This window comes from Psychromicrobium lacuslunae (assembly GCF_000950575.1).
In the GTDB taxonomy this organism is placed as follows: Bacteria; Actinomycetota; Actinomycetes; order Actinomycetales; family Micrococcaceae; genus Renibacterium; species Renibacterium lacuslunae.
Genome location: NZ_CP011005.1, coordinates 1,780,152 through 1,894,150, shown reverse-complemented (window position 1 = coordinate 1,894,150; position 113,999 = coordinate 1,780,152). Strand labels below are relative to the sequence as shown.

Genomic DNA, 113,999 nt, shown 5'->3' with positions numbered 1-113,999 from the left:
TAGCGATTCACGCGGTATTTTCTCGGCTCGCACCGCCGTCGTGCAGTATTACCAAACCCGGGGCATCGACAATATCCACGTCGACGACGTTTACCTGGGTAATGGGGTCAGCGAACTGATCCAGATGTCGTTGCAGGCTCTGTTGAACGACGGCGATGAAGTGCTGATCCCCACCCCGGATTATCCGCTGTGGACCGCCTGCGTCAGTCTTTCCGGCGGTAAGCCGGTGCATTATCTCTGCGATGAGGAGCAGGACTGGCAGCCCGATCTGGAGGATCTTGAGGCGAAAATTACGCCACGCACCAAGGGTCTGGTGATTATTAATCCGAATAACCCGACCGGCGCCGTCTACCCGCAGGCCACCGTCGAGGCAATGGTGGAGCTGGCTCGCAAACACAACCTGGTGGTGTTCTCGGATGAGATTTACGAGAAGATTTTGTACGAGGATGCTGTGCATTACAACACCGCACTGGCCAGCCAAGACGACGTGCTTTGCCTGACCTTCAGCGGCCTGTCAAAGGCTTACCGGGTGTGCGGTTATCGTTCCGGCTGGATGGCAATTTCCGGGCCGAAGAGCAAGGCGAGCGATTACTTGGAAGGCATTAACTTACTGTCCAATATGAGACTGTGCGCTAATGTGCCCGGCCAGCACGCCATCCAGACCGCGCTCGGCGGCTATCAGAGCATTAACGATCTCATCCTGCCGGGTGGACGGCTGCGGGAACAGCGAGATATTGCTTATCGGCTACTCAACGAGATTCCTGGGGTATCGACCCGGCAAGCCAACGGTGCGTTGTACTTGTTTCCGCGGCTCGATCCGGAGGTCTACCCGATCAAGAATGATGAGAAATTCGTGCTCGACCTTTTACAAGAGCAGAAGATTCTGGTTTCTCATGGCAGTGGTTTCAACTGGATCAATACCGATCACTTCCGTCTGGTCACGCTGCCCAATGTCAGAGACCTGGAAGAGGCAATTGGTCGGATCGCCGAATTCCTCAGTCATTACAAGCCGTAGCCGGGCACTTTGGGGGTCTTTCTAGTACGGTTGATCATGATTGTTCCCGCCTGAGACAAAGGAGCTGGCTGTGGCTTCAAAACACGGCTTTAAAAAGAGCCCTCGCACTTTGCTAGCAGTTGGCCAGGATTTCGTCTTGGACCGTGTCGACACTTCCGCAGCACCCGGGTTTAGCGGGAAGAAGCGCGACGCCGAGCAGGTCTTGAGCGAGCGTGCCCGGCAGCTAGGTGTGCTGCAGGAACAGCTTTTCGCGGAGAGTAAGTTCGGCAGCACGAAGTCCGTACTACTCGTCCTGCAAGCAATGGACACCGCTGGTAAGGGCGGCATTGTCTCCCATGTGGTGGGGGCAGTTGACCCGCAAGGCGTGCAGCTGCACGCTTTCAAGGCACCCACCGACGAGGAAAAACAGCACGACTTCCTCTGGCGGATCACCAAAGAGTTGCCGAGGGAAGGCATGCTGGGCGTTTTTGACCGCTCGCACTATGAGGATGTGTTGATTCATCGCGTTCATGATTGGGCCGATGAAACCGAGCTGGAACGACGCTATCAGGCGATTAATGACTTCGAAGCCGGCCTGGTGGCGAACGGCACCGCCGTGATCAAGGTGATGCTGCACATTAGCCCGGAAACGCAGAAAGAACGACTGAGCGCACGGCTGGCCGATCCGGTGAAACGATGGAAGTACAGCACCGGGGATCTCACCGAACGTGGTTTTTGGCCGCAGTACATGGAGGCTTACCAGAAGGCTTTCGATAAAACCTCAACCGAGGTAGCTCCCTGGTATGTGGTGCCTGCCGATAAGAAGTGGTACGCCCGGTTAGCGGTTCAAGAACTGCTCATTGATGCGCTTGAGAATATGAAGCTGCGCTGGCCAGAGGGTGATTTTGACCTGGCCACTGAGAAGAAACGATTAGCCGCTTCCTAGCTGAGGCGGTAACTCGAAGCCACTCTTAGCTGCTGGGCTGCCCGTTTTAGTCTCGCTCAGCGGCTTGCGCCTCATCGCTTGCCGCAGTGCTAGCTTTTACCGCATCGAGGCGCTCTTGGACGCCATTGAGCCACTCTTCGCAGCGTGCGGCTAGAGCCTCGCCTCGTTCCCACAGGGCGAGGGAGTCCTCCAGACTGGCACCGCCAGCTTCGAGCTTGGCCACCACAGTGACCAGCTCCTCACGGGCCTCCTCATAGCTCAGCTTGGCTAGTTCGCTGTTTGTCGTCATGTCTGTGTGATCCTTTGCGGTCTAAAGATTTTTGCGGGATGAGGTCAAGATTTTTCGGCCAAGTTGCCGGTGGACTGAGCGCCAATGATGCCGTTCGCCAGCCGGATCTTCAACTGAGTCGCCGGCGGTGCTTGGTCAGCGGATCTCAGTACTTTGTTGTTCTCGAGTTGCACCACTGCGTAACCGCGATCGAGCGTCTTCTGGGGTGACAGCGAGCGGACTTGAGCGAGTAGATGTCCTAAGGCATCGCGATGTCTTGCCGTCATCGTGACAATTGAGGCGTAACCGCGTTCGCGTAATCGATCCACGTCCTCGCGCCGCACCGCGATCATACCGTCCGGATTGGCCAGCACTGGCCGGGAACGCAGCTGGGCTAACCGGTCACTTTCCCGATGCAGTAGCTGTTCGAGTGAACGGGCTAGCTGGCTGCGCATCCGACGGACCCCGGTCATCTCCTCAGCGAGATCCGGTACGATCCGCTTCGCGGCGTCAGTCGGGGTCGAGGCGCGCAAATCAGCCACCTCATCGAGCAGCGGGCGGTCTGCTTCATGCCCAATCGCACTGACCACCGGGGTATTTGCTGCCGCCACCGCGCGTACTAGGGACTCATTGCTGAAGCCCAGCAGATCCTCAAGAGAGCCACCACCCCGGGCGATCACAATGACGTCGATCTGCGGGTCGGCGTCGAGCTCGGCGAGTGCTGCGCTCACCTGGGCCACCGAGTTGACGCCCTGTACCGCGACCTCCCTGACCTCGAACTGAACTGCGGGCCAGCGCAAGGCAGCGTTTCGTAGCACGTCCTTCATCGCGTCGGAATCACGCCCGGTGATCAGACCGATTCGCTGTGGCAGCAATGGCAACTTTTTCTTGCGATCAAGGTCAAAAAGGCCTTCAGCGGCTAGAGCTTGCCTCAGTGCCTCGATTCTGGCCAATAGCTCGCCGAGGCCAACCGCCCGGATTTGCTTGCCTTGCATGGACAGTCGGCCGGTCTTCATCCAGAAGTCAGGTTTGAGTTGCGCCACCACGCGCGCGCCGCGTTCTAGCGGCGGCACCACGGAATCCAAGGCTGAGCCGAACAGAGTGACGCTCAACGAGATTTCGGCGTCGATGTCCCGAAGTGTCAGGTAGCTGACATTCGCTCGACGATTCAGCTCGATGACCTGCCCCTCAACCCAGGCCGCCGGAGCCCGGTCAATATGAGCTTTGAGCTTCTCGGAGAGCAGACGTAGCGGCCAGGGCCGTTCGGCGCTGGTGTCAGCGGCGGTCGCGGGGATACCGCTAGGCTGAGCCTGAGCTGCGACGGAATCTTCGCTCATCAACCTACCTTTCGTTACTCTTTTTGAGATGGGAAACCTCAGGGCATCCTCAGCCTATCGAAAACCGCTGACAAACTCGGCGCTTCTTCCAGACTTCTCTTGGCGATCGCACAGGACTTCTCGCTAAAGTTGGCTCGAGCAATCAACAGGAGACATATGCGCAGCTTCTTTTCCGCCGCGGCCGCACTTGTGGCCTTAGTTCTGGCGGGTGTTTCGGTTCCGGTGGTCTGGGCTGATCGAACGGTGATCGACCAGGACGGTTTTTTGGCGATGGCCACTCCCTTGGGCAATGACGCCAAGTTCCAACAGGCCCTGGCCACCGCCACTGCGAAGACAATGAGCTCCAAGCTCGATGCCGTCCCGGCCTTTAGCGCAATGGCTCAGCCGCTGATTGAGAACGTCACCAAGTCGATCACCACCGACCCCGGCTACCCAGCAGCCTGGTCGGAGACGCTGCGTCGCAGTCACGAACTAACCCTGGTTGACCCGGCCGCCAATGCAAATGATCAGGGTGCTTTGAACCTTGATGTGGCACCTCTGATGCAGTTGATCTTCAATAAACTCGGTGCCGGTTTCGGCCAGCAGCTGAAGGCGCCAAGCCAGGTGCTGATCAGCCTAGGAACCCCCAGTCAGCGTGAAGCTTTAGTCAAGTTGCGAGAGTTCGTCTCGATGGGGATATGGCTTGCCTTAGGTGCCCTGGTAGCAGCAATCCTGGCGCTGCTGATTGCCCGCCGACGGTCAACGACCCTGGCCTTGATCGGCTTGGGCGGCCTGGTGGTGGTGGCGGGCTGGAAGCTATCACTCAGCCTGCTTTCGCAGAATGTGCTCAATGCCACAGCGGCTGATCCGGTGGCTGAACTTTTCAAACAGGAGTATGTGGCTGCGGCCGGTGGTAGCTTTGATTTCTGGATTCTCTGCGGGCTGATTGTTGCCGCCTCGCTGCTGCTGATCGGCCTTATTGGGCGGTTGGCGGCCCGCCGACGCTGAGTGTCATCGCCCCAGAGCCGTAGAATGGTGAGATGACCAGCACTGCAGTATCAGTACCGATGCCAGCTATTCCGCGCAAGCGGCGTAGTCCTGAGGAAATCGCTGCCGCCGCACCTGTTGCGGGCGAAAAACGGGTTTTGCTGGCCGCGCCGCGGGGTTATTGCGCGGGGGTTGATCGGGCTGTGATTGCGGTCGAAAAGGCGCTGGAACACTACGGACCTCCGGTTTATGTGCGGAAGCAGATTGTGCATAACGTGCACGTGGTTTCTTCCCTCGAGGCCAAGGGAGCCATCTTCGTCGAGGAGAACGACGAAGTCCCCGAGGGAGCGCTAGTTATTTTCTCAGCGCACGGGGTCTCTCCAGCCGTCGTGCAGTCAGCTGCGGATCGCGGCCTACGCACCATCGACGCCACCTGCCCGCTGGTCACCAAGGTGCACCGAGAAGCGGTGAGGTTCGCCCGGGACGATTTCGATATTTTGCTGATCGGGCACGAAGGGCACGAGGAGGTGGAAGGCACCTCGGGTGAAGCCCCTGAGCACATCCAAATCATTAATGGCCCGCACGAGGTTGATCAGGTAACCGTGCGGGACCCCGAGAAGGTGATTTGGCTTTCGCAGACCACCTTGAGTGTCGATGAAACGATGGAAACGGTTCGGCTGCTCAAGGAGCGTTTCCCGACTCTGCAAGACCCGCCAAGCGATGACATTTGTTACGCCACTACCAATCGTCAGGTGGCGATTAAGAAAATTGCCCCACAAGCCGATCTGGTGATCGTGGTTGGCTCGGCGAACTCCTCGAACTCGGTTCGACTTGTCGAGGTGGCCCTGGAGTATGGAGCCAAAGCCTCGTACCGGGTTGACTTTGCCAACCAGGTCGACGAGTCCTGGTTCGAGGGCGTCGCCACCGTGGGCGTCACCTCAGGAGCCTCGGTGCCCGAAGTCCTCGTCAAAGACGTGCTCGCGCTGCTGGCCGATTATGGCTATGGCGCGGTCGAAGAAGTGGTCACTGCCGAAGAAGATTTGCTCTTCTCGCTGCCCAAGGAGTTGCGCAGCACGCTCAAGCAGGCCGGAGATTCTTCTCGGGTATTGGGCGGCCGGGGCGCACGACCAACAAACTAAGACCCGCCGTGACGCGTTTCTTCGCGTTCTAGTAGCTCTGGTGCGCTCAATGAGCGGGGTTGCGTATTGAGCAGCGACGGACTGGACAGCGTTTCGGGGTCGAGCGCGTTGAGTTTCCGTGCTGTCGGTAGCACCCGGCCTTCCAATGATCCGACCAGCGCATTGTATTTATCCACTGAGGACTTGATCGAACCGCCCAGTTTTTCGACATGCTCACCCAGCTTCGCGAGTCGTTCGTAAAGCTGGTTAGAGGTCTCGAAAAGCTCCCGGGCACTTTCAGTCAAAACGTCCTGTCGCCAGGAAAAAGCTACCGCCTTCAATACCGCGAGCAGACTTACCGGGGAAGCTAAAACGACTCCCTTGCTCAACGAGTAGTCCAGGAGCTGGGCATCCGAATTCAGGGCCACCGAGAGGATCGACTCCGCAGGCAGGAAACAGATCACCACCTCGGGACTAGCCGTCGAACCATGCCAGTATTTTTTAGCGGCGAGCGCATCGACGTGACTGCGTACCGCCTTGGCGTGTCTTTGCAGCGCGTTAGCGGCCAGCGCTTCATCGGTGGTTTCTTGGGCTTCCAGGAAGGCGCTCAAAGGCACTTTGGCATCGAGGATCAATTCCTTTCCTGCGGGCAGCTGGACCACCATATCGGGGCGCTGGGTGCCTTCCTCGCCGCTGTGTTGTACCTGCTCGCTGAAGTCAACGTGGGAAAGCAAGCCAGCCGCCTCCACCACACGACGTAATTGCACCTCGCCCCAACGGCCCCGCGCGCTGGTGGAACGCAGCGTTGAGGCGAGCGAGTGCGTTGTCTGCAGCAGCAAGGCATCGGCCGCTTTGGCGTCCTGGAGTTGTTGCGCCAGCTGGCCATACTGCTCCACCCGGTCCCGCTCCAGCAGAGCAACTTGGCGTTGCACATCGCTGAGCCGTTCGGCCACCGGATGAAGCGCCTTGAGAACCGAGGAGTCCTGCTGACTTTGCGCGCTGAGCAGCCTGGACTCGGCCTCTGCGGCGGCTAAAGCGGCGTTCGCCTCGCTGAGCCGTTCAGCGGCATCGCCAAGCTCGTCCTGCAACTGCTGCTGACGGCGTCGTGCCAGCAGGTAACAGCCGAGCGCACCGACGATGAGGCCAATCAAGAGGCCAAGCAGAATTCCATCCATGCTTTCAGCTTGGCATGGCGGACTGACAAGATCGCTAATGGACGCACCGGTGGGGCCGCTCAGTAGGAAGTGCCGTTACCGCTCAAGTCTCAAGGCTCCTTTCCGGTTCGTTCCTCACCGGCGGGGCTCTGCCGTAAACTTGTATCCCGTGGCTCTTACTATTGGCATTGTCGGACTGCCCAACGTCGGCAAATCAACTCTTTTCAACGCACTCACCCGCAATAACGTGCTCGCCGCGAACTACCCGTTCGCGACCATTGAGCCGAATGTTGGCGTGGTGAACCTGCCCGACGAGCGTCTCGGTAAATTGGCTGAGGTCTTTGGCTCGGCCAGGATTCTGCCGGCCACGGTGTCCTTTGTCGACATTGCGGGCATTGTGAAGGGTGCCAGCGAGGGGGAGGGTCTGGGTAATCAGTTCCTGGCAAATATTCGTGAAGCCGAGGCGATTGCCCAGGTGATCCGGGTGTTCGACGACCCCGATGTGGTGCACGTTGACGGCAAGGTTGACCCGCGCTCCGATATGGAGACGATCAATACTGAGCTGATCCTGGCCGACCTGCAAACCATTGAGAAAGCCCTGCCCAGGCTGGAGAAAGCGGTCAAGCTCAAGCAGAAGGAAGCCGCCGAGCTCGCTGCGGTGCAGGCCGCGCAGCAAGTGCTGGAGCGCGGCGACACTATTTTCTCCTCGATTACCAGCGACAAACTGGAACTTGGCTACCTCAAAGAACTGAGCCTGCTTACCGCAAAGCCGTTCATTTACGTTTTCAATGTCGACGACGCGGTGCTCGGCAGCCCGGAACGGCAAGCCGAGCTGCGTGAATTGGTGGCCCCCGCTGACGCCATTTTCCTGGACGCCAAGCTAGAAGCTGATTTGGTCGAACTCTCCGAGGAGGAAGCTCGGGAGATGCTGGAGATGAACGGCCAGGAGGAGTCCGGGTTGGATCAGCTCGCCCGGGTCGGCTTTCACACGCTGGGACTGCAAACGTATCTGACCGCGGGCCCGAAAGAAGCGCGCGCCTGGACCATCCGGCAGGGCGATACTGCGCCGCAAGCCGCCGGAGTTATTCACACCGACTTCCAACGCGGCTTCATCAAGGCCGAGGTGGTGCACTTCGCAGATTTGATCGAAGCCGGATCGATGGCCGAGGCGAAGGCCAAGGGCAAGGTCCGGATCGAAGGCAAAGAGTACGTGATGGCCGACGGCGACGTGGTGGAGTTCCGGTTTAACGTTTAGTCGAAGGCTGGTAGTCGCTTTAAACTGGCCTTGACTTTAGCTTGTTCGCGAAGCCAGGGTCAGTTTAAAACGACTAGGACGTGGAATTTTTGTAAAGTGAGTCGATCCCAGTAATGAGTGCGCCGATCGCAGACCATACGCGCGCGGGTCATTCTTCAACGCGTTATATGTATCGACGTACGGCGCCCCGAATTTCATCGGCAAAGAGATAGATTTCTTCGAGTGAAGCGATAGGATGCCGAGTTTCGTTCTTATCTTCATCGAACAGACCAAGATACTTCTGGCGTGCTGAATTAAAATGAAGACGAGCGATGGGCTTCCGGTTGTTGTCATCGAGAAGGATTGCGAAGTAGCTCTTTGCGTCACGATGAGTGACTCGTTGTGGTTTTACCTCAGCACAAGCGATGGCTTTCACGATTTGGTAACCCTCAAGTTCTTCAAGGGTTGTTTCGATCTCAGTGTCCCTATCTAAATCGCGTTCCGCCACAGCCCCGCTGTCGACGGAAGTTTCCGAGGAAGGCTGACTGATCGGCACTTGGGTTCCAGCGCCGAGTGCGACTTTCAACCGGTCATTGACCTGATCCGTGAGAAATTGTTTCGCTGCCTTTCCGACAAGTAAGGAAAACTGTTCACGAACCCGTTGAGTGAAAACGCCATCGTAAACGCGGGTTGCGACGAAGCGTACGAACTCATCGCTGGGATCTCGAAACTGGGCCGCGATCTCTCTTTTTAGTGCACCAACATACTTGAGCTCCTCGGCGGTACTGATGATCGATTCTAGATCGAAGTTGTCTTTGCTGAGCTTTTGTACTTCAGGGATGAGTCCTTCATCGATATCGCTGAGGTCGAAAACCAAGAAAGGCTTCGAGTCCATTCGATTGGGTGCGTCGAGATCGGTGTAAAACTGCCAGACTATGCCATTCGTTAAGGCCGCGATCCTAGCGTTAGTGACACCAAAGTATCGGTAGAGCTGTGAGGCATTCTCAAGCGAGAGAGCGGATCTCGAAGCCTTGCACTCGATGAGAATCTGAACTTCGCTTTCGCGCATGATCGCGTAATCGATCTTTTCACCACGTTTGGTTCCGACGTCAGCGGTAAACTCTGGTACAACTTCTAGCGGATCAAAGACATCGTAGCCAAGTATCGACGAAATAAAGGGCATGACGAAGGCATTTTTCGTTGCCTCCTCGGTTCCGATGGCCTCAGCCTGGTTACTGATTTTCGTTCCAAGCGCCCGAAGGCTGTCGCTAAATTCCATGTGCACTCCTAAGATGCGAATATGCCTTGACGCTAACACGGTTATGCGTCAAAGTTGATCTAAGTTTCAATGAATTTCTGGGATCTGAGTCCATAGATGGGGCTTTCTAGCAAAACTGCCAAGACAAAAACATTGCTGATTATCGTTATGAAATCATTAGTTTCTTAAAGGCATCGGCGGATCGGGAACCTGCGTGGCCGATGCTCTTCGTGGTCGCGCACGAGCATGTCTCCGCGGTGAACTGGTGCGGTGAATAATAGAAGCGCCTAGAGAGTCAGCATCATTGTTAGAGAAGGGCAATCCGTCAGGTTCAGAAACCCGCCCCCCACCCGAACCCCATGCGATGATGCTGTTATGCCTCTAACCACCCCGACGCTGGAAACCGAGAGACTACGCCTGCGGCCCTTCAACGACGCTGACGGTGAGGATCTTTTCGCCTTACAAAGTGATGGCTTTGTGCTGCGTTATTGGGATTCCCCGCCGTGGACGGACCGGGCGTCGATTGCCCGTTTCATGGCAGGCTGCCTGCGGATGGCGGAGGATGGCGGAGGTGTACGGGTAGCGATAGAGCACAACACCAACCAGGAATTCCTCGGTTGGTGCACCTTCAACAGCTGGAATCCTGATTTTCGCAGTGCCTCGCTGGGCTTCTGCCTTAATCAAGCCGCTTGGGGCCACGGCTACGCCACCGAGGCGGCCCGCGCCCTGCTCGGATGGGCCTTCGAAACCCTAGACCTCAACAGGGTTCAAGCCGAGGCCGATACCCGCAACATCGCCTCGGCTCGGGTACTCGAGAAACTGGGCTTCGTCCGTGAGGGCACCTTACGGGAGGATTGCATCGTCAACAGTGATGTCTCGGACTCCTGGATCTACGGTTTGCTGAGGCGGGAATGGGCGAACTGAATTGGCAAGTTTCGTGTGGACTGTAGCCGCATCACAAAATACCGAATGGGGGAGCAATGTCAGTGGAAAATCTCACCACCCTCTGGCGACCTACCGGCCCGGAGGAGATGGCGCTACTAGAAGCTAATGGCTTCACTGCGTGGCCTCCCCGCCTGCCTGAGCAGCCAATCTTCTACCCCGTTCTCAACGAGGACTACGCAGTGAGAATCGCTCGCGATTGGAATGTCAAAGCCTCTGGCGTCGGATTCGTTACTCGCTTTAAGGTCCGCAGCTCATATCTCGAAACCTTCGATATCCACCAAGTGGGTGGGGCGAGTATCTTGGAGTATTGGATTCCTGCCGAGGAACTGGATGCGTTCAACGCTAATATGGTCGGCAAGATCGAAGTGGTTGCGGAATTCAGGTCGTGAGTGAGCCGCCCGGCAGAGCTGGGCGGACAAATGAAGGAGAACGAATGCATTTCAGACGTATCGTCGAAGCGTTTGGAATGACAGCTATCGCCGTCCTGGCCTTGACAGCTTGCGATGGTGCGCCCAGCAATCTGCCCAGCCCGGAAACCACGGTGGCCCAGGGCGGATCCTTGAGCGTAGCTGAAGGCAATAGTTTCACCAGCTTCAATCCTTCGACGGCGCATACCAATGTCGACATTAACGCCAAAATTTCTTATGCCACCCACTCCGGCTTCGGATACCTGGATGAAAATCTCAAAGTGGTGCGGAATGAGAAGTTCGGCAAGATCGAAAAGCTCTCTGATTCCCCGTTGACCGTGAAATACACGGTCAATAACGGCGTAAAGTGGTCCGACGACGCGCCGGTGGACGCCAATGACCTGGTGCTGGCCTGGGTAGTAGCCTCCGGATACTTTGATGATCGGAGTGAGAGCCTCGGCAAAGGCACTAATTACTTTTCCTTCGCTAGCGGCACCAGTGGTTTAGCGCTTTCGGACTTCCCTGAGGTGGGTAGCGACGGCCGAAGCATCACGATCAAATACTCGCAGCCCTTTGCCGACTGGGAAACCGCTCTCGGCTTTCCTAATATTTCTGAGCCCTCGCATGTGGTGGCACAAAAGGCTGGCCTAAAAGACGCCGCCGCCCTGATCGCTTTGTTTACCTCAATTCCACGGGGGAACCCCACGGCACCGGTGGCGCCTAATGCCGTTTTGAAGAAGGTTGCAGACTTCTGGAATAACGGCTTCGACGCCACCAAGCTGCCGACCGACACCTCGCTTTTCCTCTCCAACGGCCCATATATTGTCAAGAGCGTCGGCTCGGACCAGTCGATCACCCTGGTCAAAAACCGTGATTATGACTGGGGGCCAGAACCGCATTTGGACCAAATCGACGTCAAATACATGCCTGGCTCCTCGGAGCAGACCGAAGCATTGAAGGCTGGCAACGTCAGTATCATCGCGCCCGCCGCCTCGACCGATGCCATCAATCAAATTGACTCGATGGTCAATAGCGGAGTGTCGCTGATCAAGGGTGAACAGCTTTCCTACGAGCATCTGGACCTGAATTTCAGTGGTGTTTTTGCGGACAAGGACACCAGGCTGGCATTTTTGAAGACAGTGCCACGTGCCGAGATCATCGACCGGCTGATCGGCCCCTTGCAGAGTGGCGCCAAGCCGCTGGACTCGCAGCTTTTCGTACCAGCACAAGAAAAATATGCCGATGCGGTCAAAGCGAATGGCTCGGCCGACTTTCAGCAGGTCGATATTGAAGGCGCGATCAAACTTCTCAAGGGCAATAAGCCCACCATCCGGGTGCTCTTCGACCGGAACAATCCGAGTCGACTGGATATTTTCAAGCAGATAGCCGATTCCGCGGCCTTGGCGGGTATCCGCTTGGTGGACGTGAGCCCGGCGGGCGCCGATTGGTCGAAGTCATTGGGCGGAAGTTCTTATGACGCGGCCATTTTCAGCTGGAGTAAAGAGGGTGTGGGGGTGAGCGATGTCCCGCAAATCTTCAAAACCGGGGGACCGAGTAACTTCAATCGATTCAGCGATTCCAAGGTCGACGAATTGATGAAAACCTTGATCACCAACTCCGACGCGGCAAAACAGGACGAGCTCAAAATCCAGATCGACAAACTGATTTGGGACGACGCCTATGGTCTGCCGCTGTTCCAAGGCATCGGTCTGAATGCCTTCAGCAGCAAGGTGCAAGGCATAAAGTACAACCCGACGCCGGTCGGAGCGTGGTGGAACGTATGGGATTGGGCGAAGAAAGCCTAGGCTTCCACGGAGCTAGAACGGAGATGTGGGTGCTTACCTGACCAGCAGGAAGCAGAACGCCGTGGCCGCGATCAGCCCGAGTGCAACGCCCAGTTGCAGCCAATTAACTCTGGATTGAACGACCGCTCCAACTGGTGTTTCAGTGCCAGCGGGGGGAGCAGAATTATTTTCCTTACGCGCCGCAGCCCAGCTGGCCCGCACCGCTTGCACAACTTCGGTTTCAGCGCTTTTCCGGCTCATCGGCCCGGGGGATGGCGCTGCCCAGGCACTGTATTTTCCCGATTCGGTAAGCAGCGTCATCGAGTACTTGGTCTCCAGTGACCTCAGAGCCTGCCATGGCACGCTAATGGTGCGAACCGGATTGACGATGGTGGTTCCGTCTTTAGTCACCATTACGGTGGGCAGCCAGAACAGCCAGTAGCCGCAGTAGCCAAGCAGCAGTAGCAACGGAATGCTAAGTAAAATGTCACGTATTACAAGACCGCTGAAGCAGATTAGCAGCAGCCCGAGAGCAGCAGTCGAGTAGAGCACAATGGCCATGGTTTTGCTGCTTCGCGGACGAAATTGCTCAGTGGACATGGATCCATGGTGGCAGATTCACAGCTGGAAGCTAACTTTTAGCTAACGAAAACCTCACATAATTACCGTTGTGGAGCCGCTGGTATTAGTCTGTATCCAGTGTTTGTTGCGTGCGTCACCTTCGCGCGCAAGAATATTGCCGGGGCAAACCCGGGAACCTCGCACAACAATCAAGGAGGCGGAATGCGTTTCTCGCGCACTTCCAAAGCAATTGGCATCGCGGCCATCGCCGCGCTCGCCCTGACAGCCTGTGGCGGCGGTGGTGGGGGTACTTCCTCTAACGGCACAGACAACAAGGGCAACCCAGAAGCCATTATCACCGCCTATGGCGGCGAACCCCAGAAGCCCCTGATGCCCGCCGACACCAACGAAGTTTTCGGTGGCCGCGTCGTGGAACAGCTTTTCCAGGGCTTGCGTAGCTATAAGGCTGATGGCACGGCGGAAAACGAACTCGCCGAGTCGATCGATAGCACTGATAACCAGAACTGGACTATCAAGATCAAGACCGGCACCAAGTTCACCAACGATGAGGCGGTTACCGCTAAGAGCTTCGTTGATGCTTGGAATTTCGCCGCTTTGAGCACCAGCATCCAGTCCAACAGCTCATTCTTCTCGAACATCGAGGGCTACGACGCTGTTAGCGCGACTGAAGGCGAAGGGGACGCCGCCAAGCCAGCTCCCAAGGCACAGACCATGACCGGGCTGAAGGTTGTCGACGACTCGACCTTCACCGTAAAGCTTTCGGCTCCCGATCCGGATTACCCGGAGAGCTTGGGCTACAGCGCCTTCATGCCGCTACCTTCGGCTGCTATTAAGGACCCCAAGACCTACGGCCAGAAGCCGGTCGGCAACGGTCCGTACAAGATGGGCCCCGATGGCTGGCAGCATGACAAGTCCATCTCGCTGGTGAAGAACGCTGACTACAAGGGCCCGCGTGAACCGAAGAACGGCGGTGTGACTTTCACCTTCTACACGGACGTGAACTCGGCTTACACCGATATCCAAGGCGACACTTTGGACGTGATGGACGGTGTGCCAGGTAACTACCTGACCACCTATAAGACCGACCTGCCGGATCACAATACTGAGAAGGCATCAGCAGCGAACTCAACTCTGAATATCCCAAGCTACGTTCCTGGCTTCGGCAATGACGAAGAAGGCAAGTTGCGTCGTCAGGCGCTTTCCTTGGCGATCAACCGCGAAGAGATCTGCAAGGTGATCTTCAACGGCACCCGTACGCCGGCAGTGGCGTTCGTTTCGCCCAGCCTGCAGAACTTTGACGCCAATATCCCGGGCGCCGCTGACCTGCTGAAGTTCGATGCAGCTAAGGCTCAGGACCTCTGGGCTCAGGCGAACAAGATCAAGCCGTGGGATGCTTCCAAGCCATTGACTCTTTCCTACAACACCAGCGGTGCTGGCAATAAGGAATGGATCGATGCGGTTGCTAACCAGTTCAAGACCAATCTGAAGATTGCTGCAGAAGGCAAGCCTTACGCCCAGTTCTCGGCGATGCTCGATGACCGTCAGAACAAGAAGTTGACCGGTCTGGTTCGTGCTGGCTGGCAGTGGGACTACCCGTCGATTTACAACGGCCTTGCGCCGCTGTACGAGTCCGGCGCTTCCTCCAACTACGAGCAGTACTCGAACCCCGAGTTCGACAAGACGCTCAAGGAGGCGGTTGCGGCTAAGAGCCCGGATGAGGCGAAGAAGAAGTACGTCGACGCACAGGCCATCCTGTTCAAGGACTTGCCGAATCTTCCGCTCTGGGATCAGATCCAGCAAGCTGTTTGGAGCACCAAGGCCAGCGGTGTTGAGCTCGATTGGCGCGGTGCCATCGTCTACAGCAACATCGTTAAGAGCTAGTAATAGCGAACCCTCGTTATAGCGGTGAGGCCCGGTCATTCGCCGGGCCTCACCTGCGCTATTTCCAATCAGAATCGATTTAGAATGCAAAACATCAAAGCTAGAAGCAAGGGGGTGTGCCTCTAGTGCTTCGCTATTTTTTGCGGCGTTTGCTGCAAATCATTCCGGTCTTCATTGGTGCCACCTTCCTGGTCTACTTCCTGGTTTTCGCCTTACCAGGAGACCCCATCGCCAACCTATTCGGTGATCGGCAACCAAGCCCCGCAGTGATTAACTCCCTGCGTGAGCAGTACAACTTAGATAAACCCTTCATCATTCAGTACCTGTTGTTCCTGCGGAACATCTTGACCTTCAATCTAGGCCCAGATTTCACTGGTCGGCCGATTGCCGAGATCCTGGCACAGGTTTACCCGGTCACCGCGCAACTTGCCATCATGGCCCTGGTGATCGAAACGATCTTTGGCATCTTCTTTGGCCTGATCGCAGGCCTGCGCAAAGGCAAGTTCTTTGACGCGACAGCTCTGGTCGCTTCCCTGTTCGTGATCGCTGTCCCGACCTTCGTCATTGGCTTCGTACTGCAGCTGGTGATCGGCTTGCAATTAGGCTGGGTCAGGCCCACTGTCGGTCCCAACCCAACCTTCAGCAGTCTTTTGCTGCCGGCAATTGTGTTAGCCGCTGGCTCCTTCGCCTATATATTACGGCTCACCAGAGCCTCGGTCTCGGAAGGGATGAACGAGGACTATGTGCGCACGGCAACCGCTAAGGGCCTCAGCCGTCCGCGGGTGGTCACGGTGCACGTGCTGCGGAACTCCCTGATCCCGGTAGTGACCTTTATTGGTGCCGATATAGGCAACCTAATGGGTGGCGCTATCGTGACCGAAGGAATTTTTAATATCAGTGGTGTAGGCCAAAAGCTATATGCGTCCATTCTGAATGGCCAGGGAGCCACTGTGGTTTCCATTGTCGCCGTCCTGGTACTGGTGTTTGTGATCGCAAACCTGGTGGTCGACTTGCTCTACGCTGTGCTTGATCCGAGGATTCGCTATGTCAAATAAAAGAAGAGAGATTGAGCACTACGTTGCTCCACTCGATGAGACTCCGCTGCAGGCGGTGGACAGCGCCGTTACTGATACCGCTCCCAGCAGCCTGTGGATGGACGCCTGGCGGAATCTTCGAAAGAAACCGCTGTTCATCGCCTCGGCCTTGTTGATTCTGTTGATCATTTTGGTCTCCCTTTTTCCAGGGCTTTTCTCACCGACCGATCCGACGGCGTTGGATGCTTGCAATCTGGCGAACTCACTTCAGCCCTCCAGCCCGGGCCACATTTTTGGCTTTAACCGGCAAGGCTGTGATATTTACGCCCGGGTGATTTACGGCACGCGTGCCTCGGTTTCGGTGGGCATACTCGCCACCCTCGCGGTCGTCCTGGTTGGCGGTATTATTGGTGCGCTCGCCGGTTACTACGGTGGGTGGCTTGATTCGATCCTGGCCCGTCTAGGTGATATTTTCTTTGCGTTGCCGCTGGTCCTGGGTGCCTTGGTGCTTTACCAAGTACCGTTCTTTCAAGACAATCGGGGCGTTTTTAGCGTGGCGACAATTTTGGCGGTATTCGGCTGGCCCAATATTGCTCGAATTACCCGAGGCGCGATCATTGAAGTCAAGAACAATGACTTCATTACCGCCGCGACATCACTGGGTGTATCGAGGTTTAGTGCGCTGCTCAAGCACGCTCTGCCCAACGCGTTGGCGCCGATCATTGTGGTTGCCACCGTCAGCCTGGGTGTCTTCATCGTCGCCGAGGCTACCTTGTCCTTCCTCGGCATTGGGCTTCCCGGCAGTGTGATGGCGTGGGGGCAAGACATTGCTAACGCCCAGAGCACACTTCGAACCAGGCCAGAAATCCTGATCTATCCAGCTGCGGCCTTGTTCGTCACCGTGCTGAGCTTCATTATGCTCGGTGATGCCGTCCGTGATGCGCTGGATCCGAAAGCGAGGAAACGATGAGCCACTCAGCTGAGGAGCTACCTCAGGTTCAGGTCACCGAGGATACCCGCGGGGAAGACCTACCCTTGCTAGATATTCGCAATCTGGATATCAGCTTCAACACGGCGACCGGTGTTTCAAAAGCCGTCCGCGGCGCGAACCTCACGGTGATGCCCGGGCAAACCGTGGCCATCGTGGGGGAGTCGGGTTCAGGGAAGTCGACCACCGCACTAGCGGCTATTGGCCTGCTTGCCGGCAACGGATCGGTCACTGGTGGACAGATTTTGTTCGACGGCGAGGATCTCACCACGGTTGGCAGCAAGCGTATTGTCGCCTTGCGTGGTAACTCGATTGGCATGGTTCCCCAGGATCCGATGTCTAACTTGAACCCGGTGTGGAAAATTGGTTTCCAGGTCCGAGAGACCCTGAAAGCCAATGGCCTGCCCTCGTCCAAGGCCGACGTTGCTCGAGTACTTTCGGAGGCAGGTTTGCCCGACGCCGAGCGGCGAGCTAAGCAGTATCCCCATGAGTTCTCGGGTGGTATGCGGCAGCGAGCTTTGATTGCCATTGGTCTGTCTTGCCAGCCTCGCCTGCTGATCGCTGATGAGCCGACCTCGGCCCTTGACGTGACGGTACAGCGGCAGATTCTTGATCATCTCGAGAAGATGACCAATGAATTGGGTACCGCGGTCTTGCTGATCACCCACGATTTGGGCCTCGCTGCGGAACGCGCAGAAAAAGTCGTGGTGATGTACAAGGGGCAGGTCGTGGAATCTGGTCCGGCACTTGAACTGCTGCAGAACCCGAAGCACCCGTACACCAAGCGTTTGGTTGCTTCTGCACCCTCGCTGGCATCGCGCCGCATTGAGGTGGCGAAGGAAGCTGGCGAAGAGGCCGAGAACCTGCTCGCCAGTAGCGAAGCAGTGGTTAAAGCAGCCGACGACATCATCCAGGTCAAAGGCCTGAGCAAGGTCTACCAGCTACGGCAGGGAGCTCTCGGCCGGAGTGTTGACTTCAGTGCGGTGGACGATGTTTCCTTTACCGTCAAGCGCGGCACCACCACGGCAGTGGTGGGGGAGTCTGGCTCCGGTAAGTCAACCGTGGCCAAGATGCTGTTGAACCTGGAGAAGCCGACCAAGGGTGACATCATCTTCGACGGCGTCAATATGACTGCTCTGGACCGCAAGGAACTGTTTCGTTTCCGGCGTCGCGTGCAGCCGATCTTCCAGGACCCCTATGGTTCCTTGGATCCGATGTACAACATCTTCCGCACCATCGAAGAACCGCTTCGGGTGCACAAGATCGGTGACCGGAAGTCTCGTGAGGCGAAGGTCAGGGAGTTGCTGGAACAGGTGGCATTGCCCGCATCCATGATGCGGCGATTCCCGAATGAGCTCTCCGGCGGCCAGCGTCAGCGTGTGGCGATTGCGCGTGCTCTGGCGCTTGAACCTGAGGTGATCATTTGCGACGAAGCCGTCTCGGCTTTGGATGTTTTGGTCCAGGCGCAGGTGCTAAACCTACTCGCTGACCTGCAGTCCAGGTTGGGTCTGACTTACGTGTTCATCACTCACGACCTGGCGGTGGTTCGTCAGATCGGCGATAACGTCTGTGTGATGGAAAAGGGCCAGATCGTCGAAGCTGGAACGGCCGACGAGGTCTTCGAGAATCCGCAAACTGAATACACCAAGAAACTCTTGGCCGCTATTCCGGGACGGGATTTGGAACTTCACTCGGAAGCTTCCTAGTTCCTCTATAAATGTAGGAGCCCTCGCATGGATCAGCATGCGAGGGCTCCTACATTTTTGAACGTGCAACAAGGATTTACCGGTAGTAGAAGTACCACATCATGCCGCCTTGGGCTTCGATGCAGCTGCTGACGTAGCTATAGGCACCGCTGTGCCAGTAATCCATTCGGGTGCTATTGCAGGCACTGGCGTTATTGAAGACAACCGTGCCGGCTGCTTCGGCGGGTGCTGCCGCCAATAACGTGCCGCCGAGCACCGCCAAACCTGCCGCGGCCATGGTCACTTTTCGAAACTTCATTGTTTCTCCTTTGATTGGTTTTACTAGAATGTCGCGGTCGACGCCGATAGTCAAGGGTTTTGGGGATACCTCAGTGCTCTCATTGGCGCGCCGGCTCGTTTAGGCTCTGCCGAATGAAGCGTCTAGAATGGACTTGTACTCTGTCGACGCATGGTTGCGTCGTGCTGGACTCAAGCTAAAAACAGATCGATGGTGCAGAGCGACTGTACGGTCATCCTCCAGCGTCCCAACCGGGGTACGGCCCGCTCCGGGCGCATCCACTGGTAACAGGAAACGAGATCTTCACGCATGTCCAATAACACCGCCTCGCGCAGCGATCTGCGCAATGTAGCCATCGTCGCGCACGTTGACCACGGCAAGACCACCTTGGTGGACGCGATGTTGAAGCAGACTCACTCCTTCGCCGAACACGGAGTGGTGGCCGATCGAGTGATGGATTCCGGTGACCTGGAGCGCGAAAAGGGCATCACCATCCTGGCCAAGAACACCACGGTGGCCTACAACGGTCCGTCCTCAAACGGCGAGACCGTCACCATTAACGTCATTGACACCCCCGGGCACGCCGACTTCGGCGGCGAGGTGGAGCGTGGCCTATCAATGGTTGACGGTGTTGTGCTCCTGGTTGACGCCTCCGAGGGACCGTTGCCGCAGACCCGCTTCGTGCTGCGTAAAGCCCTGGCTGCGAAGCTGCCGGTGATTCTTCTGGTGAACAAGACCGATCGTCCCGATGCGCGGATCGACGAGGTCGTGCACGAGTCAATGGATCTGTTGCTCGGCTTGGCCAGCGACCTGGCGGACGAAGTTCCGGACCTCGACCTGGACGCCGTGCTGAACGTTCCCGTTGTCTACGCGGCCGCCAAGGTTGGTGCTGCCTCGCTTGATCAGCCGGCCAACGGCGCTGCCCCCGACAACGACAACCTGGAGCCGCTTTTCAAGGCGATCCTTGAGCATATCCCGGCCCCGACCTACGATCCCGAGGGTGTGCTGCAGGCTCATGTCACCAACCTGGACGCTTCGCCGTTCCTGGGCCGTCTGGCGCTGCTGCGTATTTTCAACGGCACCCTGCGTAAGGGACAGACGGTTGCCTGGGCACGTCACGATGGCACCCTGAAGAATGTCAAGATCACCGAACTATTGGCCACCAAAGCCCTGGAGCGAGTGCCAGCAGAGTCCGCTGGCCCGGGTGAGATCGTTGCCGTCGCCGGTATTGAAGACATCACCATCGGCGAAACCCTGACCGACCTGGAAAACCCCCAGCCGCTGCCGCTGATCACCGTTGATGATCCGGCCATCTCAATGACTATTGGTATTAACACCTCCCCGCTGGCCGGTAAGGTCAAGGGCGCGAAGGTGACCGCACGCCAGGTCAAGGATCGCCTCGATAAAGAGCTGATCGGTAACGTTTCCTTGCGCGTGCTGCCGACCACTCGTCCGGATGCTTGGGAAGTCCAGGGCCGTGGCGAATTGGCCTTGGCTATCCTGGTGGAGCAGATGCGCCGCGAAGGCTTTGAGCTGACCGTTGGCAAGCCGCAAGTGGTGACCAAGACCATCGACGGCAAGGTCAACGAGCCGATGGAACATATGACCATTGACGTACCGGAAGAATACCTTGGTGCTGTCACCCAGCTGATGGCCGCTCGCAAGGGCCGGATGACCAATATGGCCAACCACGGCACCGGCTGGTGCCGGATGGAATTCATTGTGCCGGCGCGTGGCCTGATCGGCTTCCGGACCAAGTTCCTGACCGACACCCGCGGTGCCGGTATTGCCTCTTCTATCGCCGAAGGCTATGAGCCGTGGGCAGGACCGATCGAATACCGTACCAACGGTTCGATGATCGCTGACCGTGCCGGCGTTGTTACGCCGTTCGCGATGATCAACCTGCAGGAGCGTGGCTCCTTCTTCGTGCAGCCGACTTCAGAGGTGTACGAGGGCATGATCGTCGGCGAGAACTCGCGCGCCGACGATATGGACGTCAATATCACCCGAGAAAAGAAGCTCACCAATATGCGTGCGGCTTCCTCCGATAGCTTCGAAAATCTGACTCCGCCGCGCGTGCTGACGCTGGAAGAGTCGCTGGAGTTTGCTCGCGAGGATGAGTGTGTCGAGGTCACCCCGGAAGCCATTCGGATCCGCAAACTCATCTTGAACGCCTCAGACCGTGTTAAGGCTGCTCGCGCGCGTAACCAAGCCGCAGCTTCCGCTAACGCCTGATCAGGTGTTTCCCCCCGGATTCCTGCCCGCAGTTCCGGCAGCGGCGGATGGCAAGTACCGGCTGCTGTTGGTGCACGCGCATCCCGATGATGAGTCGATTGCCACTGGGGGGACGATGGCTTACTTCGCCCACTCCGGGGCGGAGGTCAGCCTGTTAACCTCTACTCGCGGTGAGCTGGGCGAGGTCATCCCGGCTGAGCTAAAACACCTCGAGCAGGGACTGCCCGGAGCCGTGGACGACGGCGGCCGCGGGCTCGCTCGGGTACGCGAAGCCGAACTGGGGCAAGCGGTAGCCGCGCTCGGGGTCCAGCAGCATTTCTTCTTAGGCCAAGGCTTGGCGCTCGCTCCCGGAGAACCAGCCACCGTCTACCGGGATTCTGGGATGTCCTGGGGGAGCGACGGGCGAGCGCAGGCCGCAGCGAAGGTATTGCCCGGTTCGTTTTCGCGAGCCCCACTTGAGGAAGTTGCCGGGCATACCGCGGCGCTGATTCGCGCGCTGCGGCCAGATGTTGTGATCAGCTACGCCGCCGATGGAGGCTACGGTCATCCGGACCACGTCAGAACCCATCAGATGACGGTCGCGGCGCTAGAACTAGCGGCCACGAGTGCAGATTCGCAGCACGCCGCTTGGAATGTGCCACTGAGCTATTCAATCCTTTCGGACCGCGCGGAGCGTCCGCACGATCCAGCCGCCGAGGTGTTTTGGATCGACGGCGAACTGGCTGCCAAACGAGAGGCAATGCGGGCGCACCAAACCCAGATTCTCGTGGAGCACAATCGTTTTGCGTTGAGCGATCTTAGCTTTCGCCCACTCTCCGCCCGCGAAGGCTTCCAACTGTTGCGGATCTCTGCCACCGAGCATCAGGCGAGGCAAGGCCTGCTTAGCCCCGCCGGAGCGACTGCCAAACGCAGTCTCACCGACTGGCTTGGTTACACGCTAAGCTCGGTGCTTGCCGGGGTGCTGGTGGCGGCTTTGGGTACCATGCTGCATTCACGCACCTCAACCCTAGGGGACTGGCAATTGCCATGGGGTGCTCTCCTGGCATTGGTGTTATTGGGCTCGACAATCACCCTGCTGAGCGCCTGGGCGCGCTCAGTCACCATGGGCTTGCTGCTGGGAATCATTACGTATGCCACATGTGTAATATTTTCGATCCCCCGTGGACCAGCCCCGCTGATTCTAGGAAATCTGGCGGGTTCGCTTTGGCTCTACGGGATAGCCGTGGTGACCTTGCTAAGCATGCTGCCCGCCTTGATTGCAGCGCTACGCCGCAAGGCCAAAACGCAGAATCGCTAACGCGCGCCTTGCCAGACCGCATCGAAGGGTGCCTGGGAGGCGACCCGTGCTTGAATAGCCTTAGTGACGAAATGCTTAGCCGCTCGGGCGGCATCGATCGGACTGGCACCCTTCGCTAGCTCCGCCGCTACCGCCGCCGCCAATGAGCAGCCAGCGCCGGATACCGCCACCTCGCCGACCTTAGGGCTGCTCAGGACCTCGAGCGAAGTGCCGTCATAAAATACATCCACCGCCTCACTGCCGGCCAGACGCACGCCACCCTTGGCCAAAACAGTTGCACCGGAAGCGTCGTAAATGCGTTGCGCCGCCTCCTTGAGGTGTTCAACCGTGCTGATTTCCGCTAGGCCGGAGAGCGAGAGTGATTCAAAATGGTTTGGCGTGACAAAGCTGGCTTTGGGCAGGATCTGCGCTTTAAGAGCTTGGTCGGTGTCGAGCGCAGCCCCTGGCTCCTGACCCTTGCAGATCAGCACCGGATCGAGCACCACATTCTTCCAATCACGGTTAGCCAAGGACTGAGCCACGGTGTCGATGGTAGCGGGGGTGCCCAGCATACCGATTTTCACGGTATCGAGCTGCGTCGGCTGGTAAGCGGCAGTTATTGCTTCAAGCTGATCGGCGATGACTTGCGGATCGACCGGCACAAAACGGTGATTCCAGTCCTGCTTCGGGTCGAAGGAAACAATGCAGCTGAGCGCGACAATGCCAAAAACTCCGAGTTGCTGGAAGGTCTTCAGATCGGCTTGGGCGCCAGCGCCTCCGGTTGCCTCAGAACCAGCGATGGTCAGCGCGATAGCAGGATTATTTTGTGCGGAAGTCATCTTCCCACTTTACCGTGAGCCACGACGGACCGATCCTGCCCCAGTAGGTCTATTGTGGACGACGCCGTGGGGGAGCCGGGACTTCTTTGGCAGCCACGATATCCGCTCGCCCTATTGTCACCACGCCGCGTTTAGTCTCCACCGAAATCCGTTCACGATCTCGTGAGAGTAGATTACCGACGGCATCAGTCAGCGGTAGCGGTCCGGTGACGCGATAGCGGGCCACGATCCGGGTGCCGATCTCAATATCGTCTAGGAAACTCACTCCGTCATGCTAAATCCCGCCCAAGCCCCGCGTCGAGCTTCGGGACTTCATGAGAGTGAAGTGGTTTCGAGATAGGCCAATGAGGTGACAGCGGGCCATCCGGAAGCCATCGGACTCTCCTGGGCAGCGCGAGTGCGAGAAGAAGGCTCGGTTGGGGGATAATAGGAAAGTCTGCTTTGAGCGCAGGATAGGAAGGTTGGGACGTGACGTACGTAATCGCACAGCCGTGCGTGGATGTAAAAGACAAGGCCTGTATTGATGAGTGCCCGGTTGACTGTATCTACGAGGGCGAACGTTCGCTCTACATCCACCCCGATGAATGTGTTGACTGCGGCGCCTGCGAACCGGTCTGCCCGGTTGAGGCGATTTATTACGAAGATGACGTCCCCGATGAATGGGCTGAGTATTACAAGGCAAATGTCGAGTTCTTTAACGAACTAGGTTCGCCGGGCGGGGCAGCCAAGGTGGGCAACACCGGCTACGACCACGCCTTCATTGCAGCGTTGCCGCCGCAGAACCAAGACCATGGCTAAGCCATTTGGTCTGCAATTACCCGAATATCCCTGGGAAGCCGTGGCCCCCTATGCGGAAAAGGCGAGGCAGCACCCGGACGGTATTGTCGATCTCTCCATTGGCACCCCGGTCGATGCCACTCCACAACTTATTCAGGACGCCCTGAAAGCCGCCACCGATGCGCATGGCTACCCGACGACCCAGGGCAGCACGGAGCTCCGAAAGACCATTGTGGATTGGTTTGCCCGTCGTCGCGGAGTCAGCGGGCTCTCGGCCGAACAGGTGCTTCCGACGGTTGGCTCCAAAGAGATGGTGGCTTGGCTACCGCTGCTGCTGGGCCTGGGCCCGGGCGATGTCGTGGTGCGCCCCTCGGTTGCCTATCCCACCTACGATATGGGTGCCATTTTTGCCGGTGCGACAGCGATCGCTGCCGATTCGCTCAGCGAACTCGATGACGACACCAGGGCCAAGGTGCGGCTGGTCTGGATCAACTCTCCGGGTAACCCGACCGGGGAGATCCGCAGTCGGGAAGAACTCGCCGAGCTAGTAGCCCAGGCCAGAGAAATCGACGCGGTGGTCGCCTCGGACGAATGCTATGCGGAACTGGGCTGGGGAGACTGGGAGAGCGGCGTTCCCAGTGTGCTGGACCCCGCGGTGACTCAAGGCTCGTTCGATCGGCTGTTAGCTGTCTATTCGCTTTCCAAACAGTCAAATCTGGCTGGCTACCGGGCGGCTTTTATCGCCGGTGATCAGGAACTGATCAAGAATTTGCTGAACAGCCGCAAACACGCGGGCATGATGGTGCCGTGGCCCGTGCAGCAAGCGATGACCGCCGCACTGAGCGATGACGAACACGTGCAGCGACAGAAGGATCTTTACCGGGCGCGTCGGGACGCTCTGCAGCCCGCCTTGGAGTCTTTTGGGCTCGATATTCACGGTTCGGATGGAGGCCTTTATCTGTGGGCGCGTCCAGCACCAGAACAGCCGCAACTCGATTCCTGGAGCACGCTCGACCGCTTTGCGGAACGTGGCATCCTGGTGGGACCGGGAGTCTTTTATGGTGCAGCGGGCGAGGGCTTCGTCAGGGTTGCACTTACCGGAAGTGATGAGCGCGTTGCGGCCGCGGTCAAACGATTGCAATGAATGCTGGTCGAACAGGGATTAGCACTCAGAGCGTGCCGGGCGGTAGTTTCTTAATGCGACGACTTTGTAATCCAAAACCCGCGCAATATCGAAGGGGAACTTCATGACTGAAGGAACAGGTGCCACACTGAACTTTGACGGCGGTCAACTCGACCTGCCCAGAGTCAAGGCAGCTGAAGGCAACGACGGCTATGACGTCTCCAAGTTGCTGTCGAAGACCGGCGTAGTGACCTACGATCCCGGCTTCGTGAACACCGCTGCCACTAAATCAGCCATCACCTACATTGACGGTGACGCCGGCATCCTGCGCTACCGGGGCTACCCGATTGAGGAGCTGGCACAGCATTCCAGTTTCCTTGAAGTTTCTTACCTGCTGATCTACGGGAACCTGCCCTCGCCAAGCGAACTGACCGCCTTCGACGAGAAAATTCGTCGGCACACCCTGCTGCACGAAGACCTTAAAGGCTTCTTCGGAGGGTTCCCGCGCGATGCGCACCCAATGCCGGTGCTCTCCTCGGCGGTCTCGGCGCTTTCCACCTTCTATCAGGATTCGCTCGATCCCTTCGATAAGGACCAGGTTGAGCTTTCCACCATCCGGCTCCTCGCCAAGTTACCGGTGATTGCCGCCTATGCGCACAAGAAGTCAATTGGTCAGGCCATGCTTTACCCGGACAATTCGATGAACCTGGTGGAGAATTTCCTGCGGCTCTGCTTCGGTCTGCCCGCGGAGCAATACGAGCTGGACCCGGTGATGGTCAAAGCGCTAGATCTGTTGCTGATTCTGCATGCTGACCATGAGCAGAACTGCTCCACCTCGACGGTACGCCTGGTCGGTAGTTCAAACGCGAATATGTTCGCCTCCATTTCTGCCGGCGTCAACGCGCTCTTTGGCCCCTTGCACGGTGGCGCAAATGAGGCTGTTTTGAACATGCTCCGACAGATTCAAGCCAGCGGCGAGCCGGTGGAGAAGTTCGTCGAGCGGGTGAAGAACAAGGAAGCCGGCATTAAACTGATGGGCTTCGGTCACCGCGTCTACAAGAACTACGATCCGCGTGCCAAGATCGTCAAGGCCACCGCCAACGAGATCCTCTCCCGGCTGGGCGGCAACGATGAGTTGCTCGACATCGCGATGAAACTTGAAGAAACCGCGCTGACCGATCAGTACTTCGTCGATCGTCGGCTTTACCCGAACGTCGACTTCTACACCGGCGTGATCTACAAGGCGATGGGCTTCCCGGAAAAGATGTTCACCGTGCTCTTCGCGATGGGCCGGCTGCCCGGCTGGATCGCACAGTGGCGGGAAATGATTCAGGACCCGGAGACCAAAATTGGCCGACCGCGGCAGCTTTACACCGGTGCGCAGGAGCGTGCCTACCCTTCACGCTAAGCCAATTCAGCCGACGGGCGAGACCATCCTTGAAGGGGCCGGATTCATTCTGAATCCGGCCCCTTCAAGGCGTTTCTGAGGAGTATTCTAGAGACGGATCTTCTACAGGAGGCAGCACCATTCATCACACCGGCGGCCCTGGCTGGCGGATCACCGTGGACATTTCAGCGCCACTGCTGATCGCGCTCTACATTCGTGATGCCTCCGGTCTCACGGGAGCTGGCATGCCCTCGATTTCAGCCATTCATCCGGCTGTTAAATCTGCTGAACCACACCAACTCACTCAGCAGGTCGGGGGTCTGGCCTCGCTGCGCTTTGAATGGGAAGAATGGTGGGCGCAGCTGCTCGGTACTTTTCCAGGACGCCCGCCCCAGCTAACCCCGCCGAACTTTGAGGAGTTTGCTGGCAACCCGGCGCTGCAACGCGTGATGCAGGCTCATTTCGGTGCAGCGCTAAATTGGGCTCGCCAGCAAATGACTGAGTACGAGCTGATGGCATCTCGCCGGGAAACCATGGGGGAACTGAAGATCCTGGCCCAGCTAGTGCAAGATCGGGAGCTCGAACTGGGCAGAAACGCCCGAGAATTCAGCCTGAGCATCCTGGAAGTGCCGATCGCCGAGCCGCGGGCCTGGTTCCTGGAGCCCAACCGAATGGTGATGAGCCAGCACTTACTCGACGATCCGGAAGCTTTCCGCAGCTATGTGCAGCCGGTGGTGGAGATGCTGGTCTAAGCCTTCGCTCAGCCCTTCGGCTGCAGGGCGATCACTACTTCTTGGCCGCTAGCCGACTCGAGAGGCTGCCAGCCCTTGTTACTGCTGCCGTCGTTATTATTGCGCTGCCAGCTATGGCCCGCGAAACTCACCTGAGTAATGCCGAGCGTGCTCGCATTGGCGACCGCCCACTGCGCGTAACTCCAACCAGCCACACCGGTAGCACTCACCCGCACGGTAGAGGCTTGCGGCTTGGCGGTGGCGGTGGCGAAGGCGGCCTGGACTTTTTTGGCCACCGCAGTTGGATCGCCGGGAGCCTGCGGACTATCGAGTGTGCAACTGAGTGCGGCGCTGGAATTACCGGTCAGCGCCGAAGCAAAAGCGCGAGCCATTGATTCATGCTGACCATAGGCTTCGGGGAACGCTGAACGTTGTACTGCCTGGCCAGCAGCGGTGATGGTCATCTGCTGGTAGCCCGGAACGGTGAGCAGCACATCGTAAAAGGCGTTAGTTGAGTAGTTCGGATCCATGATCTGCTCGGCGGTGCCCCACTCCTGCGAGGGCCGTTGCTGGAACAAGCCGAGCGAATCGAGATCACCATAGTTGATATTGCGCAGCTTGGATTCCTGCATAGCCACCGCAAGGGCTATTGTGACGGCCCTTGGCGGCAGCCCTCGTCGGATACCAATAGCGGCGATCAGCGCGGCATTTTGGGCCTGATCAGGGGCCAAGGAGTACTGATTATCCTGAAGTGGCGCAGTGCAAGCCAGTATTGGCTTTACCGGTGGAGGCTTAAAAAGATTTACCGCCCAAAAACCAGCAGCCACAATGAGCACCACCACAAAAAGCATTGAGAACAGCCAGATCAGCCCGGCGTGGAGTTTCTTGCGGCGACTCATCTAGTTATTATGCAAATCCAGATTGAGTTCAACCGTCTGCCCCTGCCGGGGGAGTGCCTCAACTTCGCCGCTAGTGGAATTGCGGCGGAACAGCAGGTTGGGGCGGCCGGAGAGTTCAGTGGCCTTCACAATGAGCCAGCTGTCCTCGCCGTCGGCATTCTTGGGGCCGGGCACCCTCACCCGAGTGCCCGCGGTGACATAGAGGCCAGCTTCCACCACCGAGTCATCGCCGATACTGATACCGACGCCTGAATTGGCGCCGAGCAGCACCCGCTCGCCGAGCGTGATTCGCTGCTTTCCGCCACCCGAGAGAGTGCCCATAATCGAGGCACCGCCGCCGACATCGCTACCGTTGCCGACCACCACACCCGCCGAGATACGGCCCTCCACCATCGAGTTGCCCAGGGTCCCGGCGTTGTAATTGACGAAGCCTTCATGCATCACCGTGGTGCCTTCGGCCAGGTGCGCACCAAGCCGCACGCGGTCGGCGTCGGCGATCCGAACCCCGGTAGGCAAGACGTAGTCCACCATCCGCGGGAATTTGTCCACACCCTGCACCTGAACCGGGCCACGACGCCGCAGCCGCAGGCGGGTGGTTTCGAAATCCTGGGCAGCGCACGGACCGAAATTGGTCCACACCACGGTGGGCAGAGTGCCGAAAATGCCGTCCAGATTAATACTGTTCGGGGTGACTAAACGATGCGAGAGCAGGTGCAGTCGCAGGTAGCTGTCAGCGGTATCGGCGGGGGCGGCGTCCAGGTTGATCTGCGCGAAAACGACTTGCTGGCTGGTGCCCCGGTCCTGATCTGCAGAGCTTTTCGCGAGGGCAATGAGCTCCGGTTCGGCCTCTGGAGCTTGGCCGAGGGTTTCGGCGGCGATCCCTAGCGCGGGGGCCGGGTACCAGACATCCAGGATCGTGCCATCACTGCTGAGCGTGGCGAGACCGAAGCCGTAGGCGGCGCGGGCGGGGTCAAGGGATGTCTGCGTCATACTCCTATCTTCGCTTAGTCGGGCAGCTGCGAGCAAAACATCACAGGTCGATTTCAGTGACTGCATCGCCTCAAAGCTAGTGTTTTCTGTTGGCCCTCCCCACCGAATCGCAGCTTTCACTGGGCAGGGACGGCATACCCCGGTGAAACTTACTATTCGGTGGGGTTGGATAGGGTAGAAGGATGGGATTGGATCTGACCGCCGATGTTGCCTTGTTGACCGCTACTCTGCTCGATATGGAGAGTGTCTCGGGGAACGAGAAGTCGCTGGCCGATGCCATTGAATCGGCACTGCGTGAGTATCCGCATCTCACCGTGTTGCGTGACGGAGATTCACTCATCGCTCGCACCGAATTGGGACGTGCCGAAAGGGTCATTTTGGCCGGGCATCTGGATACCGTACCGCTGCCGAGCACACCGGGCTCGCGTGGCACAGTGCCCTCGCAATGGAACGGCGCCGCCGACGGCCCGGATGGTGTGCTGTATGGTCGGGGTGCCACCGATATGAAGGGCGGGGTGGCGGTGCAATTAGCGCTCGCCGCCGCGCTGACCGAACCGGTGCGGGATATTAGTTTCGTGTTCTACGACCATGAAGAGGTGGAAGCGGAGCTCAGCGGACTCGGACGGCTGGCTAGCAATCACCCCGAGCTGCTGAAAGCCGATTTCGGTATTCTGCTGGAGCCGACTGACGGTGTGGTGGAGGGCGGTTGTAATGGCACGATGCGCTTTGAGACGCGGACCAGCGGTCTCGCGGCACATTCCGCACGAGCTTGGATGGGGCACAATGCGATTCACGACCTGGCTCCGATCCTGCAGCGGCTTGCCGAGTACCAACCGCAAACCATTGACGTTGAGGGTCTGGAGTATCGGGAAAGCCTGAACGCGGTGAAAATCCGTGGCGGGGTGGCTGGGAATGTGATTCCCGATGCCGCCGTGGTGGAGATCAATTACCGCTTTGCCCCGGATAAATCGATCGAGCAGGCCGAGGCAGTGGTCTTCGAGCTCTTGGAAGGCTTCGACGTGGTGCGCACCGACGCCGCCTCGGCAGCTCGTCCCGGCCTGGATCGACCCGCAGCAGCAGCTTTTGTGGCCGCGGTCGGCGGCACGCCGAAGCCGAAATTCGGCTGGACCGACGTCGCCCGTCTGGGACAGCTCGGCATCCCCGCGGTGAACTTTGGCCCCGGCGACGCGCTGCTCGCACATAGCGATAATGAACACGTCAGCGGCCAGGCAATCCGTGACTGCCTGGCCGCTTTGACACGCTGGTTGAGCTAGCTTCTAGGTGTTTCCACCGGTGCCGAGATTACCCATATCAAGGTTTCCAGCCCCTGGTACCACCGGGGTGTTCTTATTCGAAACCTTCTTACTGCGACGCATCCGGCTCTCCAAGTACTTAGCTATGCCAGCGAGGATCAGACAGCAACCAACATAGATTGCACCACCAACAATAGCCGCTGGAATAATCGACGTCTGGTAACTGATTTGTGAACCAAGGTAGTTGATCTGGTAGAGCAATTCTTGGTAGGTGATGATGAAGCCGAGCGCGGTATCCTTCAGGGCCACTACCAACTGAGCAATGATCACTGGAAGCATGGTGCGCACCGCCTGAGGCAGCAGAATCATTGTCATTACCCGGGTCTTGCGCAGACCAAGTGCATACGCTGCCTCGCTTTGACCTTTCGGCACCGCCAGAATGCCGGCCCGGAAGACCTCGGCGAGCACCGAACCGTTGTAGAGAATCAAACCAACTACCACGGCAGTGAAAGGGCTAATGCCCTGGACGCCCATGGAGCCGAGGCCATAGAACATTAGAATTCTGTTACCTCTATGATGGAAATTAAGATTAAAATATTACCCTCAATCTATTGACTGCCACTTCTTTCAACGATAGGTTATATCTCACAGTGATGGCTATCTGATTGCTCCCTAGGGGAAATAATTCTGATTGAATCACTAATTCGTCATTATTGAGGTGCGATATGTTCGGGCCAATTTTCTAAATTCTAAGGATGACGTATGCAGAAAAACAAAAATAATTTATCAATATATTATAGATTTTTCAGCATCTTTCTCGCATTTGGCATTGTTTTAGCTTCGGCGGTGAGTGCAAATGCAGCTAGTTACTCGACGTATCTGAACGGTCCAATCTGGGATGAGGGTATTGCTAGTTCGACGGTGGGCAGTATCTCTGGGGGCAGGATCACGGCATTTTTCGGAGATGCTGGAATAGCGTCAATTCGCACTACAAATCGGATTGGCACCCAGGTATATTACTCAACAACAACTTTGGGACCTACTTCAAACTTGCAGCATTCCGTGAGAGCAGACGCGAGAAGCGCCTGTAGCTGGAGTAAGAAGTATCCAAATGTCAATGTCGGACAGCAAACTTTAATTTGCGAAGTTCTGAAGTAGTCTGGAGAATGTTATGAGAAAAAATGTCAAGACTTCCCTTTTGCTGTCCAGTACTCTCGTTGCGGGAGTGACTGCTTTTAGCCTGCTCACTTCTCAAGTGGGAAATGCTGAAGACATGCGTCCAGCAGAGAAATATAATCTCTCGGTCGTGTATTCAGGAGGTGAACTTAAGTCAAGCTTGCCGAAGAAAATAGACACTTCCCAGATTGGGGACGGGATAGTATCGAGCGGAAGTATTAAAAAGCTTGACTCTGACAGCTTTCAAGAATCATATATCTTTGTCGATGGCGGCGGTAGGCTGTGTATGGTTCTGTACATTCCTTCTAGTTCTAATAAGGATGACTGGGTTTCCGGATCAAGCTGCGTTGATTCAAAAGGTTTCAATACGGGTGGGATTGGAGTGAGAGTGTCAAATCTTAAAGCTTCATACGAAAGCTACGTAATTCCAGATGGAAAAACCGTTGTGGCTGAGAATTACCTAAGTTCCTCCGCCGTTAAGTATCAACTGGTCGGAAACGTACTGAAGATTGATCCTGCCACGTCGGCTCAGGACCGGTTGAAAATCTCGGATGGATTTCATGTAAATCTAATTCCGGAAGGTGAGAAGAAGTGAGAAGCTATAGAGGTGATTCCAAATCTTTTCGCATCCTAATTTGCATCTCTCTCGTGTCGGTCGGGGTTACTTTAGGATCAGCACAAGTGGCAAATTCTGCTGAAGTTACTTACTTCAACAGCTCGATGCCATATGGGATGAAGGCTAGCAGTGTTGAAGAGAAGTGGATCAGCGGTGGAAGTATGGGGCCGGGCACAAATCCACATTCTCTCGTAATTGAAACCACTCAAGGAAGCCAAACAATTGCCAGGGTAGATTCTTCTCCCGGGCAAAATGCAAATCTTCAGCATGGAGCCGTAAGCTATAGCAGATCGAGATGTTGGTATCACAATCCAACTGAAGTGAGCGCTGGCTCTTGGAAGTTTGTCTGCAAATACTACTGATTTAGCGCCAAAAATAGTTTGGGTGACCAAAAATCTGGTCACCCAAACTATTTTGCTTACTTTATTTTTTTAGGGCTCCGACTCAATCGACGTTCCAGCCACTTAGCAAAAGCTGCCACCAGCAGGTTGATCAGAATGAAGATCGCTGCGCCGACGATGAAGGCTGGCAAGAGGTTTTGGTAGTCGCGACCAATATTATTGATCGCGTAAAGCAGTTCTTGGTAAGTCACCAGATAGCCAAGCGCCGAGTCTTTCAGAAGCACCACAACTTGAGCGATGATCGTCGGAAGCATTGATCGGAAGGCTTGCGGGAGCAAGATGGTGCGAAGCGTTTGCCCGCGAGTAAGACCAACCGCCGTTGCTGCTTCACCTTGCCCTTTGGGGAGTGCCAGGACTCCAGCACGGATAATCTCCGCGATCACCATACCGTTATAAAGGGCGAGGCCCGTGACGACTGCTACTAGCGGTGAAACCTTGCCGCTGCCCAGATAGTACACTCCGAACATCAGCAAGAGTACGGGAAGGCCGCGGAAGAACTCCAGCACAATAGTGGTGGGGAGCGATATCCATCGCTTCGTTGAAAGTCTCCCAACAGCGAAAATAACGCCGATGAGCATTGCAAAAACGGTACCCAATGCGGCTGCTAGTAATGTTGACCCGAGGCCTTTGAGTAGTACGCCTTGGATGTCGGTATAGCTGAAAGGGGACCACTTCGAAGCTTCGAACTGGCCAGCCTCGGCAAACTTGAAGACGATCCAAGCAATAGCCCCGAGTAACAGCAGGACGGCGACGATCGAGATGATCACATTATTGCGCCGGGCCTTAGGGCCGGGGGCGTCGAAAAGAACCTGAGATGCGCTCATCGGGCTATTCTCACTTTCCGCTCAATGAGGCCGAATATTTGGCCTAATCCAATGCTCAAAATCAAGTAGGCGATAGCGGTGCCGGCCAAGATCAGAGGCACTTGATCACCTCGAAGTTCGATCACACCGTTCATTGCAGAGATCAGTTCCTTGTTATTGAAGCCGGAGGCAATGGAGGTGTTTTTGACCATAGCGATGATCACGCTGGCTAGCGGTGGCACTACGGTCCGGATTCCTTGCGGCAAGATAATAAAGCGCAGCGACTGCGTGAAAGTCAGGCCGATGGAACGGGCTGCTTCGGCTTGGCCCAGCGGCACCGTGGCAATACCCGAGCGAATGGCTTCACAGACGAAGCAGGAAGTGTAGGCAGTGAGCGCAAGCACCGCATAGTTGAAGGAAACCTGATCGGTGGTGTTGCCGAAGCTAATCTGCAGATAGGGTAGGCCGAAGGCGCAGAAAAATAGCACCAAGGTCAGTGGAGTATTTCGCACCACATTGACGTAAGTGGTCGCGGCAGCGCGCAGTACCGGGGTTGGGGATACCCGCATGGCAGCGAGTACGGTGCCAAAAATGAGCGAGCCAACCATGGTGAAGAAGCTGAGCACGATAGTGCCCCAAAAACCGCTGGCGAAGAGGCCTAGATTACTTGTGATTGCGTCCAACTGTCGGAGCCTTTCTCCATGGACTGAAAACTTTCGAATCAGCCAGTTCAGCTGCTGTTGGTGCTCACGGTTTCGCGCGAGCACCAACAGCAGCTGAACAAGTGGCTAATTAGTAGCGATCCGGCTTGGGAATGGTTATCCCTTCGGAACTCCCGAGCGTGTACTCGAAGGCCTTCTTCCAGGTTCCGTCAGATTCGAGCTTCTCTAGGCTGTCATTGATGGCGGTGCGCAGCGCAGTATCGCCCTTGGCTAGGCCGATTCCGTAGGGCTCCTGAGAGAACGGCTTGCCAACAACCTTGAGCGCGCCCGAAGACTGAGCTGCGTAGCCACGCAGAATCGCGTCATCGGTAGTGACAGCATCCACGCTGCCACTATTGAGGTTGTCTACGCACTTTGAGTAGGTGTCATAGGTGACCAGTTGAGCGTCCGGATACTTTTCGGTGATTCGCTGGGCAGGGGTTGAGCCATCAACCGAGCAGACCTTTTTGCCCTTCAAATCGTCGGGGCCGGTGATGGTGCTATCTTTCTTCACCAGCAGATCCTGGCCAGCGATGTAGTACGGGCCAGCAAAATCGACGACCTTCTTGCGGGCATCGTTAATGGTGTAAGTCGCCACCACCAGATCGACTGTGCCGTTCTGCAGGAACGGTTCGCGGTTCTTGGAGACGGTTTCCTTGAATTCGATCTGCTCGGGTTTGAAGCCGAGGCCAGCCGCAACAGACTTGGCGATCTCAATATCGAAGCCTTCAGGCTTATCGGCGCCAGCCTTCTTATTGCCAAGGCCAGGCTGATCAAATTTCACCCCGATGACCAGCTTGCCGGCCTTATTGGCCTTGGTCCAGGTCGGGCTACTGTCGAGTTTTACATCCGACGCGACCTTGTATTCAGGGGAGGGGCCAGCAGAGGCATTGCCACCGTTGGGCGAACCGCTCTGACCACACGCGGTCAGCGCTAGTGCTGCGGCCAGCGCGGTGGCGCCGAAGACGCCAGCTTTTTTAGTGAATCTCATGATTGCCTTTCAATAGTGCGAGTTTTGTCAGGACTAGTTGGCAGGGGCTTGTGCTAGGAGCTAGTGGGTCAGGATCTTCGACAGGAAGTCCTTGGCTCGGTCGCTCTTGGGCTGGGTGAAGAAAGTCTCTGGCTCAGCGTCCTCGACGATCTGTCCATCAGCCATGAAGACCACCCGGTCAGCCGCCTTGCGGGCGAACCCCATTTCGTGGGTGACCACAATCATCGTCATGCCCTCGTGTGCCAGCCCCACCATGACATCGAGAACTTCGTTGATCATTTCCGGGTCGAGAGCCGAGGTTGGCTCGTCGAACAGGATCACCTTGGGCTTCATCGCGAGCGCTCGTGCGATCGCGACTCGCTGCTGCTGCCCGCCGGAGAGCTGGGCAGGAAGTTTTGCTGCTTGGGCGCCCACCCCGACGCGTTCCAGCAGCGCCATCGCCTCTTTCTCGGCGGCATCCTTGGACACGCCCTTGACCTTGATCGGGCCCAAGGTGACGTTCTCCAGAATGGTTTTGTGCGCGAAAAGGTTGAACGATTGGAACACCATGCCAACCTCGGCCCGCAGCTTCGCTAATTGCTTGCCCTCTTGCGGCAACAGATTCCCGTCAATGCGAATCTCGCCATCATCGATGGTTTCCAGCCGGTTAATGGCGCGGCAGAGCGTTGACTTACCTGAGCCAGAGGGGCCGATCACCACCACTACCTCGCCTTTGGCGACGCTCAGATTGATCTCTTGAAGCACGTGCAGTGCACCATAGTGCTTATTGACTGCCTTCAACTCCACCAGAGGGGCAGCATTTTGACTACTCATCACAAAACCTACTCAATACCATGTATAGAACCTACCTAATGTTTTCCTGTTATTCAGCAAGTATTTGAAAATGGATCCGATCGTGACCAAGGTGTGACCGCAGTCATACTCTCAGATTTGTTCGCCAATCCCCAACCTTGCTAGCCGGTTGCCGTAGCCTAAATCCATGAGCTCGCCAACCGATAAAAACCTGACAGTGCCCTCCCGACATCGTGGTCCGGTGGAACTCCGACGAGGTTTAGCCGAAGGGTCAACAGCGGACCAGCACCTGCTTGATACGCGCTCCCCGGGCGACTTCACCAGCACCGATCCCTGGCGGGTGCTCAGAATCCAGGCAGAGTTTGTTGAAGGCTTCGGAGCCCTGGCCAATATTGGCCCGGCGGTGAGCGTCTTTGGCTCGGCGCGCACCAAACCCGGCAGCGCCTTTTACGAGATGGGAGTCGAGGTCGGAAGGCGCCTGGTGGCGGCCGGGTTTGCGGTGATCACCGGCGGCGGGCCTGGCTCGATGGAAGCCGCAAATAAGGGAGCCGTGGAGGCCAAGGGACTATCTGTTGGCCTCGGTATTGAACTGCCCTTCGAGCAAGGCATGAACCAATGGGTAGACCTTGGGGTGAATTTCCGGTATTTCTTTGCCCGGAAGACGATGTTTGTGAAGTACGCCCAGGGCTTCATCGTGCTGCCGGGCGGGCTCGGTACTCTCGATGAGCTCTTTGAAGCAATGGTGCTGGTGCAAACGCATAAGGTGACGTCGTTCCCGATCGTGCTGATCGGGAGGGAGTTCTGGGGGCCGATGGTGGACTGGATCAAGAACACTCTGGTGGCCGACGGCTTAGTCTCCGAAGGAGATCTGAACATTATCTCAGTGGTGGACACGCCAGAGGAGGCAGTGCAAAGACTCGCTGAGGGTGTCTGATGTCAGAACCGCGAACACGTCAAAATCCGAGGCAGTCTGTCAGGATAGTGATGTGACGTACTTACTGGTCTTTGTGGCTGTGCTGGTAGTTGGCGCTACCGCTTTCTTCCTGATCGGCCAGCGACGTCGAGAAACCGGGCGTGCTGCCACCTCCGTTGACCCGGCCAATCCGTCGCTGGGATCCGCGTTTTTGGACGATGGTCTGGCGGCGCCGGTGCCGAACCTGCCACCGGTGTTGCTGCCCGAGCATCCAGCCCCAGAGGACGTCGACCGAGTTCGCTTCTCACTGGGTTTGCGTGGCTATCGGATGGATCAGGTCGATCAGGTCTTGGATCAGCTCGCGGCCGAGTTGAAAGTAAAAGAGCAGCACATCGCTGAGCTAAACCATCAACTGCAGACGCCGCTTGAGACTCAGGGCGAGCAGCCGGTCGTTGCGCAGACTGCCGAGGATGGGCCTCACACCGAGACCTTGGCAGCGCAGCATCGCGCCACGGAAACCCGGCAGGCTTCGGAAGCCGCACTGGTTTCGGAAACTGCGCTGGATAGTGAGGTGCTGCTGCACACGGCCCCGGAGGAAACTGCCCCAGAAGAAACTGCCGCGGAGGAAAGAGCATGAACGATCCGGTATCAGCCGAGAAGTCGGCCGCCCCCGACCAGAAAATACGGTGTGCTTGGCCTGGCTTGCAGGGCAGTGAGCTATACCAGAACTACCACGATTTTGAGTGGGGTAGGCCGGTGCACGGGGAACATGAATTATTTGAGCGGCTCAGTCTTGAGGCCTTTCAATCAGGCCTGAGCTGGCTCACCATTTTGCGCAAACGTGAAGCCTTCCGGGCGGCCTTTGCCGACTTTGACCCGGCCAAAGTCGCCGTTTTTGACGCCGCGGACGTCAACCGCTTAATGAACGATGCAGGAATCGTTCGCAATACTCTGAAGATCAACGCAACGATCAATAATGCGCAAGCGATTCTGAACCTTCCCAACGGGGTGACACTCGGGTCGTTGCTGCAAGATCACCGACCCGCACCCAGACCAGCGGGAACGCCGGTGCCTGCGAGCACCCTCGAATCGGCGGCCTTGGCCAAAAGACTGAAGAAACTCGGTTTTCGATTTGTCGGACCCACAACTAGCTATGCCATGATGCAAGCGATCGGCCTGGTCAATGACCATCAGGAAGACTGCTGGGTTCGTGCCGAGCTCTGAGCGACGGCAGCTAGTGCGCCCACCTTTCCGGCCTAATTTGCTGCTGTCAGATTGGCTGCGAAACGCGGCGAAGTCGCTGCTCGCCACGCCCTGGTGGCTCAGGATCGGGCTGCTTTATCTAGTCACTCGGCTGATCAGCTTTTTCATTTTCAGCGCAGCGGCGCTGCATCAAGGCCCCAACCCCTGGTTCCCTGCCGCTCCCGGCTATCTAGATTTCATCAATATCTGGGACAGCGAGTGGTACCACCGCATCTTCGATAATCTCTACCCGCAGCAGCTGCCGCAATCGGCGGATGGCAGCACGGCGGAGAATAACTGGGCCTTCTACCCGCTCTTCCCACTGCTGGTCAGAGGAATATCGATGCTGACCGGACTGGGCTGGGGGATAGTGGCGCCGTTGGTAGCCACCCTCGCTGGTCTAGCGGCCAGCCTGATGATTTACCGGTTATTCCGGTTGTTCGCCAGCACGGTTACCGCAAGCTGGGCGATGGTTTTCCTGCTGACCTTTCCCATTTCACCCATCCTGCAAGTGCCTTACGCTGAGTCGCTCAATCTTTTTTTTCTTGCCGCGGCGCTCTATTTGGTGATCAAACATCGTTATCTTTTGGCGATCCCTGTGGTCTTGCTCAGTGCGCTCTCCCGTCCGGTGGGAGTGGCCTTTGCGCTGTTCTTCTTCCTGCACTTGCTCGTGCGCTTCCTGCCGAGTCGGCGGTTCAGTTATCGCCTCGACGATTTCCCGGCCTCCCAGCGCCTGACGGGCTTATTGCTGCTACTGGTGAGTGGGGTGGCCGCCTTCGCTTGGCCTCTGATTGCCTGGTTGGTCACCGGCCAGATGAGTGCTTATACGGACACCGAAGCGGTCTGGCGTGGCGGTGGTTCACTTGTGCTCTTCCAGCCATGGTTACAGTCAGCGGATCAATTATTGGGTCCGGTGCTCGGCGCTCTCGCCCTGGTGCTGCTCATCATTGGCTTTGTGCTCTACTACAACTCCCAGGCGGTGCGCCGAATTGGTTTGGATATGCGGCTCTGGTGTCTGGCCTACCTGGTTTACCTTTTCGCGGTGCTGCACCCACAAACTAGCACCTTCCGGTTAATGCTGCCGCTGTTCCCCTTTGCCTTGGCGACCGCCTTTATTTCCCGATCGAGAGCTTTCCGGATCGCTGTCACTATCTGTTTCCTGCTGTTGCAGGTCGTTTGGGTGGTCTGGCTGTGGGCCTGGGCGCAGCTGCCAGGCGGTGGAGACTACCCGCCTTAAGCAGCGGAGATGCGCCTCAAATTGGTGTTCGAGGTCACCGTAGGCTGCTCGAAGCTGTCCGGTTAAGAGTTCGGCAATTGGCCCCGGAGTGTGATCTGCGAGATAATAAAATTCAGCGATCATTCGCTTGAGCAACTTGTAAAGGGGTTTACCTGATGGCGGCCATGAAGCCCAGAACCGGTGACGGTCCAATGGAGGTCACGAAGGAGGGACGCAGCCTGATTATGCGTGTTCCCTTAGAAGGTGGCGGCCGTCTGGTAGTTGAGCTGAATGCCGACGAGGCTGGTCGTCTCAAGGACTGCCTACTCGGCGTCACCGAATAAGCAGCCCTCAGCTCAGGTCGGTTCAGTCCGCCTGATTTTTGCTGACCAGACGAGTCAGCAGTTCAGTTCCTCGCGGAACACCCAGCCCTGTGCAGGCGTCCCAGCCGGGGCTGGCCTGAAAGGCTCCGTTACTGCCGGAGACAATGTCCCGGAAGCCCGGCGGTACCTTTCCGACACCGCTTTCCGGGTAAAGCTGTGGCTGTAGCAGGCCGAGCCCCTGCCCTTTAGCCTGCACCAGCCGGGCAACCAGCGCAGCCCACAGCGGAGAAACCGCACTGGTTCCGCCGATCACGGTATTTTTCCCGTCAACCCTGACCAGATAACCAGTTTCCGGATCGGCGACGGCAGCCACGTCTGGCACCCCACGTCCGGCTTTTTCCTCGGCGAGGGGCACCCCGGCGATTTGTTGCCAGCTCGGAAGGTCAAAAGCCCTGCTGACGCCACCGCCGGTCGCGCCAGCGCCCGGGCCGTTGTTCCATACGGTTTCGGCCGAGACCTCACCATTGGCGGGATTGGCTTCGAGCCGAGTTCCCCCACAGGCCAGAGCATGCGGGCTGGAAGCCGGGAAATCCACATGAGACTTACCATCCGGGGCGCGATCAGTTGAGCCATCATCTCCGGCTGCTGCGGTCACCGTGACGCCGAGCAGCGCGGCATCCGCGAGTGCCTGGTCAAAGGCAGTTCGGGCCTGCGCGGTCCAGCCGTCTTCGCTCTGCCCCCAGGAAATGCTGATCGCCGCTGGAGCCGGCTTGGCATGTGCCGCGGCGCTCACTGCGTCAACGAAACCAGCATCGGTGTTCGGTGCGAAATAAACGAGTATTTCGGCGCCGGGTGCCAACGCGCCAGCCACCTCGATATCGAGCATCACCTCACCATCGGGTCCATTCGGATTCCCATCAGGCTGATTCCCGCCACCGTCGACGCCGATAGCTCGCACGCTCGGGGTCGGCAGACCAAGATCATGAAAGTAGCTGTCAAGGTCGGCCTGGACGAAACCGCCGCCGAGTTCAATAATGGCGATCTGTTGACCCGAACCATCGAACTCCTCGGGGAAGCCGTAAATCGAGCCGAGCTGTACCGGGGTATAGCTAGTGGTGCGAGCGGCGGCGGGCACGAAACGGAAGAGTGTACGCGATTGTGGCCGGTCGTCCAGGCCAAGAACTGCGGTGACCACCCCGGAAAGCTGTTCGGGGACGGAGAGCTCGCCGCTTCGGTGTCGAAAGGTCACTTCGCTACCCGTCGCATCGGGTTCCCGATGGCTCTGCAGGTCGGTGCCGAAGATGCGTCCCATTAAGTCAGCGGAACCGCTGATTCGCACTCGCCGACTCGCTGCGTCGGAGGACATCACGCTCAGGCCTAAGCCGCTCAGGGTGGCCTTGACCAAGTCGAGATCGGTTTCGGCGGCCCCATACTTTTCGGTCAACTCTGCCTTACTGTGCGGCTGGGAAAAATCTTCAGCCCTCGGTTCTGCGCGACGACGCAAGATCAGCGTCGCCTCAACATTGACCTCCGAGGCCACGCTTTGCGCCGCGGCAGCTGAGAAGCCGCTCGCGGCGGGTTTCGAACTTCCAGGTAGCGGAACCAGGGTGAGCTTTGCGAGATTGTGCTGGATTTCATCTGAGTGCTTCATGAATCAGGTTTATCACCCGGCACTGACAGCTGCTAGGGCCAGCGTTAGTAACAGCTAGTGAGACCTTGGTAACGACTTAGCGTTTGACAGCGACCAGTACTCCTGCGCCGGTCGGCAGCAGAGTCGAGATCAATTGCTCGTTCTCCCTGATAGCCTTGCCCACCTGGCGTAACACCACTGTGCTGGCTTCGCGGATCGCTGGCTCGGCCACGCGATCTTGGTCGAGAGCATCGTTAATGATCAGCAAACCGCCGGACTTGAGTAGCCGGACGGCTTGTTCAAGGTAGAGCGGGTAGGCCGGTTTATCAGCGTTGATGAACACCAGGTCGTAGGCTGCGTCGGTCAATCGGGGCAGTACATCGGCGGCCCGTCCACTGATGGTGCGGGTGCGGTTCGCCGGAAAACCGGCCTCGGCAAAGGACTCTTTGGCAGCCCGCAGATGTTCGATATCGCCGTCAATGCTGGTCAGCACTGCGTGCTTAGCTAAGCCGCGCAACAAATACACCCCGGAGACACCCGCTCCGGCGCCGATTTCTACAGCGGTCTGGGCCTTGGAGCTGGCTGCCAAAACACTGAGCAGCGCGCCAGTCGCTGCGCCAATAGCCGAAACTCCCAGCTCGTGTGAGCGCTCCCGGGCACGCAGCAGGGTTTCGTCCTCAACGGGCAGTCCCTCGGTGTAGGACCAGCTGGTAGTTTTGTCGGCACTCATGGCCTCAAGCCTACTGTGAAACCGCGGCGAACACCCGATCGGGACTGAGGGACCCGAAGGTTCTTATGCTCTGCGCTAAATGGACCCGCGAACACAGCAAACTTACAGTCAGATCTGTCATGATGAATGCTTACTTGTTCAGGGGGTGGGTTTCATGACCGCAAGTGTTGAAAACCTGGCAGAGGCGGCTGCCGACTGGGTCATGCCCAGTTGGGAGGAAGTGGTGCAAAACCACTCCGCCAAGGTCTTCCGGCTCGCTTATCGGCTGACCGGTAATAAATACGATGCCGAGGATCTCACCCAGGAAGTCTTTGTCCGGGTGTTCAGATCACTCGCCAACTTTACTCCCGGCACGCTGGACGGCTGGCTGCACCGGATCACCACTAACCTCTTCCTTGACCAGGCCCGACGCAAGTCCCGGATTCGGTTCGATGCGCTGGCAGAAGACGCCGAATCCCGGTTGCCCGGCCGTGACCCTGGTCCCGAGCGTAGCTTCGAATTCAATAATCTGGACCTGGATATTCAGCAGGCGCTTGATGCCTTGCCACCGGACTTCCGCGCTGCCGTCGTGCTCTGCGATCTTGAGGGACTTTCCTACGACGAAGTGGCTGAGGCGCTCGGCGTGAAGCTTGGTACGGTACGTTCCCGGATTCACCGCGGCAGGACCATGCTGCGTGAATCGCTAGCCCACCGGGCCCCACGTTCTTTGGGCGCCAAGTTGCCCAAGCTGAAGATTCCGCGAATCGCCGGACTTCACTAAGCGGCGCTAAGGCATGCCGGAGTTTTCTGAAGCCGAACAGCGGGAACTGGCGGCTCGCATTCTGCGACGCACCGAAGCCCTGCAGACCAACTGCAGCGAGGCGCTGACATTGCCTTATCGTGCTTCGCCTCGAGTACGTCCCTTGCCGGTGATCTTTGCGATTGCTGCTGCGGCGGGTTTGCTGTTGACCGGGGTCTACTTTATTGGCCTACCCGCCGATCATGCGGCTCGTTCCGCCTCCTGGCACGGGGAGAGTGCGATAAATCATGCAGCAGATGAACAGGGAGCGAATTCCATCGACTCCATTGACCCTGTTTCCTGCTTTTTTCGCGGTGTACATCGAGTTTTGGGCTAGCGGGCTGACCGGGAACAGGTAATCTATCTCTAGATATGTTTAACATCAATGGCTACGAGTTTCTGATCCTCGGCATTATCGCCGTATTAGTGATCGGTCCCAAAAGGCTGCCCGAATACGCTCAGAAGTTCCGGAACTTCGTCAAGGAAGCTCGCCGGATGGCCAGCGGTGCTCGCGATCAGTTGAAGGAAGAATCAGGCGTTGACCTGAGCACCATTGATTGGCAGAAACTGGATCCTCGGCAATACGATCCGCGCCGAATTATCCGCGAAGCGCTGCTCGATGACGAGCCAAAACAGATTTCAGCTGGCGGACCAGAAGAGGTGGCGATGGCCGCTCCTGCGCCCCCGGCGACTCCACTGCGTGAACCGGTGCGCCTGAGCAGCGGCCAGAAAGCGCCCTGGGACTCCGAGGCGACCTAGCAACTCTCTCCGACCTAGGCGAGGCTGCTCCGGCTGGGAAAGCTGGGTCATGGGAGCTCGGGCACAGCAAGGCCTTTGGAAGCTTAGACGGGTTCCACGCCCAATTTGAGGCCGGCCAGACCACGTGGCCGTTTGGAGAGCTTCTCAGCAATCTGTAATAGCGACACACCAGCGGCAGAATCCGGCTGGGAAAGCACTATCGGCGCTCCCGCGTCGCCGCCCTCACGGAGCGCAATATCAAGCGGAATCTGGCCCAGCAAGGGCACCTCTGCTGCTACTGTCTGGGTGAGCCGGCTAGCCAGTAGTTTCCCGCCGCCGCTGCCGAATAGCTCGAGCCTACTGCCGTCCGCTTGCTCTAGCCAAGACATATTCTCCACCACACCCACCACTTTTTGCTGAGTCTGCAGAGCAATCGCCCCGGCCCGCTCAGCCACATCAGCTGCTGCCGATTGCGGTGTGGTGACCACCAAGATTTCTGCCCGGGGGAGCAATTGGGCCACCGAGATGGCAATATCTCCGGTGCCCGGCGGTAGGTCGAGGAAGAGCGCATCCAAATCCCCGAAATAGACGTCGGTAAGGAACTGTTCCAAAGCCCGGTGCAGCATCGGACCCCGCCAAGCCACCGGCTGATTACCCGCCACGAACATGCCGATCGAGATGACTTTCACGCCGTAAGCGACCGGCGGCAGGATCATCTCGTCAACCTTGGTCGGCTGAACACTCAAATTCATCAGGCCCGGCACTGAGAAGCCATAAATATCGGCATCGACAATGCCGACTTTGAGGCCCTGCGCAGCCATCGCGCAGGCCAAGTTCACAGTCACTGAGGATTTACCGACGCCGCCCTTCCCACTCGCCACGGCGTAGATCCGAGTCAATGAATCGGGTTGGTTGAAAGGAATTCCACGCTGCGGTCTGAGACGTTCTTTGAGCTCCGCACGCTGTTCGGGAGTCATCACGCCGAGCAGCACCTCAACGTCTTTCACGCCATCAACTGCGTGCAGGGCCGCGGAGGCATCGCGCACAATAGTGTCCCGCAGTGGGCAGCCCTCAATGGTGAGCAGTACTTTGACCGTGACCAGGCCGGCGTCGTCAATCTGGACATCTTCCAGCATGCCGACTTCAGTGATGGGCAAGCGTAACTCGGGATCAATCACGGTAGCCAGCGCGGCCCGTAGCGTGGCTTGGCTAGTACCAGCCTGCTCTACGCTCATGAGGAGGACGGTGGCTGGGTGCTGGGCTTTTGCTCCTTGGCCTTGCTGGCTGTGACTTTGGGGATGGCTTGAGTTTTCGGTGATCCCTTGGAATCTCGTGACTTTTCACGTTTCTCTAGCTCTCCGTCGTCCGAGTCGTTTGCCACGATCAGATCTTCCAGCAGAGATTTCAATTCCGAACGCACAAAGTCCCTGGTTGCCACCTCACGCAAGGCGATCCGCAGCGCGGCCAGTTCCCGAGTTAGATACTCAGTGTCGGCCAGGTTGCGGGCTGCGGTCTGACGATCTTGTTCGATGGCAACCCGGTCGCGGTCGTCCTGACGGTTTTGGGCGAGCAGCAATAGCGGTGCCGCGTAGGAGGCCTGCAGCGACAGGATCAGGGTCAGCAGGGTGAAGTTCAGTGCGCGCGGATCGAACTGCCAGGCTTCCGGGGCCAGCGTATTCCAGCCTAGCCAGGCAGCACAGAACAGCGTCATATAGAGCAAAAATTGTGGCGTACCCATGAAACGGGCGAAGCCTTCGGTGAGCCGACCGAAGGAGTCCGGATCGGGGGAGAACCGGGGGAAGAGTCTGGAACGTAGTTCCAGCGGGGTGTCCAGTCCGCTTTGCTGACGTTGCCGTTCAGCGGTTTTCTCAGCCAACTCTGCCTCCTAGTTTTTTCAAGGGCTCACCGTCTTCGTGAGCACGCCAATCGTCGGGTAACAAATGGTCAAGGAGGTCATCGACTGTCACCGCCCCGACCAGCCGACCGGTGTCGTTGACCACCGGCAAGGATACCAAGTTGTAGGACGCCATGACGTGTGAGACGTCCCCCACTCCGGCCTGATCGGAGACCGGTTCCAGGTTCTTATCGACCAAACTGCCGAGCTGTTCCGGCGGTGCGCTGCGCAGCAATTGCTGGATGTGCACTACGCCGAGAAACCGGCCGGTAGGGGTTTCTAGCGGCGGACGGCAAACAAAGATTGCTGAGGCCAGGGCGGGGGAAAGCTCTTCACTGCGAACGTGTGCCAGAGCTTCGGCGACTGTCGCTTCTGGAGGGAGGATAACGGGCACCGGGGTCATCAAACCGCCAGCGGTGTCCTCGTCGTACTGCAGTAAGCGTCGCACATCGTCGGCCTCTTCAGGCTCCATCAGCAGCAGCAACTCTTCAGCCTTAGCACTGGGCAGGTCGGCGAGCAGATCGGCGGCGTCGTCCGGGTCCATCTCTTCCAGCACATCGGCGGCGCGTTCATTATCGAGCGAGGAGAGCAACTGAACCTGATCATCCTCGGGAAGCTCCTGCAGCACGTCGGCGAGTCGCTCGTCCTGCAGTTCTGAGGCCACCTCGAAGCGTCGTTTATCGCTCATTTCCTGCAGCGCATCGGCAAAGTCGGCGGGCTTGAGGTCCTCATAGCTGGCCACCAGCTGGCTGGCCCCTTGCGGCTCGTGCTGCGAATCGTGAATTGCCTCATCCCAGTCGATCAGTACGGTGTGACCACGACGCAGCCGACGCAGCCGGGAGGCCGAGTCGCCGCGCCGGACAAAGAGTTTGCTGACCAGCCAGTCGCCGCTGCGGCCCTGGTCCAGGGCGACATCTTCCACGATTGCGGTGCCGGAGCCATCGGTGAGGGTAACTTTGCGGTCGAAGAGTTCGCCGACCACGAGTTGCTCGGCGCCGCGTTGTTCGAAGCGGCGCAGATTGACCAGCCCGGTGGAGATAATCTGAGTTTGATCCATCGAGGTGAGCCTGGTCATTGGCACGAAAACCCGGCGCTTACCGGTCACCTCGACCACGATGCCGACCGCATGCGGAGCGTTGTGTCCACGTGAGTGCACCACAACATCGCGCAATCGGCCTAATCGGTCGCCAAAGGGGTCGAAGACGTCCAGGCCGATCAGGCGCGCCACGAAAACGCGGGTTGGATTTGTACTCACCCCTCAAGGCTACTGTTTTCGGGGCCGCGGGTGAAACAGTAGCCTTGGCAGATGACCGCTAGGCGTAAACCATGGACCGATACCGGCTGGTTAGGCATCGCCTTGATACTGCTTGGGCTGGCCTTTCTTGGGCTGCTCTGGGTGGGCATTAGCACTTTCGACTTTGACCCGGACGACTTTGGTGCGGCTTATTATCTGGAGGAAGTCCCGAAGCGGCAATGGTCAACCGCTATCGCCGTTTCTTTGGCTGTCCTGGCCGTTCTGGCAGCGCTAATAGCGGCGCTCAAAAAGCCACGACGTTCGATGACTTCGCTGCTCGCGCTGCTATTACTGATTCCTATTGGATGCGTGCTTTATCTTTCGCTGTGGCTTGGCCTGGATGGAATCAATCACGCTGCCGACCTCTCGCAGTTGCTGCGGAAGTGAGTTCGACGCCGAGTCGAATGTAGCGGAGTGCCGATCGGCACAGGGCATTCACGGGTTCACCCGGAGCGATACTTCGGCGTCTTTCCCGTCCTGATGCGTCAGAATGGAAGTATGTCAAACCTTTTTGGATCGGCCCGTGCTCTTGCAGACCCACGCAGCGTCCCTGATGGCGACACTGTGGGGAGCTATGTTTCCTACCTGGATGCACAGAAAGCGGTGGACTATCTGGCGGACCAGCAGTTCCCGGTTCAACTGGTATCCATTGTGGGCAACGACCTGAAAATGGTGGAACGCGTCACCGGCAAGCTCAGCTATCCGCGGGTGGCGCTCAACGGTGCAATGACTGGCGCTTGGTTTGGCCTTTTCGTGGGGCTGCTATTGTCCTTTATCGGCAGCAGCCCGGGCGGTGCATTGCTTTCCATCCCGATTGCCATGGTGCTGGGAGCAGCGTTTTGGATGCTGTTCGGTATTGTGACCTATGCCGCTCAGCGCGGTAAGCGCGATTTCACCTCGACCTCGCAGGTGTTGGCTTCGAACTATGATGTGATCGTGGCCCGGGAGGCTTCCGCAGAAGCGCGACGGCTATTGCAGAATTTGCCCATGGGCTCTCGCCCGACAACCCCCAGCTACCCCGCGCCGACCGCTTACCGGCCGCCTCAGGCTGGACAGTCGAACCTGCCTGATCAGTCGGCCGCGCCGCAGCGACCCGAGGGCTGGGCTGATCCATACGGGCAGCCCGCTGCTGACTCGCAGTCCGCTGATCCGCAAGCATCTCAACCGGTGGCAGGTGTTAGCGGCGTGAAGCCTGGTAGCTATGCTGATTTGCCGGACGGCCGCCCGCAATACGGGGTTCGTCTGGAGCCGACTCAGCCAGCCGCAACCCCCAGTGGAGCTCCTGTTCCTGCTCCTGCGTCGTCGTCCGGGGTCTCACCCTCTGCCGAGGCGTCCGGCCCAGACGAGCGCACCGACCCCGAGCAGCCCACCCGCTAAGTCCCCCCGCGAGTTCGCGGATAAGTCTCGGATTCGTTAGTAATTACTGGCGAATCCGAGACTTAGTAACGAACTCGCGGGCGTAAGCAGGAGAGTTTTGGCGAAGCAGAAGACAGGAAACGATGACGAGGAATGGCGGTTCGGTAGCGATCATTAGCGGACCGCCAGGTTCCGGGAAATCGACGATTTCACGGCGACTCAGCGAGGCTGCCTCGCCCAGCGTGCATCTGCATACCGATGATTTCTGGCATTTCATCGTTGGCGGTTTTATCCCGCCTTACCTCGAGGAGTCAGATCAGCAGAATCAACTGGTGCTGCGAATCCTGGCAAAGGCAGCGTTTGGCTATGCCGCCGGTGGTTATCAGGTGTTCTGCGACGGAGTGCTCGGACCCTGGGCGCTGCGACCCTTGATCGACAACGCGCGTGAGAGCCAACTAGAGCTGCACTACCTGGTGCTACGACCGAGCCCAGAGGTCACCTTGGCACGGGCCACAGCACGCACCGAGACAGGTGCGTTGATTGATCCGGCGCCGATTCGCTCACTCATAGAGCAATTCTCTTCCTTGGGCGAGTTGGAAGGGCACGCTATCGATACCACCGGGCAGAACGTGGAGCAGAGCGTCGCCGCGCTCGCCGGACTCATCGATCGCCGCACGCATCTGCTGCCGCTCTAAACACTGCACCCCTCCCTCAACACCACACCCCGCGAGTTCGTGGTTTCCTCTCGGATTCGCTAGTAATTACTAGCGAATCCGAGACTTAGTAACGAACTCGCGGGTGCAGAGGGTGCGGGGTGCAGAGGATGGAAGGTGGGGGAGAAGGCTCAGGCTAGCCTTGGTTCTCGTAGATACCGGCCATCCAGGATTCCACGTCCTCCGGGCTGCGCGGGAGGGCGGAACTGAGGTTACGATTCCCGTCAGCGGTGACCAGCACATCGTCCTCAATCCGGACGCCGATGCCGCGGTACTCTTCCGGTACTGCCAGGTCGTCGGCCTTGAAGTAGAGGCCTGGCTCGATGGTGAAGACCATGCCCTCTTCGAGGATGCCGTCCAGGTACAGCTCGGCACGGGCCTGCGCGCAATCATGCACATCGAGGCCCAGGTGGTGGCTGGTACCGTGTGGCATCCAACGACGATGCTGCTGGCCCTCGGGAGTCAGAGCCTCTTCGGCAGAGACCGGCAGCAGCCCCCACAGCGCGAGCCGGTCAGCTAAGACCGTCATCGCGGCACCGTGGATTTCGCGGAACTTCACGCCCGGCTTGGCCGCCTTGAAGGCGGCATCGGAAGCATCCAGCACGGCCTGATACACCTTGCGCTGAGTCTCTGTGAAAGTGCCGTTGACCGGTAGCGTGCGGGTGATATCAGCGGTGTAGAGCGAGTCGGCTTCCACGCCAGCGTCGAGCAGCAGCAGCTCGCCTGACTTCACCTGGCCGTTATTGGTAATCCAGTGCAGAGTGGTGGCGTGGTCACCGGCGGCGGCAATGGTCTCATAGCCCAGGCCGTTGCCCTCCTCGCGGGCACGGGCAGCGAAGGCGCCTTCTACCACGCGCTCGCCACGATGATGAGTGATGGCGCGCGGCAGCGCCCGGACCACCTCGGCGAAACCTTCAATGGTGGCCGCTACCGCGATTTCCAGCTGCTCGACCTCCCAGTCATCCTTCACCAGCCGAAGCTCAGAGAGCGCCTCGGCGAGCTTGGCGTCCTGGGCATCAGCTTGGCTGAGGTCAGCGGTTTCTGGGTTGAGCGCGGTATTGATCCGGGCGGTGTCAATGAGGGCGTCCAACTGAGGATCGACATCACGGACTAAACGCACCTGTACGCCGCCGATTTCCGCAGCACCGACGTTCTTGGTCAGGGCCACTTCAGCTTCGGCAAGATCAGCGGTCGGCAGAGCGAGCTCGGCGCGTAGCTCGGCCAGCGTCGGGCGCTTGCCGATCCAGAACTCACCGGAACGTGCATCGGAGTAGAACTCCTTGGAATCGCGGCCAGCCATCGGTCGGAAATAAAGCGTGGCTTGGTGGTGCCCACCGTCATCGCCACTACCTTCATCGACCGGTTCCAGAACCAGAATAGCGTCGGGTTCATGGTCCACGCCAAGGCCGGTCAGGTGCGCGAAGGCAGAATGCGGCCGATACATGTAGTCGGTGTCGTTGGACCGGACCTTGAGCGGCCCGGCCGGGATAACGAGTCGTTCGCCTTTGAACTGCTCACTAATTGCCTTGCGGCGGCGGGCCGCGTGTTCAGCTACCGCTGCTTGGGCGGGTAGTTCTTGGCTCGACTGCGCCCAGTTGGCGCTCATGAATGATCGGAAGGCATCCGAGTCGGGGCGTAGTGACCGGTTATTAACCCGGTCTTCGATGGGCTGTTCTGAATTTTCTGGGGTCTGCGTCACGAGTCAATCCTGCCACTGCGTGCCGGAGGCCGCCAGTCGAACCGTCGTATTGCAATGGCGAGATGCCGCCGCGAGGAACGCAATCGCTCTGCCGGTGGCCGGTTATTTCGGTGCGGCGGCATAGGCTGGGTAGGTGAGGATCGATTTACACGCGCATTCGAATGTCTCCGATGGCACTGAAGCCCCGGCCGCATTAGTAGACGCTGCTCAGGTGGCCGGGTTAGATATGGTGGCGTTGACCGATCACGATTCCACTGGGGGTTGGCGGGAAGCGACCAACCGGGCGCAGGAAATCGGCATCGGCCTAGTGCCCGGGATGGAAATCTCCTGCCGTACCGAGCAGGGCATCACTGTGCACCTGCTGAGCTATCTGCACGACCCGGAGCACCCCGGACTGCTGGAGGAGATCACTAAATCGCGGCAAGCGCGACTTAGTAGGGCCGAGCGGATGGTCGAAAGGCTCTCCGAGGATTATCCGCTGAACTGGGACGATGTTTCGCTACATGTCTCTCCCGGGGCAACGGTCGGCCGGCCGCATATTGCTGACGCGCTGATTGCCGCCGGTGTAGTTGCCGATCGTTCGGAGGCTTTTGCCTCGATCCTGACCGCTCGTAGCAAATACTGGGTCTCACATTATGCGCCAAACCCAGTCCTTGCGGTCACCCTGGTCCGTCAGGCCGGTGGAGTGCCGGTCTTCGCGCACCCGATGGCTTCCGCACGCGGACGGGTGGTGGCCGAGGAAGTTTTTGAGGAAATGATTCAGGCGGGCTTAGCCGGGGTGGAAATAGATCATCGGGATAACCCTGAGGCCGGTAAAGCGTTTCTGCGGGATCTCGCCCGGCGGCACGACCTGATCGTTACCGGATCATCCGATTATCACGGCACCGGTAAGCCCAATCGTCTGGGCGAGAACTTGACCAGCCCGGAAGCGCTCGAACGGATCGAAGCGCAGGCCAGTGGCTGCTCGGTGATCCGCTGAGTTACTGCTAGTGGGAGAGTAAGGCTGGGTCGGGGGTGCTGGTGGAGAGTTCTTGGAATAGCTCCTTATTGAAGCCAAAGGCGCGCCGAACTTCGTCAAGGACTTCGTTCACCTGAGTCGAGGTCAGCTGTAGCTCGTTCAGGGCGCCGCGGTATCGATCCTTATAGGGTTTGAGCTTGCCCAGGGCCGTAAAATCCCAGGCTGTCAGTTCTCGCTCCCCGGCACCGTAGTGTTGCTGGATTTTTCTGGCAAGAATTTGGCCGCCGGAGAGATCGCCCAGGAATCGCACATAATGATGAGCCAGGTAGCGGTGTGGCTGTTGTGTTGAGACGTTTCGAATCCGTTCCACATACCTCACCATGCTCGGCAAAGGCCCCGCCGTGCTGGCTCCGAGCGCAGCAAGATCAGCCAGCATGAGGGCGCTTCGCTCCAGTCTGGCATCGAGTAAGGCACTGAAGTGGCCCGCGCTCCGCAGCTCGGTTGCGCAACTATCAAGCGCGGCATAGAGATAGGCGTATTGCGCTAGCAAAGCTTGGTAGTGCAGCAAACTCAGCTTCCCCGTCATCAGCTCAGCGATAAAGGAACTGTCTTCGGCTTCTTGGTGGTCCGTCTGACTGGATTCGCGCATCAGATCGGCAAGCTGGGGTTGGCTGGTCACAGAAACTCCACTGTCGTTTGAGGGGTACATCACAGAGAATAGCTTAAATAGTAAGGCGAGGCTAACCTAATTAAGGCTTACCTAATGAACAACTAGTGAAGGATTCTTAATGCGCGCCATTCGTAACACGGCGATTCGCCTGCCAGCCCTAGCGCTGGCGGCACTGCTCGTCATTTTGAGTCTTGGCTTTGCGCCAAGCGCCAGCGCTGCTGGCAACCCAACCGTGACGGTCACTGACATTCCGGCCGCTGGCGGCCAGGTGACGGTGACCGGCTCAGGGTTCTCGACGACGCCCGGGATTTACCTGGCTCTCGGTGAGCAGGGGCTGCCAGGCCTGTATGAAGGTTTCGGCACCGGGAAAATCACCATGGCGAATACCGTTTTCATCGCCCCGGGTCAAGTGGATGGCAACACGGACCGCGGTCGAACCGCTCCAATGAATGCCGATGGATCATTCTCGGTGAAGATTCAGGTTCCGGCGAAAGCCAGCACCGCCTGGGCTGTTTACACCTCCAAGGCTCACGGCCAGGGCGCAACTGATAAATCGCAGAACACCGTGACTAATCTGAAGTACGCGACTGCGGTCGCCGCTCCGTCGGCCACCAGCACCCCGGCTGCTAAGCCGGAGGTAGCACTGAAAGCCGCGACGCCGAGCGTCAAGGCCACCGAGATCCCGGCCGCTGGCGGCCAGGTGACGGTGACCGGTTCGGGGTTCTCGACGACGCCGGGAATTTACCTAGCTCTCGGTGAGCAAGGGCTGGCTGGTTTGTATGAGGGTTTCGGCATTGGCAAGATCAGCATGGCGAATACCGTTTTCCTGGCTCCTGGGCTCGCTGACGGCTCTACCGCCCAGGGCCGGACCGCGCCGATGAATGCCGATGGATCATTCTCGGTGAAGATTCAGGTTCCGGCGAAAGCCAGCACTGCCTGGGCTGTTTACACCTCCAAAGCACACGGCCAAGGGATGAGCGATAAGTCGCAGAACACCGCGACTAACCTGAAGTACGCGGCTGCGGTAACACCGAAGCCAACCGTTATCCCGACTCCGCAGCCCACCGTCAAACCGCAGCCGACCAGCAAGCCGCAGCCCGGCACAGCAACTAAGCCAGCTCCGACCACGATTGCCGAAACCAAGCAGGCCACGGCCAGCGCCTCGACGGCTCTGCAGCCACAAGAAGCAGCGCAGTGCACCGTGCGGCAGCTGTCCACCGGTTCCTTGAACTGGGGGATTAAATCGTCGTTCCGCAGCTACATCCGCAGCGGTATCGCCAAGGGTAACTGGACCCTGAACGATGCCAGCTACAACGGCAGCGCCTTCTCTTTCAATGCCACGAACGGAATTTTTGACCCCGCTACGAACACCGGAAACTACGGTTTTGCCGGTGGAGTCCATTTCACCGGACACGGCGGAGTGCTGGATCTGACCATTAGCAAGCTGCGGATCTCGCAAACCTCAGCCACTGCTGGCGTGTTGATCGCTGACGTGATTTCCTCCGATATGTCGGGGAAGAAAACTCAGAGCGCTGCCGTCGAGTTCGCCACTCTTGACCTCTCCGGACTGTCCGCGAACGCTCATAGCGTGAGCGTAGCAGCAGCTCCGGCTACTCTCACGGCCGCCGGTGCTACCGCTTTTGCGGGTTTCTACGCAGCTGGCACCGCACTCGATCCGGTCGCCCTCTCCGTGCAGTTGGGGGCAGCGGCTGACTGCCAAGCTTTGGGCATCGCTGCTCAAGGTGGTTCGGTCTCTGCCGCCTCGGTGACCGGAAAACTGGCTAATACCGGTGCCGATGGCCTTGCTCTGCTCGCTGGCTCGGCAGCTTTCCTGCTGCTGGCAGGTGCGGTAGCACTGGCAGCAACGCGTCGTCGTGCCTCGCACTAATACCGGGCACCGGCTGGCAGCGGGCATTGCCGCTGTCGCGCTGTTTCTAGGGTTGGCCGCTTGCTCAGCGGCCAACCCGCAGCCAGTCACGCCGTCGTCAGCGACACAGCAGAGCAGCTCGGCGGAGGCCTCGTCCGTACAATTACCTGATCCTCGCACTTTGCAGGGGCGCAGTACCGCCAGCAGCGTCGCCGACGTCGAACCGATACCGGGGAAACACCAACAGAAGCTGCCCGCCACGGTGACCGACTTCAACAAGCAGCGGGTCACCGTCAGTGATACCAGCAGAATCCTGGCCCTGGATCTTTACGGCACTATTGCCGATACCGTTATTGCCCTTGGCTTGGGTGACAAGCTGGTCGGCCGAACCGTCTCGAATACCAATAAGTCACTCAGCGGCCTGCCAATAGTGACTCAGAACGGTCACGAGCTCAACGCAGAAGCGATTTTGCAGCTCAAGCCCAGCCTGCTGCTCATCGATTCCACCATTGGTCCGCCGGAAGTGCTTGAGCAGATCCGTTCGAGCGGAGTAACCGTGGTGAATTTTGACCCGGATCGTTCAATCGACTTAATGGCTCCGGGGATCACCGCTGTCGGCCAGGCGCTCGGTCTACCGGAGGCCGCCGTCGAGTTGAATAAAAGGGTCGCTGCTGAGCTGGCCGCGACGCAGGATTACCTTAAGAAATTGGTGCCGCAGGACGCCGCGAAGAGACCCGCGATCGCCTTCCTCTACGTCCGAGGCAAGGCCGGGGTGTTCTTCATCCTGGGCGCTGGCTCCGGAGCCGATGATCTGATCCAGCAGCTGGGCGGCGTGGACGTTGCCAGCAAAGTGGGAATAAAGGACGTCAAACCGGCGAATAGTGAAGCACTGGCCGCGCTCTCACCCCAGGTCTTCCTGATGATGACCTCCGGCCTGGAATCGACCGGGGGAATAGATGGACTTTTGAAAAGACCCGGCGTGGCTGAGACTCCGGCCGGAGCGGCTCGCCGGGTGGTAGACATGGCTGACGGTCAGATCCTGTCGTTTGGTCCGAATTTCCCGGCCGTGTTGCGTAGCTTGGCAAAGGCTATTTACGACCCGAAGGGTCTGCTCGGAACGGCCCAGGGCTAAGCAGTGTTGCAACGATATCGATCGATTAACCGCACCCGGCGAGCTCTGCTGCTGGGCCTCGGTCTCTTACTGGCCCTGATCCTGCTGGCCGTGCTGTCGGCCGGAGCCGGCCAGTTTCAGGTTTCGGCCGCCGAGATCGTGGCAGCGCTAGGCCGAAAACTTCAATTGCTACCCGGGGAACCTGGTTTTGCCGATGCCACGCTGTGGAACGTCAGGTTTCCCCGGGTGGTGATGGCGATTTTGGTCGGCGCCGCATTGGGACTCTCCGGTGCGGTGATGCAGGCCGTCTTTGCGAATCCGCTCGCCGAACCGGCGGTGATTGGCATCTCCGCAGGGTCTGCGGTGGGGGCAAGCGCGGTAATCGTCTTTGGTGGTGGCGCGGCGGGTTTATTCGGCCAGCCCTTAGCGGCTTTCGTGGCGGGGTTGCTGACCACGGTTTTGGTCTACCTGCTCTCCAGGGTGAAAGGCAAAGCCTCGGTGCTGACCTTGGTTTTGACCGGAATCTCGGTCAACGCACTCGCCTCGGCGGTGATAGCGCTGCTGGTTTTTCTCGCCGACACACAGAGCCGGGAGCAGATCGTGTTTTGGCAGATGGGTTCGCTCAATGGCTCTACCTGGGCGGCTGTGCTTTCGGTGTTGCTGCCGATTGGCTTAGGCATCGTGCTGTGTTTTTTGCTGCTTGCTCGGCTCGACGTGCTGGCGCTCGGTGAGCGGGCCGCCGGGCATGTCGGTCTATCGGTTGAGGGAGTGCGGATGATCGCGATTCTCGCGGTCGCGTTGATGACTTCTGGGGCAGTGGCCTACAGCGGAATAATTGGTTTCGTCGGCCTCATCGTGCCGCACCTGATCCGGCTGGCGGTCGGTCCCTCGGCTAAGCGACTGCTACCGCTTAGCCTGCTGGGTGGCGCGCTAATGGTTTCGCTGGCCGACCTCGCGGCGCGCACCCTGATTCCCTTCGCCGACCTGCCCATCGGTATCTTTACCGCGCTGGTCGGCGCGCCGGCATTTTTCTTATTACTGCGGCAAACGCTCAAAAAGTCGGGGGCGCTATGAGTGAGTCTGCTATTGCAGTGCTTCGCGGCGTCAGTTTTGGCGTGCCCGGCAAACAGATCATCCCGCACCTTTCACTGAGCATCAGGGCCGGCGAAGTGCTCAGCCTGGTCGGGCCAAATGGTGCCGGAAAATCCACAGTGTTAGGCCTGCTCGCCGGTGATCTGAAGCCGGATCAGGGCTTGATCAGCCTCGAAGGCAAGGAGCTGAGCCAATACACGCCGCGCGAGCTGGCCCGACGTCGAGCCGTAGCATTGCAGGATTCGAAAGTCAGCTATGCCTACACCGTCGAGGAAGTGGTGCGGATGGGGCGGTTGGCTTGGCGCGGCAGCGAGTCCGAGCAGCACGACGGTGCCGCGGTTAAGCAAGCCCTGGCGCGCACTGAAACAGCGAATCTTTCGGACCGCGAGGTAACCACACTCTCCGGTGGTGAGATGGCCCGTACCACTCTGGGCCGAGTGTTGGCGCAGCAGACTAGGCTTCTTTTGCTCGATGAACCGACGGCCGCGCTGGACGTGAGGCACCAGGAATCCGCGCTGGCGATCTGCCGCCAGGTCGCCGACTCCGGTGGCGCCGCTGTCGTGGTATTGCATGATCTGGATTTGGCGGCGAGTTACTCAGATCGGATGGTGCTGCTCGATCACGGCCGGGTAGTCGCTGCTGGGGCGCCAGAACAGGTGTGCGACGCCGAGGTGCTGAGCCGGATCTATCGCTCACCAATGGACGTCTTTAGGCATCCGGGAACCGGCCGGTTGGTGGTGCTACCCGGTCGAAGCGGGGCAACAACCGGGCAAAAATCACGGCAATTGAGCCGCGTCAGGGGAAACTGAAAAATCGGCTCCTGACTGACAGCTCCTCGAGTGCAGGATGGCCTGAGGCGAACTATTCGATGATTTCCGCGAACCGGCCGAGCCGCGCGGACATAATGCCAATAGCTTCGGGGTTCTGATCAATGCAGACAAAACGACGATCCAAAGCGGCGGCCACTGAACCCAGCGTTCCCGAACCCGCAAAGAAGTCCAGCACCCAGTCGCCAGGTTGAGAAGAAGCGGTCACCACACGACGAATCAACCCCTCGGGTTTTTGCGTTGGGTAACCGGTTTTCTCCTTACCGGTGGGGGAGACGATGGTGTGCCACCAAACATCGGTAGGCAATTTACCCAGCGCCGCCTTTTCAGCGGTGACCAGGCCGGGAGCCATATAGGGCTCCCGGTCGACGGCTGCGCTGTCGAAGTGGTATTTCGCCGGATCTTTGACGTAGACCAGGATATTGTCGTGCTTGGTTGGCCAGCGGCTCTTCGCCCGGGCGCCGTAGTCATAGGCCCAGATGATCTCATTCAAGAAACATTCACGGCCAAAAATCGCGTCCAGCATTACCTTGGCGTAATGCACTTCCCGATAGTCAAGATGCAAATACAGGGTGCCGTCCTGCCGCAGCAGACGCCAAGCTTCGATTAGCCGAGGTTCCAGAAAGGCCCAGTAGTCGGTGAAGGCGTCATCGTAACTGTGCAGCGAGCCCTTGACGGTCTCGTAGTTATGCCCGGCAAATCCGGTCCGCGAACCGGTTGTGCTGCGCACCATCATGGTGTTCTGTCGGGACTGCACCCGCCCGGTATTGAACGGTGGATCCAAATAGATCAGCGAGAACGATCCATCCGGCAAGCTTGGCAGAAAATCTGAGTTCTCCGCTCGCACCACTAAATTGGGGCCCTCCGGGCTCCATCGCAAGTCCGCCACTGACGGTTAGGCGTCGGCTGAGGGCTGGCTGTCTTTACTGACAACCTCGCCATTGCGGCGCCGGGTGCGTTGGCGTTGGCTGCGCGCCCGGGTCGGCTGAGCGGCATCGGCTCCCTGGCCTGAGTTGTCGCCCTGCTTTTCCGCACCGTCTTCAGCTGCTGATCGACGACGACGGGACGAGTCGCCATCTCGGCGCTGCCCGGAACGTTTCCGATCGCCATTGCGGCTGTCCTGACGGCCTGCGCCATTGCCTCGCGAGCTGTTCCGGTTGCCACCCTGAGAGCCCGAGTTCTGCCGTTTTCCGGTCTCGCCAAGATCCTCAATCTCCTCGGCGTTCAAACCGGCGTGGGTGCGCTGACTACGCGGCAGCCGGCCCTTGGTTCCCTCCGGGATATCCAGGTCGGTGTAGAGGTGAGGGGAGGATGAATAGGTTTCCACTGGCTCGTCGAAAGGCAGGCCGAGGGTTTTGTTGATCAGCCCCCAGCGCGGCATATCGTCCCAGTCGACGAAGGTCACCGCGGTACCTTTATTGCCAGCTCGGCCGGTGCGGCCCACCCGGTGCAGGTAGATCTTCTCATCTTCCACGCACTGGTAGTTGATCACGTGGGTGACATCGTCGACGTCAATGCCACGGGCCGCCACATCGGTCGCCACCAGCACATCAACCTTATTATTGCGGAAGGCGCGTAGTGCCTGCTCGCGGGCACCTTGGCCCAGGTCGCCGTGGATCGCAGCGGCGGCAAAACCGCGATCTACCAGTTCCTCAGCAACCTTGGCAGCGGTGCGCTTAGTCTTGGTGAAAATAATCGTCCGGCCCCGTCCGCGAGCCTGCAGAATGCGTGCCACCACCTCGGTCTTGTCCATGCTGTGCGCACGGTAGACCAGCTGGCGGATATCGCGCTTAGTCAGGCCCTCGTCGTCCGGATCAGCGGCCCGGATGTGGGTTGGCTGAGTCATATAACGGCGAGCCATCGCGATAATCGGCCCCGGCATGGTAGCCGAGAACAGCATGGTTTGCCGCACTGCCGGGGTGGCCGCCATCAGGGTTTCCACATCGGGCAGGAAGCCGAGATCGAGCATCTCGTCGGCCTCGTCGAGCACCACCATTTTGACGTTTTTCAAATTAAGGTGACGTTGCTTATACAGATCGATCAGTCGACCCGGGGTGCCGACGACCACATCAACGCCCTTGGTGAGGGATTCGATTTGCGGCTCGAAAGCCCGGCCTCCGTAGATCGTGGTGATCCGCGCACCGCGCTTACGGGCGGCGGTTTGCAGGTCATTGGCAACCTGAACGGCGAGTTCCCGAGTCGGAACCACAATCAGGGCCTGCGGGGCGCCGGGAGCGGCCAGCGCTTCATAGCCCTCGTCCTTAGCTGCAACGATGCGTTGCAGCACCGGAATGCCAAAGCCGAGGGTCTTACCGGTACCGGTTTTCGCCTGGCCAATAATGTCGTGGCCGGAAAGCGCGACCGGCAAAGTCATTGACTGAATCGGGAAGGGGTGCACTATGCCAGCATCGGCTAGCGCCTCCACAATGTCTTCCCGGACCGAGAAGTCGGCAAAGGTCTCTTTAGCTTCGTGGTGCGGATCTTCGTTGCTGCTCAGCGTGGCATCAACTGTAATTTCGCTGTCGCCGTCCTCGGCAAGCAGCTGGTTATTCTCAACGGTCAAGAGTTCGTACTCCCTTTAAGGTGCTGCCTGAGGCTCGACGTCGGCCATTGTTTGGCTCGATTGACGGAACGAAAGGGCTGCACAGCTGGCGGAAGCCGATCGCGGTTTTGCGTGCGCCACCGAACCGATCGGTAGCGCTGGAGTGATCGCCCTTCGTGGTTAGGCGATCCGGGAAAGTCATTGCAGGAACGACCGGGCATCCAGTTCTACCCGGTCAGTCTATCTGATCGATAGCCTATCGGCCTTATTGCTCGCGGTAGCCGTCTACGATGGCGGCGGCGATCTCCTTATACGCTCGGCGAGTTGCCGGTCGCAGCGTCTCTAAGGAGATTTGATCGCCATCGGCCACGCCGCGATCATGCGGCACTGCGATCAACTGCTTGCAGTGCCCGGCCAGTTCGGCATCAATGGCGCGTTTATCCACCCGCGAGGACACTTCGTCCTTATCGGTGATCACCACAATGGCGTTACTGGCGAGGTGCTGATAACCGTGACTCGCTAGCCATTGCAAGGTGCTTCGCGCCCGTTTGGCACCGGAGACCGCATAACCGGCAGCTATCACCAGATTGCTCGCGGTGGAGAGGATGCCCGACATCGCGGGGTGTGAGACGCCGGTGCCACAGTCGGTCAAAATAACCGAGTAATACTGCGCTACCAGGGCCTGGACACTGAGGTATTCCTCGGCGGTGAGTGAATCGGAGAGCGCGGGATCTTGTTCACCGGCAATCAGGTGCAAGCGATTTGCATGATGCAGGTAACGGGAGAGTTCGGTGAGGGTGCGGATCGAGTCGATATCGCGCAGCACGTCGCTGATGGTTCGGGAGCCTTCCGGCTGATAAAGCAATTCGCCCAGAGCGCGCTCGGCTAGGTCCCCGGAATCTGGATTGGCATCGATGGCACAGGGCGGATCCCCGCGATATTCGGCCAGCATCATGCCGACGCCGACCGTGGTCGAGGTCTTGCCGATACCGCCCTTGAGCGAGAGCACAGCGGTGTTATAGCTACCGTGGAGCTGGCGTGCGATGCGGTTCTCCAAGGCCTCCTCGTCGCGCTCGCGGGCGCTCTTACCGAGGTTCACCGTGCCACCGCTGGCGGCGTAGACGGCGCGTCGAACGCCCTGGGTGGGTCGTTCCTTGGGCGGCCTGACAAATTGCCGATTGGCTGCTCGGCTAGCCAACTGCGGGGCCTCGGTGGGCATTGCGGGCACCCCAGCAATTGGTCCTTGCTGGGTACTTGCGGCAGCCGGATATGAAGTGGGTACCTGCTGGATCGGGGTTTGGGCGGCAGCATTCGCCGCGGGCAGCGAGTTGGCGGTCTGCCGGAAGATTTCTGACATTTCCGGATCGCCGGGGTGCTGATTGATCGGCTGAGTTTCCGGCTGGGGCGACTCGCTCGGATAAGGTTCAAAACTCGGTGTTGCGGCTGGTGTTGGTGATGTCACCGGTAGCTCTCGATTGCGTGGTCGCTGCCGGGTAATTTCCAGGTCGTGCTCCGCCGCCACAGTGTGCTGCGGCTCGCCGACCGTTTGATCGGCTAGGGAGGGTGGAACTGCCTGCCCTTGCTTTACGACCGGCTGGCTGCCGGAGCTGGGGCCATTAAAGGCGTCGAAAACCTCACCGCGGCCATTGACCAGGAACCAGTTGGTCTCGCCGCTCTGGTGGTCCAAGGCTTTGGCGAGCACCCGGGATTCCGGTTGTCCGGCCTGCTTCGACAACACGGCAATCGCTGCGCTGTAGTAATCCGAATAGCCGGTGGCGTCGACCGGCTGACCAGCTACCGCGATCTGACCGTTCTGGAAGACCTCAACCAGCACGAACTCATTCAATTCCGACATGATGCTCCCTCACGAGAATCAGCAATGCTCAGCAAGTTAACCAACTTTGCCATGTGAACTCGAAACCAGCTCAAAAAGCACTTCGCGCTTGGTGATATCGGCTGTCAGTAGCTTCACTTTCACCGTACTGCCGACCTCTACCTCGCCACTGAACTGGCAGGGCGCAGCGACCGCTGGTTGTTGGATCTGCACCGTGCAGCGCGCCAGTTCGGGACGACTGGCTGCGGTCTGAGCCGTTGCCGGGCCGTTGGCCGCTTCGGCTCGTCCGGCGGTTTTTCGCGGACCCGCTACCACCACAGCGTCGAATTCTTCGCCAAGATGCGAGCTGAGCAACGCAGCTTCCACGATATCCAAAGCCGCTCGCTCAACTTGCCCGGCCAGCTGATCGGAGGCGCTCATCAACTCCGGCAACCGGGGGAGCGCTTCCCGCACCCAGTCCGGCACCGGCTCACCGGCGCTCAACGCGGCACAGGTGGTCAGCACGAAACGATCGACTAAACGCCTCAAGGGAGCAGTGGTGTGCGCATAGCTGGCAGCAACCGCTGCCTGGACGGTGTGTTCGGGTAACGTCCCGTCGAAGGAGGTGTACGCGGCTCCGCGGAAAAGCGAGGTGGCGGCATGCATCAGCGCAAGCTGCCGCGGATCGGCGATATCGAGGGAACGTAAAAACTCCCCATAGGCCATTCCGGCGGGCCACGGTTTCCCCAGCGCCACCGCCTGTGCTCGGAATTTTTCCAAGGCAGCCTGATCCGGAGCTGGCATGGTGCGTAACAAGCCGACTTTACCGTCGAGCATGAGCTGAGCCGCCGCCATCCCGGTCAGCAGCGAGATTTGCGCGTTCCAGTCCTCTATTGCCAGCGCTGGCCTGAAGATCAACTGGTAACCACCGTTGGCGTGTGCCACTTCCTGCTGGGGAGTATTCAGGCTGGCGCCGCCGCGTTGCCGCTCCAGTTCAATGCGGTACTGGCCGATTTCTTTGAGTAGCTGCAGAGTGCTCAAGTAGTCGGAACTGGTGCCAGCCTCTAGTTCCTGCTGCGCTTGCTGGTAGTCAAGCCTGGCAATCGACTTGATTTGAGCGCGGCGCACAGCGACCGCCGAGGTCTGCCCCTGCTGATCCAGCTCGATCTGCCAGACGAAGGCGCCCCGTAATTGATCGGCCAGCAGGCTGGCGGCGGCTTCGCTCATTTCAGCCGGGTGCAACGGGATCCGGCCGTCGGGGGTGTAAATAGTTTGACCGCGACGGCGCGTTTCGGCGTCCAAGGCGCCATTGGGCGGCACAAAAGAAGGAACGTCGGCGATGGCATAGTGCACCCGGTAACCGCTTGGGGTGCGTTCCAAATACATTGCCTGGTCCAAATCCATTGACCCTGGTGGGTCGATGGTGATGAAGGGCAGCTGACTGAGATCGAGTTCGGGCAGCTTATGGTGCTGCAGGCTGTTGGACAGCTCAGCCATCACCTCGTCGCTGAACTGCTCCTCGAGCTTGAATTCAACTCGTAACTGGGCAAGGGCTGCTTTGAGCTGGACGTCATCGTCTGGCACAACAATCTGAGAGTGAGGCACCAGCTCAGCCTATCTCGATCAAAGAAAGCGAGGTCAACTCCAGGCCAGTATGGAAGTTCATGATCGGTGGCAACTGGGAGCTTAGGCATAAAGTTACCTTCATGACGGATCGTTTTGTGCTCGACTTGCTCGGCGTGATGGCTTACGGTGAGCTCTCCGCCTTTGAGCGGCTGTCCTCCGACGCCAGGTTCTCGCCCACGCTGCACGACCGGGCAGTACTGGGCCGGATGGCGGTGCTAGAGTTTGAGCATTTCGAGTTGGTGGTTGCCCGGCTGGCGGACCTCGGCTACGAGGCGGAGAGCGTGATGCGGCCCTTTCAAGCCTCGATCGATTCTTTTCATGATCGCACTCGACCCGCTGATTGGTACGAGTCGATTATGAAGGCCTATGTCATCGATACCATTTCCGCTGACTTCTACACCGCGGTCAGCCAGCTGCTGGACACTCCGACCCGTGATCTGGTGGCCGAGATTCAGGCACCAGGGGAGGCCCTGGTATTGCAGGGCAGGCTGCGTAAGATGCTTGATGATGAGCCCAGGCTAGCTTCCCGCCTGGCGCTTTGGGGGAGGAGGCTGGTGGGCGAAGCGCTCACCCAGGCTCAGCGCGTCAGCATTGAAAGCGGCTTCCTGCCCGAAGAGAGCAGTTTCCGTGGAGAGCTTATGGCGGACCTTACCAAGCAGCACTCTCGCCGGATGAGCCAGCTGGGGCTGACCGCCTGATCACCAGTTCCGCGCTGATTTTAGTTCTGCTCTGGCGCCAGTTCACCGAGTTCACGGTTCTCACCGAGTTCACGGAATTCATGGATTTCACGGATTGCTCTCTTGAGTTCGGCCGCAGCGGCCTGAGGATCACTGGCCTCGGTAATCGCGCGCACCACCACCACTCGGCTCGCACCAGCGGCCAACACCGAACGGATATTAGTTTCATCGATGCCGCCAATCGCAAACCACGGTTTGACGCTGTGCTGGCTGGCAGCGAACTCAACGAGTTCCAGCCCGACGGCGTCCCGGCCGGGTTTGGTGGGTGTGGCCCAGAGCGGACCGACACAGAAATAATCAACTGGGCTGTGCTGGGCGAGTTCGACCTGAGCGGGGTTGTGGCAAGATAAACCGGCGAGCACCTCAGGCAACAGCTGGCGCATGCTGGTAACCGGCAGATCTTGCTGACCAAGGTGAAGCACCGGAGCTGTGCTAAGTAAGGCAATATCCGCGCGGTCATTAACCGCCCACAGTTTGCCGTGCCGCTCAGCAACGCTCCGCAGCACCTCAAGCGCCTCCAACTCGGCGGCTGCCTCGATCTGCTTATCTCGGAGCTGAATAATGTCCACCCCGCCGGCATAAGCCTCCTCGAGGAAGCTGGCTAGGTCGCCGCGAGCGGTTCTGGCATCAGTACACAAATATAGAGAGGCGTCGAGAAGGCTGTTCACTCAACCAGCCTAGCCGCTGGCCCGACAGCATTCCTTGTTGCTTTGGCACTGCGCTCGAACTGGGCCCGGGCGGAACTGGACCTGGGCGGAACTGGGCAGCGGCAAGCCGGACGGTTAGACTGAAGACACCGCGGGAGCCCGCCGTCCAAGGGCTGAGAGGGTGTGTCTAACGAGCACACCGACCGTCATACCTGATCCGGATCATACCGGCGTAGGGAAGGAAAACACTGTGCCTGTCCCAGCTGTGGCTCGCGCCCGGGTCGTCGACGTCGCCGTCATCGGTGCCGGAGTGATTGGCCTCAGCATTGCCTGGCGGCTAAAACGAGCCGGACATTCGGTGCTCATTATTGATCCGGACCCGGGTTCCGGAGCCAGTTTTGCGGCTGCCGGGATGCTGGCCCCGGTGACCGAGTTCCACTTCCAAGAGCAGGCGTTGCAAGAGCAACTGTTGCGCTCTGCAGCGCTCTGGCCCGGTTTCGCCAGTCAGCTCGATGCCGATATTGGTTACTGCGCTCAAGGCACCTTGCTGCTCGGTGTGGACGCAGCGGACCGGCGGGCCCTAGTCGAGTTAATGGCGGCGCAAAGCGAGCTGGGAGTACCAACACAAGCTGTGAGCTCACGGGAACTCCGGAGTCAGGAGCCATTTTTAGCGGCCGGGTTGAGCGGGCACTTCGTGCCCGGCGACCACCAGGTTGATCCGCGAAAACTTTGTATGGCGCTGCTCGCTGGGCTTGATTTAGTGCGGCACAGAGCGCTCCGGTTGAGCCCGGGGAAGGTGCATCTGGAGGATGGCTCGAGCGTGCTGGCCGAGCAGGTGGTGGTGGCCAACGGGGTGGCTGCCGCCGAATTGCTTGGCCCTTCACTGGCGCCCCGGCTGCGGCCGGTACATGGAGATATCTTGCGACTCTCGGTGCCCGGTGAGCTGAGTCCGCTGCTTAGTCACACCGTTCGTGCCCTGGTAAGAGGCTCTTCGGTGTACCTGGTACCGCGTCAGGACGGCAGCCTGGTGATCGGCGCGAGCCAACGCGAGGACGCCTCCTCGCTGCCATCGGCGGGCGCTGTCTACGCTCTGCTGAGGGACGCCCAAGCATTGCTCCCCGCGGTTGCTGAGCTCGCGCTGAATGAGGTGACTGCGCGCGCTCGGCCAGCCACCGTGGATAATGCACCGCTGCTGGGCCGGGTGTCTGAGCAGGTGCTGTTGGCCACCGGATTCTTCCGGCACGGAGTTTTGCTTGCTCCGCTGGCCGCCGAAATATCGCTGCAGTTATTGACGGGTGATCCGGCCGCGACCCCGCTTGGTTTTAGACCGCAGCGCTTCAGGGAAAAACAGGGTGACGGGCGGCGTTCGCCCCTTCTGGATCGAGGAACGGGCAGATGAAAATCATGGTGAATCGCCGCGCGCAGGAACTCGAGGCGGGCGCAACAGTGCTTGAGCTGGTCGCGCTGCACACTGGTCGGAGCTTATTTGAGAGTGGCCAGCCAAGCGACGGCGGCAGGCTCGGCATCGCGGTGGCTCGCAATGGCGAGCTGGTGCCGCGTCGTTGCTGGGCCGCAATGGAGCTCAATGAAAGCGACGAGTTGGACCTGGTGACCGCGGTACAAGGAGGATAACGATGGAAGATGTTCTGCAGATTGACGGCGTCACGCTGGGTTCCCGGCTCATCATGGGCACCGGCGGTGCCAGTAATCGTCAAGTACTTACCGACGCCCTACTCGCCTCCGGGACCGAGTTGACCACGGTGGCGTTACGCCGTCATCATGCCGGTTCCGATAGTTCGCTCTTTCAGTTGCTGGCCGAGCATTCAATTCGGCCACTGCCCAACACAGCCGGTTGTTTCACGGTTCGCGAGGCGGTGCTGACGGCTGAGTTAGCCAGGGAGGCGCTAGAAACTCATTGGCTCAAGTTAGAGGTTATTGCGGACCAGGACAGCTTGCTTCCCGATCCGCCGGAACTGCTCGAGGCGGCGGAGGAGCTGGTTCGTCGAGGCTTTGTGGTCTTTGCTTACAGCAATGACGATCCGGTGCTGGCGAGGCGGTTAGAGGACCTCGGGGTGGCAGCGGTGATGCCTCTCGGCTCGCCGATTGGCAGCGGACTGGGCATTCTCAATCCGCATAATATTGCGCAGATCGCCGAGCGAGCCTCGATCCCGGTGATCCTGGACGCTGGAATTGGCACCGCTTCGGACGCCAGCTTAGCGATGGAATTAGGTTGCGACGCGGTTTTGCTAGCGAGCGCAGTCACCCGGGCAGAGAATCCCGCCCGGATGGCGGCGGCGTTCCGGCACGCGGTGATCGCGGGCCGGTTAGCCGCGCTATCCGGGCGGATTCCTCGTCGTCAGCAAGCGTTAGCTTCCTCGAGCATGCTGGGCAGGGTGGAGTTTTAGCGCTTCAAAATTGCCGTTAACCTAGCGGTATCGAAGGTGCTGCGGTTCCGGCTGAGCAGCAGGGAGGCTACCGTGGAGAACAGAATTGCGGCGACCAGTGAGGCGATCCACGGCACCCAGGTCCAACCCGGGTTATAGGACAGCCCCGCCGAAACGGTGATGATCCAGGTCAGCATCGCGGCAACCACGGCAATGGCCGAGGGCAGCAGCATGCCGTATTTGTGGTGTTTCTTATCGGCTGCCCAGACAATTGCACCCAGGCCCACCGAGATCAGCGCGATGACCACCAGATCAACCATTAGAGCGCTCCGAACCCTACTCGGCGCGGTTCCTCAACGCCGAGCTCTACGTAACCAATGGAGGCGCCAGGCACGATCACGGTGCGACCTTTTTCGTCACTGAGCCGAAGTTCGCTGCCAGCCTTAATGGCTTCCGAGACAAGCTTCGCTACCGCCTCGGCGTCTTGGCCCGATTCAAGCACAATTTCCCGGCCGACATTCTGAATTCCGATCTTTACTTCCACCGCAGATGCTCCTTCTAGGTCTTCAGGCTTACTTCAAGCGCAAACAGTTTTTTTGCTTGTCATTGCTTGCTTGGCGATTTACTTCTTGAGCTCTAGCTTAGGTCTCTTCGCTGCTGGCTTGCATCGGGAAGGTGCTAATTCCGCGCCAAGCTAAACGAATAATGACCTCTTCGGCTACCTCGCGATCCAACTCTCCATTGGTTTCCAACCAATAGCGTGCGCTGACCTGCGACATGCCGGCCAAGCCCCGGCCCAGCAGGGTTGCCTCCTGCTCGCTGAGCGTGGTGTTTCGCACGATGGTGCCAGCAATGGCATTGGCGTAGGTTGCGTTGAAGGTCTCAATCTTGGCCGCGACTTCGGGGTCGTTAATGAGATCGTTCTCAAAGACCAGGCGGTGCGCCTGGTCTCCCTTGGAGATGAATTCAAAGTAAGCGCCAATGGTGGCGCGTACGCGCTCACGGTTGTCATCGGTGGAAGCCAGCGCGGCCAACATTCGCTCAGTCAAATCGGCGAGCTGCACGTCAAGCAAGGCGATGTACAGTTCCCGCTTCGATGGGAAGTGCTGGTAGAGAACAGGCTTGGAGACCGCTGCGACCTCGGCGATCTCATCCATCGCTGCGGCGTGATAGCCATTGGCAACAAACACCTCGGTGGCCGCCGCCAGTAGTTGGGCCCGTCGCTCATCCCGGGGCAGCCGGATGGGCCGGATGCGGGTGTCCTCTGTCATTGCTTCTCCTGTTGGGTTTCTAGCTCTGCCCATCTTACGGTGCGTAGCGCCCCTAGATATCGTAGATTGAAGTATGAGTTTTGCGTTGAGCCCGCTGGTTGCTCCGGGGCCCGAATTGTCTGCTGAGGAGTTGCAGCGTTATTCTCGGCATTTACTGCTGCCGGAAGTCGCTGTTCTCGGCCAGCGGCGGCTGAAAAACTCTCGAGTCCTGGTGATCGGTGCGGGCGGCCTGGGTTCGCCGGTGATTTCCTACCTCGCTGCGGCCGGGGTGGGCATCATCGGGGTGATCGATGATGATGTAGTGGACGTGTCTAATCTGCAGCGTCAGGTGCTACATAAAAACAGTTCGGTGGGTCAGCCCAAAGTTAGCTCAGCGGTGGCGGCGGTGGCCGAACTGAACCCCTTAGTGACGGTGCAAGCAATTCAGGAACGGCTGAGTTCAGCCAATGCCCTGGACCTTTTGGGCCAATACGATCTGGTACTCGACGGTTCAGATAACTTCGCCACCAGGTATCTGGTCTCGGATGCCTGCGAAATCTTAGCCAAACCTCTGGTCTGGGGTTCTATTCTGCGCTTTGACGGCCAAGTTTCGGTGTTCTGGTCCGGACAGGGCCCGAGCTATCGCGACGTCTTCCCGGAGCCGCCGCCAGCCGATGCGGTGCCGTCCTGCTCCGAGGCAGGAGTCTTCGGTCTGCTTTGTGGTGTGATTGGCTCGGTGATGGCGGGCGAGGCAGTGAAGTTATTGACCGGCATCGGCGAGCCACTACTCGGCCGACTGCAGGTTTACGACGCTTTGGATTCCTCCTGGCGAACCGTTCGTGTCTCGGCTGACCCGGAACGTAGCCCGGTGACCGAACTCATCGACTATCAGGAGTTCTGCGGGGTGCAGCCCGCCGCCTCGGTGGCGATACCTTGGTCCGCCGTGACGCCGACTCAGCAGCTAATCGATGTGCGTTCCGCGAATGAAACCGCATTGGGTTCGCTCCCCGGTGCAATCGTGATACCGAAAGCAGTACTTGACGCGAAGGATTATTCTTTGCTGCCAGAGGATACTGAGCTGGTGCTGTTCTGTCGCACCGGCTTACGTTCTGCCGCGGCCGCACTAGCCCTACGGGCCGCGGGTTTTGAGCGGGTCTGGAGCGTGGCGGGTGGTTTGGGCTCGGCAGCGGGGCACGCTGAGGTACGAAGCTAGCAGGACAGAAATCGGCCAGCGTTGAGATCAGCCGGTGCGGAGACTAAGCGGTGCGCTCGTGATCAACCGGGCAGCTGGCCTCGGCGGACTGTGAGGTTAATCCACTTGGCTCGGTCACGGCAGGCTCATTGCCTGGGATAGCGGCAGGGCTAGCGGCTGTCGCCACCTCAAGGCCGTAGAGTGCCTGTAGCCCGGCCAAATACTGATCTTGCTGTCCAGCGGCGGCCAGTTCACGCCCCCGTACGGTGGGCACGTGCAGTAACTGCTTGACCATCCTGCGCAAGGCGAATTCAACTTCTTCGGCGGCCGCGGTGCAACCGTGCTGGGCGCGTACCCGCTCCAATTCAACATCCAGGACCGCGAGGGTGTGTTTGCGTAGCGCCACAATTGCCGAATCAACGCTGCGGGCAGCGATTTCGGTTTCAAAGGCCGCTGCCGCGGTATCGACGATCTGGCTGGCCTGCTGCAAAGCCGACTCTTGCTCTTCGGGGGCAGCTAGGCGCACCGATTCTAGGGTGAGTAGCTCGACTTCGGGGAGTTCAACAACCGCCGGATCGAAGTCTCTGGTGAGTGCTAGATCGATCATGGTCAGCTGCTCTCCGGAATGCCCGACCTGCTGTCGTGCCTCGGCGAGGAACCCGGCTGAGAGTCTGTTATCCGAACCGCTGCAACCAATCACCAGATCAGCGCTGCCCAGTGCGGCTTTGAGTTCAGTGGCGTCCAGAATTGCCCGGCCACCCCGACTCGCGACAAAGCTTGGTGCGCGACCGGAAGAAGAATGGACCGAAACGTCCTGCACGCCACGTTCCCGTAGCAATGCCATGGTGGCGCCGGCGTAGGCTCCGGTACCGAAGAGCAACACCGAGCGCTCTGCCCAGGACAGCGCCGAGGAATCGTTGGCCAGATCAAGGGCGACCGAAACGATTGAACGCCCCTGACTTCCCAGAGCGGTTTGCGATCCAACGTCCTTGGCTGTCTTTGAGGCTTTTTGGAAGAGCCGGACCAGCGGGCCAGGGACGGGAAAAGCAGTTTGCGCCTCGCTGAGTGCGCGTCGCACCTGCCCGGCGATTTCGCGTTCACCCACAACCGCGGAATCCAGGCCCGAAGCCACCGCAAAGAGGTGCCGAGCAACCTCCGAGCCGCTGAGGGTGGTGAAAGCCTTGCTGATGAGCTCTTCGGATAATTCAGTAGCTTGCCTGAGCTTGGTTTCAATCTCCTCGCGGAGCGCTGGCACAGCAGCCTCAGATTCGGCTGCCGCGTAGATTTCAAAGCGATTGCAAGTGGCTAGTACCACGGCGGAGTTAGAGATGGCTGAAGAGCCGACGCTCAACCGGGCGACGGTTTCCAGATCGAGATCTGTATGAGTTGCAATCAATGAGAAGAGAACCACAGCGAACCCATCCTATGACTTCTATGCTCTGTAGAATAGCAAGGCATACCTCAGTAAAAAATTGACAGGGTGTCGCTATCTGGACGCCCGCTCAAAAGGCAGAATCGACTATATGACGCTGCAACCCAGCCACCCGCTCAACGACGGACGTACCGGTGATTCTCCGCTGATCGCCGCCTATCGTGGTCGCACTCCGAGCCGCACGCCGATCTGGTTCATGCGGCAAGCCGGACGGTCCTTGCCGGAATACCGTAAGGCTCGTGAAGGGGTTTCCATGCTGGACTCCTGCCTGCGGCCCGAACTAGCCAGTGAAATCACTTTGCAGCCGGTGCGTCGGCACGACGTGGACGCCGCGATTTTCTTCTCCGACATCGTCATTCCGCTCAAGCTAGCCGGGGTTGGCGTTGACATCGTGCCCGGCGTCGGCCCGGTACTGGAGCGGCCGATTCGTAGCCTGGCCGATGTGCAGGCCCTACCGGAGTTGGATAATCAGGCGCTGGAACCCATCCGTGCAGCGGTCGCGCTGACTGTTGCCGAGCTGGGCAATACTCCGCTGATCGGCTTTGCCGGTGCCCCCTTTACCCTGGCTGCCTACATGGTGGAAGGCAAGCCCTCGCGTGATCACCTGGGGCCACGTCGGATGATGCATGCTGACCCCCAAACCTGGCAGGCGTTGGCCCAGTGGGCCGCCGATGCCTCTGGGAAGTTCTTGCGAGCTCAGTTGGAGTCGGGAGCGAGTGCCGGCCAGCTCTTTGATTCCTGGGCCGGTTCGCTTGGCCTTGCCGACTATCAGCAGCATGTCGCGCCGGCGTCCACTCGGGCGCTCGATCATGTTCGCGAACTGGGGGCGCCGCTGATTCACTTTGGTACCGGTACCTCGGAATTGTTGGTGGCAATGCGGGACGTCGGCGTCGACGTGGTGGGTGTCGACTATCGGCTGCCCTTGGATGAAGCTAACCGGAGGCTTGGCGGCAGCTCGCCCTTGCAAGGCAATATTGACCCGGCGCTGCTGGACGCGCCCTGGCCGGTACTGCGGGATCATGTGCTCGATGTGCTGCGCCGCGGCCGTACCGCCCCGGGGCATGTGGTCAATTTGGGCCACGGGGTCCCGCCGGACGCCGATCCAGCTGTGCTGAGCCGTATCGTAGAACTTGTACACGGCGAGAACGATCTGGCGAGTTCGACGCAGAGCGCGCAGACGGCTGAAGAGCAGGAGAGCAGCGATGACTGAGAAGCAGCGTTCCAGCGCGGTGGTGATCGGCGGCGGCATGGCTGGGCTGGTGGCGGCACGCGAACTCGCCCATGCCGACGTCGCGGTGACGCTGCTCGAGGCGAGCGATCAGGTCGGCGGCGCGGTAGCAGCCCACGAAGTGGGTGGTTTGGTGCTCGACGCTGGCGCGGAGAGCTACGCCAAACGCAGCAAGGCTTTCGAAGAACTGGCCGCCCAACTGGGGCTGGCCGAGCAGCTCGCGGAGCCCAATCCGGTAGGTGCTTGGCTGGCGCTCGCCGATAGTCGAGGCCAGCAGCGGACCTCGCCGCTGCCCAAGGGAGTGCTGGGCATTCCCCTCGACCTGGATGCTCCGGAACTACGCGAGATCCTGGGTCGTAGCGGGTTACTGCGGGCCAAGCTCGACGTCAATCTGCCCAAGGGCGTCGGGGTGAAGTCGCGCAGCTTGGCCGATATGGTGCGGGCTCGAATGGGTCAGCGGGTGGTGGACCGGCTGCTTGCCCCGGTGGTAGGCGGCGTCTATTCGGTGAGCCCGGAGGACCTGGACCCGGATCTGGCTATTCCCGGGCTGCGGGCCGCGCTGCGCGAGCACGGTTCGCTTTCCGCCGCGGTGACCGCAATCAAGGCGAAGAACTCTGGTAAGAAGTCCAAGAAACCCGGTTCCGCGGTGGGCGGCTTGCGTGGCGGGGTCTATCAGATCGCCCAAGCGCTGCGCACCGAACTAGATGAACTTGGCGTCGAGCTGGTACTGAATTCACCGGTACTGAAAATCAAGCGAACCGGCACCGCCTGGCACGTCACCACGGCGCAGGGCTTGGTGGAGGCTGACAAGGTGGTACTGGCCACTGAGGCCAGCGCTGCCGTCGAACTGCTGGATGGTGTGTTGGCTGAGGCGGCTGACTTTGCTGGCCCCGATGGTATCGGTGTGCAGGGGAAGCAGATTGCGCTGCTCACCATTGTGGTCGATCTGCCGGAACTTGACGCCATCCCGCGGGGGACCGGGGTGTTGGTGGCGCCCAAGCTGACTCAGGTCAAGGCGAAGGCAATGACTCATGCCACTGCCAAATGGCCCTGGCTGGCGGACGAAGAAGGTCCGGGCACTCACGTTTTGCGGCTCTCTTATGCTGAGGAAGCGCTCAGCGATGGTGACCCGGAACTGCAGCAAGCGCTCGCGGACGCCTCAGCGCTGTTGGGCCTTGAGGTGCAGCAAGATGATGTGCTGGATTGGGACGTGGTGCGTTGGCGCAGCGCTGTTTCTAATGCCACTCTTGGCCAGCAGGCGCGGATTGATGCCTTACGCGAGGCGGCCGCCGGAATTGATGGCCTCGCGGTGACTGGTGCCTGGCTAGCAGGCAATGGACTGGTCTCGGTGATTGCCGATGCGCAACAGCAGGCGCGCGGGATTTTGTGATCTTCACAACTTCTACATGGCGTAGAAGTGTTTTATTTTGGTATTCATGTCGGTAAGGAGCAGACTGTTAGCTATGAGCGACACTTTGGCAGAATCTGTCAGTAAAACTGTAAGCGTTGACCCTTCGGAAACCCCCTTCACTCTCTGGACAGTCTTTAAGAGACTAGGGCAGCCCGGGGTGGGAAACGGCAAAGTGGCCGTTTTCGAGGAGCTAGTGGCGCAGCTAGCTGAGCAGGGCATAACTCTCCGTGGTGCCTACGATGTTTCGGCAATGCGCAGCGAGGCCGATGTGATGATCTGGCTGGTCGGTGCCAGCGCCGATGGCCTACAGCAAGCAATTCGTGACATCCGTCGCAGCGAGTTATTCGCCAATACTGACATCACCTGGTCAGCAATGGGTGTGCACCGCGAAGCGGAGTTCGCTAAGAACCACATCCCGAGTTATATGCGGGCCAGCCTGGAGCCGAAGCAGTGGGTCTGCGTTTACCCCTTCGTGCGCTCCTATGAGTGGTACATCCTGCCCGAAGAGGAACGCGGCCGGATGCTGCGGGAACACGGTTTGTTGGGCCGGGACTTCCCCGGTGTGCTGGCTAATACGGTCTCTTCCTTCGCCTTGGGCGACTGGGAATGGTTGCTCGGGTTGGAAGCCGACGATGTGGTTGAGCTGGTCGATCTGATGCGACACCTGCGTGCCACCGATGCCCGGATGCACGTCCGCGAAGAAGTCCCTTTCTACACCGGGCGGCGGATTACCGCCGAGGAGATCGCCGAGGTACTGCGATGAGCGCGCCGGTGAACACCGAACTCAACCCGATTACCGAACGTGGTCGGATGGCCCCCAAAGAATACGATGCCATCTTGCTGGCCTCCTTCGGCGGGCCGGAAGGCCAGGACGACGTCATTCCCTTCTTGCGCAATGTCACTAGAGGACGCGGCATCCCGGACGAACGCTTAGAAGAGGTCTCACATCACTACCGGGCATTTGGCGGGATCAGCCCGATCAATGAGCAGAATCGAGCGTTGAAAGCAGCACTCGAAGGTGAGTTGGCGGCTCGGGGAATTGAGCTGCCGGTGCTCTGGGGCAATCGCAACTGGGACCCTTATATCCCCGAGGTACTGCAAGAAGCTTATGATGCCGGGCACCGGAAGATCCTGACCGTCACCACGAGCGCCTACTCCTGCTACTCCTCCTGCCGCCAGTACCGGGAGGACCTTGGCATGGCCCTGGTCGATTCAGGGCTCGACGGAAAACTCGAGGTTGATAAGGTCCGGCAGTACTTCGACCATCCGGGTTTTGTCGAACCGTTTATCGAGGGCACTATTGCTGGCCTCGCCAAGGTGCGGGCCGAGTTGACTGAGCAGAACCAGGGTGGCGATGACAAGATTCACATCTTATTTGCCACCCACTCAATCCCGACCAGGGACGCCGAAGCAGCGGGCAACTCCTCCGATGAGCCCCGCGAGTTCGCTGAAGGATCGGCCTATGTGGCGCAGCACCTGGCTGCCGCCAGCGCCGTGATGGACCGAGTGAACGCCGAATCTGGCAGCGAAACTAAATGGTCGCTTGTCTACCAGTCCCGCTCGGGTGCGCCGCACGTACCGTGGCTCGAACCCGACATTAGTGACGCAATGGAAGAGCTCGCCGGGCAAGGCGTGCGCGGCGTCGTGGTGGTGCCGTTGGGCTTCGTCAGCGATCACATGGAAGTCGTCTGGGACCTGGACACCGAGGCCAAGGAAACCGCTGAGAAGCTTGAGCTGGCCTTCGATCGAGTGCCAACCCCGGGTACACATCAAAAGTTCGTGGCCGGTCTGGTCGATCTGATTAGCGAGCGAACCGTTGCCAACAATATTGCGGCTCGCCCGGCAATGACCCCCTTGGGGCCGTGGTACGACGTCTGTCGGCCCGGTTGCTGCGCGAACTTCCGGGGCGAAAAGCCAACCATTGCCGGCGCCGACAGCACCGTTGGATCGGTGGCTTAAGCAGTGTCTGAGCAAACCGGCAGAGAGATTTTCAAGCTCGGCACTCGTGGCTCCAAGCTGGCCCGAACCCAGTCTCAGCAGATCGCCGACCAGCTCTCCGCGGTGGGCGGCTTCGACGTCGAGCTGGTGGAGATTCGCACCGATGGTGACGTGTTGACCGGCCCGCTTTCGCAAATGGGTGGCACCGGGGTTTTTGTCACCGCGCTGCGGGCTGCACTGCTCGACGGCCGGATCGATCTCGCCGTGCATTCGCTCAAGGATTTGCCCACTGCTGCCGCGCCTGGCTTGCTCACCGCTGCCGTGCCTATCCGAGCCGATGCCCGTGACGCGCTTTGCTCTCGTTCACACCGCACGCTGTCCGAGCTGCCCTCCGGCGCTAAAGTCGGCACCGGTTCACCGCGCCGCGCTGCACAGTTACGAGCCGCTCGAACCGACCTCGAGGTTGTCGATATTCGCGGCAATGTGGACACCCGGCTCGGCCGCTTGGAGAACGATCTGGACGCGGTGGTGCTTGCCGCGGCGGGTCTCGGCCGGATCGACCGCTCGGCGGCGGTCTCCGAATTGTTCAGCAGTGAGCTGATGCTGCCAGCACCCGGCCAAGGCGCGCTCGCCGTCGAGGTGGCACACGGTACCGCGGCCTCGCTGACCGCTGCACTTGCGGCAATTGACGATTCGGCTACCCGGCTGGCGGTGACTGCTGAACGGGCGCTGCTGGCTCGTTTGGAGGCCGGTTGCAGTGCTCCGGTGGGTGCCTTTGCCCAATTGCAGGGCAGCCTGCTCCGCTTAGAAGCCTGCGTCTGCGCGGTCGATGGTAGTCGGGTGATTAGACAAGCTAAATCTACCGATGGCATCACCGAGGTTGCCGCCACCTTATTAGGCATCGAACTGGCTGAGGCAATGCTGGCCGACGGCGCTGCAGAATTAATTCCCGCGGAGCTGGGCTGAATACGGTGAGTGCGATAGATTCCGGCCCGCAGCAGGAATCTTTGCCGACCGGCGGGCCGAGGCTGCAAGGGCGTTCCGTGTTAATTACCCGAAGCCCGGACCGTGCTGCCGGCTTTAGCCGGGCACTCAGAGCAGCCGGAGCGACTCCCTATTTATTGCCGCTGATCGACTTCGAGGCCGCAGATTTCTCGATTGCGGGCTTGCGCGCTGGCGGCTTTGATTGGTTGGTCGTCTCCTCGATCACCACTGTGCGAGCGCTCAAAGCCCAAGCAGAGCTGGCCGGGATGAGCCTGGCTGAGCTCGTGCCCGAGGGAGTGAAGATCGCCACCATTGGTCCGTCCTCGCGGCGCGTGCTAGAGGCCGAAGGGCTCCGGGTCGATTTGGCACCCGAGGGAATCCAATCGGCAGCCGGGCTCGTCGGCATCCTGCCCAATTTGAAGGGTCAGCGGGTTTGGCTGCCGCAGTCCAACCTAGCCAGCGCAGAGCTCGCCGAGGGCTTATGTGCTGCTGGTGCGGAGTTGCAAACCACGGTGGCTTATCGAACGGTGGATTATCCGGCAGCGGAGGGCGCTCGGCTGACCACGCCACTGCAGATCAGTGCTGGCGAGGAAGCCTCGATTAGTGCTGAGACACCACAGCTGCTCAGCGCGGCGCAAGCCAGGCAACTGATCGAGCAGGGCTCATTGGACGCTGTCATTGCAGCCTCGCCGAGTGCCGCGGATCGGATCGCGGCCACCTTAGCCCCACTGGGCTCGACAAGATTCATCGCTATCGGTCAGCCGACCGCAGAACAGGCGGCGCGGATCGGCCTACGGGTTGCCGCGACCGCCAGCACACCAACCCCGCAAGGCATTGTTGAAGCCTTACAGCACGTCTTTATTGATCCGATTTTCACCGAGGCGGCTGAGGCTGCCACCCAGGGCCCCGGAGGTACCGAGTTATGAGTTTTCCACATCACCGCCCGCGCCGCTTGCGTAGTACCCCGGCGATGCGTCGGCTCGTCGCCGAGCACCGAGTGCACACCTCGGATTTGATCCTGCCCGTTTTCGTCAAGGAAGGGATCAGCGAACCTTTGCCGATCCCTTCGATGCCGGGAGTAGTGCAACACAGCTCCGAAAGCTTGCGTCGGGCGGCCGCGCAAGCCGCTGAACTGGGGCTGGGCGGCATCATGCTGTTCGGAGTACCGGCAGAGCGCGATGCAAAGGGCAGTGGCGCGATAGATGAGAACGGTATCTTGAACCGATCCATTCGCGAGGTCCGTCAAGAAGTGGGCGATGACATTGTGGTGATGAGCGACCTTTGCCTCGATGAGTTCACCGATCACGGGCACTGTGGTGTGCTGGATGCCCAGGGCCGGGTGGACAATGATGCGACTCTTGAGATTTATGGCGAGATGGCGGTGGCTCAGGCCTTAGCGGGTGCGCATCTTTTAGGTCCCTCGGGGATGATGGACGGCCAAGTCGCGGTGATTCGGCAGGCTCTTGACCAGGCCGGGTTGAGCGATATTGGTGTACTGGCTTACGCGGCAAAGTATGCTTCGGCGTTTTACGGGCCTTTCCGCGACGCCGTGGATTCGCAGCTCAAGGGTGATCGACGCACCTACCAGATGGATAGCGCGAACCGCCGGGAAGCGCTGCTCGAGGTCGAGCTTGACCTTGAAGAGGGTGCCGATATGGTGATGGTGAAACCGGCAATGAGTTATTTGGACATTCTGGCCGACGTCGCGGCGATCTCGCCGGTGCCGGTCGCGGCCTACCAAATCTCGGGGGAGTACGCGATGATCGAGGCCACCGCCGCCAATGGCTGGATCGACCGGCAGGCGGCAATTCAGGAGTCGGTGCTGAGCATTAAGCGAGCCGGTGCCGATTCGATTTTGAGCTATTGGGCGGTTGAGCTAGCAGAATGGATGAGCAAATGAGCGATTCTTCCCAAGCTTCGGCGGCAGTGAATCCCACTGCACCGGTGGCACCGAACGAGATCCTGCTGGGCCTGAATACCTTCGGCGATATTGGCCGTGATGAGCAGGACCAGCCCCTGCCACCCGCTCAGGTGCTGCGGCAGTTGTTGGCGCAGGCCGAACTCGCGGACGCCGTCGGGCTGCATTCCTTCGGGGTAGGTGAGCACCACCGTGCGGATTTCGCGGTGTCCGCACCGGAGGTATTTCTGGCCGCTGCTGCAACCCGGACCGAAAAGATTCGGTTGGGCTCAGCTGTCACCGTGCTGAGCTCCGATGACCCCATCAGAGTGTTCCAGCGTTTCGCCACCGTCGACGCGCTTTCGAACGGTCGAGCCGAGGTAATGCTGGGCCGCGGCTCGTTCATCGAGTCCTTTCCGCTGTTCGGCCTCGACTTAGACGACTACGAGATGCTCTTCGAAGAGAAGCTCGAGCTGTTCGACCAGGCCAGGTCGCAGAAACCAATGCACTGGGAAGGTCGTAGTCGGCCCGGAATTAGTGGCCTGCGCGCCTTCCCCACGCTGGAGAAGCACTTGCTGCCGGCCTGGATCGGCGTCGGTGGCACGCCGGAATCGGTAATCCGCTGCGCCCATTACGGTTACCCGATTATTTTCGCGATTATTGGCGGCCAGCCGCGAGCTTTTGCCCCACTGGTGGAGCTTTATCGCGAAGCGATGAGTAAGTACGGGCATCCGATGCAGCAGATCGCCACCCATTCGCCCGGCCACGTGGCGGAGACCGATGAGCAAGCGAAAGAAGAGCTCTTCCCACACTGGATCGTGAGTCGCAATAAGATTGGTGCCGAGCGCGGCTGGGGACCAGGCAGCCGCGACGATTTCGAGAAGATGTGCGAACCGGAGGGCGCGCTTTACGTTGGCTCGCCGGAGACCGTGGCGCAGAAGATTGCCTTGCTCAAACAGAATCTCGGCGTGGATCGCTTTGATCTGAAATACAGCAATGGCACACTGCCGCACCAGGCAATGATGCGCTCGATCGAACTTTTCGGTCAGGAAGTGGCGCCGAGAGTGGCCGAACTCCTCGACAACAATTCAGCCAACCCAGCCTAAGGACGAGAATACTAACCGTGAGCAAATCTGAAGAACTCTTTGGCAAGGCGCAAACTTTGATGCCCGGAGGCGTGAACTCGCCGGTGCGTGCCTTTGGCTCGGTTGGGGGTACGCCACGCTTCATTACTTCGGCCAAGGGCGCCTACCTGTACGACGCCGATGGTCAGGATTATGTCGACCTGGTCTGCTCTTGGGGACCAGCGCTGCTGGGGCACGCCCATCCTGAGGTGCTGGACGCCGTGCATTCAGCGGTGGATCGGGGGCTCTCCTTCGGCGCTTCTACGCCGGACGAGGCCGAACTCGCCGAACTGGTGTTGGCTCGGGTCCCCGCCGTAGAGCGACTGCGGATGGTTTCCACCGGCACCGAAGCAACCATGACCGCGGTCCGGCTGGCTCGCGGCTTCACCGGGCGTGATCTGGTGATTAAATTTGCAGGTTGCTACCACGGGCATGTTGATTCACTACTGGCTGCGGCCGGTTCCGGGCTAGCAACCCTGGCAATGCCGGGTTCTGCAGGAGTGACTGCGGCAACCGCCGCCGAGACATTGGTGTTGCCTTACAACGACCTGACCGCCGTCCGTGAAGCTTTTGCCGTGCACGGCAGCCGGATTGCTGCCGTGATCACCGAGGCTGCACCAGCCAATATGGGCGTGGTCACCCCGGTCGAGGGTTTCAATGCCGCGCTCGCGACGATCACCAAGGAAAACGGCGCGCTGCTGATTCTCGACGAGGTGCTGACCGGCTTCCGAGTCGGCCCGGCCGGGTACTGGGGCTTGACCGGCCAGGGGTCTGAAGCAGAGGCCTGGACCCCTGACTTGCTCACCTTTGGCAAGGTGATCGGCGGTGGCCTGCCGACTGCCGCGCTCGGTGGCCGCGCCGAAGTGATGGACTATTTGGCACCACTCGGACCGGTCTATCAGGCGGGCACGCTGAGCGGCAACCCGGTAGCAATGGCGGCCGGCGTGGCCACCCTCAAAGCGGCCACCGCTGAGGTCTATGCCGCCGTGGACGCCCGTTCGCTTGAACTCTCGTCCGCGCTTTCACAGGCCCTTGATGCTGCTGGAGTCGCGCATTCCATCCAGCGAGCCGGGAACCTCTTCTCGGTTGCCTTCGGGGTAGCTGAAGTCGCCAATTACGCCCAGGCGCAGGCTCAGGAAGCCTTCCGTTACGCCCCGTTCTTCCACTCGATGCTGGACGCCGGGGTTTACCTGCCGCCCTCCGTGTTTGAAGCCTGGTTCCTTTCGGCAGCGCATGACGACGCCGCAATGAACCGGATCTTTGAGGCGCTACCGGCCGCCGCGCAGGCTGCCGCGGAGGCGGTTCCGGCCTAGTACGCAAGCAGCGAAATGCGTGGTTGAGGTCGAACTTTGTGCGGCAGTGCCCGTGGCACAAAGTTCGGCCTGAACCGTGCACGGGGATGTAGTATCGGGTTTGTTGACGGCGGGGTCAATCTCGGATCGAGCTAGCTGGTTCCGATCAGTGTTCCAGGGCACCGCGAAGAACAGCGGTGAGGGTCCGGCTAAACCGATCTTCAACAGCCACCGCCGGGGCTGCGGTGGCGAAAACCTTGCTTAATTCAGGGTGCGTTCCGGCTTGGGCGAGCCGGCTCAGATACTCCGCCTGCGACGCCGCTCGGCTGTCGTGATCAGGTGCTTGGTTAATGGCAAACAGCGCTGCCATCGCGTTGAGCATCGCAAATGCTTCAAGCTTGGCTGTAGAGCTGGCCGGATGATTTTTGAGCGCGGTCAAGAAGTCTTCTAGAACCTGGAGAGCGTTCGGCCCGAGGGCGGCTCGAGTGAGCACCTGCTGAGCAAGCCAGGCGTGTTTTTTCATGATGGTCATGGCTTGTAGGCCCAAGGCGATTGGGTATTCAGGCCAGTTGGTCGGCAGTGCTTCGAGCCGATATTCGGCGGCCGTCGCGTCGATCATGGACTCGATCAGCTCGTCACGATTTGCCAGGTGGCGATAGATCGACGCTGCGCCGGCGCCGATCTCGCTGGCGACCCGCCGCATAGATATTGCCTCGAGGCCTTCAGCGTCGGCGATCTTCAAGGCAGCTTGGGTGATCTCCCAACGGCTGAGTACCGCGGGCCTGCCGACCGTATTAGCCGATTCTGGCAACCAAAGACTCTGTTCAGTCATCGCATCCTTCCGTTTGCGAACATTGTACTCATATTGCTAATCTTTATTTGCAAACAGTGTTCGCAAAAGAGGAGGGAGAGTGATGTCGAAACGGGAATTTGCTCGGAACGGTGAGGTGTCGATTGCCTTTCAGGACCTTGGCGGTTTCGGCGGGGAGCCTCTATTGCTGGTGATGGGGCTTGGCGTCTCGCGGTTTTGGTGGCCGCAAGGTTTTACCGATCATTTGGTACACGAGGGATTTCACGTGGTTGCCTATGATCAACGAGATGCCGGCGAGTCCACTCATTTTGACGCTGCCAAGGTTCCGACAAATCCCTTTAAGACCCTGTTTAGCAAACAGCAAGCCGCCTATAGTGCCGAGCAGATGACGGATGACGCCGTTGCTGTGATGGACGCGATGGGCTGGAATTCAACCCACCTCTTTGGTGCCTCAATGGGTGGGCTGTTAGCTCAGCGCACTGCGTTACGGCATCCGGAGCGGGTGCGCAGCTTGGTCTCCTTTGCGGCAGTTCCTAGCGACGCGGATGGCCTACGAGTCGCCAAGTATATGAAGCCCGGGGTGTTGATGAAACTGGCCAGGATGAAGTTTCCGCAAGGTCGCGAAGGTGATCTGCAGGCCGGGCTCAGATTGGCTGAATTGCTGGCCTCCCCGGGCTACGGCTTTGACCGGGATCAAGCTCTGGAATGGGTCGGCAAGGAGGCTGAGTTGGGAATTAGCGGGGTGCGGGATAACGCCGCGCAGAGTAGACAGACTGGCGCGAAGTGGAGCGGCGGACGGCTTGCCGAACTTCGGCTGCCGACCTTAGTGATCCACGGCGAAGTCGACCAGATCCTGCGACCAAGCGCAGGGAAGCACACCGCTGCTGCCATCGCGGACGCCAAGCTGTTGCTGTTACCCGGGGTGGGGCATGAGCTGCCGAGGCAGCTGTGGCCAATGTTTGCCGAGCAGCTCGGGCTCAACGCCCGGCGCGCGGGCTGAGTCGTCAGGAAGTTGGTTCGGGTCGAGCCGGGCCGAACCTTTGGAGGCCTGGTCCGGGGCAACTCATGGTTCTGAGCCTCTGGTCGGGGGCGTCTAGACCCGGGCCGGAGCCTCCGCAGCCTCAAGAAGGTTTGCCGAATCAGACGGCCAATTCGTAGACGATTTCCAGGCCGTCCTCTTCGTCCCACTGTTCACCGACTTTTTGCAAGCCGTACTGTGCGACAAGGTTATAGGAGGCCTCGTTATTGGGAGCGATAGTGGCCCGCAAAATATGTACCTCGGGTTCGGCGATGGCACGGGCCAGGAGCGCCTCAAAAGCCGCCCTGGCGTATCCTCGGCGGCGCAGCTCGGTGTCGATTTCATAACCGACTTCCACCATGCCGAGCTCGTCCGGCGGGCCGTGGAAACCTGCCCTACCCACCGCTAGTTCTGCGTCGTCGTCCCAGACCACTCCGGTGATCCAGGCTGCGGAGGGTGGGTCCTCGACTACCTGTTTGCTGCGACGCAGCCAGACGCTGTCCTGCTTTGCCGAAACAAAGAAGTCGGTGAGCAGAACGGGGGAGTGGCGATTGGCGCTCTCCAAGTCGCCATCCGCCAAGGCAGCCAAGGCTGCTGCTGGCAGCTGGATGATTCTGACAGTTTTCTTTGCAGGGTTCATAGAGATCCTCTCCGCTGCGTCGCCGGGCTGTCTAGTGAAAGTTCATCAAATCGAGTCTACTGAGCCCGCGCGTAGGCTGCAGCTTGTGCCGCTAGTTCACTGAGCGCGGTCCTGAGTTCCACCGGTTCCAGTACGGTGAAATCACTTTCCAAAAGCAGCAACCAGCGGGCCACTGCGGTATGGTTATCCGCGCCAATTCTGAGCAAGCAGCTCCGCTCGCTTTCTGCCTCCACCGTGCCCCAAGCGGGCGCTATCCAATGCCGCACCCGATCCGCAGCGGCATGCACCCGAACCAGTGCTGAGACTTGCTGCCAGCCCCCTCGTAATTGCTGGAAAACCCAGTCGTCCATGTCCTCCGAGGGCAGGGGACGGGGATAATTTGGTCGCTCGGTTGCTCTGATGGCGTCGAACTTATCAACCCGGAAGAGCCGCCATTGCCCGGCTTCTAAATAATAAGCAGTCAAGTACCAACGCTCCATGGTGTGAGTTATTTGAGCTGGCTCCAGCGTCCTTTCTACCGTTCGCCCGTCCCGGTCGGAGCTGCTGACTACCAATTGGTGACCACTGCGGCAAGCAGTGGCAAGTTGCGCAATGAGTTCAGCGGGGACCGGATGGGCCTCGATAGGGAAGATTCTGCCGTCCAAGCTCTTACTGAAACGGGTCAATGCCGCAAGCTGAGAGCTCAGCCTGGCCGGTAGCACCGCATTAATTTTCGCTAGCGCACTCTGTGCATAATCGGTCGCCTCTCCCGTGTTGTCGGGACGCATTGCCTGCAAGCAAGCCACTGCTTCCTCCAGAGTGAACAAAATCGGTGGCAAAGTGGCACCCTCATCCAGCTGATAGCCCCCGTGATCTCCGCGTTGGGTATTTATGGGGTAGCCCAAATCGCGTAGCCGAGCGATGTCTCGGCGAATGGTCCGGGTAGTCACTTGGAATTCGGTAGCTAGTTCTTCGGCCGAATGAACTCCTCTGGACTGTAAACGGCTGAGCAGTTCCAGAAGTCGGGAAGCGGTATTCCACATAAAAATAATTCTCGCCTATTGCTATCCAGAAGAGGACAAGATCTGTCCTTTTGGCTGGATAGATTCAGTCAAGAAAGGAGCAATCATGAACATTCAGCCTTTGACAGTACGGATCGATCAGCAGCAGATTGAGGACTTGAAAAACCGCCTGCGGCACACCAGGTGGCCTGAAGAGCTGCCCAGTGCGGCCACGGAAACCGCGGATCAGGGAGCGGCGTGGCCGACCGGGGTGCCGCAGCGCTACCTGCGTGGCTTGGCCAAGCAGTGGGCGGAAGACTTTGACTGGCGTGCCCAGGAAGAGCTGATCAATTCGTTTCCTAACTTCAGTACCGAGATCGAAGGTCAGAAGATCCACTTCGTGCACTGTCGATCCAGTCATCCTGGGGCGGTGCCGCTGCTGATAACACACGGCTGGCCGGGCTCGTTTCTTGAGTTTCTGCATCTTATCGAACCACTGACCGAACCTGAGCCAGGAGTGCAGGCCTTCCATCTGGTCATTCCATCGTTGCCGGGCTTTGGCCTGTCGACTCCGCTGAGTACCGGAGGCTGGAGCGCTGGCAAGATCGCTCGAGCCTGGGCGGAGTTAATGACTCGGTTGGGCTACCAACGTTTCGTGGTTCAGGGCGGGGATATCGGGGCTGCGGTGGCACCCGAAGTGGCGCGGCACGCCCCGGAACGGGTGATTGGGGTGCACATCAATGGTTCATTGGGCTTCGGTCAGCAGGTCGACGACGAGACTCGTCAGGCGCTGAGTCCGTTGGAGCAAGACCGGCTGCGGCGAATCGATGATTTTATGCGCGAGGAGTTTGGCTATATCGCAATTCAATCAACCCGGCCTGGTTTGATCGGTGCGGCGCTCACTGACTCTCCGGTTGGGCAGTTGGCGTGGATTCTTGACAAGCTCAAAGCCTGGACTTTTCCCGCTTCCGCGCTGCCTGACGAGGTGTTGGGTAGCCAATGGATTCTCGCGAACGTCTCGCTCTACTGGTTCACGCGTTCAGCGGGTTCGGCAGCCCTAGTGGGCTATGCAAGCGCGGAATGGGGCGCTCCACCGATCAGTTCGGGGGTGCCGACGGCTGCCATCCAATTCGCGCACGACGTGGGCATCCGGCAGTTAGCAGAGCAGAGTAACCACATTGTGCGTTGGACTGATGTCACTGATCGGGGAGGGCACTTTGCCGCCTTGGAGCAGCCCGCGATATTGCTGGAGGATCTCCGCGAATTTTTGGCCAGCTTGGCTAGGTAAAAGTTCGGCCTCGGAATTGACTGCTCCGGGGCCGAACTTTCGGCTTGAGCATAGACTTAGAGCACGTCAGAAAGGAATCCTTTCAAGCGTTCGGTGCGTGGTGAGCTGAAGATTTGCTCCGGACTGCCGGTCTCCACCACCACACCAGCATCCATGAAGAGCACCTGATCGGAGACGCTGCGTGAGAAACCCATTTCGTGAGTCACCACCACCATGGTCATGCCGGCTTTCGCCAAATCCGCCATCAGCGCCAAGATGCCCTTGACCAATTCAGGGTCGAGCGCCGAGGTGGCCTCGTCGAAAAACATCACCTCGGGTTTCATAGCGAGCGCCCGGGCTATTGCAACCCGTTGCTGCTGACCGCCAGAGAGATTTCCGGGGCGAGCATCGGCGCGATGCTTGAGACCAACCAGGTCGAGCTGATTCAGGGCTTCTTCCCGCGCTTGCTCTTTGGGCAATTTACGAATCTTGCGCAGTGCGAGCGAGACATTGTCCAGCACGGTTTTGTGCGGAAAGAGGTTGAACTGCTGGAAAACCATACCAATGCGTTGGCGGAGCAGATTCGGGTCGTCTTGGAGCACCGATTTGCCGTCCAGCAGGATGTCGCCACTGTCGGGTTCATTCAATCGGTTCAGCACTCTGAGCAGGGTTGATTTTCCCGAGCCTGAGGGGCCGATCACGGAGGTTGCGGTGCCACTTTGCACTCGAATGTCGATGCCCCGCAATACGTGGTTATGGCCGAAGGAGAGATGAAGTTCGCGTCCCTCCAAGGTGCCGCCGTGGTACTCGGTCTTAGCTGCGGGGGTGATGTTTTCTGCACTCATCGTGAAAGTGTCCCTTCGACGGGTTCGGTGGCGGTCGTCGCGGCGTTGCCTTGTTCCGCCCGCCCGGTGCGCAGTCGTTTGTCAACGTAGTTGACCAGATGGGTGAGTGGGATGGTGAGCACCAGATAAAGCACACCGGCTGCTACCACGGGTGAGTAATTACCGGTGTTGGCGGCGGCGTCGTTGCCGATCCGGAACACGTCGCGCTGGTTAGCCAGCAGCCCGAGGAAGAAGACCAGGGAGGAATCCTTGATCAGGATGATGAATTGGTTCATCAGCGCCGGTAGCACCCGGCGAATGCCCTGTGGAATGACCACCAATCGCATTGCCGGGCCGTAGCCGAAGCCGAGAGCACGGGACGCTTCAAGCTGGCCCTTTTCCACGCTTTGGATGCCAGAGCGGAAGATTTCGCCAATATAGGCCGCTGACATCAAGGAGAGCGCCAGGATACCGGTTGGATAGGGGCTGCGGCCGAAGAACGGTTGGAATACCGGCGCTAGGGCTAAGCCGAAGAGCACGATCACCACAACGGCGGGCAGCCCGCGGAAGATGTCCGTGTAGATGCGCGCAATATAGCGCAGCAAGCGGTTGTGCGAGATGCCCATCACGGCAAGCAGCACACCGAGCAGGGTGCCAAGGATGCCCGAGGCAAAGGCAAAGATTAGGGTATTCGGTAAGCCGACTAAAAGAAGCTCTGGGACAACTTCAGCCATGGCCTGAAAATCGAAGAAAGTGTTCATTCGGGGATCCTCAGTGCTGGGTCAAACATGATTTGTAAAGTGTACTTTCCACGACGATGCCGGGCATTCGCTAAGAATGCCCGGCATCGTGGGTGGTGATAGCTGAAAAATTAGCCGAGTTTGGAGGCCTTGCTGCCCGGCTTCCAGTTCTTCGGGGTCTCCCGATCCGGGTACCACTGCTTGGCGAGCTTCGCCCAGGTGCCATCGGCAACCACGGCGTCCAGGCCAGAGTTCAGCGCATCGATAAGCGCCTTATTCTCGGAGTTCACCGCATAGGCAGTGAAGTTCTGGGTATTGATTACGCTCTCCGCAATAGTGGTGCCATCGCCAGGCTTGACCTGGCCGGTAGCCTGCTGGGAGGGAGCCACCCAGGCGTCGACCTGACCGTTCTTCACGTTGGCAAACACCGTGTTGTAATCCGGGAAGCGCACCGGTTCGATGCCGAGAGTGTTGGTGACGTAGTCATCCTGCACGGTGCCTTGCACCACACCAATCCGAATGTCTCCCTTAAGGTCCTTGAAGCCCTTGATTGCCGAGCTGCTCTTGGTCACCACTGCCATGTAGCCGAAGTCGTAACCATTTGTGAAGCCGACGTTCTTACGACGCTTATCGGTGGTGGAAATCGAGGAGGATCCCACGTCGAACTGCTTGTTCTGCACCTGGGAGAGCAGTGCGGCGAAATCGGTGGAGACGAACTCGGTCTTTAGTCCCAGTTTGCTAGCGATGGCGCGCAGCAGCTCATTATCGAAGCCGGTAAAAACGCCGTCCTTGAGGAAGATATTAGGCGGCGCATCGGAGAGCGTGCCGATGCGCAATACGCCTTCGGTGCCCAGGCCCAGCTTGGACTTATCGATCTTGTCCAGCGGAGTGACGTCAGCGGTGGTGTACTTATCGGTGGAGACCTGGTCCGAGCCGCCGAGGGCTTCGGTACTATTGCTGCTCGACGATGTACCGGCTGCCCCACAGGCGGTCAACGTCAAAGCGAGCAGCGAAGCGACGGAGGCCGCTTTGAGCCAAGCGAGTGACTTGATTTTCATTAATATTTCTCGTTTCTCATCGAGCAAGGTTCGGAAGCGTGATCGCCGTTTTTGGCCGCTCTAGGCAGTCGCCCCGGCAGATCCACTTCGAGATCAGCTGCAGATAATTGTCTCATGCGGCCGAAATGATCGATAAAGCCGAACTTTAGGCGTCATAAAAGGAATTTTCACGAATAATATGCGCCATTACTCTTTCGGCACGCTCTGATTAACAGGAATTTCTCAGTTTTCTCTTTGTTTCTGCTTGCTTAGCCGCAGCTTAGCGAGCTACCGGCCATGTGCCGTCAATCACAGCGTCATGGCGGCCCTGCTCGCGCAAGAAATCCTGAAAATTCTGAGCCTGAGCCGCAGCCCATTTCACTTGCTCTTGATGCAGTTGCGTGGCGGGCAGCTGCAGCTCCGGATATTGTCGGGCAATCGCGGTGGCGAGCCGAGCGGCTGCTAGCGCATCTGCAGCGGAGGTATGTGCCGCTAACAGCGGGATGTGGTAGTGCTCGCAGCAAGCCACCAGGGTACGTTTGCCCTTGCGGAAGCGGTCTACTTGCTTGTCCAGAATAAAGGGATCGATCACCGGTAGGGCAGTAATCTCAGCAAGACCGTGCCGAGCGGATTCGTATTTCAGCACGCTGAAGTCATAGCAAGCATTAAAGCCAATCACTGGTATCTGCTGAGCAAAATAGTTAGCCAGCAGGGTCGAGAGTTCACCGAGCACCTGAGTAGCCGGCTGACCTTCCGCTCGGGCGTGGTCAGTGCTGATGCCGTGAATAGCCGTTGCCTCAGCCGGGATCTCGACGCCGGGATCGGCTAGCCATTCGTGGCTGGCAAGAATTGCCTCGTTGGCATCGAGAAGCACCACCGAGGCAGTGACTAACCGTGCAGTGAGCGGATTCCGGCCGGTGGTTTCAAGATCGAAAGCGGCTCTCGGGCCAGCTAGCCAGCTATTCATCTCCTAAGGTTATCGGCTAGCAGAGACAATTCAGCCTCCGCCCGCCCCCAACCTCTCACCCGGCTGTCTCTCCTTCTCTCTGCTGTCCCACCTCCTGCTATCCCACTGAGTGTGGCTGATGATGCAGGAGTTCACCGGCTTCCGTCTCAGCGGTAACGGCGGCATCATTCGATGGGACAACTGGGCGGGCTCGGTGCGGGGCCCTCGGGCGGATAGCGCCTACCACCCTCCCACCCCTCGCGGGCTCGGTGCGGGGCCCTCGGGCGGATAGGCTGGGGGGATGCGGAAAGAGTACTTGGCGGCGGTGCTGGAGCTTACTGCCCTGATTCCGCCGGGCAGCGTACTGGCCTATGGAGATATCGCCGAATTGCTGGGCGATGGTGGTCCCCGTCAAGTGGGCAGTGTGATGTCTCATCATGGTGACGGGGTGGCCTGGTGGCGGGTCTTGAGAGCTAGCGGAGCTCCGCTAGAAGGTCATCAAGAGCGTGCGCTTGAGCAATACCGCAAGGAACGCACCCCATTGCGCGGCAAGACCACCGGTGAAGATGCTTCTTGGAAGGTTGATATGACGCGTGCGCGTTGGCAGCCCAGCGAAGCGGAATGGCAGTTGGTTGATGCGATTGCAGCCAAACTGGAACCCAGATTCCGCAAAGTGTCTGAGCCAGATGAAATAACTAAGCTATGAACGCTTCGCTGCCGACGCTTCGTCTGGTGCCGCCAGCGAAGGATTCCCTCACCACGCCTAGCCCCAGTGCGGACCAGCGAGCGGTCTTGGAACTCTTGCCTGGCAGCGGCCCGCAACTTGTCTGGGGAGCACCAGGGACCGGGAAGTCCACACTGCTGGTGGAAGCTGCAGTGCGCAGCATTGCAGAGCACGGAGTCGAACCGGCCCAGGTCTTGCTGCTCTCACCGAGCAGGCTGGGGGCTGCCCGATTACGTGATGCGCTGAGCGCCAGGTTGCAAGGCACGATGAGCAGTTCGCCATCCCGAACCTGGGCATCCTATGCCTTCGATCTATTGCGACGCGCCCAGCTTGAGGGCGTACTGCCAAGCTCCAACCCGGCACGGCCGCCGCGACTGATCAGCGGACCGGAGCAGGATTTGCTGATCCGGGAGCTCCTGCAAGGGCATCGCGAAGGTTTGGCGATTGGGCCACGATGGCCAGCCGATCTCGATGAGGCTCTGGATACCCGAGGGTTCCGGCAGGAAATCCGGCAGCTCTTTGACCGGGTGATTGACAACGGGTTGTCGCCTGAAGAACTCAGCCAGCTCGGCGAACGAAATGAGCGTCCGGAATGGCAAGCCGCCGCGCAGCTTTACGGTGAATATCGTGACTTGATTGAGCTCAAGGATCTTGGCCAGTTTGATCCGGCCGGGCTGATTAGGGCCGCTAGTGACCTGCTCAGCCAACAGCCAGCCTGGGCCGAGCAGGAACGCGAGAGATTCCAACTGGTGCTGGTGGACGATGCTCAGGAACTTGGCCGGGCTGGTCACGATCTTTTGCGGCAGTTGGTCGCGGGGAAGGATGCGTTATTGGCGGCCTGTCCGGACGTTGTGGTGCAGGGCTTCCGTGGCGCCCGGCCTGATCTGGTTGGTGAAACGCGGGATCTGCTTGAGGCCACGGAGTCGGTACTGAGCAGTTCGCATCGTCTTTCTGCTCCTTTGATTTCGGCCTGGCAACGGGTCGCGGAACGAATCGCGCAGCGCCAAGGTGGTCATAAAGCACGGCAGCTCACACCGCTGGACCAGCGGGAATCTGCTGGCCAGCAGGCTGCCCCGGCGGAAGCCAGTAGGGCAGCTATCACTCCGCCCGTTTCTACTGCCCTGCTCAGCTCTGAGGTGCAGCAGCGTCGCTATCTAGCCGAGCGTATCCTGCATCAACTGGCCGAGGACGGACGGGCACTCAACGATATCGCGGTGATTGTGCGAACCGGCTCCCAGGTGGCAGCCATTCAACGGTATCTGGTGTCGCACGGCATTCCGGTTCGGGTGCCCGTTGCCGAAACTCCAGTTCGTGAAGAGCCAGCCGTACGCCCGCTGATGGCGGCCTATCAGCTCGCGCTTGAGCCGGGTCGGCTCGACGCTGAAAGCGCTGTTGAGTTACTGAGCTCGCGAATCGGCGGCATGAGTTCGGTGCAGATCCGTCGACTACGGCAGGCGCTGCGAGTCGAAGAATTAGCAGCCGGCGGCGGCCGAAGTAGCGACGAGCTGCTGGTTGAAGCGATGCAACGCCCTGCCCAGCTGGCCAGTCTGGGCCTTGATGGGCGTGCGGCCGCCCGGATGGCCAAAGTCTTACAAGCAGGTCAGCAGGCGTTGGCCGAACCTGCGGCTAATCCACAGAGCGTGCTGTGGGCGCTATGGGAGGCGACCGGGCTGAGCGAAGAATGGGCTGCGGCGGCTCTGCGGGAGGACGCCTTGGGGATCCGTGCCGATCGCGATCTGGACGCCATGATGGCGCTCTTCCAAGCTGCTGAACGGTATGTTGATCAGGCGCCAGCAGCCGGGCCTGCGGTATTTCTGGAGTATCTGCTCGGTCAAGAATTGCCGATGGACACGCTCGCCGCTCGCGCTCAAACCGGCGAGGCCGTCGAGGTGCTGACCCCGGCTAGCGCCGCGGGCAGGCAATGGCCGGTGGTGATGGTCGCTGGGCTGCAAGAAGGGGTCTGGCCGAATAATCGCCTGCGCGGCGAACTCTTGGGCAGCCAGTACCTGGTCGAGGTGCTGGAACTGGGCAGCTCGGGCGCCAAACAGCTCACCGCCACCGAACGAATGCGGGATATCCGTTATGACGAGTTGCGTAGCTTCTCGGCAGCAATTTCCCGGGCTTCGGAGGTGCTCATCTGCACCGCTGTCAGCTCCGAGGACGAGCAGCCGTCAAGCTTCCTGGACATGGTGGATCCATGGCAGCCCACTGAAACTCAGCTCAGCAGACCGCTCACCGAGGTGCGGCGACCGAAAAACCTCAGATCACTGGTGGCCGAACTGCGACAGTCGAATGAAAGCGATCAGGACGCCATCGAAGCAGCCCAGATCCTAGCCGCGCTGGCTAACGAAGGGATAGCTGGGGCAGCGCCGGAGAATTGGTGGGGACTGGCCCCTTTGAGCTCAACCCAGCCGATCTTGCCGGAGGACGCGGTGGTACCGGTTTCGCCTTCAAAAATTGAGGCAGTCCTGAACTCACCGTTCAATTGGTTCATCCAGGCAGCCGGCGGTGAAGCCGAGCAGGACTTAGCCCGTAGCCTGGGCACCCTGATCCACAGCATTGCTCAAGATTTGCCCGCGGCAACGCAATCCGAATACCTCGCTGAGCTGGAAAAACGCTGGCCTAGCCTGGGCTTGCGGGCGAACTGGCAGGAAAAGCTGGATAAGAGACGAGCGGAAAAAATGCTGGGCAAGCTCTCCAGTTACCTGATTGCGAGCAGTGCCGAGGGCCGTTCGCTGCTAGCTGTGGAGAAAGGGTTCGGAGTGGAGATCGCCGGTCCTCGGACGGCGGCTCTGAAGGGTAAGGTTGATCGTCTCGAAATCGACGCCCAGGGCCGCTTGGTGATCATTGATCTGAAAACCGGTTCGCGAAAGCCGAAGGCCGACGAAGTGGCTCAACACCCTCAGCTAGGCGCATATCAGGTGGCGGCGGCAGCCGGCGCATTCGAGCAAATGAGCGCCGCTGTCGACCATCAGCCCGAGGGCGAAGTCGATGATGACTCCACTCGGCAGGGTGAACAACCAGTTTCAGAATCAGCTTCAGGGCCAGCTTCTGAGACGTCTCAGCTACCTGGTGGCGCAGCTTTGGTTCAACTTGGTGGCAGCACCGTCGGAGTGTCGGTACAAGAACAAGAGGCACTGAGCGCCGACGAGGATTGGGCGACTCCTTTGGTGCAGCAGGCTGCGCTGCTGATGTCCGCAGCTGAGTTTCAGGCGGTCCATGACCCGCAGCGTGATGGAGGTCGAGGTTGTCCGTTCCCCGAGGTGTGCCCGCTCTGCCAGGGCCGGCAGGTGACCGAATGAGCCAGGGCGAGACGCGGCAACCCACCGTTGAACAGCGAGCCATCATCGAAGCGCCGCTTGAGCCGATGCTGGTGATCGCCGGGGCGGGTTCGGGGAAAACCACCACAATGGCTGACCGGGTGGTGCATTTGGTGGCGAATGGCTTGGCTCGTCCGGAGGAGATTCTCGGTGTCACTTTCACCCGTAAAGCAGCGGGAGAACTGGCCGCTCGGGTGCGTCTGCAACTGCAAAGTCTTGCCGGAAATACCGGAACGGCATTCGAACTAGAGCCGGAAATCTCGACCTATCACTCCTACGCCAAGGGAATAGTCGGCGACTACGGTCTCCGGCTCGGCGTGGAAAAGGATGCTGTGGTGCTTGGCCCGGCCCAGTGCTGGCAATTGGCCAGCCAGCTGGTCGAGGCTTATGACGGCGAACTGAGTGACAGCTTTGACGGTGCCGCCTCAACCCTGGTTCAGGCGGTGATGTCGCTGGCTGCCGAATGCTCTGAGCATCTGCGTGAGCCAGCCGAAGTAGCGGAACTGCTGGATGGTCTGGCCAGCCGCTTCGAGGCGCTGCCTTATCTGGAGGGCAGCTCGAAAGCCAGCTCGGTGGCGGCCCGGAACCTGCGGGCGATGTTCCGAACCCGCGCCAGGGTAGCCGATTTGGTGGCCCAGTATCAGCTCGCCAAGCGGCGTCGGAATGCTTTGGACTACGGTGATTTGGTGGCCTTGGCAGCGGCTATTGCCGAGCAGATGCCAAGCGCTAAGCAGCAGGAACGTGAACGGCACAAGGTTGTTCTGCTTGACGAGTTCCAGGACACCTCACACGCCCAGCTGAGCCTTTTCGCGGCGCTCTACGATCAGGCCCATCCGGTCACCGCGGTGGGCGATCCGCATCAGTCGATTTACGGCTTCCGCGGTGCCTCGGCCGGTCAGCTGTTCCGGTTCCCGCAGGTCTTCCGGCGCGCTGATGGTAGCCCAGCCCACACCGTCGCACTCACTGTGGCCTGGCGTAACTCGTTACAGGTACTGGACGCCGCCAACGTGATGTCGGCTGAGTTGAACCGTCGAGCCGCCCAGCAACACACCGGTTCAAGCGTGCCGTTGAAGCCTTTGCAGCCACGGCCAGCTGCACCGCAGGGGACCGTGGAGTTGGCTCGGTTCGGTACCGAGGCTGAAGAGGCAGAAGCGATAGCCGAGCGAATATTGCAGCGTCGAGCTAAGCCAGCTGGCAGTAATTCCGAAGCCCACGGGAAAGCCGAGAGGACGCTAGAACAAAGCAGCATCGCGGTGCTCTGCCGACGCCGTAGCCAATTCAGTAGCCTGCAACAAGCTTTCGAAGCGCGCGGAATTGACTATGTTGTGCTCGGTCTTGGTGGTTTGCTGGCCACCCCGGAGGTGATCGACGTGGTCGCCACGCTACAGGTGCTGGTTGATCCTGGTCGCTCCGATTCGCTCATGCGGTTGCTCAGCGGTGCCCGCTGGCGGATTGGCCCGAGCGATCTGATGGCCTTAGCTGACTGGGCCAAATATCTAGCTCAGCGACATCAGCAGGCAGCGAACTCCGCGACTGTTAGAGACAACGGAGGCGACGGTGACCACAGCGACCAGGTGATCGCTCAGGATAGCGTCGATTCGGCCAGCCTGATCGAGGCGCTTGACGCGCTGGACCCGGTGTTCTGGCCAGCATCGGCGCGCGAACTAAGCGTTGAGGGACGGCGCCGAATGCTGCTGCTACGGGACGAATTGCGTTCTCTGCGCAGCTTGGTCGGTGAAGACCTGCTGAGCTTGATCAGCGAGGTGGAGCGGACTATGTTGCTGGATATTGAGCTGGCGGCTCGTCCGGGCACTAGCTATCATCGGGCTCGGCATCACCTCGATGCCTTTGCCGATGCCGCCGCAGGCTTCTTGCAGAGCGCAGAGGACGTTCAGCTGTTAGCTTTTCTGTCCTGGCTGAGGACAGCCGAGCAGCAGGAACGTGGTCTTGAATTGCTCTCGCTTGAGACTGACTCGACGGCAGTTCAACTGCTTACCGTGCATGCCGCCAAGGGACTGGAATGGGACGAGGTTTACGTGCCAGGGCTAGCCACCGGCACCTTCCCGAGCGCCCGGGTGGACCGCTGGAGTAAACGAAGCCACTCCTTACCATGGCCGCTCAGGGGCGACGTCGCCGACCTGCCGGTCTGGGATGTCAGCGGGGGAGATCAGAAGTCCTGGCTGGACGCGGAGCAGATCTTCGCCGATGAGGTGCGGGTGCACAGCGAGGACGAGGAGCGCCGGCTGGCTTATGTCGCCTATACCCGGGCCCGAAACTTTTTGATGGTGAGCAGCTCAAAGTGGGCTGGCACGGCGCTCAAGCCGCGTGAGGTATCACCGTTTCTTGCAGAGCTCCTCGGCGAGTTGCCCGGTACCCAGCCTGCTTCGGAGCTCAGCTCGACGGACGTCGCAACCTCGCCCCAGTCGCACTGGCCACAGGACGACGAATTACCAGAGCACAATCCGGACCTTGATCTCAAAATGACTGCTGAGTGGCCTTATGACCCGCTGCAGGGCCCGACTATCAGCGCAGGGGACCAGATCAAGCTCGGCAGCACTCAGCGACGCACCGCCCTGGAAGCAGCGGCAGCGCGAGTGCAGCAGGCCAGGCTGGCGCTGCCAGCCGATCTCTGGCAGCGCAGTGCCCGCTGGGGAGAGGAAGCGCGAGGACTCTTGGACCGACGGAAAGTCGTCAAAGACGTTCTGGAGGTTGAAATCCCGGCACACCTATCGGCCTCCACTCTGGTCGAGCTGAAGGCCGATAGCGCCGCAGTGATCAAGCAGATCCGACGCCCGGTACCGCGTAAACCTGGCAGCGCGGCTCGTAAGGGCACCGCCTTTCACTCCTGGGTTGAACAGTTCTATGGTGCGGCCGGTCAGCTCGAACTTGGGGACTTCTTGGCAGCTGCTGATGATTTTGTTGAAGACAGCTATCGATTGGAAGATCTCAAGGAGAACTTCGCCGCTTCGGAGTGGGCCGATCAGCAACCGGCGTTTGTTGAGGTGCCGATTGAAACCCAAGTCGCTGGAATCGTAGTGCGGGGTCGCGTCGATGCTGTTTTCCAGCACAGCGAGCAGCAAGAAAGCTACTGGGAACTGGTGGATTGGAAAACCGGCAGGGTACCGAATACGGCAGAACTCTCGACCCGAGCGGTTCAGCTGGCCATCTATCGGCTAGCCTGGTCGCGGCTCAAAAAAGTGCCTTTAGAAACGGTGCGCGCGACCTTCTACTACGTGGCCGAGAATAAGAGCATTCGGCTCAATGAACTGGCCGATGAGCAGCAACTCGAGAAAATCATTACCGAGGCATATCGCCGCTAGACGCTCTGCTTCGGCGGCACCACCTGCAAGGCCGTGGTGTCGGTGTCGTCAGCGTGCCGTTGCTCCTCAGCAGCGTGATCTTCAGAGGGAGTATGAGCAGCCTGAGCCGTCGGGGCGCTTTCATCTCTAGCAGCGTCATTGTCAGCGATCGATTCGCTTGACCCGGAGTCTGCTGCCGGGTTCGAGGCTGAGGGCTGCTCAGGAATCACGTCCACGGTGACCTTGGCGCTATTTGAGGCCGTATCGGAGCCAGCATCCGGGTCAGGATCGGAGTCAGCCGAATCGGATTCAGTCCGTCCTTCGCCAGAGGCGATGAGCACCACGGGCTCTTCGACACTAATCGGCTGCCCGCCGTACTGGGCAATATCGGACTCTAAGGTATGTAGCATTTGCTCCGCCTCGGCCACCATCTGCGCATCGCCGGCGGCCTGGCCACGCACCAGCCACTGAGCCAAAGCGAACTCCGCGGAGAGCGCGGCACGCCTCTGCAGATGTTGATCAGGCACTTCTCGACGTGCTTCGGCGTAACTCTGTTGCACCGCGGCAACGAAGTCCTGATGATCCACGGCGGTGAGCCAGGCGAAGTCATCGGCCGGATCACCAACTCGGAGGTCGGTCCAGCCGGTCACTGCAATCAGCCGGGACTGATCCATCAAAATATTGTCTTCATGTAGATCGCCATGAACCACGCTGGGGTTGAACCGCCACAGGCTGACGTCCTCCAAAGCATGCTCCCAACGCCGCAGCAGCGCCGCCGGAATCTTCCCGGTGGTGGCAGCTTGATCGAGCTCGTTCAACTTACGCTGCCGGAACTCGTTTGCCGAGTAGCTGGGCAGATCCGCTCCCTGCACCAAGTCAATCGGCAAATCGTGAATCGCTGCCATCGCGGTGCCGATCTCTTTGGCCACAGCGGTGCCACCGGAAACCAGCTCCTCAACGGAGGCCACTCGCCCGGCCAGATGAGAGTACACAAAAGTAGTCAGCTCGCCGATGCGTACCGTACCGGCGACCGTGGGCAGCAGGAAGGGCAGTTCAGTGCGGACGGCTGGGGAGAAGGCACGTAGCACTTGTAGCTCGGTCTCCAGCCGGGTGCTTGCCTCGAGGTGTCTTGGTGCACGTACTCGCCAACGCTTACGCTCGGCATCCAGCAGCACTGCAGAGTCGAAGTCTGCGGCGTCATCCGGTTCGTAAGCGGCGGCAGTGGGGGTCAGCCCGGGCACAGCTGCGCTAGCGACGGCGGCAAGTTCCATAGGTGTACGTCTCACCTTTCCACCGTAAGGCGAGCTACCGGAATCGTAGAGCGCTGGCCCGGCGAGTCGCCTGAACCGAGCAATTTGGGGGCTATTTCAGTCCGCTTCAGTTCAAAGCTGAAATAGCTGGCTGGGCTCGCGAGACTTGGCCAAGGTGATGTGAACTCGATTTCAACTAGGTTTCAGCAAGGCAGCGACTAATGCCGGGCGGCCCGAGTTCGTGTCGGGTTATACCCAAGCGGCGGCGATGGAATGTGAAATGTCGGTTGAAATCAGTACGGTAGGACTATGACCCGCACTGAGGCATTGTCCTGGCAGCAATCCATGATCGACCGGGGGAGCGAACGCCGTCAGAATCCTGATTTCCTAGCCTCGCTCGGGGTGAGCAGCGCTACTCTTGCCGGTGGTTTAGCCGGGGCGGAGTCATCCGAGTCAGCAGCAACTGAAGCTTCGACGGACAAGCCGAAGTCAACCGCGAAAGTTCTTGCCTTGAGAGCCGGTAAAACACTGGTTTCACCAGGTGGCTTGATCTATCTGCCGGTGAGTGTCACCGAACAGTCTGGGTTCGCTGTCTATCTCGGCCGCACCCTCGGCGAGGCCGGGCTAGAAGAAGGCACTGAGTTGCTCACAGTGGAATTGGCCGAGGAGTTCAGCCTTGAGGAATTCGATCTGCCGGCCGACACGCAATGGCAGGGGGTCCGGCAGCTCGCGGCCGAGCTGAGCATTGCAGAAAGTCAGTACCTTATTGAAGCCAATGCCATCCTGAATTGGCATCGTGTACACACGCATTGTCCGCGTTGTGGCAGCCCCACGGAAGTCATCGCCTCCGGCTGGGTACGACGTTGTCCGCAGGACGGTTCCGAACATTTTCCGCGCACCGATCCGGCAATTATTGTCGCAGTGGTGGGCAAAGGCGGCAAGCTATTGCTCGGCGGGGGCGCGGGCTGGGAGGAACACCGTTATTCGACCCTGGCGGGCTTTGTTGAGCCCGGCGAGTCACTTGAACAGGCAGTGCTGCGCGAGATCGCCGAAGAGGTCGGTGTACGGATTCAATCGGTGCAGTATTTAGGTTCCCAGGCCTGGCCATTTCCGGCCTCCTTGATGCTCGGCTTTATTGCTTTCACTGACGACGAAGTGGCGAAGCCAGATGGTGTGGAAGTGGTCCGAGCACGTTGGTTCAGCAAAGCCGAATTACTGAGCGCGGTGAACAGCGGGGAAGTGATTATCTCGCACCGGGTGTCAATTGCGCGGGCCCTGATTGAGCATTGGTACGGCGAACGTATTGAGGATGTGCCACAGCGGTAATGGCAGAGATAAGTCAGCAAGACTTGAGGCCCGGCACCGAACTGAGTCTTGAAGAACGAGTGCTTTCCGGGCTGGATGAAGAGCAGCGTCTGGTGGCTAGTACCTTGACCGGACCATTGTGCGTGCTGGCCGGGGCTGGCACCGGTAAAACTCGGGCGATCACGCATCGCATTGCCTATGGCGTGCACAGCGGTGTCTACCAGCCGCAGCGACTGCTTGCGGTGACCTTTACCGCTCGAGCGGCCGCCGAGATGCGCAGTCGGCTCCGTGACCTGGGTGTCGGCTCCGTGCAGGCGCGAACTTTTCATGCCGCAGCGCTGCGGCAACTGCAATTCTTCTGGCCGCAGGCAATCGGCGGCGAGCTGCCCCAGCTCTTAGAACACAAAGCTGCGATCATTGCCGAATCAGCCCGCAGGTTGCGGCTCAGCACCGACCGGGCAACGGTACGGGATCTAGCGGCGGAGGTGGAATGGGCCAAGGTATCAATGCTGACGCCGGAGACGTATCTGGAACATGCACAGGGTCGGGGGACCCCAGGTGGCTTTGATCTGCTCACCATGTCACGGGTTTTCCAGTCCTATGAAGACGTCAAAACGGATCGAAACCTCATTGACTTTGAGGACGTACTGCTGATCACGGTCGGCATTTTGCAGGAAGACGATAGGGTCGCGGCTACCGTTCGTGAGCAGTATCGGCACTTTGTGGTTGACGAATATCAGGATGTTTCACCGCTACAGCAACGCTTGCTTGAGTTATGGCTGGGAGGACGCGAGGAACTCTGCGTGGTGGGTGATGCCTCGCAGACGATTTACTCCTTTACCGGGGCGAGCGCTCGGCACCTACTCGACTTCGGCCGGCGCTACCCCAACGCCCAATTGGTGAAGCTGGTGCGTGACTATCGATCTACCCCGCAGGTGGTGCAGCTGGCCAATAACCTACTGGCAGCCCGTCGTCCAGCGGGTCGGCAGGCCGATGCGGCGTGGTCACAACCCCTGCAATTGGTGGCACAACGGCCCGCTGGTCCGGCACCGAGCTTCGTGGAGTGCAGTGATGACGAGGCAGAGGCCGCAGCGATAGCCAAGGGGATCGGGGCGCTGATCGAGGCCGGAACGCAGCCAGCGCAGATTGCCGTGCTGTTCCGCACCAACGGTCAATCCGAGGCCTATGAACAAGCGCTGAGTGCTGCCGGAATCGGCTATCAGCTCCGCGGCGGCGAACGTTTCTTCGCACGCAAAGAAGTGCGCGATGCGATTTTGTCGTTACGAGCCGCCTCCCGGGCCGATCAGACCTCGGATCATGACGATCAACCCGCTGTTGCACTGGCACAGCAGGTCCGGGACGTGCTCGCCAGTATCGGTTTCACCGAGCAAGCCCCGGCCGGTGGTGGCGCGGTGCGTGAACGTTGGGAATCGCTGGCGGCCTTGGTTGCCTTGGCAGATGAATTGGTGGTGAGCAGGGGAGCGGAGTTCCGGCTGGCGGATTTTGTCGCTGAATTGCAAGAACGCTCAGCCGTGCAGCATGCTCCGACGGTGCAAGGCGTCACCCTAGCTTCCCTTCATTCGGCGAAGGGCTTGGAGTGGGATGCGGTTTTCCTGGTTGGGCTCAGTGAAGGGCTAATGCCGATCAGCTTCGCTGATACTGCGGAAGCGGTGGATGAGGAACGCCGGTTACTCTATGTCGGGATCACTCGGGCCCGCGAGTTCCTCTCGCTCAGCTGGTCGCTATCCCGGACGCCCGGCGGGCGGGCGAACCGAAAACCCTCAAGGTTTCTAGACGGGCTTCGTCCGCAGAGTGCGGTGTCGCGGGGCGCTGCCAGTCAGTCACCTCGCCGACAGCGCGCAGTCGCTAAGCCGCCCGCGCTCTGCCGGGTCTGCGGTAAAGCGCTGAGCAGTGGTGCAGAACGCAAAATCGGCCGTTGCGCGGAATGCCCGCCAAGCTACCAGGAAGCCACCTTCGAGGCACTGCGTCAATGGCGTCTTGAGGAAGCGCGTAGCGCGCAGTTGCCAGCCTTCATGATCTTCACCGATGCGACCCTGGTGGCGGTGGCGGAGAGTGAACCAGCCTCACTCGAAGAACTTTCGGCGGTCGCCGGTGTCGGTCCGTCCAAACTGGAGCGTTACGGTGCTGCGGTGCTGCAGGTGATGAGTGATCAGCAACAAGCCTGAGCCGGTCCGGTTTGGCTGGCTGAATACTTAGCTGGCCAGCTAGCTTGAGTGTTCGCTGCCTTGGCCGCTAGCGAAACAGCGAAGTAGGCTCGGAGGGTGCCTGAAGATATTGCCACCGGTCTAACCACCCAGGACGGTCGACCGGTGTATGTCCGTCGTTCCGCTCGCCGCCGCCGCACCGTGAGTGCTTTTTGGGAAGACGGCCGGGCAGTGGTTGCGGTGCCGGCCAGTTTCTCCGCCCGTCAGGAACGTGACTGGGTGGCAAAAATGGTGCTGCGACTGCAATCTCAGCGCGGCGGGAAGCGGCCAGCGCGCAGCGATCAAGAACTTCTTGAGCGCAGCCTGGAGTTATCGAAGAAGTACCTTGGTAACCGGCCCCAGCCCAGTTCGGTGCGCTGGGTCAGCAATCAGCGCAGCCGCTGGGGATCGGCCACACCGGCTGATGGCAGCATTAGAATTTCAGTGCAACTACGAGGCATGCCGCAATGGGTGGTTGACTATGTGCTGCTGCATGAGCTCACTCATTTGCTGGTTGCCTCGCATAGCCCGGAATTCTGGCGGGAACTCGAAAGCTACCCCGATACGGAACGTGCTAAAGCTTTCCTCGAAGGGGTGAGCTTCGCCAGCACGCGCGGCCTGAGCGGAGACTACTTAGCCTCTGGTGAAGCCTGATCGTCGGGGGACTCCCCGTCTTCTTGAGAAGTACCCTCAGCTGACTCTGATGGTGAGTCGTAACCACCGTCGAGCAAGCGCTCCAAGGCTTCATCGACCGCTGAATCCGAAGCCGCAGCCTGATCGCGGCGCTCGCTGAAACCGGTTGGATCGTCAAGGTCCTCGGCCGTTGGCAGTAGATCGGGGTGTTGCCAGATTGCGTCGCGACCAGAGACGCCACGCTGCTCCTTGAGTGCAGCCCAGAGCGCAGCGGCCTCGCGCAGCCGTCGCGGGCGTAATTCCAGACCGACCAAGGAGCCGAAGGCATGCTCAGCCGGGCCACCGGTTGCCCGGCGTCGGCGTACTGTTTCCCGCAATGCCGCAGCAGAAGGCAGTTGCGCCGCCGCCTCGAAAGTCAGTTCGTCAACCCAGCCTTCAACAAGAGCCAGCGCGGTTTCCAACTTGGCCAGCGCGGCATCCTGCGCGGGCGTGCGCTGCGGCATAAAGACACCCTGGGACAGTGCCTCGCGAATCCGTTCCGGATCGGAGGGATCCAGATCGCGGGCAAGCTCCTCGATTCGTGAGGTGTCGATGTGAATACCGCGGGCGTAGGCTTCGATGGCGCCGAGCAGATGACCGCGTAGCCACGGCACCTGCACGAAGAGCCGGGCGTGGGCGGCCTCTCGCAGTGCCAGGAAGAGCCGGACTTCGTTCTCCGGGATGTCTAACCCCTCGCCGAAGGCGCTCACATTAGCGGGTAAGAGTGCCATCTGCAGATCGGCCAGCGGAACGCCGATATCAGTTGAGGAGACGACTTCCTTAGCCAAGGCACCCACCGCTTGGCCCAATTGCATGCCGAATAATGCGCCACCCATATTCTGCAGCGCTGAGGCAGCACCGCCCATCATGGACTTCATCTCCTCCGGCATTTGCTCTTGCAGAGTAGTGGAAAGGGCCAGCGCAATGCTGTTCGCCACTGGCTCTGTTAGCCGCTTCCAGGTGCCCAAGGTTTCTTCTACCCATTCAGCACGAGACCAGGCTTTGCCGATCAGACCGGTGCTCGGTAGCTCGGTGACCGGGTCGAGCCACAACTCCGCCAACCGCAGTGCCTCGTCCACCTCGCGGTTCTGGGCCGGGGTGATTGACGGATCGCCGCCGGCCGCGGCTTGCCGGGCGTTGTCATGCGCGAGCTGCCAGTTGACCGGTCCTTCGGAGGAAGAATTCATCATGGTCTGGAACTGCGCGAACATCTGCTGCAACACGTTCGGATCATTCGGCAGGCCGGCGGCCTTGGCAAGGGCTGCCGCATCGATACCTTCGATGCCCTGGCCGCCCATTAGCTGAGCCAGGATTTCCTGTAAGGGATCCTGCTCGTCGTCATTTTTGGCTGGTTCGTTGGTCATCGCGAATCCTCGGCTGGGCTCGGTTGTGAAACTTGTTCCTTTCAAGCTACCTTTGACGGCGTCCGTTGTCTGCGCCAAAACCCCTTCGTTCGCTCTAGGCCAAGACGCTCGGGCACTGATGCACAGCCAGAGCACGTAGGCTAGAGGGGAAGAACAGCCGTTGCCAAGGAGCCGAATTGAGTCAGGCGTACCCCGGAAGCCCGGGGCCAGAAAGCCCGCCGATGCCGGGCGGGTATCTCGACTACCAGCCGCCAGCAGTACAACGCCCCCGAGATGGTCGCTTTACCGCGATGGCGGTTTCGGGCGTGCTGGCCTTGCTGCTGGCTGTGCTTGCGGTGGTGTTGCCGGCCCCTTATGTGGTGGAATCCGCCGGGCCGACGCTCAATACCTTGGGCAGTGAAAACGGCAAGCAGATCATCTCGATCAACGGACATCAAAGCTATCCGGCCAAAGGACAACTCGACTTGGTCACCGTTTACCTCAATGGTGGCCCGCAGAACCAGATCAACCTTTTTGAGGCCTATCGATCCTGGCTGGATCCGCAGCAGGCCGTTTATCCGGTGGAACTGATCTACCCGCCGACCGCGACTAAGGACCAAATTAACGAGCAGAATGCTGCCGATATGGTCAGTTCGCAGGATAAAGCCACCGCAGCGGCGCTGAGCCAGCAAAAGATCGCATATCAGCAGCAGCTTTTTGTCGGTTCGATTCCTGCGGGCTCGGCTTCGGCGGGAAAACTGCAAGCCGGTGATGCGCTGCAAACCGTGAACGGCCAGAAAATCGTTGATCAGGGCACTTTGCAGCAGGTCTTAGCCGCCGGTAAGGGCGCCGCGGTGAAGATCGGGGTGCTGCGCGATGGCAAATCCGCGGAAGTGACAGTCACTCCGCAGCTCAGTAATGGCCGGTATTTGCTGGGTATTTTGCTGAACTACAAGTACAGCTTCCCTTTTGAAGTGAAGATCGCCCTGGAAAATATTGGCGGCCCGAGCGCCGGAATGATGTTTGCCTTGGGCATCATCGACACTTTAACTCCGGGAGACCTCACCGGTGGTAAGCACTTTGCGGGCACCGGCACTATCGATGCGGCTGGCAACGTCGGGGCCATCGGAGGGATCCCGCAGAAGATGATCGGCGCAAAGGGAGCCGGCGCCTCGGTGTTCCTCGCCCCTGAAGCAAACTGCGACGAAGTCGTGGGGCACGTTCCCGAGGGGCTCCAAGTGGTCAAGGTCAAGACCTTGCAAGAAGCTTATGACGCGGTCAGCTTAATCGGCAGCGGAAAAGACGGTTCCGCGCTGCCGACCTGCACGGCGGGAAACGCGGCAGGAAAATAGCCAATGGAACCGGACACCACCGCCATTCGTGGCTTAACCAGACTTTTCTTTGAATCACCCATCAGCGACGACAGAGGTTCACTGTGACATCCGGCCAAAGTACATCCGCACCCCGGCGGCGGCGTGGCGCCCTGCTGCCCACCCTGATCATTTTGGTGTTGGCGGTGATTGCTTTTGTGTTCTTCGCGAACGTCTACACCGAAATTCTCTGGTTCAACCAGCTAGGCTTCCAAGACGTTTTCTGGAAGACCAATATCGCCAAGGGGCTGATTTTCCTCGCCGCCTTCGTGCTGATGTTCGCCGCTGTCTATGCCTCGATTCGGATTGCTTACCGAGCCCGGCCCGTCTATGCACCGGATAACGAGGCGGAGAGCAATCTGAGCCGCTACCAGGTGCAGCTTGAACCGGTTCGCAAGGTAGTGATGATCGGTGTGCCACTGGTCTTTGCGCTTTTTGCCGGGGTAGCGGCCCTGGGACAGTGGCAGAAAGTCCTATTGTTCTTCTTCCAGAAGCCCTTCGGCCAAACCGACCCTCAGTTCGGCCTGGACATCGCCTTTTACACCAACTCCTTGCCGTTCTTAGGTTTCCTCTCCGGCTTCCTAATCTCGCTGGTGGTGATTTCCGGCATCGTCGGATTGCTCACTCACTACCTCTATGGTGCGATCCGGATCCAGGAACGCGGGCTTTTCGCCTCAAGGGCTGCCCAAGTACAACTTGCCGTGACAGCAGGTATTTTCTTGATTCTGCTCGGCCTGAATTTCTGGTTGGATCGTTACGGCACTCTGCAGGACAATGGCGGCTTACAAGCCGGCGCGATGTACACCGACGTGAATGCGGTGATTCCGACCAAGGCGATTTTGGCGATCGCTGCGGCCATTGTGGCGGTGCTCTTCATTCTCAGCGCCATCATTGGCCGCTGGCGTTTGCCGGTGATCGGCACTGCAATGCTGATTATCACCGCCATCGTGGCGGGTGGCATTTACCCCTGGGCTATTCAGCAATTCCAGGTGGTGCCCTCGCAGCAGAACCTGGAAAACCAATATATCCAGCGCAATATTGATATGACTCGTTCTGCCTACGGTTTGAGTGATGTCGAGGTGATTCCTTACAAGGCCACCACTACGGCAACACCGGGCGCACTGCGCAAGGACGCCACCACGGCGGCGAACATCCGTTTGCTCGATCCTAATTTGGTTTCCACCACCTTCCAGCAGCTCGAGCAGTACCGCGCTTACTATGGCTTCCCGAAGACGCTGAACGTGGATCGTTACACGATTGACGGTAAGGTGCAGGACACCGTGATTGCGCTGCGCGAACTCAACCCAGGCGGCATCCCGGCGGCGCAGCAGACCTGGGTAAATAAGCACCTGGTGTACACCCACGGTTACGGCGTAGTGGCGGCCTATGGAAACACCGCAACCGCCGATGGCAAGCCGGTCTTCCTGCAGTCTGGGGTGCCGTCAAATGGCAAACTAGGCACCGATTCCAGTTACCAGCCGCGAATTTACTTTGGTCAGAACACCACCGATTACTCAATTGTGGGAGCGCCGGAGGGAGCTAAAGCCGTCGAGCTGGACCGTCCGCAGGTGGGCGATGACAATTCGAATACGCTGAACACCTTTGACGGCAATGGTGGCCCTGATGTTGGCAACTGGTTCAACCGCCTACTGTACTCGCTCAAGTTCCAGTCAACCGATTTGCTGCTCAGCGACAGCGTGAATTCGGAATCCCAGATTCTTTACGATCGCACTCCGGTACAACGAGTGCAGAAGGTCGCACCGTACCTGACCATTGACGGTAATCCTTACCCGGCTGTGGTCGATGGCAAAGTGAAGTGGATCGTCGATGGTTACACCACCTCGAACGCTTACCCGTACTCACAGCAGCAGGCACTGGACTCGGCGACCACCGACTCCTTGACCGCTCGCACCGGCTCGGGCGCACTAGGTTCGGGCTCGATCAACTACATCCGTAACTCGGTCAAGGCAACAGTGGACGCCTACGACGGTTCGGTCACTCTATATGCCTGGGACGATAAGGATCCGATCCTGAAAACTTGGGAAAGCATCTACCCAGCAACAGTGAAGCCGATCGCCGCAATGTCGGGTGATCTAATCAGCCATGTACGCTACCCGGAAGATCTCTTCAAGGTGCAACGTGAGTTGCTGGGCCGTTACCATGTCACCGACGCTGGCGAGTTCTATCAGAACAACGATGCCTGGAGCGTCCCTAATGATCCGGTAGAAGCTTCCAGCGCGGTCAAGCAGCCGCCGTACTATCTTTCCTTGCAGATGCCGGGTCAGGACAAACCGGCCTTCTCGCTGACCTCCAACTTTATTCCGCAGACCGCACCCGGCGCGGATGCTAGAAACGTGCTCTACGGCTATCTAGCGGCCGACGCCGACGCCGGTAATAAGGACGGTGTAAAAGCCGATTCTTACGGCAAGCTGAGGCTGCTCTCGCTACCCACCGATACCTTAGTTCCGGCACCGGGGCAGGTTTTCAACCGATTCGTTTCCGATCCGAATATCTCGGCTTCGCTGAACATCTTGAAGCTCGGCCAGTCGCAATTGAAGAACGGTAACTTGCTGACTCTCCCGGTTGGCGGCGGCCTGCTTTATGTGCAGCCGGTTTACGTGCAGTCAACTGGTGAGGGCAGCTACCCGACGCTACAACGTGTGCTGGTAGCTTTTGGCGATAAGATCGCTTTCGCACCGACCTTGGACGCGGCTTTGGATCAGCTCTTCGGCGGTGATTCTGGGGCGAGCGCGGGGGATAAGGGCAATGGCACAAAGCCAGGCACGGGTACCGGCACAGGCTCAACGCCGACTCCGGGTGAGAACCCGACTGCACGGGCGGCGCTGACCAAGGCGTTGCAGGACGCTAGCCAAGCGATCAAGGATGGTCAGGCAGCGCTCGCTAAGGGTGACTTTGCTAGCTATGGCACTGCGCAGAAGAAGCTCAGTGACGCGCTCGCCGCCGCATTGGCAGCTGAAGGCAAATTGGGTGCTGATACCAGCACGCCGTCTTCGACGGCCTCGCCGAGCAGCAGCGCCGTTCCCTCGGCCTCGCCCAGCGGTTCGGCCAGCAGTGCGCCGACAGCTGGCAGCTCGGATCCCTCGAGCTCAGCTAGTCCGACTAAGACACCGTAGTTCGTGACAAATTGCGGGAGGGCCGGTTTCAGCAGAAACCGGCCCTCCCGTTTTTGGTCGTCAGGCATCGACATTGCCGGTTAGGAAGCCGTAGCCCAGGGTGTCCGAGGGGGGCTGAAGCCCCCGATTTGGTTCTGGGGAGCCGAGCCAGTAAAGTAGATAAAGCGCCGCGGGGTGGAGCAGTTCGGTAGCTCGCCGGGCTCATAACCCGGAGGTCACAGGTTCAAATCCTGTCCCCGCAACGAAAGTTGCACTGTGTGAGTGCGCACAAAGTGGTCCTGATCAGCGGAAATGCTGATCAGGACCACTTTGTTTAATGCTTACTAGCCTCTGTTTTCAGACGTCAGCCCTGCTTGTTACCTGGGATCTTAAACGACTGCACCACTTTGCCCCGTCTATCTGGTGCCAGCAATATGGTGGCACCACTTTGGTCGCTCAAAATAGTGCAGCTGTTAAGGGCTGCTGCGGAGCCTGGCGAGTTCTTCGCTCAGCAATCCGTCGAAGTCGGGAGGTGTGCTGCTGAGGGTCACTCTTCCGCTGAGTGCCACTGTTCCAGCTGCCGTCGGGAAGGCCTCAATAATCGATCCGAGCCCTTGCCGTACGGTGATTTTTCGGCCTAGTTGATCGGCCAGGCAACTTGCTGCGGAACCGGTGGCTTCGTCTTCGGGGGTGCCGCTGATTGAGGTGAATGCCCTGGCTCTAATCCGCCCAGAGCCCTCATCGAGCCAGCACCACACATAGTCGTGGCGATCCTCACCTGCTGAGCTGGCTCGGTCGACCTCCGCTAGATTGGCGAGCTGGATGAGTCGCCAGGGCGCAGACCAGCTGGCCGGCGCGAAGACGCTGGCGGTTGCGTGATCGGCCTCAGTCCGCACCGTCCCGGCGTCCGTTTCCAAGCTGGACGCCGAAGAGCCACGCTGCTTCAAGAGCCAAGCCGTGCCGACCGTTGGATGACCGGCAAAGCCGATTTTTCGTCGTGGGGTAAAAATCCGCACTCGACCGGTACGAGGCTCATCGATGAATACGGTCTCACTGGTCTGGAAGGCTGTCGCCAGCGACTGGCACAGTGCATCAGGCCACCCTGCTGTATCGAACAGCACCGTGAGCGGATTGCCGTAATCATTGTGTTGATCCACGAAGACCCTGAGTGTCTGAATCATCATTGAACATTCTAAGTCGCCAGCGCAGAAACAGTTGAGTGAGCCCTTGACGGCAGTGATTTTGGTGAACGAGGGTCAGCCGAGGCGATCGGAGTTACGTTTTGCTTAAGTACTGACGGCTGACAACATGGGGAGATGACAAGATGGGGAGATGCTTTCTCGCCTTCCTCTTAACGCACAGTTGACCGAACTCGAGGTCGTTTTGCGACAGAACCGGCATATTCCCGAGGTGCTCGGCAGGCTGGCCTCATTACGGCTACCGGGCTGGTATCTCACGGCTGGCTGCCTATTCCAGACAATTTGGAATGTGCAGACTGGCCGTGCTGCCGATGCCGGTATCAAGGATTACGACATCTTTTATTTTGACGATTCGGATCTGAGCTGGCAGGCGGAGAACGCGGTCATTGAAGAAATTGCCGCACTCTTCGCAGATCTGGACATTGAGGTGGAGGTTCGTAATGAGGCCAGAGTGCATCTTTGGTATGAACAAAAATTTGGCGTCCCGCTAGCCCCGCTGAGCTCAGCCGAGGAGGCGATCGATAACTTCGCGGCAACCACCTGCTGCCTGGGGGTTCGCAGCGATCGGGATGATGTGTGGCAGGTGTATGCACCACACGGCCTCTCCGATATCTTCAATTTGGTGATCCGCCCCAATCCGGTATTGGCGCCTGAGTCGGTATATCGTGCCAAAACAGCGCGCTGGCTCGAGGAGTGGCCCCAGCTCACAGTAATGGCCTGGCCTCGCCCTGAAAGTTATACTCGATCGATGGAATACCAACTGCGACAAGCTACCCCCGCAGACGCCGAAGCTGTGGTGCTGATGCACACCCAGGTGCATGAACAGTGCTACGGGCACGTCTTGTCTGAGGAGTTCTTTGCGGCGCGACGCCGCTCGGTCCCGGAACGGACCGAGCAACGACGAGTAGGGCTCGACACCACCGATCCCCGTATTATTGCGCTGGACGCAGATCAGCGGATTATTGGTTTCGCGGATGCCGGGCCAGCTCGTGATGAGGAGCTGGCAGGCGAACTAGAGCTATATTCCATCTATGTGCTGGAAGAGGCTCATGGCACCGGCCTGGGCAAGGCTTTGCTGGATGCAGCGATCGGTCAGCAGGCCGCCTACCTTTGGGTACTTCAGGACAATCCGCGGGCGCAAGCCTTTTATCGGAAGAACGGCTTCCAGCCCGACGGAGCGGCGGCGACATTACCGGAGAGCTGGGCATCGCTTCCCGAAATACGGATGCATCGGAGCCAGCAAGCTTAGCCACGACTCGCTCACCGGCTCACCCGGTCGCTCACCATGATCGGCAATGAGTCCGGAAACTTTCAATTGGCACTCTGTTCGGATGCCCAGTGGTATTAGCTTGACCCCATGATCATAGAGATAAGAACTTACCGTTTAGTGCCTGGTAGCTCGGCGGAGTTTCTGCGTATCTTGACCGAGGAAGCAAAACCAATGATTCAGGACGCCGGCATTCAGGTAGTCGATTGCGGGTTATCTGCTGTTCAGGACGAAGGCAACGAAGAGGGATATCTGATTCGGGCTTTCGATTCCCTTGAGCACCGCACACTTCAAGAAGACGCTTTTTACTCGAGCGCCAGCTGGTTGGAGGGACCTCGCGCCGAATTCCTCTCACATATCGAGCAGTATCACACGATTGTGCTGGAAGCCTCCGTCGATGCGGTGCAGGCGCTGAGCTAGCCGAGGGCCCTGGCAGTGCAGAGACAGCAGCGGGCCCGTCAAGAACTCTTGACGGGCCCGCTGTCGCAAACCTGGGTGATCCTTGTAGATCTAGGTCATATTGTAGGTCAGTACCCAGCGGCCAACAGCGTTGCCGAAATAGCAAGGCTGGCAATGAGCGCCGAGGTTGGTCAGTTCATACCACCTGGAGTTGCAAGCACCGGAGGTATTGAAATACTCAGTTTGAGTTACGCCAACGACCTCAGGTGCTGGGGCGATGGGGGCGGCCTGGGCGGCGCCGCTGCCAGCCAGGAGTCCACCAATCACCAGGGCCGATGCTGCTGAGACCCTTAAAGTTTTTTGAATTGCTTTGCGCATTCCTTGTTCCCCGATAGTGTTTTTGGGTCCCCTTAATGGTGACCAACGACACAGTTAGGCTAGCAGCCAGGAGCCTAAATGTCGAGATTCGGAGCGCTCTGCCGACCCGCTCACTTCCTTGAATTTTAGGGCATTTTTGACCTAAATAGGTCAGAGTGCCTGCCGGGTTGCAGTCCGCAATGAACATAAAAGGGGCCAATCAATGATTGCTATCTCAGGCACCCCGAAATAGCTTCGAATTTATGAATTATCTGATCAGCGATGACCGAAAATTAATCGATTTAGATGCGGTCTGGCGGTTCCTCTCTACCGAGGCCTATTGGGGACGGCAGCGCAGCAAGACCGAGGTGAAACTCCAGATAACTAACGCCTGGAGGCTGGTTGGTGCTTATCGGGAAGACACCAGGGAGCTGGTCGGCTTTGCCCGTGCGGTCTCGGACGGGGTCAACTTCGGCTATCTGGCAGACGTCTTCGTCCTTCCGGAACATCGTGCGGCAGGACTGGGGCAAAAACTAGTGGCCAAAATGATCGATGAGGGCCCGGGAGCTAAGTTCAGGTGGGTGCTGTTCACCGCCGACGCGCACGGACTCTATCGTAAATTTGGTTTTGCTGAGCCGGATCAGAGCGCCTTGGTGCGGCCTGCCACAGATTGAGCAAAGAGTTGAACTTCGCTCAGTAGAACCGGGCCGAGCCAGTCCGAGCAAAGGGAAGGAGATCAGCCTGGAGCGTCGCTGCCCCGCATGGCGTCGTAGGCTGCCAGCGCGCGCTGCCGGGAGGCCGCCAACTCGACGATGGGCACGGGGTAGCTCGCCTCCTGCTCGGTACTTTCGTCCAGCTGGGGTTGAGCTTTCCACGGCTCGTGGATGAGCTTACTGTCGAATTCAGCCAGTTCGGGGAGGAAACGTCGCAAGTAGCTGCCCTCGGCGTCGAATTTCTTGGACTGGGTCACCGGGTTGAAAATCCGGAAGTAAGGCGAGGCGTCCGCCCCCGAACCGGCCACCCACTGCCAGTTCGCCGGATTATTCGCCGCATCGGCGTCGACCAGGGTGTCCCAAAACCATTTCTCTCCGACACGCCAATCGATCAGCAAATTCTTCACCAGGAAGCTCGCCACAATCATCCGTACCCGGTTGTGCATCCAGCCGCTCTGCCATAGCTGACGCATTCCAGCATCGACCATCGGATAACCGGTGCGGCCCTGCTGCCAGGCTCGCAATTCGGATTCGGAACTGGGCTGCCATGCAAAGTTGTCGAACTCTGGCCGATAGTTCTGGCTGGCCAAGTCCGGATGGTGGTAGAGCAAATGCCAGCAGAACTCTCGCCAACCAATCTCGCTGATGAAGACGCGGGAGTCTTCGTGGGCAACAGCTGCCGTCCGCCGGAGTGCGTGCCAGACCTGGAATGGACTAAGCTCTCCGAAACGCAGATGGGGGCTTAGCCGACTGGTAGCCTCAATTCCGGGGTTGTCGCGCTCGACGGCGTACCCCTCAGCGTGACGGTCAAGGAAATCTTCGAGTCCTTGTGTCGCCCCGGTCTCGCCGGGCGTCCATTGCTCGGCCAGGCCGCCCGACCAGTCGGGACGAGTCGGCAACAATTCCCAGCGCTCCAAGGCCTCGCCCTTGACGCCACTGACCCCCTGTACAGTAGCCGGAGCCGCTAAGGGCTGACGCGGCTCTGGCTGCTCAAGGCAGGCGCGCCAGAAGGGGGTGAAAACCTTGTAATGCCCGCCGCTGCCAGTTTTTAGCTGCCAGGGCTCAAACAGCAGGTTCGCTTGGAAGCTTTCCGCGGTCAGACCGGCCTCTCGTAATGAAGATTTCAGCTCAGCGTCTACCGCTCGCTCGGGGCCACCGTAGCGGCGATTCCAGAAAACCGCGTCGATATCGTGCTCATCGATCAGCTCCGGAATGATCTCTGCGGCCTGTCCTCGACGCAGCACCAATTGGGCGCCGAGCTGTTGAAAAGAATCAGCCAACTCCCGCAGCGAATGATGCAACCACCAGCGCGCGGCTCCGCCTAGGGGACGGATACCGGCTGAATCGTCTTCCAAGATGTACAGCGGTAAAACCTCACCGCGCTCACAGGCCGCACGTAGTGCCGGATTATCTGCAACTCGTAAATCATCACGAAGCCAGAGTAAGGAGCGCATTTTCCGAATCTACCGTGAATTCACCCCCACTGTTTACTCTGTGCTTACTTCCCGGTAGGCTCCGGCGAATAGTTTTGCTCTGAAAACAGAAGTCAGTTCAAGGAAGAATAGGCCGGTCTCAGATGACAAAGAACTCAGTCGCGCGCACCCTGGCGCTGCTAGCCATAACAGCAACCCTTTCGTTGCCCCTCGCGGTGCCCGCGCAAGCCGCCGTCCCGGCCGGAGCTGACTGGTCGGTGAGCCTCGGCGACTCCTACATCTCCGGCGAGGGCGGCCGCTGGGCGGGTAACTCCTCACAAGCCAGCCAGGTCGATGCGCTAGGAGCCAGCGCTTATTGGGACGCCGGAAACGCCGAGAGCATCGAACGCTGCCATCGCTCCGGCTCGGCAGAAATCAAGATCACCAGCAATACCTTGAACCTCGCCTGTTCTGGTGCAATCACCTCGACATCGACCAGCTCAAAGGGCTATTTCAAGCCGGGGCTTGATTTCTACAATGATGGTAAGGGCAATATTGGCCAAGCCCTCGCCTTACAGAACTTTGCCACCAGCCACAAGGTCAAACTCGTCGCTGTCTCCATTGGCGGCAACGATCTGAACTTTGCCGATGTGGTGACCAGCTGCGTGACTAACTTTCTCACCTCCTTCTCCTGGGTGCCCAAGTACTGCAAGGACGACAGCACGGTGAAGGCCAACTTCACCAGCGCCAATCTGGCTACCGTTGCCGGGAAGATCGCGGGCGCGCTGAAGAATGTCGGCACCGCGATGAGCAATGCCGGTTACAGCGCCACGGACTATCGGATTGTGCTGCAAAACTACCCGCAGCCTCTACCGACCAGCTCGAACATCGCTTACTCCCAGTCCGGCTATAGCCGACAAAGTACTTACGGCTGTGGCTTCTGGGATAAGGATCTGGACTGGGCAGCGCAGAGCGCGCTGCCGGCGATCAACGCCACCGTGCAGTCCGGCCTGAATCAGTCCGGACTGAGTAATGCCAAACTTCTCGATGTCTCCGGACTCTTCGCCGGGCACACACTCTGCCAGAGCGGGACGAAGAAGCTCAATGACTCCGGACTGACCGACTGGCAGAGCGCCGGAGCGGTCGATCAAAGCGAGTGGATCAATGAGATTCGCACCGTCAGCACGGCGCTCAGCGACTACTACATTCAAGAGTCGCTGCACCCCAACTATTGGGGTCAGCTGGCGCTACGCAACTGCCTCCGGCAGGCCTATCAGGCCGGCACCGGGGGCAGCTGCAGCTACGCCGGAACCGGCCTGACCAGCATCGGAGAGCCTAAGGTCACACTGCACTGACTTTGGCAGCGCGGTCC

The 113,999-nt window shown here is 59.3% G+C and carries 108 protein-coding genes, 1 tRNA gene and 1 riboswitch (2 of these 110 cut by a window edge); of the genes, 65 read left to right on the top strand and 44 right to left on the bottom strand.

Translation table 11 applies throughout. The features are described 5' to 3' along the window. A protein-coding gene (locus UM93_RS08805) for a pyridoxal phosphate-dependent aminotransferase (RefSeq protein WP_045075065.1) crosses the window boundary here: on the top strand, positions 1-1,015 show its 3' portion. 203 nt of this gene lie to the left of the window's left edge; only the last 1,015 of its 1,218 coding nucleotides appear in the window; its start codon lies beyond the left edge, outside the window; it ends in the stop codon at positions 1,013-1,015. A 70-nt stretch (positions 1,016-1,085) separates the two neighbouring features. After that, complete coding sequence (locus UM93_RS08800; protein ID WP_045075063.1) at positions 1,086-1,940, top strand: polyphosphate kinase 2 family protein; 855 nt, start codon at positions 1,086-1,088, stop codon at positions 1,938-1,940. 46 nt (positions 1,941-1,986) lie between these two features. Here UM93_RS08800 and UM93_RS08795 read toward each other — a convergent pair whose 3' ends face one another. Together UM93_RS08795 and xseA are read right to left on the bottom strand one after the other, a co-directional pair. Beyond that, positions 1,987-2,229 carry an exodeoxyribonuclease VII small subunit gene (locus UM93_RS08795; RefSeq protein ID WP_045075061.1) on the bottom strand — a complete coding sequence of 81 codons (243 nt, stop codon included), beginning with the start codon at positions 2,227-2,229 and terminating at the stop codon, positions 1,987-1,989. A gap of 44 nt (positions 2,230-2,273) precedes the next feature. After that, entirely contained in the window at positions 2,274-3,545 is a 1,272-nt protein-coding gene (xseA, locus tag UM93_RS08790) for an exodeoxyribonuclease VII large subunit (RefSeq protein WP_045075059.1), read from the bottom strand. Positions 3,546-3,701: 156 nt separating this feature from the next. On the opposite strand from xseA, the gene UM93_RS08785 reads away from it, so the two are divergent. Beyond that, positions 3,702-4,532 carry a hypothetical protein gene (locus tag UM93_RS08785; protein WP_045075058.1) on the top strand — a complete coding sequence of 277 codons (831 nt, stop codon included), beginning with the start codon at positions 3,702-3,704 and terminating at the stop codon, positions 4,530-4,532. A gap of 32 nt (positions 4,533-4,564) precedes the next feature. Then, entirely contained in the window at positions 4,565-5,650 is a 1,086-nt protein-coding gene (locus UM93_RS08780) for a 4-hydroxy-3-methylbut-2-enyl diphosphate reductase (RefSeq protein ID WP_045075056.1), read from the top strand. Here the strand turns inward: UM93_RS08780 and UM93_RS08775 are convergent. Then, positions 5,647-6,804: a DNA recombination protein RmuC gene (locus UM93_RS08775; RefSeq protein ID WP_045075055.1), complete on the bottom strand. Its 1,158-nt coding sequence runs from the start codon at positions 6,802-6,804 to the stop codon at positions 5,647-5,649. The genes UM93_RS08780 and UM93_RS08775 overlap by 4 nt on opposite strands. A gap of 148 nt (positions 6,805-6,952) precedes the next feature. Between UM93_RS08775 and ychF the strand changes: the two genes are divergently transcribed. Next, positions 6,953-8,038 (top strand): redox-regulated ATPase YchF, encoded by a 1,086-nt coding sequence (gene ychF / locus UM93_RS08770; RefSeq protein ID WP_045075054.1) that lies wholly within the window; start codon positions 6,953-6,955, stop codon positions 8,036-8,038. A gap of 163 nt (positions 8,039-8,201) precedes the next feature. Here the strand turns inward: ychF and UM93_RS08765 are convergent, their stop codons facing one another. Next, positions 8,202-9,296 (bottom strand): type I restriction enzyme HsdR N-terminal domain-containing protein, encoded by a 1,095-nt coding sequence (locus tag UM93_RS08765; RefSeq protein ID WP_045075052.1) that lies wholly within the window; start codon positions 9,294-9,296, stop codon positions 8,202-8,204. A gap of 354 nt (positions 9,297-9,650) precedes the next feature. On the opposite strand from UM93_RS08765, the gene UM93_RS08760 reads away from it, so the two are divergent. From UM93_RS08760 to UM93_RS08750, 3 genes are read left to right on the top strand one after another with little or no spacing between them, the layout of a single operon-like run. After that, positions 9,651-10,199 (top strand): GNAT family N-acetyltransferase, encoded by a 549-nt coding sequence (locus UM93_RS08760; protein ID WP_045075050.1) that lies wholly within the window; start codon positions 9,651-9,653, stop codon positions 10,197-10,199. Between the two features lie 56 nt (positions 10,200-10,255). Next, positions 10,256-10,609 carry a hypothetical protein gene (locus tag UM93_RS08755; protein WP_045075048.1) on the top strand — a complete coding sequence of 118 codons (354 nt, stop codon included), beginning with the start codon at positions 10,256-10,258 and terminating at the stop codon, positions 10,607-10,609. A 44-nt stretch (positions 10,610-10,653) separates the two neighbouring features. Next, positions 10,654-12,432 carry an ABC transporter family substrate-binding protein gene (locus tag UM93_RS08750; RefSeq protein WP_045075047.1) on the top strand — a complete coding sequence of 593 codons (1,779 nt, stop codon included), beginning with the start codon at positions 10,654-10,656 and terminating at the stop codon, positions 12,430-12,432. A gap of 33 nt (positions 12,433-12,465) precedes the next feature. Here the strand turns inward: UM93_RS08750 and UM93_RS17125 are convergent, their stop codons facing one another. Further along, a complete protein-coding gene (locus UM93_RS17125) occupies positions 12,466-13,011 on the bottom strand; it encodes a PH domain-containing protein (protein WP_052663694.1) in 546 nt (181 codons plus the stop codon). A gap of 183 nt (positions 13,012-13,194) precedes the next feature. On the opposite strand from UM93_RS17125, the gene UM93_RS08740 reads away from it, so the two are divergent. From UM93_RS08740 to UM93_RS08725, 4 genes are all read left to right on the top strand, one after another. Beyond that, positions 13,195-14,874 carry a peptide ABC transporter substrate-binding protein gene (locus UM93_RS08740; RefSeq protein WP_045075045.1) on the top strand — a complete coding sequence of 560 codons (1,680 nt, stop codon included), beginning with the start codon at positions 13,195-13,197 and terminating at the stop codon, positions 14,872-14,874. Positions 14,875-14,999: 125 nt separating this feature from the next. Then, positions 15,000-15,929, top strand: a complete 930-nt coding sequence (locus UM93_RS08735) for an ABC transporter permease (protein WP_045075044.1) — start codon at positions 15,000-15,002, stop codon at positions 15,927-15,929. After that, positions 15,919-16,878, top strand: a complete 960-nt coding sequence (locus tag UM93_RS08730; protein WP_045075043.1) for an ABC transporter permease — start codon at positions 15,919-15,921, stop codon at positions 16,876-16,878. Before UM93_RS08735 ends, UM93_RS08730 begins: the two co-directional genes overlap by 11 nt. Continuing rightward, entirely contained in the window at positions 16,875-18,602 is a 1,728-nt protein-coding gene (locus UM93_RS08725) for a dipeptide ABC transporter ATP-binding protein (RefSeq protein ID WP_082057072.1), read from the top strand. Before UM93_RS08730 ends, UM93_RS08725 begins: the two co-directional genes overlap by 4 nt. Before the next feature lie 76 nt (positions 18,603-18,678). On the opposite strand, the gene UM93_RS08720 is transcribed toward UM93_RS08725, so the two are convergent. Continuing rightward, the gene (locus tag UM93_RS08720; RefSeq protein ID WP_045075042.1) at positions 18,679-18,900 is read right to left on the bottom strand and encodes a hypothetical protein; all 222 of its coding nucleotides are present in this window, start codon (positions 18,898-18,900) and stop codon (positions 18,679-18,681) included. 288 nt (positions 18,901-19,188) lie between these two features. Between UM93_RS08720 and typA the strand changes: the two genes are divergently transcribed. Both typA and UM93_RS08710 read left to right on the top strand, forming a co-directional pair. After that, entirely contained in the window at positions 19,189-21,114 is a 1,926-nt protein-coding gene (gene typA / locus UM93_RS08715) for a translational GTPase TypA (protein WP_045075041.1), read from the top strand. 4 nt (positions 21,115-21,118) lie between these two features. Beyond that, positions 21,119-22,411: a PIG-L family deacetylase gene (locus tag UM93_RS08710; RefSeq protein WP_045075039.1), complete on the top strand. Its 1,293-nt coding sequence runs from the start codon at positions 21,119-21,121 to the stop codon at positions 22,409-22,411. Here the strand turns inward: UM93_RS08710 and UM93_RS08705 are convergent. Both UM93_RS08705 and UM93_RS08700 read right to left on the bottom strand, forming a co-directional pair. Continuing rightward, the gene (locus UM93_RS08705) at positions 22,408-23,229 is read right to left on the bottom strand and encodes a hydroxymethylpyrimidine/phosphomethylpyrimidine kinase (RefSeq protein ID WP_045075038.1); all 822 of its coding nucleotides are present in this window, start codon (positions 23,227-23,229) and stop codon (positions 22,408-22,410) included. The genes UM93_RS08710 and UM93_RS08705 overlap by 4 nt on opposite strands. A gap of 49 nt (positions 23,230-23,278) precedes the next feature. Next, positions 23,279-23,494 (bottom strand): putative acetyltransferase, encoded by a 216-nt coding sequence (locus UM93_RS08700; protein ID WP_045075036.1) that lies wholly within the window; start codon positions 23,492-23,494, stop codon positions 23,279-23,281. A 203-nt stretch (positions 23,495-23,697) separates the two neighbouring features. Between UM93_RS08700 and fdxA the strand changes: the two genes are divergently transcribed. The 4 genes from fdxA to UM93_RS08680 all read left to right on the top strand — a co-directional run bounded on the left by fdxA (position 23,698) and on the right by UM93_RS08680 (position 27,268). Next, entirely contained in the window at positions 23,698-24,027 is a 330-nt protein-coding gene (fdxA, locus tag UM93_RS08695) for a ferredoxin (RefSeq protein ID WP_045075034.1), read from the top strand. Further along, a complete protein-coding gene (gene dapC, locus UM93_RS08690) occupies positions 24,020-25,150 on the top strand; it encodes a succinyldiaminopimelate transaminase (RefSeq protein ID WP_045075033.1) in 1,131 nt (376 codons plus the stop codon). Before fdxA ends, dapC begins: the two co-directional genes overlap by 8 nt. Before the next feature lie 103 nt (positions 25,151-25,253). After that, positions 25,254-26,537, top strand: a complete 1,284-nt coding sequence (locus UM93_RS08685) for a citrate synthase (protein WP_045075032.1) — start codon at positions 25,254-25,256, stop codon at positions 26,535-26,537. Between the two features lie 119 nt (positions 26,538-26,656). Then, a complete protein-coding gene (locus UM93_RS08680; protein WP_045075031.1) occupies positions 26,657-27,268 on the top strand; it encodes a hypothetical protein in 612 nt (203 codons plus the stop codon). A gap of 8 nt (positions 27,269-27,276) precedes the next feature. Here UM93_RS08680 and UM93_RS08675 read toward each other — a convergent pair whose 3' ends face one another. Then, positions 27,277-28,146, bottom strand: coding sequence for a hypothetical protein (locus tag UM93_RS08675; protein WP_045075030.1), 870 nt, complete (start codon positions 28,144-28,146; stop codon positions 27,277-27,279). After that, the gene (gene dapD, locus UM93_RS08670) at positions 28,147-29,136 is read right to left on the bottom strand and encodes a 2,3,4,5-tetrahydropyridine-2,6-dicarboxylate N-succinyltransferase (protein ID WP_045077128.1); all 990 of its coding nucleotides are present in this window, start codon (positions 29,134-29,136) and stop codon (positions 28,147-28,149) included. It abuts the gene before it with no gap. Positions 29,137-29,318: 182 nt separating this feature from the next. On the opposite strand from dapD, the gene dapE reads away from it, so the two are divergent. Next, a complete protein-coding gene (dapE, locus tag UM93_RS08665) occupies positions 29,319-30,410 on the top strand; it encodes a succinyl-diaminopimelate desuccinylase (RefSeq protein WP_045075029.1) in 1,092 nt (363 codons plus the stop codon). Positions 30,411-30,413: 3 nt separating this feature from the next. Here dapE and UM93_RS08660 read toward each other — a convergent pair whose 3' ends face one another. Then, on the bottom strand, positions 30,414-30,944 hold the full coding sequence (locus tag UM93_RS08660) for an amino acid ABC transporter permease (RefSeq protein ID WP_234399275.1): 531 nt from the start codon (positions 30,942-30,944) through the stop codon (positions 30,414-30,416). 616 nt (positions 30,945-31,560) lie between these two features. Between UM93_RS08660 and UM93_RS08655 the strand changes: the two genes are divergently transcribed. Further along, positions 31,561-32,160 (top strand): hypothetical protein, encoded by a 600-nt coding sequence (locus UM93_RS08655; RefSeq protein ID WP_045075028.1) that lies wholly within the window; start codon positions 31,561-31,563, stop codon positions 32,158-32,160. Positions 32,161-32,599: 439 nt separating this feature from the next. On the opposite strand, the gene UM93_RS08650 is transcribed toward UM93_RS08655, so the two are convergent. The 4 genes from UM93_RS08650 to UM93_RS08635 form a co-directional block, all read right to left on the bottom strand. Next, entirely contained in the window at positions 32,600-33,406 is an 807-nt protein-coding gene (locus UM93_RS08650; protein ID WP_045075027.1) for an amino acid ABC transporter permease, read from the bottom strand. Then, positions 33,403-34,068: an amino acid ABC transporter permease gene (locus UM93_RS08645; protein ID WP_045077124.1), complete on the bottom strand. Its 666-nt coding sequence runs from the start codon at positions 34,066-34,068 to the stop codon at positions 33,403-33,405. The genes UM93_RS08650 and UM93_RS08645 overlap by 4 nt, the downstream gene beginning before the upstream one ends. A gap of 109 nt (positions 34,069-34,177) precedes the next feature. Further along, on the bottom strand, positions 34,178-35,077 hold the full coding sequence (locus UM93_RS08640) for a glutamate ABC transporter substrate-binding protein (protein WP_045075026.1): 900 nt from the start codon (positions 35,075-35,077) through the stop codon (positions 34,178-34,180). Between the two features lie 60 nt (positions 35,078-35,137). Next, on the bottom strand, positions 35,138-35,890 hold the full coding sequence (locus tag UM93_RS08635) for an amino acid ABC transporter ATP-binding protein (RefSeq protein WP_045075023.1): 753 nt from the start codon (positions 35,888-35,890) through the stop codon (positions 35,138-35,140). Positions 35,891-36,056: 166 nt separating this feature from the next. On the opposite strand from UM93_RS08635, the gene UM93_RS08630 reads away from it, so the two are divergent. The 5 genes from UM93_RS08630 to UM93_RS17465 all read left to right on the top strand — a co-directional run bounded on the left by UM93_RS08630 (position 36,057) and on the right by UM93_RS17465 (position 39,584). Continuing rightward, entirely contained in the window at positions 36,057-36,803 is a 747-nt protein-coding gene (locus UM93_RS08630; RefSeq protein ID WP_045075021.1) for an LOG family protein, read from the top strand. 52 nt (positions 36,804-36,855) lie between these two features. Further along, entirely contained in the window at positions 36,856-37,419 is a 564-nt protein-coding gene (locus UM93_RS08625) for a DivIVA domain-containing protein (RefSeq protein WP_082057071.1), read from the top strand. Next, the gene (locus tag UM93_RS08620) at positions 37,416-38,006 is read left to right on the top strand and encodes a DNA-3-methyladenine glycosylase I (RefSeq protein WP_082057070.1); all 591 of its coding nucleotides are present in this window, start codon (positions 37,416-37,418) and stop codon (positions 38,004-38,006) included. Before UM93_RS08625 ends, UM93_RS08620 begins: the two co-directional genes overlap by 4 nt. Then, a complete protein-coding gene (locus UM93_RS08615; protein WP_234399274.1) occupies positions 37,993-39,261 on the top strand; it encodes a hypothetical protein in 1,269 nt (422 codons plus the stop codon). The genes UM93_RS08620 and UM93_RS08615 overlap by 14 nt, the downstream gene beginning before the upstream one ends. A 155-nt stretch (positions 39,262-39,416) precedes the next feature. Next, positions 39,417-39,584: a DUF3117 domain-containing protein gene (locus tag UM93_RS17465; protein WP_082057069.1), complete on the top strand. Its 168-nt coding sequence runs from the start codon at positions 39,417-39,419 to the stop codon at positions 39,582-39,584. A 22-nt stretch (positions 39,585-39,606) separates the two neighbouring features. Here UM93_RS17465 and UM93_RS08610 read toward each other — a convergent pair whose 3' ends face one another. After that, positions 39,607-41,214, bottom strand: coding sequence for a S53 family peptidase (locus tag UM93_RS08610; RefSeq protein WP_045075020.1), 1,608 nt, complete (start codon positions 41,212-41,214; stop codon positions 39,607-39,609). Between the two features lie 76 nt (positions 41,215-41,290). Beyond that, on the bottom strand, positions 41,291-41,923 hold the full coding sequence (locus UM93_RS08605) for an O-methyltransferase (protein WP_045075018.1): 633 nt from the start codon (positions 41,921-41,923) through the stop codon (positions 41,291-41,293). A 154-nt stretch (positions 41,924-42,077) separates the two neighbouring features. Here UM93_RS08605 and sigE point away from each other — a divergent pair, with 154 nt between their 5' ends. Genes sigE through UM93_RS08590 form a run of 3 tightly spaced genes read left to right on the top strand, consistent with a single transcriptional unit; the run spans position 42,078 to position 43,460 of the window. Further along, the gene (gene sigE, locus UM93_RS08600) at positions 42,078-42,683 is read left to right on the top strand and encodes an RNA polymerase sigma factor SigE (RefSeq protein ID WP_045075017.1); all 606 of its coding nucleotides are present in this window, start codon (positions 42,078-42,080) and stop codon (positions 42,681-42,683) included. A gap of 13 nt (positions 42,684-42,696) precedes the next feature. Further along, positions 42,697-43,038 (top strand): hypothetical protein, encoded by a 342-nt coding sequence (locus UM93_RS08595; protein ID WP_045075015.1) that lies wholly within the window; start codon positions 42,697-42,699, stop codon positions 43,036-43,038. A gap of 35 nt (positions 43,039-43,073) precedes the next feature. Continuing rightward, a complete protein-coding gene (locus UM93_RS08590; RefSeq protein WP_045075014.1) occupies positions 43,074-43,460 on the top strand; it encodes a twin-arginine translocase TatA/TatE family subunit in 387 nt (128 codons plus the stop codon). A gap of 83 nt (positions 43,461-43,543) precedes the next feature. On the opposite strand, the gene UM93_RS08585 is transcribed toward UM93_RS08590, so the two are convergent. From UM93_RS08585 to UM93_RS08575, 3 genes are read right to left on the bottom strand one after another with little or no spacing between them, the layout of a single operon-like run. Further along, positions 43,544-44,674: an Mrp/NBP35 family ATP-binding protein gene (locus UM93_RS08585; RefSeq protein WP_045075012.1), complete on the bottom strand. Its 1,131-nt coding sequence runs from the start codon at positions 44,672-44,674 to the stop codon at positions 43,544-43,546. Beyond that, positions 44,671-45,315, bottom strand: coding sequence for a DUF1003 domain-containing protein (locus UM93_RS08580; RefSeq protein ID WP_045075011.1), 645 nt, complete (start codon positions 45,313-45,315; stop codon positions 44,671-44,673). Before UM93_RS08580 ends, UM93_RS08585 begins: the two co-directional genes overlap by 4 nt. Then, the gene (locus tag UM93_RS08575; protein WP_045075009.1) at positions 45,308-46,588 is read right to left on the bottom strand and encodes a magnesium transporter MgtE N-terminal domain-containing protein; all 1,281 of its coding nucleotides are present in this window, start codon (positions 46,586-46,588) and stop codon (positions 45,308-45,310) included. The genes UM93_RS08580 and UM93_RS08575 overlap by 8 nt, the downstream gene beginning before the upstream one ends. Before the next feature lie 51 nt (positions 46,589-46,639). Here UM93_RS08575 and UM93_RS08570 point away from each other — a divergent pair, with 51 nt between their 5' ends. The 3 genes from UM93_RS08570 to UM93_RS08560 all read left to right on the top strand — a co-directional run bounded on the left by UM93_RS08570 (position 46,640) and on the right by UM93_RS08560 (position 48,678). After that, positions 46,640-47,014: a hypothetical protein gene (locus UM93_RS08570; protein ID WP_045075007.1), complete on the top strand. Its 375-nt coding sequence runs from the start codon at positions 46,640-46,642 to the stop codon at positions 47,012-47,014. Between the two features lie 111 nt (positions 47,015-47,125). Continuing rightward, positions 47,126-48,004: a YflT domain-containing protein gene (locus UM93_RS08565; protein WP_234399273.1), complete on the top strand. Its 879-nt coding sequence runs from the start codon at positions 47,126-47,128 to the stop codon at positions 48,002-48,004. Between the two features lie 122 nt (positions 48,005-48,126). Then, entirely contained in the window at positions 48,127-48,678 is a 552-nt protein-coding gene (locus tag UM93_RS08560) for an AAA family ATPase (RefSeq protein ID WP_045075006.1), read from the top strand. A 154-nt stretch (positions 48,679-48,832) separates the two neighbouring features. Here UM93_RS08560 and UM93_RS08555 read toward each other — a convergent pair whose 3' ends face one another. Then, a complete protein-coding gene (locus tag UM93_RS08555) occupies positions 48,833-50,395 on the bottom strand; it encodes an aminopeptidase P family protein (protein ID WP_045075004.1) in 1,563 nt (520 codons plus the stop codon). Between the two features lie 133 nt (positions 50,396-50,528). Here UM93_RS08555 and UM93_RS08550 point away from each other — a divergent pair, with 133 nt between their 5' ends. After that, positions 50,529-51,374 (top strand): PHP domain-containing protein, encoded by an 846-nt coding sequence (locus UM93_RS08550; protein WP_045075003.1) that lies wholly within the window; start codon positions 50,529-50,531, stop codon positions 51,372-51,374. A 7-nt stretch (positions 51,375-51,381) separates the two neighbouring features. On the opposite strand, the gene UM93_RS08545 is transcribed toward UM93_RS08550, so the two are convergent. Then, positions 51,382-52,032, bottom strand: coding sequence for a biliverdin-producing heme oxygenase (locus UM93_RS08545; protein ID WP_052663693.1), 651 nt, complete (start codon positions 52,030-52,032; stop codon positions 51,382-51,384). Between the two features lie 109 nt (positions 52,033-52,141). On the opposite strand from UM93_RS08545, the gene UM93_RS17120 reads away from it, so the two are divergent. The 4 genes from UM93_RS17120 to UM93_RS08525 are packed head-to-tail and all read left to right on the top strand — an operon-like array spanning position 52,142 to position 56,902. Then, a complete protein-coding gene (locus tag UM93_RS17120; RefSeq protein WP_052663692.1) occupies positions 52,142-53,911 on the top strand; it encodes an HtaA domain-containing protein in 1,770 nt (589 codons plus the stop codon). Next, positions 53,898-55,022 carry a heme/hemin ABC transporter substrate-binding protein gene (locus UM93_RS08535; RefSeq protein ID WP_045074999.1) on the top strand — a complete coding sequence of 375 codons (1,125 nt, stop codon included), beginning with the start codon at positions 53,898-53,900 and terminating at the stop codon, positions 55,020-55,022. The genes UM93_RS17120 and UM93_RS08535 overlap by 14 nt, the downstream gene beginning before the upstream one ends. A gap of 3 nt (positions 55,023-55,025) precedes the next feature. After that, a complete protein-coding gene (locus tag UM93_RS08530) occupies positions 55,026-56,075 on the top strand; it encodes a FecCD family ABC transporter permease (RefSeq protein ID WP_045074998.1) in 1,050 nt (349 codons plus the stop codon). Then, positions 56,072-56,902 carry a heme ABC transporter ATP-binding protein gene (locus tag UM93_RS08525; protein ID WP_045074996.1) on the top strand — a complete coding sequence of 277 codons (831 nt, stop codon included), beginning with the start codon at positions 56,072-56,074 and terminating at the stop codon, positions 56,900-56,902. Before UM93_RS08530 ends, UM93_RS08525 begins: the two co-directional genes overlap by 4 nt. Positions 56,903-56,954: 52 nt before the next feature. On the opposite strand, the gene UM93_RS08520 is transcribed toward UM93_RS08525, so the two are convergent. The 4 genes from UM93_RS08520 to UM93_RS08505 all read right to left on the bottom strand — a co-directional run bounded on the left by UM93_RS08520 (position 56,955) and on the right by UM93_RS08505 (position 62,880). Next, positions 56,955-57,809, bottom strand: coding sequence for a DNA-methyltransferase (locus UM93_RS08520; RefSeq protein WP_045074994.1), 855 nt, complete (start codon positions 57,807-57,809; stop codon positions 56,955-56,957). A 6-nt stretch (positions 57,810-57,815) separates the two neighbouring features. Then, positions 57,816-59,462 (bottom strand): DEAD/DEAH box helicase, encoded by a 1,647-nt coding sequence (locus tag UM93_RS08515; RefSeq protein ID WP_422784952.1) that lies wholly within the window; start codon positions 59,460-59,462, stop codon positions 57,816-57,818. A 265-nt stretch (positions 59,463-59,727) separates the two neighbouring features. Continuing rightward, positions 59,728-61,317: a MinD/ParA family ATP-binding protein gene (locus UM93_RS17935; protein WP_234399272.1), complete on the bottom strand. Its 1,590-nt coding sequence runs from the start codon at positions 61,315-61,317 to the stop codon at positions 59,728-59,730. A gap of 36 nt (positions 61,318-61,353) precedes the next feature. Beyond that, on the bottom strand, positions 61,354-62,880 hold the full coding sequence (locus tag UM93_RS08505) for an RNB domain-containing ribonuclease (RefSeq protein WP_045074991.1): 1,527 nt from the start codon (positions 62,878-62,880) through the stop codon (positions 61,354-61,356). A gap of 101 nt (positions 62,881-62,981) precedes the next feature. On the opposite strand from UM93_RS08505, the gene UM93_RS08500 reads away from it, so the two are divergent. Next, positions 62,982-63,599: a ferritin-like fold-containing protein gene (locus UM93_RS08500; RefSeq protein WP_045077113.1), complete on the top strand. Its 618-nt coding sequence runs from the start codon at positions 62,982-62,984 to the stop codon at positions 63,597-63,599. A gap of 20 nt (positions 63,600-63,619) precedes the next feature. Here UM93_RS08500 and thiE read toward each other — a convergent pair whose 3' ends face one another. After that, complete coding sequence (gene thiE / locus UM93_RS08495; RefSeq protein WP_082057068.1) at positions 63,620-64,306, bottom strand: thiamine phosphate synthase; 687 nt, start codon at positions 64,304-64,306, stop codon at positions 63,620-63,622. 120 nt (positions 64,307-64,426) lie between these two features. After that, positions 64,427-64,542: riboswitch (TPP riboswitch) on the top strand. Between thiE and thiO the strand changes: the two genes are divergently transcribed. The 3 genes from thiO to UM93_RS08480 all read left to right on the top strand — a co-directional run bounded on the left by thiO (position 64,536) and on the right by UM93_RS08480 (position 66,690). Beyond that, complete coding sequence (thiO, locus tag UM93_RS08490) at positions 64,536-65,684, top strand: glycine oxidase ThiO (protein WP_234399271.1); 1,149 nt, start codon at positions 64,536-64,538, stop codon at positions 65,682-65,684. Its footprint overlaps the riboswitch before it by 7 nt. Next, positions 65,681-65,917, top strand: a complete 237-nt coding sequence (gene thiS, locus UM93_RS08485; RefSeq protein WP_045074988.1) for a sulfur carrier protein ThiS — start codon at positions 65,681-65,683, stop codon at positions 65,915-65,917. The genes thiO and thiS overlap by 4 nt, the downstream gene beginning before the upstream one ends. A gap of 2 nt (positions 65,918-65,919) precedes the next feature. Next, positions 65,920-66,690, top strand: coding sequence for a thiazole synthase (locus tag UM93_RS08480; RefSeq protein ID WP_045074986.1), 771 nt, complete (start codon positions 65,920-65,922; stop codon positions 66,688-66,690). On the opposite strand, the gene UM93_RS08475 is transcribed toward UM93_RS08480, so the two are convergent. From UM93_RS08475 to UM93_RS08465, 3 genes are all read right to left on the bottom strand, one after another. Continuing rightward, the gene (locus UM93_RS08475; protein WP_045074985.1) at positions 66,687-66,989 is read right to left on the bottom strand and encodes a hypothetical protein; all 303 of its coding nucleotides are present in this window, start codon (positions 66,987-66,989) and stop codon (positions 66,687-66,689) included. The two genes, UM93_RS08480 and UM93_RS08475, sit on opposite strands and share 4 nt — an antisense overlap. Further along, complete coding sequence (locus UM93_RS08470) at positions 66,989-67,213, bottom strand: DUF3107 domain-containing protein (RefSeq protein WP_045074984.1); 225 nt, start codon at positions 67,211-67,213, stop codon at positions 66,989-66,991. The genes UM93_RS08475 and UM93_RS08470 overlap by 1 nt, the downstream gene beginning before the upstream one ends. Before the next feature lie 97 nt (positions 67,214-67,310). Then, positions 67,311-67,940, bottom strand: a complete 630-nt coding sequence (locus UM93_RS08465) for a TetR/AcrR family transcriptional regulator (protein WP_045074983.1) — start codon at positions 67,938-67,940, stop codon at positions 67,311-67,313. Positions 67,941-68,013: 73 nt separating this feature from the next. Between UM93_RS08465 and moeB the strand changes: the two genes are divergently transcribed. Further along, entirely contained in the window at positions 68,014-69,132 is a 1,119-nt protein-coding gene (moeB, locus tag UM93_RS08460) for a molybdopterin-synthase adenylyltransferase MoeB (RefSeq protein WP_045074982.1), read from the top strand. 43 nt (positions 69,133-69,175) lie between these two features. On the opposite strand, the gene UM93_RS08455 is transcribed toward moeB, so the two are convergent. Then, positions 69,176-70,522 (bottom strand): glutamyl-tRNA reductase, encoded by a 1,347-nt coding sequence (locus tag UM93_RS08455; RefSeq protein ID WP_082057067.1) that lies wholly within the window; start codon positions 70,520-70,522, stop codon positions 69,176-69,178. Positions 70,523-70,634: 112 nt separating this feature from the next. On the opposite strand from UM93_RS08455, the gene hemE reads away from it, so the two are divergent. From hemE to hemL, 9 genes are all read left to right on the top strand, one after another. Continuing rightward, positions 70,635-71,753, top strand: a complete 1,119-nt coding sequence (gene hemE, locus UM93_RS08450; RefSeq protein WP_082057066.1) for a uroporphyrinogen decarboxylase — start codon at positions 70,635-70,637, stop codon at positions 71,751-71,753. Continuing rightward, a complete protein-coding gene (hemG, locus tag UM93_RS08445) occupies positions 71,746-73,161 on the top strand; it encodes a protoporphyrinogen oxidase (protein WP_045074980.1) in 1,416 nt (471 codons plus the stop codon). Before hemE ends, hemG begins: the two co-directional genes overlap by 8 nt. Positions 73,162-73,234: 73 nt before the next feature. Beyond that, positions 73,235-73,945, top strand: a complete 711-nt coding sequence (gene hemQ / locus UM93_RS08440) for a hydrogen peroxide-dependent heme synthase (RefSeq protein ID WP_045074979.1) — start codon at positions 73,235-73,237, stop codon at positions 73,943-73,945. After that, the gene (locus tag UM93_RS08435) at positions 73,942-75,141 is read left to right on the top strand and encodes a ferrochelatase (protein WP_045074977.1); all 1,200 of its coding nucleotides are present in this window, start codon (positions 73,942-73,944) and stop codon (positions 75,139-75,141) included. Before hemQ ends, UM93_RS08435 begins: the two co-directional genes overlap by 4 nt. 3 nt (positions 75,142-75,144) lie before the next feature. Next, entirely contained in the window at positions 75,145-76,086 is a 942-nt protein-coding gene (gene hemC, locus UM93_RS08430) for a hydroxymethylbilane synthase (protein ID WP_234399270.1), read from the top strand. Positions 76,087-76,091: 5 nt separating this feature from the next. Further along, positions 76,092-77,030, top strand: coding sequence for a uroporphyrinogen-III synthase (locus UM93_RS08425; RefSeq protein ID WP_234399269.1), 939 nt, complete (start codon positions 76,092-76,094; stop codon positions 77,028-77,030). Beyond that, the gene (gene hemB, locus UM93_RS08420) at positions 77,027-78,004 is read left to right on the top strand and encodes a porphobilinogen synthase (RefSeq protein ID WP_045074976.1); all 978 of its coding nucleotides are present in this window, start codon (positions 77,027-77,029) and stop codon (positions 78,002-78,004) included. Before UM93_RS08425 ends, hemB begins: the two co-directional genes overlap by 4 nt. After that, a complete protein-coding gene (locus tag UM93_RS08415) occupies positions 78,001-79,107 on the top strand; it encodes an LLM class flavin-dependent oxidoreductase (protein ID WP_045074974.1) in 1,107 nt (368 codons plus the stop codon). Before hemB ends, UM93_RS08415 begins: the two co-directional genes overlap by 4 nt. 17 nt (positions 79,108-79,124) lie before the next feature. Then, positions 79,125-80,438, top strand: a complete 1,314-nt coding sequence (hemL, locus tag UM93_RS08410) for a glutamate-1-semialdehyde 2,1-aminomutase (protein ID WP_082057065.1) — start codon at positions 79,125-79,127, stop codon at positions 80,436-80,438. 145 nt (positions 80,439-80,583) lie between these two features. Here hemL and UM93_RS08405 read toward each other — a convergent pair whose 3' ends face one another. Further along, positions 80,584-81,249: a TetR/AcrR family transcriptional regulator gene (locus UM93_RS08405; RefSeq protein ID WP_045074973.1), complete on the bottom strand. Its 666-nt coding sequence runs from the start codon at positions 81,247-81,249 to the stop codon at positions 80,584-80,586. A gap of 82 nt (positions 81,250-81,331) precedes the next feature. On the opposite strand from UM93_RS08405, the gene UM93_RS08400 reads away from it, so the two are divergent. Further along, entirely contained in the window at positions 81,332-82,228 is an 897-nt protein-coding gene (locus UM93_RS08400; protein WP_045074971.1) for an alpha/beta fold hydrolase, read from the top strand. Between the two features lie 139 nt (positions 82,229-82,367). Here the strand turns inward: UM93_RS08400 and UM93_RS08395 are convergent, their stop codons facing one another. Both UM93_RS08395 and UM93_RS08390 read right to left on the bottom strand, forming a co-directional pair. Beyond that, positions 82,368-82,886, bottom strand: a complete 519-nt coding sequence (locus tag UM93_RS08395; RefSeq protein ID WP_045074969.1) for a GNAT family N-acetyltransferase — start codon at positions 82,884-82,886, stop codon at positions 82,368-82,370. Positions 82,887-82,942: 56 nt separating this feature from the next. Beyond that, entirely contained in the window at positions 82,943-83,908 is a 966-nt protein-coding gene (locus UM93_RS08390) for a helix-turn-helix transcriptional regulator (protein WP_045074968.1), read from the bottom strand. An 85-nt stretch (positions 83,909-83,993) separates the two neighbouring features. On the opposite strand from UM93_RS08390, the gene UM93_RS08385 reads away from it, so the two are divergent. Beyond that, entirely contained in the window at positions 83,994-85,154 is a 1,161-nt protein-coding gene (locus UM93_RS08385; protein WP_045074966.1) for an epoxide hydrolase family protein, read from the top strand. Between the two features lie 56 nt (positions 85,155-85,210). Here the strand turns inward: UM93_RS08385 and UM93_RS08380 are convergent, their stop codons facing one another. The 4 genes from UM93_RS08380 to UM93_RS08365 form a co-directional block, all read right to left on the bottom strand. Next, complete coding sequence (locus UM93_RS08380; RefSeq protein ID WP_045074964.1) at positions 85,211-85,978, bottom strand: amino acid ABC transporter ATP-binding protein; 768 nt, start codon at positions 85,976-85,978, stop codon at positions 85,211-85,213. After that, positions 85,975-86,718, bottom strand: coding sequence for an amino acid ABC transporter permease (locus UM93_RS08375; protein WP_045074963.1), 744 nt, complete (start codon positions 86,716-86,718; stop codon positions 85,975-85,977). Before UM93_RS08375 ends, UM93_RS08380 begins: the two co-directional genes overlap by 4 nt. A 110-nt stretch (positions 86,719-86,828) precedes the next feature. Further along, positions 86,829-87,755, bottom strand: a complete 927-nt coding sequence (locus UM93_RS08370; RefSeq protein ID WP_045074961.1) for a substrate-binding periplasmic protein — start codon at positions 87,753-87,755, stop codon at positions 86,829-86,831. Between the two features lie 259 nt (positions 87,756-88,014). Next, positions 88,015-88,701, bottom strand: coding sequence for a 3'-5' exonuclease (locus UM93_RS08365; RefSeq protein ID WP_045074960.1), 687 nt, complete (start codon positions 88,699-88,701; stop codon positions 88,015-88,017). Positions 88,702-88,981: 280 nt separating this feature from the next. Here UM93_RS08365 and UM93_RS08360 point away from each other — a divergent pair, with 280 nt between their 5' ends. The 3 genes from UM93_RS08360 to UM93_RS08350 are packed head-to-tail and all read left to right on the top strand — an operon-like array spanning position 88,982 to position 96,044. After that, a complete protein-coding gene (locus UM93_RS08360; RefSeq protein WP_045074958.1) occupies positions 88,982-89,386 on the top strand; it encodes an MGMT family protein in 405 nt (134 codons plus the stop codon). Beyond that, positions 89,383-92,706, top strand: coding sequence for an ATP-dependent helicase (locus UM93_RS08355; protein WP_045074956.1), 3,324 nt, complete (start codon positions 89,383-89,385; stop codon positions 92,704-92,706). Before UM93_RS08360 ends, UM93_RS08355 begins: the two co-directional genes overlap by 4 nt. Next, a complete protein-coding gene (locus tag UM93_RS08350) occupies positions 92,703-96,044 on the top strand; it encodes an ATP-dependent helicase (RefSeq protein WP_045074954.1) in 3,342 nt (1,113 codons plus the stop codon). Before UM93_RS08355 ends, UM93_RS08350 begins: the two co-directional genes overlap by 4 nt. Here UM93_RS08350 and UM93_RS08345 read toward each other — a convergent pair. Next, positions 96,041-97,309 carry a macrolide 2'-phosphotransferase gene (locus UM93_RS08345; protein WP_045074953.1) on the bottom strand — a complete coding sequence of 423 codons (1,269 nt, stop codon included), beginning with the start codon at positions 97,307-97,309 and terminating at the stop codon, positions 96,041-96,043. The genes UM93_RS08350 and UM93_RS08345 overlap by 4 nt on opposite strands. A 273-nt stretch (positions 97,310-97,582) precedes the next feature. Here UM93_RS08345 and nudC point away from each other — a divergent pair, with 273 nt between their 5' ends. The 3 genes from nudC (at position 97,583) to UM93_RS08330 (ending at position 101,436) form a co-directional block, all read left to right on the top strand. Next, the gene (gene nudC / locus UM93_RS08340; RefSeq protein WP_045074952.1) at positions 97,583-98,599 is read left to right on the top strand and encodes an NAD(+) diphosphatase; all 1,017 of its coding nucleotides are present in this window, start codon (positions 97,583-97,585) and stop codon (positions 98,597-98,599) included. Beyond that, positions 98,599-100,764, top strand: a complete 2,166-nt coding sequence (locus UM93_RS08335) for an ATP-dependent DNA helicase UvrD2 (RefSeq protein WP_045074951.1) — start codon at positions 98,599-98,601, stop codon at positions 100,762-100,764. Before nudC ends, UM93_RS08335 begins: the two co-directional genes overlap by 1 nt. A gap of 96 nt (positions 100,765-100,860) precedes the next feature. Beyond that, positions 100,861-101,436 (top strand): M48 metallopeptidase family protein, encoded by a 576-nt coding sequence (locus UM93_RS08330; protein ID WP_045074950.1) that lies wholly within the window; start codon positions 100,861-100,863, stop codon positions 101,434-101,436. On the opposite strand, the gene UM93_RS08325 is transcribed toward UM93_RS08330, so the two are convergent. Further along, positions 101,412-102,818, bottom strand: coding sequence for a zinc-dependent metalloprotease (locus tag UM93_RS08325; protein ID WP_045074949.1), 1,407 nt, complete (start codon positions 102,816-102,818; stop codon positions 101,412-101,414). The genes UM93_RS08330 and UM93_RS08325 overlap by 25 nt on opposite strands. Before the next feature lie 176 nt (positions 102,819-102,994). On the opposite strand from UM93_RS08325, the gene UM93_RS08320 reads away from it, so the two are divergent. The 3 genes from UM93_RS08320 (at position 102,995) to UM93_RS08310 (ending at position 107,543) form a co-directional block, all read left to right on the top strand. Continuing rightward, positions 102,995-104,149, top strand: a complete 1,155-nt coding sequence (locus UM93_RS08320; protein ID WP_234399410.1) for a YlbL family protein — start codon at positions 102,995-102,997, stop codon at positions 104,147-104,149. 83 nt (positions 104,150-104,232) lie between these two features. Beyond that, entirely contained in the window at positions 104,233-107,301 is a 3,069-nt protein-coding gene (locus UM93_RS08315; RefSeq protein ID WP_045074946.1) for a UPF0182 family membrane protein, read from the top strand. 168 nt (positions 107,302-107,469) lie between these two features. Then, positions 107,470-107,543, top strand: a tRNA-Met gene (locus UM93_RS08310). Positions 107,544-107,753: 210 nt separating this feature from the next. On the opposite strand, the gene UM93_RS08305 is transcribed toward UM93_RS08310, so the two are convergent. Next, the gene (locus UM93_RS08305) at positions 107,754-108,464 is read right to left on the bottom strand and encodes a PhzF family phenazine biosynthesis protein (RefSeq protein WP_045074945.1); all 711 of its coding nucleotides are present in this window, start codon (positions 108,462-108,464) and stop codon (positions 107,754-107,756) included. Between the two features lie 148 nt (positions 108,465-108,612). On the opposite strand from UM93_RS08305, the gene UM93_RS17930 reads away from it, so the two are divergent. Both UM93_RS17930 and UM93_RS08295 read left to right on the top strand, forming a co-directional pair. Then, positions 108,613-109,728 (top strand): nucleotidyltransferase family protein, encoded by a 1,116-nt coding sequence (locus UM93_RS17930; protein WP_234399409.1) that lies wholly within the window; start codon positions 108,613-108,615, stop codon positions 109,726-109,728. A 108-nt stretch (positions 109,729-109,836) separates the two neighbouring features. After that, complete coding sequence (locus tag UM93_RS08295; RefSeq protein ID WP_045074943.1) at positions 109,837-110,166, top strand: NIPSNAP family protein; 330 nt, start codon at positions 109,837-109,839, stop codon at positions 110,164-110,166. A 90-nt stretch (positions 110,167-110,256) separates the two neighbouring features. Here UM93_RS08295 and UM93_RS08290 read toward each other — a convergent pair whose 3' ends face one another. Beyond that, a complete protein-coding gene (locus tag UM93_RS08290) occupies positions 110,257-110,523 on the bottom strand; it encodes a hypothetical protein (protein WP_045074942.1) in 267 nt (88 codons plus the stop codon). A gap of 242 nt (positions 110,524-110,765) precedes the next feature. Between UM93_RS08290 and UM93_RS08285 the strand changes: the two genes are divergently transcribed. Beyond that, positions 110,766-111,176, top strand: a complete 411-nt coding sequence (locus UM93_RS08285) for a GNAT family N-acetyltransferase (RefSeq protein ID WP_045074940.1) — start codon at positions 110,766-110,768, stop codon at positions 111,174-111,176. Positions 111,177-111,238: 62 nt separating this feature from the next. Here the strand turns inward: UM93_RS08285 and UM93_RS08280 are convergent, their stop codons facing one another. Beyond that, positions 111,239-112,669 (bottom strand): cryptochrome/photolyase family protein, encoded by a 1,431-nt coding sequence (locus UM93_RS08280; RefSeq protein WP_045074939.1) that lies wholly within the window; start codon positions 112,667-112,669, stop codon positions 111,239-111,241. Positions 112,670-112,791: 122 nt separating this feature from the next. Here UM93_RS08280 and UM93_RS08275 point away from each other — a divergent pair, with 122 nt between their 5' ends. Continuing rightward, on the top strand, positions 112,792-113,982 hold the full coding sequence (locus tag UM93_RS08275; RefSeq protein ID WP_045074937.1) for an SGNH/GDSL hydrolase family protein: 1,191 nt from the start codon (positions 112,792-112,794) through the stop codon (positions 113,980-113,982). Here UM93_RS08275 and UM93_RS08270 read toward each other — a convergent pair. After that, a protein-coding gene (locus UM93_RS08270; RefSeq protein ID WP_045074935.1) for a YidC/Oxa1 family membrane protein insertase crosses the window boundary here: on the bottom strand, positions 113,969-113,999 show its end. The gene runs 719 nt beyond the window's last position; 31 of the gene's 750 nt are visible here — the last part of the coding sequence; its start codon lies beyond the right edge, outside the window — the gene reads right to left on this strand; it ends in the stop codon at positions 113,969-113,971. The two genes, UM93_RS08275 and UM93_RS08270, sit on opposite strands and share 14 nt — an antisense overlap.

What these genes read in the sequence shown, in the direction of transcription:
- UM93_RS17125 (WP_052663694.1), bottom strand. Translation starts at nt 13,011, where the DNA reads ATGTCCACTGAGCAATTTCGTCCGCGAAGCAGCAAAACCATGGCCATT.
- UM93_RS08655 (WP_045075028.1), top strand. Translation starts at nt 31,561, where the DNA reads ATGAGAAAAAATGTCAAGACTTCCCTTTTGCTGTCCAGTACTCTCGTT.
- UM93_RS08760 (WP_045075050.1), top strand. Translation starts at nt 9,651, where the DNA reads ATGCCTCTAACCACCCCGACGCTGGAAACCGAGAGACTACGCCTGCGG.
- UM93_RS08570 (WP_045075007.1), top strand. Translation starts at nt 46,640, where the DNA reads ATGACCGCTAGGCGTAAACCATGGACCGATACCGGCTGGTTAGGCATC.
- UM93_RS08755 (WP_045075048.1), top strand. Translation starts at nt 10,256, where the DNA reads ATGTCAGTGGAAAATCTCACCACCCTCTGGCGACCTACCGGCCCGGAG.
- UM93_RS08610 (WP_045075020.1), bottom strand. Translation starts at nt 41,214, where the DNA reads ATGAAGCACTCAGATGAAATCCAGCACAATCTCGCAAAGCTCACCCTG.
- UM93_RS08355 (WP_045074956.1), top strand. Translation starts at nt 89,383, where the DNA reads ATGAACGCTTCGCTGCCGACGCTTCGTCTGGTGCCGCCAGCGAAGGAT.
- UM93_RS08795 (WP_045075061.1), bottom strand. Translation starts at nt 2,229, where the DNA reads ATGACGACAAACAGCGAACTAGCCAAGCTGAGCTATGAGGAGGCCCGT.
- UM93_RS08380 (WP_045074964.1), bottom strand. Translation starts at nt 85,978, where the DNA reads ATGAGTGCAGAAAACATCACCCCCGCAGCTAAGACCGAGTACCACGGC.
- UM93_RS08650 (WP_045075027.1), bottom strand. Translation starts at nt 33,406, where the DNA reads ATGAGCGCATCTCAGGTTCTTTTCGACGCCCCCGGCCCTAAGGCCCGG.
- UM93_RS08350 (WP_045074954.1), top strand. Translation starts at nt 92,703, where the DNA reads ATGAGCCAGGGCGAGACGCGGCAACCCACCGTTGAACAGCGAGCCATC.
- UM93_RS08500 (WP_045077113.1), top strand. Translation starts at nt 62,982, where the DNA reads ATGACGGATCGTTTTGTGCTCGACTTGCTCGGCGTGATGGCTTACGGT.
- UM93_RS08295 (WP_045074943.1), top strand. Translation starts at nt 109,837, where the DNA reads ATGATCATAGAGATAAGAACTTACCGTTTAGTGCCTGGTAGCTCGGCG.
- UM93_RS08275 (WP_045074937.1), top strand. Translation starts at nt 112,792, where the DNA reads ATGACAAAGAACTCAGTCGCGCGCACCCTGGCGCTGCTAGCCATAACA.
- UM93_RS08605 (WP_045075018.1), bottom strand. Translation starts at nt 41,923, where the DNA reads ATGAGTGCCGACAAAACTACCAGCTGGTCCTACACCGAGGGACTGCCC.
- UM93_RS08415 (WP_045074974.1), top strand. Translation starts at nt 78,001, where the DNA reads ATGAGCGATTCTTCCCAAGCTTCGGCGGCAGTGAATCCCACTGCACCG.
- moeB (WP_045074982.1), top strand. Translation starts at nt 68,014, where the DNA reads ATGAGTTTTGCGTTGAGCCCGCTGGTTGCTCCGGGGCCCGAATTGTCT.
- xseA (WP_045075059.1), bottom strand. Translation starts at nt 3,545, where the DNA reads ATGAGCGAAGATTCCGTCGCAGCTCAGGCTCAGCCTAGCGGTATCCCC.
- UM93_RS08705 (WP_045075038.1), bottom strand. Translation starts at nt 23,229, where the DNA reads ATGACTTCCGCACAAAATAATCCTGCTATCGCGCTGACCATCGCTGGT.
- UM93_RS08595 (WP_045075015.1), top strand. Translation starts at nt 42,697, where the DNA reads ATGCCGGAGTTTTCTGAAGCCGAACAGCGGGAACTGGCGGCTCGCATT.
- UM93_RS08395 (WP_045074969.1), bottom strand. Translation starts at nt 82,886, where the DNA reads ATGAACCCTGCAAAGAAAACTGTCAGAATCATCCAGCTGCCAGCAGCA.
- UM93_RS08750 (WP_045075047.1), top strand. Translation starts at nt 10,654, where the DNA reads ATGCATTTCAGACGTATCGTCGAAGCGTTTGGAATGACAGCTATCGCC.
- dapD (WP_045077128.1), bottom strand. Translation starts at nt 29,136, where the DNA reads ATGACGCAGACATCCCTTGACCCCGCCCGCGCCGCCTACGGCTTCGGT.
- UM93_RS08385 (WP_045074966.1), top strand. Translation starts at nt 83,994, where the DNA reads ATGAACATTCAGCCTTTGACAGTACGGATCGATCAGCAGCAGATTGAG.
- UM93_RS08765 (WP_045075052.1), bottom strand. Translation starts at nt 9,296, where the DNA reads ATGGAATTTAGCGACAGCCTTCGGGCGCTTGGAACGAAAATCAGTAAC.
- UM93_RS08740 (WP_045075045.1), top strand. Translation starts at nt 13,195, where the DNA reads ATGCGTTTCTCGCGCACTTCCAAAGCAATTGGCATCGCGGCCATCGCC.
- UM93_RS08375 (WP_045074963.1), bottom strand. Translation starts at nt 86,718, where the DNA reads ATGAACACTTTCTTCGATTTTCAGGCCATGGCTGAAGTTGTCCCAGAG.
- UM93_RS08480 (WP_045074986.1), top strand. Translation starts at nt 65,920, where the DNA reads ATGGAAGATGTTCTGCAGATTGACGGCGTCACGCTGGGTTCCCGGCTC.
- dapC (WP_045075033.1), top strand. Translation starts at nt 24,020, where the DNA reads ATGGCTAAGCCATTTGGTCTGCAATTACCCGAATATCCCTGGGAAGCC.
- hemQ (WP_045074979.1), top strand. Translation starts at nt 73,235, where the DNA reads ATGAGCGACACTTTGGCAGAATCTGTCAGTAAAACTGTAAGCGTTGAC.
- sigE (WP_045075017.1), top strand. Translation starts at nt 42,078, where the DNA reads ATGACCGCAAGTGTTGAAAACCTGGCAGAGGCGGCTGCCGACTGGGTC.
- UM93_RS17120 (WP_052663692.1), top strand. Translation starts at nt 52,142, where the DNA reads ATGCGCGCCATTCGTAACACGGCGATTCGCCTGCCAGCCCTAGCGCTG.
- UM93_RS08465 (WP_045074983.1), bottom strand. Translation starts at nt 67,940, where the DNA reads ATGACAGAGGACACCCGCATCCGGCCCATCCGGCTGCCCCGGGATGAG.
- UM93_RS08565 (WP_234399273.1), top strand. Translation starts at nt 47,126, where the DNA reads ATGTCAAACCTTTTTGGATCGGCCCGTGCTCTTGCAGACCCACGCAGC.
- UM93_RS08720 (WP_045075042.1), bottom strand. Translation starts at nt 18,900, where the DNA reads ATGAAGTTTCGAAAAGTGACCATGGCCGCGGCAGGTTTGGCGGTGCTC.
- dapE (WP_045075029.1), top strand. Translation starts at nt 29,319, where the DNA reads ATGGGATTGGATCTGACCGCCGATGTTGCCTTGTTGACCGCTACTCTG.
- UM93_RS08335 (WP_045074951.1), top strand. Translation starts at nt 98,599, where the DNA reads ATGGCAGAGATAAGTCAGCAAGACTTGAGGCCCGGCACCGAACTGAGT.
- typA (WP_045075041.1), top strand. Translation starts at nt 19,189, where the DNA reads ATGTCCAATAACACCGCCTCGCGCAGCGATCTGCGCAATGTAGCCATC.
- UM93_RS17465 (WP_082057069.1), top strand. Translation starts at nt 39,417, where the DNA reads ATGGCGGCCATGAAGCCCAGAACCGGTGACGGTCCAATGGAGGTCACG.
- UM93_RS08285 (WP_045074940.1), top strand. Translation starts at nt 110,766, where the DNA reads ATGAATTATCTGATCAGCGATGACCGAAAATTAATCGATTTAGATGCG.
- UM93_RS08390 (WP_045074968.1), bottom strand. Translation starts at nt 83,908, where the DNA reads ATGTGGAATACCGCTTCCCGACTTCTGGAACTGCTCAGCCGTTTACAG.
- UM93_RS08725 (WP_082057072.1), top strand. Translation starts at nt 16,875, where the DNA reads ATGAGCCACTCAGCTGAGGAGCTACCTCAGGTTCAGGTCACCGAGGAT.
- UM93_RS08370 (WP_045074961.1), bottom strand. Translation starts at nt 87,755, where the DNA reads ATGAAAATCAAGTCACTCGCTTGGCTCAAAGCGGCCTCCGTCGCTTCG.
- UM93_RS08305 (WP_045074945.1), bottom strand. Translation starts at nt 108,464, where the DNA reads ATGATGATTCAGACACTCAGGGTCTTCGTGGATCAACACAATGATTAC.
- UM93_RS08435 (WP_045074977.1), top strand. Translation starts at nt 73,942, where the DNA reads ATGAGCGCGCCGGTGAACACCGAACTCAACCCGATTACCGAACGTGGT.
- UM93_RS08635 (WP_045075023.1), bottom strand. Translation starts at nt 35,890, where the DNA reads ATGAGTAGTCAAAATGCTGCCCCTCTGGTGGAGTTGAAGGCAGTCAAT.
- UM93_RS17930 (WP_234399409.1), top strand. Translation starts at nt 108,613, where the DNA reads ATGCTTTCTCGCCTTCCTCTTAACGCACAGTTGACCGAACTCGAGGTC.
- UM93_RS08360 (WP_045074958.1), top strand. Translation starts at nt 88,982, where the DNA reads ATGCGGAAAGAGTACTTGGCGGCGGTGCTGGAGCTTACTGCCCTGATT.
- UM93_RS08675 (WP_045075030.1), bottom strand. Translation starts at nt 28,146, where the DNA reads ATGAGTCGCCGCAAGAAACTCCACGCCGGGCTGATCTGGCTGTTCTCA.
- UM93_RS08400 (WP_045074971.1), top strand. Translation starts at nt 81,332, where the DNA reads ATGTCGAAACGGGAATTTGCTCGGAACGGTGAGGTGTCGATTGCCTTT.
- UM93_RS08630 (WP_045075021.1), top strand. Translation starts at nt 36,057, where the DNA reads ATGAGCTCGCCAACCGATAAAAACCTGACAGTGCCCTCCCGACATCGT.
- UM93_RS08730 (WP_045075043.1), top strand. Translation starts at nt 15,919, where the DNA reads ATGTCAAATAAAAGAAGAGAGATTGAGCACTACGTTGCTCCACTCGAT.
- UM93_RS08365 (WP_045074960.1), bottom strand. Translation starts at nt 88,701, where the DNA reads ATGAATAGCTGGCTAGCTGGCCCGAGAGCCGCTTTCGATCTTGAAACC.
- UM93_RS08290 (WP_045074942.1), bottom strand. Translation starts at nt 110,523, where the DNA reads ATGCGCAAAGCAATTCAAAAAACTTTAAGGGTCTCAGCAGCATCGGCC.
- UM93_RS08280 (WP_045074939.1), bottom strand. Translation starts at nt 112,669, where the DNA reads ATGCGCTCCTTACTCTGGCTTCGTGATGATTTACGAGTTGCAGATAAT.
- UM93_RS08640 (WP_045075026.1), bottom strand. Translation starts at nt 35,077, where the DNA reads ATGAGATTCACTAAAAAAGCTGGCGTCTTCGGCGCCACCGCGCTGGCC.
- UM93_RS08590 (WP_045075014.1), top strand. Translation starts at nt 43,074, where the DNA reads ATGTTTAACATCAATGGCTACGAGTTTCTGATCCTCGGCATTATCGCC.
- UM93_RS17935 (WP_234399272.1), bottom strand. Translation starts at nt 61,317, where the DNA reads ATGTCGGAATTGAATGAGTTCGTGCTGGTTGAGGTCTTCCAGAACGGT.
- UM93_RS08780 (WP_045075056.1), top strand. Translation starts at nt 4,565, where the DNA reads ATGACCAGCACTGCAGTATCAGTACCGATGCCAGCTATTCCGCGCAAG.
- UM93_RS08475 (WP_045074985.1), bottom strand. Translation starts at nt 66,989, where the DNA reads ATGGTTGATCTGGTGGTCATCGCGCTGATCTCGGTGGGCCTGGGTGCA.
- UM93_RS08785 (WP_045075058.1), top strand. Translation starts at nt 3,702, where the DNA reads ATGCGCAGCTTCTTTTCCGCCGCGGCCGCACTTGTGGCCTTAGTTCTG.
- hemB (WP_045074976.1), top strand. Translation starts at nt 77,027, where the DNA reads ATGAGTTTTCCACATCACCGCCCGCGCCGCTTGCGTAGTACCCCGGCG.
- hemG (WP_045074980.1), top strand. Translation starts at nt 71,746, where the DNA reads ATGACTGAGAAGCAGCGTTCCAGCGCGGTGGTGATCGGCGGCGGCATG.
- UM93_RS08405 (WP_045074973.1), bottom strand. Translation starts at nt 81,249, where the DNA reads ATGACTGAACAGAGTCTTTGGTTGCCAGAATCGGCTAATACGGTCGGC.
- UM93_RS08585 (WP_045075012.1), bottom strand. Translation starts at nt 44,674, where the DNA reads ATGAGCGTAGAGCAGGCTGGTACTAGCCAAGCCACGCTACGGGCCGCG.
- UM93_RS08525 (WP_045074996.1), top strand. Translation starts at nt 56,072, where the DNA reads ATGAGTGAGTCTGCTATTGCAGTGCTTCGCGGCGTCAGTTTTGGCGTG.
- thiS (WP_045074988.1), top strand. Translation starts at nt 65,681, where the DNA reads ATGAAAATCATGGTGAATCGCCGCGCGCAGGAACTCGAGGCGGGCGCA.
- UM93_RS08660 (WP_234399275.1), bottom strand. Translation starts at nt 30,944, where the DNA reads ATGTTCTATGGCCTCGGCTCCATGGGCGTCCAGGGCATTAGCCCTTTC.
- UM93_RS08620 (WP_082057070.1), top strand. Translation starts at nt 37,416, where the DNA reads ATGAACGATCCGGTATCAGCCGAGAAGTCGGCCGCCCCCGACCAGAAA.
- UM93_RS08560 (WP_045075006.1), top strand. Translation starts at nt 48,127, where the DNA reads ATGACGAGGAATGGCGGTTCGGTAGCGATCATTAGCGGACCGCCAGGT.
- UM93_RS08685 (WP_045075032.1), top strand. Translation starts at nt 25,254, where the DNA reads ATGACTGAAGGAACAGGTGCCACACTGAACTTTGACGGCGGTCAACTC.
- nudC (WP_045074952.1), top strand. Translation starts at nt 97,583, where the DNA reads ATGACCCGCACTGAGGCATTGTCCTGGCAGCAATCCATGATCGACCGG.
- UM93_RS08775 (WP_045075055.1), bottom strand. Translation starts at nt 6,804, where the DNA reads ATGGATGGAATTCTGCTTGGCCTCTTGATTGGCCTCATCGTCGGTGCG.
- hemE (WP_082057066.1), top strand. Translation starts at nt 70,635, where the DNA reads ATGACGCTGCAACCCAGCCACCCGCTCAACGACGGACGTACCGGTGAT.
- UM93_RS08325 (WP_045074949.1), bottom strand. Translation starts at nt 102,818, where the DNA reads ATGACCAACGAACCAGCCAAAAATGACGACGAGCAGGATCCCTTACAG.